We start from the raw sequence: 111,667 nt of genomic DNA on the forward strand, positions 1-111,667 counted from the left end.
CTGTGATTCGGGAATTTCCGGATTTTTAAGGATTTCCGGATTTTTTTGAGAGCCTAAGCTAATGTATTTTCAGTTGTCGTGGAAAATCTCTCTTCTCAGGTTCTCTTTATCAGATCCCGCCTGACGGTTTGGTGCCGGATTTAACAAAAAACATCTGGTATGATTATTATCAGGAGTTATCAGTTCTGTTTCCGGCAGAAGTTTTCCGCCCGGGTTTATCTTCCTTATTATGAGGTTAATAACAGGGTATATAATAACATTCGGGCGCAGGGTGAATTAAAATCCTAAAAAATTGTATTTGGTGGATTTGTCTATTTAGCCGTTGCTTTACATTGTGACTCTCTTTGCAGGGCTGATATTTTCAGTTCCGTCTGACTGTCCCGGTGGGCGCATGGTGGTTATAATTCCGGGCCGTTATTCTCTGTATTTATATTCGGAATATTGAGGTGCGGCAGTTTTTGTGGTGTTTTTAACATCTGTCTGATATTTTTTCTGCTAATTATTCAGGCAGATCAAAAAAAAGGGAGGATTTTTGTTTAATGTATCGCTCAGCGTCTCTCATATTTTCTGTACATGTAATATACACTTCCTCCTGCAATTATCATGAGGGTTATTCCAAAAACACCAATCATTGAGCTTTCATTTATAATATGAGCGTAAAACCCCTTGGTCTTTAGCCAAGGGGATTTACGCTAAAATTTTAAAATATCAGTCTTACACTGTCATCCTGTTGCACTTTTTTAATCAGGACCTTTGTGGCCCTGTCAGATGAGAAGTCCAAGCCCGTAAGAAACAGAATTGACAATTATGGCAATGGTCACGGCCTGATACAGCCTTATTTTAAGCATATACCAGATTATCACTGACTCCACAGCGGCAACAATAATCTCACCATTGACCGGGTACCATGACATATCAAGGTAAGGCGGCATTATAAACCAGAGATACGGCAGGGTCAGTGCCGTCATCATAATTCCGGTTGCAAAAATATCCAACCCGGAAATCCTCTCTTTCAGGTTTTCTTTAGCATTGGCATTAGCCTTAGTATTATGATTGTCCTTTCGGTCAGCTTTATTTTCATCTGTCTTCCGGTCTTTTTTTTGATTTGCATCTCCGGAGTCTGTGCAATTGTCCGCATAATCTCTGTATTCCCTGCATTCTCTCCCACTTCTCCTGTTAATTCTACTTTTTCTATTAATTATTCTCTTCAGGAGATCTGTTCTTTCTGCAATGCGGATTATAGCGTACATCAACGGGATTTCCACAATCCACGTAAAGATGAGTGATTCAAGAAACAAGGATTCGTAAGTCATATGCAGACAGGTAAGTCGTTGTTAATCTGATCGTATAGATAGCCGGTTTGATTAATTCCATCTTTTGCGAAACATTAGCCTGTCATGCCCAAAAATTTCAGAAAGACTGTAAAGAAACTGTCATTCGTATCATTCCGGAGATTTTGAGATGAAGCTATATTATCAGCTGTTATATTTTTGCTATTCTCAGGTATTTTATCATTTTCTGTATCATGTTCAATTATATTGCCTTCTTCGTCTGTAGGAATGGTGTAGTGCAGGCTGCCTTCTTTTCTTATTGGCTGACCTTCCGGATTACAATAGTCTTCACATGGGACAGTTTTAAGTAAATCTGAACAGTTGAGATCAATACTGCGTACCTCCTCATTACATGCATAGTATTCTTCAGTCCGGATCATGGTTGTGTCATTCATTTCAAATGTTCTTGCACCTTCAGGATAAATCTTATTTTCATCATATTCTTCAAAATATTCTCTGCACGATTCAAATCCTTCAGATATTAGCCTTGATTGCTCTTTATTGCAGGCATCAGATTCCTCAGTCGTCATCAGGCACGGCCCGTATTCTCCTGAATGGTAATCCCTGTAAACTTTGTATTCCAGGTAATTGCAGTCCGGATTTGGAATTTCACCTATATTTTCGATTGTAAATTCCACACCGCCGGCTTTTCCGCATAGTGTGCAGTGGTCAATTACCCTGTGATTATAGTAAAACGGCTCGTAGATGGAGTCCCCGTAATTATCTACTGTAGCTGAATATGAGAATACTTCTGTCATATTATATGTTCCCGGTTCTCTTTTCTCATAATTTCCACTCAGATAATCTTTCCATTCCTGGGTTCTCACTTTGAGAATGTAGCCATAGCATTTTACGGTATAAGTAACTGACTCATTGTATGGTTCTCCGTCTTTCTCGAAGAAAATCTTAGTTTCGGTAGGCTGTGTTATGTCCGCAGATGCCGGTAAAGTGAGAACCGGGAGAATAAATCCCACCATCACCAGCGTTACTATTGCTTTGCTGTTCATTTAATCAGCCCAAAAAATCTCATAATTGCTGCAAAGAAACTGTCATCTGCATCTTTGCGGGAGTTTTGAGATGACGTATCGTTTTCAGCCGTTTCGTTTATTACACCTTTTAATGCTGTATCCGGTTCTGTTATCGTTTCAGATTTGCCGGATTTTTGTTTTGTTTCAGTTTCAATTATGTTACCATTTTCGTCCGTTGGAATGGTGTAATGCAGGTTACAGTATCTTAGAAGAGGATTTCCGTCAGGGTCACAGTAATCACTGCATGAAACTTCATCGTAAAATACACTGCAGTTTAGATCAATGGCTTCTGCTTCTTCATGGCATTTTCTGCACTCTTCTGTGATCACCATTGTAACTCCGTCGCGGTTAAAGGTCCCGGTGTCTTTTGGGTATTTCTTTTTTTTATCAAAAACTTCAGGATATCTGTCGCATAATTCATGCTCTTTTTCCTTTAATTCGTTCTCCTCCTCCTGACATCTGTCTGACTGACTGGTGCTGATGTAGCATACGTCTGAGCTTTTCTCCTTTGGAAAACTGACAAATTTCTCTCTCATTTTGCAGTCCGGAACCGGGCTTACCCCGGCATTTTCTATTACAAATTTCTGCCCGTTTGTCTCTCCGCAAAGTGTGCAGTAGTCAATGATACGGTAATTTAAGTAAAACGGTTCAAATATCTCATCACCGTAATGGTCAACGGTTGCGGAGTATGAGAATACTTCAGTCTGGTTGTATGTCCCCGGTTCTCTTCTCTGGTAATTTCCACGCCAGTAATATTTGAAATTCGGGTCTGTGTCGTCCACAATGTAACCATAGCAGGTAACCGTGAAACTGACAGTGCCGTTGTAAGGCTCTCCGTTCTTTTCAAAGAAGACTTTGGTTGAGGTCGGCATTATTCTATCCGCATATGCCGGCACTGTCAGGGCCAGGAGAATAAATCCGGCCATCACCATTGTTACTATTGTTTTGCTGTTCATTTAATCAGCCCAAAAAATCTCATAATTGCTGTAAATAAACTGTCATCTGTATCTGTGCGGGAGTTTTGAGATAAAGTCCTGTTCTTAGCAGTTTCGTTTCTGACATTCTGGGTTGCAGCACCCTTTTCTGTAATTGTCTCTGCTATGCCGCAATCCTGTCCCTTGTCAGTCTCAATAATATTGCCGTTATCATCCGTTGGAATTGTATAGTAGAGGTTGCAGTCTCTGTCAATTGGCTGACCATCAGGATTACAGTAATCCTCACAGGCAACTGTTTCATATAATTCCCGGCATTTAAGATCGATTTTGGAGATATTCTCATCGCAGGCAAAGTATTCCTCAGTCAGAATCATAGTAGTGCCGTTATCATTCACGAATGTTTTCGTATATCCTGAATACGTCTTATCTTCATCAAAGACTTCGATATAACTGTTACGGAGTATTTCTCCTTCTCTCTTTAATTTCGCCTCTTCCTCAAAGCATGCATCCGAATGTTTGGTTTGTATCCGGCAGGTGTCAGTATCACGGTCCCTGTATGTCATAAATTCCTTCATTTTGCAGTCCGGAATCGGGCTTTCCCCGGCATTTTCTATTACAAATTTGTGCCCTTCTGTTTCTCCGCAAAGTGTACAGTGGTCAGTAACCCTGTAATTTAAATAAAACGGCTCGTAAATGGAGTCCCCGTAATGGTCAACGGTTGCAGAGTATGAGAATACCTCTGTCTGTTCGTATGTCCCCGGCTCTCTTCTCTGGTAATTATCACCCCAGTAGTTTTTGTAATTAGGATCTGTGTCATCCACAATGTAACCATAACAGGTAACCGTGAAACTGACGGTTCCATTGTATGGCTGACCATCTTTTTCAAAGAAAACCTTCGTATCAGTAGGTATTGCCCGGTCTGCAGATGCCGGTAAAGTCAGAGCTATAAGGATAATCCCTGCCATAATCAGAATTGTTATCGGTCTGCTGTTCATTTAATCAGCCCTAAAAATTTCATAATCGCTGTAAAGAGATTGTCATCTGTGTCTTTCTGAAAATCTTCAGATGTCATATTATTCACATCCGTTTCATTATTTGCGTCATTAGATTGACTTTCCGGTTCTGCAGGAGTGATTATTAAATCTTTTTTGCCGGACTTTTGTTTTGTATCTGTTTCTATTATATTGCCATTTTTATCTGTAGGAATTGTGTAGTGGAGGTTGCAGTCTCTATAAAGGGGATTTCCGTCAGGGTCACAGTAATCACTGCATGAAACTTCATCGTCAAATACAGTGCAGTTTAAGTCAATGGAGTCTGCTTTATCAGTGCATCTCTCATATGCTTCAGTAATTATTATTGTCTTCCCGTTGCGGTCAAAAGTCCTTGTATCTTCAGGGTATAACTTATTCTTATCAAATTCTTCGAGATATTTTTCGCACTGGTCATATGCCTCTGATTTTGATTCTCTCTCATCAGCCCGGCATTTATCCGACTGGTTATTGTTTATATAGCATACATCAGACTTAAGATTCATTGACTGATAGCCAACAATCCTCTCTCTCATTTTGCAGTCCGGAATCGGGCTTACCCCGGCATTTTCTATTACAAATTTCTGCCCGTTTGTCTCTCCGGAAAGTGTACAGTAGTCAATGACACGGTAATTTAAGTAAAACGGTTCAAATATCTCATCCCCGTAATGGTCAACGGTTGCAGAGTATGAGAATACTTCCGTCTGGTCATATGTCCCTGGTTCTTTTCTCTGGTATTTCCCCTTAAGCCAGTAATGTTTGGCATTCGGTTCCGTGTCATCGATAATGTATCCATGACAGGAGACTGTGAAGCTGACAGTGCCGTTGTAAGGCCCTCCGTTCTTTTCAAAGAAGACTTTTGTTGAGGTTGGAATTATTTTATCCGCAGATGCCGGCAAAGTCAGAGCTATAAGGATAATCCCTGCCATAATCAGAATTGTTATCTGTTTGCTGTTCATTTAATCAGCCCTAAAAATTTCATAATCGCTGTAAAGAGATTATTATCTGCACCTTTACCGGAGTTTAGGGATGATGTCTTGTTATCAGCCGTTTCATTTCTTACATCCGGCAATACAGCAGTGTTCTCTGTAATTGTGTCTGATATGCCGGATTCCTGCTTTGTACCTGTTTCAATTATATTGCCGTTTTCATCAGTTGGTATTGTGTAGTGCAGGCTGCATACTCTGTCAACCGGGTGACCTTCAGGATCACAGTAATCCTCACAGGGAACCGTCTTTAAGAGATCAGTGCAGTTGAGATCAAGGCTGTATGCCTCGTCCGTGCACCTGAGGTATTCTTTTGTAAGAACCATAGTGACGCCATCGGCCTCCATGGTCCTCGTATCATCCGGATAAATCCCGTTTTCATCATAAATCTCCAGGTATTTACCGCATAGATCGGCTTTTTCACATCTCAGCCTGTCCTCCTCTTCAAAGCAGGCATCTGCACTGTCTGTTTCCATGCGGCAGACATCAGAATCATAATCCCGGATTACACGATACTCTGCTCTTTTGCAGTCCGGAATCGGACTGTCTCCAATATCATCAATAACAAATTTTTTGCCGCTTGTCTCTCCGCAGAGTGTGCAGTGATCAATTACCCGATAGTTCAGGTAAAACGGTTCATATATCACATCGCCGTAATGTCCGGCAGTTGCGGAGTATGAAAAGACCTCAGTCATGTTGTATGTTCCCGGTTCTTTCTTTTCATAATTCCCGTTTATGTAATCCGTAAATTCCTCTGATCCCGGATAGAAGGTATAGCCGTAGCACCTTACCGTAAATTCGACAGAATCATTGTAGGGCAGGCCATCCTTTTCAAAGAAAACTTCTGTTTTGGTAGGAGTGATTATATCTCCGGATACCGGCATGGATATGACTGCGAAAAGCAGGCATGCTGAAACAAATACAGGTAATCTTCTTTTGATTATCATATTTTAAGCCTCATATTCCGGTTTTGAAATTCCACTCGCCGCCAACCGGACCAAAAGCGGTTATATTTACTGAGAGATTTTCATACGTTACTGCAAGCGGTTCAACTGTACAGATAAAAGTCCTCAGGTCCCCGTTCATCCCTGATAATTTGGTATTCCAGAGATATCTTTCCTTCCCACCGTCAATACTGTAAAATCCACTGATTTTATCATCCGGTGAATAAGTATAAGTCCAGACTTCTCCTCCTTCATTGGTCATGTTATACACCGGATTTTTTGGAAGAACTGAAAATATCAGGTCTGTACCGGTGGACTTGGCATCAAAACTCTTAAAAGTAATAATTATCTCTTCATCTTCCCTTTCGGTATCAACCGGAATGATTTCATTCAGGATTTTTCCGTCCGGTTTTACCATGACCTCAGATATTGCCTTTCCAAGTTCACCTGTAAATTTCTCTTCAGTTACTCCGTCCCAGACCATTACATCCGGCATTTCAAGGATGTATAATCCGGGAGAAATGTTTCTTCCGAATTCGTCAGTCAGATTCCATTCTATTTCATAAGTGAGATTCTCACCGGGTTTTATCTCAACGGTGTCATTCCCGCTTGAATATCTCTTTATTATTCCAAACGGCAGGGATATATCACCGGGGTCTTTAATCAGAAATTTCGGGGGATAATTTTCTATTTTAAGGGGCAAATCCCCTTTGTCTGAAAAGGTGATCCCTATTTCAGCACTGCTTCCTTCTGTTGCCGTAAGTGATTCTGGGGACGTATGTACAGTCAGACCTTCATAATGCCCTTCTGAAAAATCAGCTTCCATATGTGTGCCTTTGTTACCGCCTGTGCCGTTTTCTTCCGGAAGAATGATCCAGTTGCCGTTTTCGTCATAGACTTCAGTTTCTGTGCATCCGGGTATTAGTGATGCTGCAATTACAAGCGCAGACAATAATATCAGTTTTATAACTCTTTTTTTCCCCATCATATTACCTATTCCAGTTTTTAATCTATAACAATTGCTCTTGCTTCATGGAAATCATATCCCGGCAGTGTTAAGGTACCTGACTTCAGTCCTGTTAAAGATCATGACAACTTCATTGTTTTCTTTGTCAAACAGCCACCAGTTTTCCATTCTGTCGTCATGATTTGCCGTATAACGGTGGTTCTGGTCTGAATAACTGTAAGATACATTTTCCGGGTATTCATACCGTACAAAGTCTTCTCTGTCACTGGCAGCAAATGCAAATGAGAGATCCCTGTATTCCAGGGTCAGGACAACAAGAATTCTCTTTTTGTATGCCTCATCTTCTGTCTCCACTGCAGATTCCGGTTTAAAACCGGCATTTAGCAGGGTTTTAAACCTGCTGCTGTTTATGGCTGTAGCTATAACTGCCGTAATATCAGATGTAATATTTCCTTTTACTCTAAAATCTGCCTCTGTTATATTATTAAACTGTCCGGATAATTCAGGGCTGAGTATATCCCCTTTGCCTGTGTCGGGGAAGATGAAGTCTGTTTCATTTAAAGCCATAATGATTTTTGTTCCGTTGAAGAAGTATGTCTCATTCCCGAAGGTGGCTTTTGAATATCCATCCTCATCCTGTGGCATGATTATTCCGTCTCCAGTCACTTTTCCGGAGGACTCATTTACACTGACGAAATATGTAAGACCGCTGTAATCTATGAGTAGCCGTGGATAGGACGAGAGGCAGAATGCCGGATATTTGGGACATGGAGTAAAAATGAAATCAACTGAACGTATTTTTCCTCCGGCTTTAATGAGCTGTCCTGCTTTTTTCTCATTTAAAGCCACCTCTGCAACATATGAACCATTTGTTATCAGCAATTCCTCTGCTGACTGAGGGACAAATATTTCAGAATAGTTTATCATTAAATGTTCTTTGGTCGGCAGTTGTACCGGGGCGGCAGAAATACCTGTAATGTCTGCATCTGATTTGCAGGCTGTGCAGCCGGTTATTAGAGTCACTGCAATAACAATAATTAGCATCCCTGCTAATTTACAAATTTTAATTTCCCCAGGTCCCGCCATGAGTTATTATCCCTGGTTAATTGATTTATTCCGGAATTATATAAATGCCTCTCACCATATCATTGAACTATCTGTTTTTTCGTTTTGTTTGTTCGATGATTTGGCCAGAGGTATTTATGGTCTCTCAATCAGAGATTTACATTAATTATTGTGGATTTTATGACTGGCATGATGGGTAGTAATGGGGAGAATATCAAAATGGGCCGGGTGGTTATTGCACTGTTATTTGCACTGTTATTAATTATAATTCCGGTCTCAGCCGGAGAATCGGTCATGTTCTCCGAGGGGCATTCATATGACCCTTATGTCTTTGGGGATTACATTGTCTATACTGACTTTAAGGACGATCCTTATGGAAATTATCCTGAGTGGAAGAGGTATGGGATTATCCGGGGAAAACCACCCTTAAGACTTCTCTCAAGGGGGAATATATATCTGTACAACATATCCTCAGATAAGTCAGTTCCGGTTTACAAAAGCATATGCAGGAGCACTTTTCCGTGGATTGAGAATGACACCGTCTTTTGGTATGAGGACAGGGTATCCCCTGCGTACTATGATCCGGGAGATCCAAATCCCTATGAACTGTTACTCTATTCTGTACCTCTGAAGAGAATAAGCAGTGAGGCGGCAGACAACTACTCACTGCTAAATCCGGATGTCACTTCAGCATGGGAGTTATCATACAGTTATAAAAATAACCGCAGACCGGATTTCTCTTCAAATCTGACAGAAGTAGTTCACGGAGATGCCGGAACTTCTGATCTCTATATGTATTACACAGACCCTGATTCCGGTAATCAAACGCTGATTGCATCCGGCCCTTATGTTGATTATGCCAGTCCTCAGGTGTTCGGCGACCGGATTTTCTGGGAGGACTGCCGGTCCGGATATTCACAGATCTATATGTATGATCTGAAGAACGGAGAGGAATATCACATATGTCCGCAGAATTTCGCCCAGTATGACTGCTCTGTGGATGGTGATATTGTGGCATGGACCACCTATGGCGGGGACCTCTATTATACAGATATTTCAGGACTGACAGGGCCGGATTTGTCCGGAAATATGACTGATAACGGTTCTGCCGGATATGATTTCCCTGACGCTGGCAGAACGGCAGAATCAGGTATTGGTTTTATTGTGTTTCTCTCGCTGCCACCGGCAGTATTTCTGGTTCAGAGAATTCAGAGAGTTTAGAGGAAGTAAATGATGAAAGATAATCTGTTTAAAACTGTTCCGGCAGTGTTTATATTAACTGTAATCCTGATTGTGTTTCTGATTGTGGTCTTAACTGCCGGATGCACAGATGGAACTGATAATCTCCCTGGCCGGAATTCCGGAGATGAACTGTTATCAGGCGATAACCTGAGTGAGCTGTCTGATAAAGGAATATATCCTGCAACTCCTGAGGATGTTGAAGCCTTAAATAACTACGTTCCTCCGGTTGAAAAACTCATCAGTGATCTAAAAGCACAGGGGATGGATGATGAAAATATAACCGTCATCCTTGCAGAACAGGGTTATGGCTGGTACCCAAAGACCGGTGCATGGTGGAAAGGGACAGCGCCAACTGCGGAGCAGCAGAAGGATATTGCTCTAATCCGGGGTCCGGACTACTCTCCGTTTCCGGATGAAAACAATGAAAAAATCGGACCATGCTCATATGTGTGTGACGTTCTTACGATCGACAATGTCAGTGCAGGGGGATATTCAATGATCTCTGATTACAGCAATGACAATGAGATTACAATGAACCTTGAGCTTTATGATATTACACGCCTTTCTTTCAGTGATTCATTGTTTGAGGAAAATCCTCTTATCTACAGGGCTTTTTATAGCGAATACGGCGGTGGACATGGCAGGGCTTATCTGACACCTGAAGAGGTAGAATATGCCAATGTGCACTACAATAACAGATATTTTGAATATAATGGCAGTTATTACACCCTGAATGTAGGAAAGGGCTCATGTCCTGCTGATGTTTGTGTTCCGAAAGATTATCCTGATATGTACCTGACAGAGGATAAAGTAATATCACTTGCACTTGCAGACGATGGGGTTATTAATTCAATAGGTGGTCATGATTATGAAGTGTCCGGAGTCTGCATAACTGAAGATAAGGGTGAACCTTTATACAAGGTGCAGATTTGGAGATACAGGGATATACATATGGCTCTGTAATCCCTTACCTCAATGCTTCAGGTGCGGTTGTGAAAGTTGGTCATACTTATCCTGCACCCATTCCGCCGGGGATAAAATAGATTAGGATTTTACCGGAATAACGAGGAGAAATTATTGCAGAGGTGAGCATCTCATGAAGATGTCTCTCTCCTCAGTTATCTCCCACAGTCCGGAACTTACAATCTTCTCCTTTGCATCCTCTACTGGCTGATGGCCACTGTCAATTATCAGGACACCGTCTGGTTTTACAACTCTGTGCAGTTCTGTTAAGAATGCCTTTGGGTCATCAACTGCATGAAACATATCCAGAGCATAGATGAGAAGGGAAGGGTGGAAGACGGATTTTTTCATGATCGTTGACGGAGTTGAGGCGATTACCGTGGGTATGCAGTCACAGTCCCGGACAGCAACTGTGATAAGTATGCCTCCAGTATGCTTCATGATTAAAAGACTTATTGAGATGCTTGACCCGGATGTCTGTGGATGATTAGTTAAGTGTGGGAGGCTGATGCAGAACAGCGGTTATGTTCAGGAAAAAGGGTAATAATCGTTGAGAATTATTTCCGGGACTTCTTCTCATTCTGCTTCATGGTCTGCGGGTCCGGGTAAATCCTTGCCTTTCCGTTAGCCTGTTTCTTTCCCTTAACTGTCCTTAGTCTGTCAAGCGCCACAAGTTCATGCGGTGCTCCATAGCAGAGTGATATTTCATCAAGGATGTCCTTTCTTGCCGGAATTGCACCCTCAAAGTTTAAGGTGAATTCTATCTCCTTTCTGTTCATATCCTCGTTTTCTTCATATTTTGTGAAGTTTATATCTATTGTGGTCATGTTTTTCTCAGGTTATTGTAATATTTTAGTGCTTCATTCCGGGATAACGGTTCATCGTCATCAGATTCTTCCATTAACTTTGCAGGTCCGTAGTCCTCAATCATCTCTTTGGTTCTTTTATGATTCTGCAAATCCGGAATTACTCCTGCCGGCTCATTGTTATCTGACATCCCGGATTGCGGCTTAATTTTTTTCATGTTGCTGACCCATCAGGTTTAGTTATATCCCGTATGGTATATACAATAAATGTCTGGTGTTTATCGGCAATCTCCACGATGTTCTAATATAACCGGCAGAATTCCGGATGACAACACATATCATCCGTCTCCTGCAATATTCCTGTCATTAATGATTACAGTCTATTGTGCCGCCTGCGGGAAAAAACTATTCCGGTACCAAAAGATTGGCAAGGGCAGACTACTTCACTGCTGGCATACCCGGATATCATCTGATTATACTGTCCGGGAGGATGATGATGTTTATTGCTCCTGCGGCCAGCATATTGGAGTTATTGAGACGAAGTGGATAAATATGCACGGCGGTTCTTTTACTGTGAAGGGTTCTGCTCTTAAGAAATGAATGTTGTTTTTGCCTTAACATCTGAATTCTTAATAGTGTTGGAAAATCCGGCTGAATGCTTCTGTTATCAGTGATGATATCAGCAATTTCCGGTATTACTACGAAGAGGGCAAAGAGGGTTATTTTGATAGGAGCTTTTTACTTGCTGTGTTCATAATCTGCCCGTGGTAAAGTTCTGAGTTAGATTTATGTGCGCATAAAGTCATTGTACATTCATATACCATATTGGCAATATTTGGGTGATCTTATGAAAAAATTATGTTTCACAGCAACGACTTTTATTCTGGTAGTCTGCCTCCTCTTTGCATGTGGTTGCACTGGACCTTCAGCCACACCGGAAACTGCCGTAAAACCAGCAGAATCAACTTTTCAGCCGGTCTCTTATGAGGATACACCTGTACAGTACAGCGATGTAAACGGTGTCTCCCTTGCATACCGTGAATTTGGCACCGAAAATTCTAAGCCGCTCCTTATGATCATAGGATGGGGTGGGGATATGGACGGCTGGGATACTACGTTTATAGGCCTCCTCGCAGAGAAGTACCATGTCTATATCTATGACCACCGTGATATGGGACAAAGCACAGAAACCGATGCACCACTGACTATACCCATGCTGGCAGATGATGCAGAAGGTCTCATAAAAGCACTCGGTTATGACAGCATGTATATCTATGGTATGTCTATGGGAACAGCAGTATTACAGCAAATCCTCGTTGACCAACCGGAAATGGTACAAAAGGCTGTTCTCTCGTCAGCTTCAGTCAATGCTAACCTTCCTGAGACAGAAAAGCTCCACGGAGAACTGGAAGAGGCTCTAAAAGATCCCGACACGCCTGAAGGAGTACGAAAGGAAACTGCTGCCATCCTTGAATGGGATGGTGTCTATGACAGTCTTTCAGGTATTACCAATGACGTTATGTTCATCACCGGCACAGCAGATGATGTAACACCTCAGTCAGTCGCAGTTGATATGGCAGGCCAGATTGATGGTTCCTGGCTTGTCAGGTTTAAGGGCATCCCCCATGCAGGGTCGTCCTATGCACCGGAGGAATATGCAGGGATTGTAATAACATTCCTGGAGATGGATGAATCCCCTGCATAATTCTCTTTTGTGGCCTTAAATGGCATATTCCTGCAAAAAAAGGGAAATAATTTGGTTTATATTTAAAATCTCTTTTTCTCTTCCGGAGAATACTGTCTTCTCTTAATTAATCCGTATCCCGCACGCAGAGGACGTAGTTATAATAACGCTCTCCTCCTTCACCCAGTGGGCCGTCCTCAACTTTTGTATCAAACCTGACAGCACCGGCACCGTGAGAGTCAGTACCACTGTTGCCTACCGCAGTTCCGAATGCGACATACCAGGCGTAGTAATATCCGGGGTCCTGTTTGTTGAAGTATGCACTGGTGCTTGTCCAGTAGTAGCCGTAGTCAGGATCGTAGTTTGTAGTTCCTGCCGGAAGTTCGGTTACTGTAAAGAAGTCTGTGTCAATGGCAGGACCCAGGTCTGCTGCATCAGCGGCACTTGGTGAATGTGTGTAATCAACGATGCTCTGCAGTTCCTTGACGTTTGGCAGACGCCAGTCATCATATCCGGCAAGCGTCAGGTTATTGGCATAAGTCAGAGCGTTGTCCCAGTCCATGCCACTGCCGCTGTCTGCCTGCTGCCACATAAGTCCTGTTGCACTGTCTGTGATGGTGCCGTCTCCGTTGTCTGTGAAATCATTTACTCCGTATGAATCTCCGCGGACTGCTCTGACGTAGTTACCCATCCGTCCTGAAACTTTAGCCGGATAAGCTTTGATATGTCCTGTGCCGTGATTGACACCGAAAGCTGCATCTGATTTGCCCTGTTCTGTTGTGCCAACATAAGGCTCTGTCCAGTACTGCTCGTCCTTGCTGACACTTCCTGAGTCTGCCAGGTCAAAATATTCTGTGTCAAGATATGGCCATCCTTCTGAGAAATCGCTTATTGAGAAGAGTTCTTTTGTAGTGGGCATACGCCAGTCGTCATATCCGCCGAGTTCTAAGGATTCGCAGTAATCATATGCCTCTTCATAGTTCAGACCGGTATTTTCAGGTATCTTCTGCCAGGTCAGCCCTGTAAATTCGTCATATACTGTAAGTCCGTCATCACTGACTGTGTAATCCGGCTGGTTGCCTGAGAACTGTGCGTCCTGACCATAGAATGCCTCGCCTTCAGCGGGGCAGGTGATCTCTTCTTCATTGTTGTAGCAGTTCACCTGGCCTGTGTCAACAACCGGATATGATAATGCAGTCTCCGGCATTGTCATTTTTCCGACAAATACGTATGCAATTATTGCAGCATCACCAACGTCAACATAGCCATTTCCGTTGAAATCTGCACTCATATCTTCCGGTGTATTTCCGGCTACCATATACGCGACTTTTGATACGTCTCCAATGTCAACAGCATCATTGCCGTTGAAATCTCCCTGCACGTCTGCCCCTGAGACTGTCACTGAGAGTCCGGTAATTAAAAGCAGTGAAATCAGAAAGAATCTGATTGCTGTTATGCTGTTCCCTGCTCTCCTGTAACTTTTTTCATGTGTCATGTTTCACACCCCCACACGTATTATCTACCCGTTTAGGTGTCTCTTACGCAGAGGACGTAATTGTAATAACGTTCTCCGCCCTCGCCCAGTGGGCCGTCCTCAACTTTTGTATCAAACCTGACAGCTCCTGCACCGTGGAAGTCATCTCCTTCCCCGCCAACCGCAGTTCCGATTGCCACATACCAGGCGTAGTAATATCCAGGGTCCTGTTTGTTGAAGTATGCACTGGTGCCTGTCCAGTAGTAGCCGTAGTCAGGATCGTAGTTTGTAGTTCCTGCCGGAAGTTCGGTTACTGTAAAGAGGTCTGTATCAATGGCAGGACCCAGGTCTGCTGCATCAGCGGCACTTGGTGATTTGGTATAATCAACAATGCTCTGTAGCTCTTTAACATTGGGCAGGCGCCAGTCATCATATCCGGCAAGCGTCAGATCTTCTGCATAGACCAGTGCATTGTCCCAGTCCATGCCACTGCCGTTGTCGGCCTGCTGCCACATAAGTCCGGTTGCACTGTCTGTGACTGTGCCGTCTCCGTTGTCTGTGAAGTCATTTACACCATATAAATCTCCGCGGACTGCTCTGATGTGGTTGCCCATGTGACCGGAGACCTTAGCCGGATATGCCTTTATATGTCCTGTACCGTGATTGACACCGAAAGCTGCATCTGTGCCGCCCTCTACTGTCGTGCCAACGTATGGTTCTGTCCAGTACTGCTCATCCTTGCTGACACTTCCTGTATCTGCCAGGTCAAAATATTCTGTATCAAGATAGGGCCATCCTTCAGAGAAGTCGCTTATGGAGAAGAGTTCTTTTGTAGTGGGCATACGCCAGTCGTCATATCCTCCAAGCTCAAGTGATTCACAGTAATCATATGCCTCTTCATAGTTCAGACCGGTATTTTCAGGCGTTCTCTGCCATGTCAGTCCTGTTACTTCGTCATATACTGTAAGGCCATCGTCGCTTACTGTGTATGCCGGCTGATTGTCTGAGAACTGTGCGTCCTGACCATAGAATGCCTCGCCTTCAGCGGGGCAGTCTATCTCTTCTTCATTGTTGTAGCAGTTCACCTGGGCAGTGTCAACAACCGGATATGACAGTCCTGTTGCTGTGGCCGGTGTGGCTGTGCTCTCTGTAACCGGTGTGGGTGTCTCCTCTCCGGAAACTGCACCTGTATTATCTGTCTGAGATACGCATCCGGCAAAGAGGGCCATTATGGCCATTGCCGCAATGAGTGCAATTATTCCTTTATGATATTTCATAATTTTCAGCTCCTTATGGCTGTTATATAGCTAATTCTTTCATCAGAAGGGTGTAGAGAGTACCCGGAAGGGTTTCCGGGTATTTTCTCTTTTATTTCATCTGATAATTCTATCTCTGCTCCTCTTTTGCGGAGTTTTCCAGTGCGTCTGTCAGTTCTGCCTCAGTTATGCCAAGCGTAACAGCTACGGTGGCAAAATCCGGGGAACTCTGGCCGGGTTCTCCCATTGCGGCCTTCAGTTCTTCTTCTGTTATGCCTAATTCTGTGGCTGCGGCTGTGAGATCAGGCATTTCATGTTCTTCTCCGGAATCAGATGAACCCTGCTCTCCTCCGGGGCTACCGCCTCTGTTTCCCATACCTGTGTCGCCGTCTTCAAATACAACAACCCGGTCATTATCTATGGTGGCTGGATCTCCATTTGGTGTTTCTGTCACATCGCCACCGCGGACAAGGCGCACCATAAACTCAACCGAGTTTTCGACACCGGCATTCTCTTCCGATTTGGCACCAAAGCAGACTGAGCCTGCACCATGGAGGTCGTAGCCGCTTGGGAGTGTGTTATATCCGGAAGAGAAGAACCATGCAGTTGAGCTGCCGCCTTCGACATAAACTTCGCCACCCTCTTCTGTATATTCTTCAATATGGAGAGAGGATGTGCCCGACCAGTAGAACGGGTAATTGACCTGAGTATCTATCTGATTCCCGTCCGAATCATAAATTACATTCGTGACTTCTGTAAGACTGAACACGCCTGTATCCATGGCCGGGATCTCTTCTGCTGAGTAATCCGCAATACTCTGTAATTCCTTGATATTGGGCAGACGCCAGTCATCGTATCCGGATATGGTGGCGCTTTCAGCATAGGCCAGAGCCTCTTCCCAGTATAACATTTCGCCGTTGTCGTCCTGCGACCACATTAATCCGGTGGCCTTATCAGTAACCGTACCATCGCCGTTGTCAACAAAGTCGTTGATGCCGTATGTTGTATCACCACGTATAGCACGTACGAATCTTTTGCCGCTCATCGCTTTGATATGTCCGGTCCAGTCGTTGACAATCCATGCGGGGTCGCCTATCACCTGCTCGTTCTGATATTCGCTTTCTATCAGGTAGAGATTACTTGTCCATGAATGGTGCTGGGCAAGATCTGAACCGTCACCAACCAGGTAGAAGTAGTCGGTATCTACCCATGGATGACCCTGCGAAAAGTCCCTTATTGACCACAGTTCTTTCACAGTAGGCAGCCGCCAGTCGTCATAGCCCGCCAGTACCAGGTCTTCACAGTATGCCCCTGCATCTTTCCAGCTCATGGCTGAGTCTGTGAGATCCTGTGCCCAGATAAGACCGGTCACTTCGTCAGTGACAGTGCCGTCTCCGTTGTCGGTGTAGCTGGGAGTAATTCCTGTGTATTGTGCATCCTGCCCGTAAAACGCTTCACCTTTGGCAGGACAGCTTATGATTTCGCTGTTGTCAAAGCACAGGCCCTGATTTGTATCAACAATCGGGTATGTCAGTCCTGTTGCTGTGGCCGGTGTGGCTGTGCTCTCTGTAACCGTTGCGGGTGTTTCCTCTCCGGAAACTGCACCTGAATTGTCTGTCTGAGATACGCATCCGGCAAAGAGGGCCGCAATGGCCATTGCCGCAATCAGTGCAATAATTCCTTTGTGATATTTCATCTGTTTCTCCTCTGTTTTGAGTTGTAGACTGCAGTGTGAATTAGTAAATTTTGGGGATATTTATCATTTCGATGCCGGTTATCCGGGGCTGATTCTGATGAGAATTATCAGTGTCACTGATGAAAAAGAGATCAGGGATGATCTCTCTGTTCTCCTTATCACCGGACGAGGCGGACATAGTTATCAATCCTGACGGCATCTCCCTGCGGGCCGCTGCCTTCGGGATAATCTGATGCGTCACCCGATTTTGGATCGCTCTTCTGTGCTCCTGCACCGTGTACGTCCTGCCATCTTCCGTCCATATATCCCATCGACCTGCCAAAGGCGACATAGGATGCAGCGGTGCCAACTCCGTTTGATGATGCATGTGTTGTTGAGGACCAGAAGTATGGGTAGTCTGTCTCCCCTTCTTCGTTTGTTATCTCTGTGCATTCAAATACCGGGTCGATTGCAGCAGAGTCTGAGGTGTCGGGTGAGCGTGAGTAGTCAACGATGCTCTGGAGTTCCTTTACGTTTGGAAGACGCCAGTCGCTGTATCCAAGGTAATTTTCAGTATTTTTGGTCTGAACCCATGCGAGTGCGTCTTCCCAGTTCATGCCTGAGCCGCTGTCTGACTGTGACCACATAAGGCCGGTTGCACTGTCGGTTACAGTTCCGTCACCGTTGTCTGAGAAATCGTTTATACCATAATCCGTATTGCCCCTGACACAGGTGACAAAGAACGTCTTATCTTTATTGAACAATGTCAGGCCATAGCCTTTGATTCTGCCGTCGGCAAAATTCACACCGAAGAGTAAGCTGTTCTCATATACATACAGTGTATCTGATGCATACTGGGAGTCAATGATACGCTCGCCTGCATCTGTATCACCATATGCGAAACTGAAATAATCTGTGTTTATAAATGGATTCAGGTCTGATACTTCAACTCCTTCGCTGGGATCAGTCCCGTAAAACATTATCAGTGAATACTGTTCCTTGATTGTCGGGAGCCGCCAGTCACTGTATCCACCGTAATTTTCTGCATTGAGTTTGTCCGGAAGTTCCTGGGCTTCGGAGAATGTGAGTTTGTCCTCCGCAAGGATTTCACCGTCACCGTTGGTATCCAGAGATCTCTGCCAGGTCAGTCCTGTAACTTCGTCATATACGGTGAGATCATCATCGCTGGCTGTATATGATGGCTGGTTGCCTGAGAACTGTGCGTCCTGCCCATAAAATTCCTCACCCTCTGCGGGGCAGGTCATCTCTTCTTCGTTGTTGTAGCAGTTCACCTGGCCGGTGTCAACGACCGGATATGACAGTCCTGTTGTTGTAGCCGGTGTAACTGTGCTCTCTGTAACCGGTGTGGGTGTTTCCTCTCCGGAAACTGCACCAGTATTGTCTGTCTGCGATACGCATCCGGCAAAGAGGGCCGCAATGGCCATTGCCGCAATCAGTGCAATAATTCCTTTGTGATATTTCATCTTTTTTATCTCCCCGCAGAGTTGCTGTAAAGGTAATCTTCTGTAATTTTATGGGACTTTAAATGTTTTGCTGCGGTGCCTGAAAGATACGGCATTTCTGATCTCCATGGCATGCAGCACCACACCTGCCTTTGACTGCCGCAGAGGGCAGTTGTGCTTCTGAAATTTTTCAGTTCGTCAGGGGGTAATCCCTTCAGACCGTTCATGTTCCGGCAGGATACTGCAAAAAGGGTTGTGGGATGTCTTCTTGTGAAGACCTCCCTTACTGTGTGGATAGATATGTCATCACTGCATCATACCGGTCATATGTATGTTCGATAAGCTCACTTAGTGAGGCATCAAACTCCGCCGTGCTCTTCAGATTGGTATGCCCTTCTGTTTCTCCATCTGCACCGGTGACATAGGGAGTGATAAGCTCATGGTTAAACTGGTATTTCTCTTCCATTGCTTCCGGTTCAAAGGCGGTTGTGACGACTTCCTCAATGTCATTCAGGTACATCGCATGATACACCGGGTCGTCCATCAGGTAACGGATAAGCGGCCAGGAATCGCCAACCTCATCAAGGCCAAGCGAGAGCGGTGATCCCTTACCTCCGCCACCTGCGTTCTGCATCATCATGCCTTCATCTCCTGCGTCATCTAAAGGCATTTCCATCATCCTCTGGCCACCTGCGTTCTGCATCATCATCTCCTCATTCGCTGTTGCTTCCATTGGCGGGGCCATCTGCTGACCGCCCATGGTTCTGCCTCCTCCTGCGGGAGGCATAGTCTCTCCACCTTCAATCAATTCAGGCGGCTGCATATCTCCTCCGAAGCCCGGGATTCCGGTGTTTGTCTGCCCGTCATCCGGCTGTTCCATCGCTTGTCTGCCGCCGGTACCTGCATTCTTTCCCGCAGAGATTGCCTCGTTGTTGTCCCAGGGGATCCAGGTAATTGCCCCGTCTGATGGATCGGTGTAGAGATAGAAGTTCTTGCACGAGGTTCCATAGGAGTCCCAGTTCTGGATAACCGTATTCACTGCGAGCCATTTGACAAATCCTTCAGCATCGAATACTGCTTCAAGATTTTCTCTCCATTCTTCGGGGTCTGTTGTCCGTGTGTCATCGTTGAGAATGGTATACAATGCTTCAACATCACTCCAGTCCTCCTCATCTTCGTTTGTCTTCTTCTCGAAAGATTCAGCGTCAAAGGTACCTTCTGCAAATGTGGCTCCTGTTCCCTCAGGTTTGTACACATTTCCGGAATCATCGGTAAATGCAGTCTCAATGAGGGTATCTTCAACACTCTCGATCATCGTGTACAGGCCAAAGTATACAGGTCCTTCTCCGTAATCGACATATACGCGGTAAAACGCTGTATCCGGGGCAGCAACTCCTGCATCATTGAATATTTCGGGGGCAATCTTATCCCTCATCAGTGAGCTGTCACCAAATGCGCTCTTCAGGTTAAGTTCGTCAAATCCATAGAACCGCTGGTTTTTGATGTCAGGATTTTCATCTTCGAATTTATCAAAATTCAGTTTCAGTGAGATCTTGTATGAGCCGCTTGTCCATGTATTTCCAAGGGTCGACTGACCTTTAAACCGTATGCCGACATCAGTCCATTCTTTATCGTCAAAGGTGATGCCTGCCGGAACAGTGACCGGATCAAAATCAAAGCTTTCTTCCCGGTTTCCTCCTGCTCCTCCTCCCATTGCTCTGTCGTTAAGGGCGATATCTGCCGGAGCGGTTGCCTGATTAAAGTCCGGGTTTTCTATCTGGTTTCCTCCGCCACCCATTGCTCTGGTCTGGTCTGTTGTTGATCCTCCGAATTCCCCGAATTCTGCTGCCATGTCATCAAGCATGGTCTGCCAGTTTTCCGGCGACAGGGTAATGGTTATTTCATTTACCTTGTCATCGGGAAATACAACGGAATAGTTTGGTTCTGCGTCGTTTCCGTGCGTTTCTTCTGTCCAGTCTGCTGACCGGGTCGTTCCGGTGTCAACCGCGGATGTTTCATCGGTGTCCCCGACAGCTGTGCATCCGCATGCAAGCAGGCATAACACCATGCAGGTGCAAGCCGCCAAAACGGCTAATAACGGTTTTTTCCTGCCGTTTTTATCCTTTGATCTGTTGTTTTTCAGTATTGGTATCTTCATTGTGTATTCCTCTGTTATTCCGTCATCAATGTTCCGGCGGTAACCGGTTCAGGAGTTATCTCCTCTCTGAAAACAGCACCTGATTTATCTGTCTGCGATACAGATCCGGCAAAGAGGGCCATGATGACCATCGGCGCAATCAGTGCAATAATTCCTTTATGATATTTCATCTGTTTCATCTCCGTATAGATCTGTTATATTGTCAATGTTTCAGTAATTTTCGTGGACATTAATTGATTTAGTTGCCTTTATTCAAGACTTATTCTGATTAGGATAATCAGTGCTGCTGTGGCACAGAGGTCAGGGACAATCTGGAAAATTCCGATGTAACCCGGAAATCCTCCAAAGAGAGTTATTATTGCCGGGTTTGAGGTTATGGCATACATGCCAAGAGCAAAGATAACAGCCATAAGTCCCAGGGTAAAGGAACTTTTTACCTTCCTGTATATTCCGGCGTAGATCATGAAAAGCGGGAATGTCAGTCCGAGATTCAGGGCTGAAACAAAGGTCTTCAGGTAGATATACATCCCATCTCCCTTCTTATTCATCTCCTCACCTGGATGGTTTTCACCCGGAATTATGGGCATATTACTGTCCATGTTTTCAGGATTTGCAATCCCGGAAATAATGGGCATGCCAGCACTTCCGGCCAGGATTATGACCTCTGAAATGAGGATGATTAAAATAATTATGCTGTTATTTTTCATCCTTTCATCCTTCTGCAACTAACTGTACCACTATTTTCCGGGCTGATCTTTCATCTGACAAGGCGGACGTAGTTGTCAATTCTTATCGCATCGCCCTGTGGGCCGTGGCCCTCCGGATATTCTGATGCGTCGCCCGTCTTTGGATCACTCCTCTGAGCTCCTGCACCATGCACATCCTGCCACTTACCGTCCAGATATCCCATTGCTCTGCCGAATGAGACATATGACGCATATCCACCTTTTCCATTCGATGTTTCATGGGTTGTTGAGGACCAGAAGTACGGGTAGTCCGTCTCTCCTGCCTCGTTTGTAATCTCTGTGCATTCAAATACCGGGTCGATTGCAGCAGAGTCTGTTGTGTCGGGTGAGCGTGAGTAGTCCACTATGCTCTGGAGCTCTTTTATATCCGGAAGCCTCCAGTCGCTGTATCCGAGATAGTTCTCAGCGTTTTTGGTCTGGACCCATGCAAGTGCCTCTTCCCAGTTCATGCCTGTGCCACTGTCTGACTGTGACCATGTAAGGCCGGTTGCACTGTCGGTTATGGTGCCGTTGCTATTGTCCGAGAAGTTATTAATTCCGTAATCGGGGTTGCCCCTTACACAGGTTACAAAGAATGTCTTTGCATTTCTGCCTGATGACACACAGGATGGTCCCGGCATAGTAAGGCCATAACCCTTTATTCTGCCATCAGCGAAATTGACCCCGAAGAGAAGGCTGTCTTCATATACATACAGTGTATCTGATGCGTACTGGGAGTCAATGATACGCTCACCTGCATCTGTATCTCCGTATGTGAAACTGAAGTAATCTGTATCAATAAATGGTGTCAGTTCTGAGGTGTCCGTTCCTTCAACTCCGCTGGGGTCAGTTCCGCTGAAGTCTATCAGTGAGTACTGCTCTTTGATTGTCGGAAGTCGCCAGTCGCTGTATCCTCCATAGCTTACCTGATTCAGTTCATCAGGATAGGTTTTTGCTTCTTCAAGTGTGAGCTTGTCGTCCGCTGTTATGGAGCCGTCAACATTGTTGTCAGGAGATCTCTGCCATGTCAGTCCTGTATTTAAGTCATAGACTGTAAGGCCGTCACTGCTGGTCTCGTAAGCCGGCTGATTGCCTGGATACTGAGAATCCTGGCCGTAGAATGCCTCTCCTTCAGCCGGACAGGTGATCTCTTCAATGTTATTGAAGCATTTTGTCTGCCCTGTATCAGCTACAGTGTATGTGGTACTGCCTGTTGCAGCAGTGGTTTTTGTAACTGTGCTCTCAGAAGCAGAGTCTGATGTTTTTTCATCTCCGGAATCAGCCTCTTCTGCTGATGGTGATTCTGTCTGTCCTGAATCTGTCTGCGATATACATCCGGCAAAGAGAGCCATTATGGCCATTGCTACTATGATGAGTGCAATAATTCCCTTATGATATTTCATCTCTCTCTCCCCTCTGCATAGAGTTGTACTTTGGAGTAGTGATAAGGAAATGCCGGAATCACTTCCTGATTATACCCAAATTATACCCAAATCTCCGTATGGGGTGATAAAAAAGAACGGCAAAAAAAGGATTATTCAAGGCTGATTCTGATGAGGATTAAGAGGGCCGCAGTGGCACAGAGGTCCGGGATTATCTGGAATATTCCTACGTAGCCCGGAAATCCGCCAAGGAGGGTTACGATTATCGGGTTTGATGTGACAGCATACATGCCAAGTGCGAAGATTACCGCCATCAGTCCAAGCGTGAATGAACTCTTTATTTTTCTGTATATTCCGGCGTAGATGATAAAGAGCGGGATTATCAGGCCGAGGTTTATAAATGAGATCAGTGTTTTTATCTGGATATTTTCTTCCTTTATTGGTGGTTCCATGTTTCCGGTGTTTTGTGGTTGTTCCGGATTATCGTCTGCTTCATGATGGGGCATCTTAACAAATGAAGGAATGGTAAAACCTGCAAACAGAATTGCAATCACTGAGATGGTAATTATTAAGATAATACTGTTATTTTTCATTACTCTGTTTCTCCCTTATTATCATCCGGAATTTCAATCTGTCTCCAGATTTCTATGAATTCATCATATTTTTTGTTTAATCCTTCTGACAGAAAATACATGGTGCCATATCCCTCTCCTACCTGTGTGATGAGGTTATTTTTTTTCAGGACATCTAAATGGTGGCGGATGGTCTTATAGTCCAGACTAAGTGTCTGTGTCAGCTGGTTGGCATTGTATGGCCTTTTATGCAGGGCAATGATGATTCTGGCACGGTTTACGCCTCCTTTAGAACCGGCTATCAGCCACCACAATACCTGTTTCACTTCAGCACTCCTGAAAAATCCCCGGACAATTTTTTACTGGTTCCTTTTATCCGGTTTTGCTTTATTTGGTTTTTATTTATTAAATGTTGATTTTTCCGGTTATAACATCTTCTCTATTTTTTGGCAGGACTGATCTGTAAATTTTCCGGCTGAATTTTGTTTTGCTAAGATTCTGGTCGGTAATAAATAGGTTTTTTGTGCGGTTGTAATTTCTCAGGTGTTCTGTTTCCTGATGGTATAAATGAGTAGTAATTTATATTTTCAGGCTGACTTTCTGAATTTTCATCAGGTCAAATATTGTTATGTACTCGACATTAAATGTCTCACATATATTCGGTATTTTTACTTTTTTTGTTCCCGGCCCTGCTTTTGTTTCATGGGTTACAACAGCATAATCGCCGGTCATTGCAGTAGCAATCAGCCAGGGATCGGCCCTTGAGAGGAAGAAGTTTTTGTTCTCGCGGCTGAATCTCTTGTTGTTTGTTACGTAATTTGTAACTTCTCTCATTTTATCCTGAATCTCCCGGTCTGCTTCAATAAAGCAGTTTAAAGGAAATTCTGAGATCCATTCCTTCAATTCATCATCATTTTCAGTGATCTCATTTCTGACTTCGCGTATTGTCAGGAAAGACTGTTCTTCTGTAAATATTTCCAGCCAGTTCCAGAATCCCGGAGCAATTTTAAATGAATAGTATCTGTTCTTCGCTTCGATGAATACATTTGAATCCAGCAGATACTTCATATTCAATATCCCAGCCTTCCTGAAAATTCCTTAAGGCTCTCTGCATTTCTTATACCGAGCAGCCTGAAGGCATCACGGTAGAGCATCCGGTTGGAATTTACTTCCGATATTACAGCCAGAGCAAGGTTTCTTCCGGTTTTAAACCTCCTCAGCAGATGGGGATCAGGGCCGCCACGCTCTTTTCTTCTCTTTTCCTTCATTGCCTCAATGCGGGCTATTTCCTCTGAGTATAACTTCTGTTTCTCGTCACAGCTTATTAAGTTCAGTTGATAAGCACGGTAGACACATACAAGCCTGCTGACTTTAAGCCTGAGCCGTATATTGTCCAGATTTTTATCTATGCTCTCTTTTTTATTCCAGATGTTTATGAACTGTTCTTTTGGTGTAAGGAACTCAGCAGCAACCTGGTTACACCATCTCTCCTGTGGGACTGAATGGTTAATTTCGAGTGTATTGTCCAGAACTCCGCTGACTCCTATTAGCAGGTGCGCTATCTCATGGATCAGGGTGAATGTCCGGGCGGGTTTTGCATCCCTGCCGTTAATGAAGATAATTGGTGCATATCTGTCTGAGAGTACAAATCCCCGGAATTCTTCTTCGTCCAGAGGGCGGCGGGTATTGTTTTTGAGTGAACTGTTGACGATTACGGTAATTCCTGCATCCTCAGCATGGTTTAGGAGGTAACCAAATGCCCTTTCCCAGTCACGGCACTTCAGATATTCGTCCTCATCAATTCTGAGAATTTTCTTAATATTCTTTGCAGTTAGTTCTGGATCTGAATTTATGTCATATTTCCCGATATATTTTAGGGGTTCTGAATCTTCTGCGATTAGGTAATCACGATACCACTCCTGTTTAAGTCTGGCATCGCTTATGGTCTCAAGAAGTTCGGCGCTTGGTTTTATTATGTCTTCCAGACTGTGTGTCCTGAAATCTGCTATTGGAAGTTCATCTTCCGGGGGATTGTCTGCAAATAGGAGACCATAGGGGACGAGTGATATCTTTGAGAGGGATCTGGCTTTTGCTACTGTTATTGCAAGCTCTCCGGATTCCCATTTTTTGACTTTTTCTGTGTTCGTTTTAAGTTTCTCTGCCAGTTCTTCTATGGACAGTCCGGCCCTTTCTCTTGCCCACTTAATCATCTCACCCTTTATAATAGTCTCCATTTCTCTCTCCTCATCTGGTTTCATTGTATTTTCGCTGCAAAGTTCTCAGTTTTTGTTGTGAATTCAACATTGGATATTAATTTATATTAGTATTTCCTGGAGTTTGATCTTTGGTCCGGGCAGTTTTTAATTCAGCAGTCTGATGAGGCAAAACTTACCGGAAAGGAATCTCTGTTGTCAGAATGATCATTGTCCAAAGTTAATGGCGGGAAACGGATCATCATGTGGCATTTGTTTTCTGATCTGGTTGTGCCCTGTGATGAATAATTATATATTATAGCATGTTTTTGTAATAATTATGGCAACATATAAGCAAATTATGGGTTGGGTTAAAAAAAATTATGGAATTTCCGTTAAAACATGTTGGATTGCGAACATTAAAGAGGATGTAGGTTTGAAATTAAGGAAGGCACCAAATAGAATTGACTCAAATAAAAGGAAATATTCATGCCCCCCGGAAAAAAGAGACTTGATAATTGAAGCTTTTAGACATTTCAGGATGATTTAATGTCTGCAATTGCACTGATGAAAATCAATTAATATATTTTTTAGGTGTTGCTTTGTCAATTTATTTGGTATGCAATATTGTCTGCGTTTTATGCAGTTGTCGAGAATATTTCTTTTTCTCCCGACACCCAATATCTTTAAAAACAGAGTACAATATTAATACAGATGTCCTCTCTGAATTCTCCGGCTGAAAATTTAACAGATTCAGGTTTATCGGTTCCGGATGATAATCAGGATTCTTTCAGTCTGATTGATCTGGCTATAGATCTATCTTTAAAGCATTCAGCCGGAATTTCAATAGATGAGAGGAAGAAGATAGGGCAGATCTTCACTCCCAAAGAGACGGCAATGTTCATGGCAGGATTTGTCAATATTAATCCCGGTAAAAGCAATATTTCCGGTTGTGATAACAACTCTGGTATGGCTGAATTTTCTCTTATGGATCCGGGATCCGGAACCGGAAACCTGCTCTCAGCAGTATGCCAGAGAATACTAAATGAAGCTTATTCTCCGATGAATATCAGGGTTGATGCCTTTGAGTGTGACACTTTGGTTATTCCCTCTTTAAAACAGGTTCTTGATAGCTGCCGGAACTCTCTAGAGGCAGAAGGACACAGGTTTCAGTTTAATATCATTGATGAGGATTTTATACTTCATAATGAGCAATATCTTGAAAAAGGCTCTTTGTTCCGGGAAGAAAATCTCTTCTACTACGATGCAGTAATCTCTAATCCACCGTATTACAAGATTAATAAACAGTCCTCTCAGGCTGCAATAATGAAGGATTTCTTATCCGGTCAGCCGAATATTTATGGCCTTTTCATGGCTCTTTCAGCCCATATGGTGAAAGATTCCGGAGATATTATATTTGTCACGCCCAGAAGTTTCTGCTCAGGGTTGTATTACAGAAAGGTCAGGAACTGGTTCATTAAAAATACCTGCATTCACTGGATACATAATTTTGAGTCAAGAAAAAACCGGTTTTTAAATGATTCCATTCTTCAGGAGAATGTAATAGTTCATGCAGTTAAAACAAAGGCTGAAATGTGCCATTCCTCCCTTATCAGCAGTTCATATGACAATCTCTTCACTGATGTTCATCAGATAGCAGTGCCTTACAAAGATTTGATCTTTAACAGAGATGATGAAAACATTATCCGGATTCCAACTTCAGAAACAGAACTGAAGATAATTGAACTTGTGGATTCATGGAAATACACCCTGAGTGATTTTGGGCTTAGGATGTCAACCGGCCCTGTGGTTGATTTCAGAACAAAGGAGAATCTGAGGGAAAATTATTCCGAAGGGAAAGATGCCCCTCTTCTCTGGATGCAGAACCTTCAGGGCGAAGAGATAATCTGGCCTGTTGAAGGATTAAAAAAGCCTCAGGCCATTGAAGTAAATCCAACAACTGATAGTATTCTTCTGCCTGTGAAAAATTATGTCCTGATTAAGCGTTTTACTTCTAAAGAACAGAAGAGGCGTCTCTCTGCAACATCTTTACTCAAAGAAGATTTCAGTAATTATGGCATGATCGGTTTTGAAAACCATCTGAATTATATTCACCGGCCAAAAGGTTCTCTCTCTGAGGATGAGACATTTGGACTAACTGCCTTCCTGAATACAAAATTAATAGATCTCTATTTCAGGGCAATGAATGGGAATACACAGGTGAATGCGTCAGAAATTAATATTCTTCCCATACCGGAGATCTCTTTTATAACTGATATAGGATCAAAATTCCGGGAGTTAAAGGAGATTTCACTCGCAAATCCGGATGAGATAGTTGGAAATATCCTTGGAATAGATAATGATCTGATTAAAAGCCTGAAATACAGGAGTTAATACAATGGCAAAGACTGATGAAGCACTTGAGATACTGAATAAACTTGGTATTCCAAAGGCACAGTTAAATGATAGATCTGCACTTACCCTTCTTGCAATTGTTGGTTTGAAAGAGGGATCAGACTGGGGCAAAGCCGTTCAGAGATCAATAATAATTCATGATATTATGAATTTTATCCGGGAAAATTATCATGTGGATTATGCAGAAAATTCAAGAGAAACTATCAGAAGGCAGACAATCCATCAGTTTGAACAGGCTGGTCTGCTGATTAAAAATATTGATGATCCAAAAAGACCGACAAACAGCCCAAAGACAGATTATGCCGCAACCAGAGATCTGCTGAATGTTCTTCATAGTTATGGTACAGATGAATTTGAGACTTCTGTGGATGACTTCATCTTAAATAATGGCAGGCTTGTTGATGCCTATAATAAAAGAAGACGAAAACATCAGTTAACTGTAAACACTGAGGGTGTGGAACTGAAGTTTTCTCCCGGAAAACACAATCAGCTTCAGGCTGACATCATTCAGAAGTTAAAGCCGGAATTTTTCAGCGATGCAGAACTTCTCTATGTCGGTGACACTTCTGATAAAATGCTTTATCTGAATGAAGATCTGATCCAGAGACTGAAATTCCCTGTAACTAAACATGACAAACTCCCCGATGTCGTATATTATGAAGAGAAGAGGAATCTGTTATTCTTAATTGAGGCTGTCACCTCACACGGGCCGATGACACCCAAGCGGATGACTGAGATTGATGAAGCTTTAAAAGATCTTGACAGTCTGAAGATATACATGACTGCTTTTCCGGATAAGAAGACATTTAAACAGCATATCTCTGATATTGCCTGGGAGACCGAGGTCTGGATCTCTGACAACCCGGAGCATATGGTTCATTTCAACGGCCCTAAGTTCCTGACCGGAATTTAATATTATTCCTTTATCTGAATATTTATTCTTCATGAAGTACTTATATCCCTCTCCGGCAATGACTGGAAAAGTGAACAGGTACACAACAAATGCCCACGCAATATATATCCCTGTCGTCAATAATATACCATCTCTTATCATCAGGATTCATAACGGCGCACCATCATCCTGAATATACCACGTAAACCCAAAAGTTATGTTCCCTGCCGGAAAACTTCACTGTGGTTTAATTATGTTGATCTTGAACCGTATCATCTTTATTTACCTTTTGGCTCCATCAGATTTCCGTGGAATAACTGCATGCTGCATCCATCCTATTAAGTATTTTCCTGTCCCATTATAACCAGAATTATGTCTTCAATTGAGGAGCAGATACGGGAAATAGAGGATGAAATTAAAAATACAAAATACAATAAAGCGACATCACACCATATCGGCCGCCTGAAGGCAAAAGTTGCACGGCTCAGGGACGATGCCGTTACAAGGGCAATGGCCTCGGCCGGAGGCGGCGAAGGATACAATGTTAAGAAATCAGGTGACGGAACAGTCGTTCTCGTTGGTTTTCCGTCAGTCGGTAAATCAACACTCCTGAATCAGCTGACAGGTACAGAGAGTGAGACCGCCGGTTACGCCTTCACCACAGTATCCGTAATTCCGGGTGCGATGGACTATAAAGGGGCAAATATTCAGATTCTGGATATCCCCGGACTTATCGCCGGTGCAGCAATGGGCAAGGGCCGTGGCAAAGAGGTAATTGCGGTTGTCAGAGGTGCTGACCTTATCCTTCTTCTGGGCGATGTGTACAACGAAAAGCATGTCAATGTCCTGATTAAGGAACTGCATGATGCAGGTATCAGGCTCAACAAGGAAAAACCTGATATTACCATCAAAAGGACATCAAGCGGTGGAATAAGGTTCAACTCAGTTGGCAACTCCGATCTTGACCTTGGAGAGATCAGGGCAATCCTGGCAGAGAACAAGATAATGAATGCCGATGTTCTGGTCAGGGGCAGTGTCGATCAGGATGACTTCATAGATGCCATGTTTGGCAACCGTGTCTATATCCCCGCCTTCTTCTCCATCAACAAGATTGATCTCGTTGATGCTGAGACGAGAAAGGAGATCAATGATGATGTCACAGACAGGTTTGGCCGTCCGCCGGTTATGATCTCAGCCCACAGCGGCTACAATGTTGAGGAGTTAAAGGACTCAATCTATGACAACCTCGGCTTTATCAGGATCTACTTAAAACCTGTCGGGGGCAAGGCAGATATGGAAGAGCCTTTAATCATCAGAAAGCCCGCAACCGTAGAATCGGTATGCAACAAACTTCACAGGGATTTTGTAGAAAAGTTCAGGTATGCCAAGGTATGGGGTGACTCAGTAAAGCACGATGCCCAGCGTGTAAGCCTCTCCCATGATTTATGTGACGGCGACATTCTGACAGTTGTGGTAAGGGCATAAATTCAGACATTCTGAATTTGACCACATAATCATAAGTTAAAAATAATTTTTTTCGCCGGAAATCCAGCCATTTTCTTTTTTAGGTCAGTCCGGTATGTTTTTCATGACTAAAATCTCAGGCTTTTCTGCTGCTTTATTTATTTTCAGGAAATGTTCAGCGCCTCTTTGAACCTGTAACGTCAATCTCAGCTTTTGATTTGAAGTGAATTTTAAAAAGTGTTCCTACCTTATTCCCAAAGGGATCATTGACCACCATTGCTCTCACAGCTGCGTGCCTGTATCCGTTTTTGGTTGTCTTAATTGCAATATTTGCTTTTCCGCCAAAGAGTATGCTCTCCCTGACCACATTCATATAGGTGTCCATCACCGGCTCATGCGTCTTTGTGTCATAGAAGAGAATAAATTTATTTATTGAATTCATCAGCACCCGGCTCTCGTTCTGATTTATCATATGCTCGGCATAGGGGTTCATAAAGATGATTCTGCCTTTATCGTCCAGCAGAAAATAGGCATCAAGTTCAGCTATAGACTGGCATGCCAGAATTCCGGTTTTGTTATATACAAAATTATTGGATTTTTTCAGAATTGCATCATTTTTAAGCGCAATCTCAATATTGACGCAGAGTTCTCCGGCATTGAACGGTTTTGAGAGGAGGCATGCAGCACCTGCCGACGTAACATCGTCCGGCAGTGTCATGATGTTCTCTCCGGAGATGAAGATAACCGGGATATTGAATAGTGATGTGATATATTTCGTAGCGGTAATTCCGTCTATCTGCCCGTCAAGGTTTACATCCATTATAATTATCTTCGGGAGGTGCCTGATCGCTTTTTTAATGGCATCCTCACCCTTTGAAACCTTGTCAATTACCAGGTAATCCTTCTGGTTGAGATATCCTTCAATCAGTGAGGCAATTACCTCATCGTTCTCAACAATCAATACCTCTTTTAATCCTGTATTGTCTGAATATATTCTGTTTATTGAAATCCCCATCCTTAATTTACAGAATTTTGATCTGCTTAATATCCGCCCCTCAGGAAAGTGAAGTGTTCAGCCTTCCTGTTTATATGAAGTTAAGCAAAATATTTTGTGTTCCTGTAATGATATTGCTGTTTACATTATTATTGAACTGCCTATTTAATGTAAGGATATTTGGATGCCGGAAGTTTTAACCCTGGCACAGTATTTCTTTTATCTCCTTTAAAGGAGCATCTGTTTTAATTCCTGTGCCTGCATAGTGAACCCTTGAGGCTTTCCACCCGGAATTTTTCAGTTCTTCAATGACTAAATCAATGGCCTTTGGCGATACTCTCCAGGTCTTTGCAAGCCTGTGGTAGTCGTAAAATGTTGATGTCGGCAGTTCATTCAGGCATGTGTCAAGCAGCTTTTCTATCCGGTTTTTAGCGCCCAGCTCGGTCTCCGGCAGAATTTCCGCCATCTGCCTGATAGTTTCGGTATCAGACACTGCTCCGAGCCACAGAGGGCCTGCCGGTGTGAGTTTTGCACCGCAGTCCGGGCAGGTTCTTCTCTCCGGCAAAACTGCGTGCTCTTCCTCTCTGTACGGACATTTCGGGCACTGGTGGATATATCCCAGATTTTCAAGCGCCTTATCTGCCCTGCCTGCACCATTTGTCATCTTAAGGTGTATTCTTACAAAATGCTCCCTTGCAAATGAGAATAACGGTTCAATGCCCCTGTCATACTTTGCAGCCTCCCTTAGTGCATATCCGAGAAGAATTCTGAGGCCCACCTCGCTGTGGTAATCGGTATTCAGCGGCCTTGCGGCATACCTCCTGATTCCGGCTTTCAGATGTGCACCGCATAACGGTGCAGTATCGGTTGCAGTGGCGAATAAAAACCTTTTTGCACTGCCTGAGGCTGAGTCCAGAAACGGTGCCGGAGAACCAAATGGATCGACATCAACCGCATCAAACCGTCTCTCATTCATTATGACCTTCGCATCCGAATGAACGACCTCAATATTGCGGCAGTATGTCTCACTGTTATACTTAAGAAGTGCGACTGCATCTGAGTCCTTCTCATTGATGGTGGTCTCAATGCCACATTCGTGAGCTGCGCGAAAACCACGCACACCTGTTGCTCCCATCGCGTCAAGGTATGTAACGGGAGAGAGGCATTTCATCAGTAAAACGGTTATGTCTCTGTTAATCTCCATGCGTCTGTTGAAGAAAACAGGCGCAGTTCCGGGCGGAAATTTCTCAGTATCATCCTGTTTCGGCACCAGAAATCTGGTGGTGCCTTCTGTTACTTCAACAAGATCCATTGTATCCTAAAAAGTTATAATTAGGAAATCTTATACCTTATCCTGTACAATCTATGTAGGCACAGAGCGTGTGTCATTTATGTGGGTTTGTGGCCTAGCCTGGATATGGCGTTAGCCTCCTAAGCTAAAAGTCAGGGGTTCGAATCCCCTCAAGCCCGTAACTTTTGTATCTCTGTTTTCACTGTCAGTTATGGCGTTATTTTCCTTTTCATTCACTTGCCGGATGATACTCTGTTCTGGTTTTTATGTGAAAAAAGAAGTTACATTAATCTGATTTCTCTCTGATTATTATAAAGTAATATGAACAGCGGATATATAACGATCACAAGGCCGGTAAACTCGCTATTCGCCGGTTTTGCGGTTCTTCTCGGCATAATTATTGCAAAGGGCACAATTCCGGGTGTTAGTCCGGCTGAATACCTCATACTGATACCTGTTGTGGCAATGATAACTGCTGCGGGCAATGTCATCAATGACTATTATGACCGTGAGATTGATGCAGTAAACCGCCCTGAAAGGCCGATTCCCTCCGGAAGCGTGAGCACAAAGGGCGCTCTTGCATACAGTATAGTTCTCTTTGCAGCAGGTATTACCCTCTCAGTTTTTACAGGTTATCTCTGTCTGATTATAGCCTCCGTAAATTCTCTTCTTCTTGTGCTCTATGCAATGAAGCTTAAGGGAATTCCGCTTGCAGGCAATATCTCAGTCTCCTACCTCTCTGCAAGTATATTCCTCTTTGGTGGTGCACTGTACGGACTTTCCGGTCTTCAGAATAACCTTCCTGTAGCTATAATAACCTTCTTTGCAATTCTTTCAAGAGAGATATTTAAGGATGCTGAGGATGTCGAGGGTGACAGGGCTGGTGGTGTGAAGACACTTCCGATGTACACCGGAATTTACAGGTCGTCAGTTCTGGCTTTCATCTTCGCTCTTATTGCAGTTATAGTCAGTCTGATGCCGGTTTTCAGGTGGTGGGGTGTCTGTTATATTGCCATGATCATAGTTGCCGATGCTGTGATAATGGCCGGCGCAGTTAAGGGTGTTATGTCAGGGGATGACTCCGGCGCTTTAAAAAGATCTGGCGCAACCGGGATTTTAAAGAGCGGAATGTTTCTTGCAGTGGTGATTTTCATCATATCTGCCCTCCTGATAGGGTAATATTAATACAAATTGAAAAACCATTTTAATCAATGAAGATTTACCGGGACGGAAATACTTACATTGCACCAAAAGGGGCATATTTTGAGGGCAATGTTAAGATAGACGGCGATTTTATTGTCCCGCCCTGCACCCATTTCTGGGGGAAGCTTGTTGTGGACGGAAGGCTTGAGCTTGGCTCTAATTCAAGCGTAGGCTCACGTATAACCTGTCGTGATGCTGTAATCGGCCCTGGCACCGAGATAAAAGGCCCTGTCAATGTCTCCGGCAGTATTACAGTATGTGACAGGGCTAAACTATCCTCAATATATGCGGGCGGCGATGTGATTTTAAGGCCCGGAATTGAGGTGGGGGATGTAAAATGCGACGGCACCCTCTTTGTCTATGGGAAGGTTAAATCCGGAAAATTATTCGGCAGGCAGGTAAAGGTGCTGAGGGCTGATGCCATTGCCAATAATGATTTTCCGGAAGAGATTACTCCTGACTACTGAGAAGAGCAACTTCAAGCAGGTCATTCCAGTTCATGGTTGTCTCAACACACCCGTCTGTTGCAGTTAATACACCCATGCCGACAATTGTCATTTTATCGGTAAGTTCAAGCCCCTCTTTGACCTCCATGAGGCATCCTACACCGATTATTCCCTCTGGCCTGTATTTTTTGACCATTCTCTTTATAAGGGTTGATCCCGGAGCAATCCATACTCTATAGCCCAGGTTTTCCAGTTCGTCCATATGTGCCCCTATTTCGCACCTGCCACATCTCCGGCAGACAAGCCCTTCGGGTGTTAAGTGAGCAGGGCACTGTGCATTTCTCAGGCACTGGGGTAGAAATATTGCTCTCTTCTCAAACGGAATTTTGGAGAAGGGCACTGTATTCATCTTATTATGAAGTCTTATGAAGAAAGTGACAAGCTCCTGGTCGTCAAGCCCGAAAAATCTGCATATTCCTTTTGCAAATCCTTCTGTCATCACAAGTCCGGGTTTTAGGATAGTGGGAAAATAAAACTGCTCGTTCTTTATTGAATAAAATGAGATTCCCACAACAAGGAACGAGAGGAAGAACATTCCGACAATTATTATGATTGTGGCCTCACCTATCATTATCATCAGATTCTGCCATATTGAAATGTCGGATAACATATTTACAAAAAACTGGTATTTATTGGTTTAAATATCTCTTCGTCCGGGCAGGAGGTCAGTTCTCTCAAAAGGCGGTTTTAATACTCCCTTTTCAGTAATGACTGCTGTAATAAGATTCATCGGTGTAGGATCAAAAGCGTAGTTTAATGCTTCAACACCATCGGGCATGAGCATCTTATCGCCGCAGAATGCAAGTTCATCCCTTGCCCTCAGTTCTATCTCAACATCAGCTTCTGAGAGTTCTGAGTCAAATGTTGAGTACGGTGCGGCAACGTAGAACGGGATATTGTGGTGCTTTGCACAGACTGCATGCATGTATGTGCCTATCTTGTTGAAGACTGCGTCATCGGTTATCCGGTCAGCACCAACGATTACTGCATCAATCACGCCCTTTCTCATAAGCATTGCTGCTGATGAGTCTGTGATTGTCTTTACCGGAATGTTGTCCCTTGAGAGTTCAAAGGCTGTCAGGCGTGAACCCTGGTTTAAGGGCCTTGTCTCACATGATATGACTGATACTTCCTTTCCGGCTTTGCAGGCTGATCTTATCACTCCAAGAGCCGTTCCCCATTCTGAGCATGCCAGTGCTCCGGCATTGCAGTGTGTGAGCACAGTGCATTTATCCGGGAGAAGTTCTGCACCGTTTTTTCCTATCTCTCTGCACATGGCAGCGTCTTCATCACCGACTGCCTCTGCTTCGCTAAGTGCGGCTTTCTGTATCTCTTCAGGGGTACTGCATGCTTCTGCTGCCTTAAGCACTCTCTCAATGCCCCATGCAAGGTTTACTGCTGTCGGCCTTGTGGCTTTCAGTATCAGAGCGTCCCGTCTGAGATCTGCTATAATTCCGGAGGCATCGCTGCTCTCTGATATCGCTGCTGAGAGGGCTATGCCAAGCCCGCCGGCAACACCAAGAGCCGGTGCACCTCTCACCTCAAGTCTTCTTATCGCTTCTGCAAGCTCCTCAACCGTGCTGCATGATTTTATTCTGTATTCTGCCGGAAGTAGTGTCTGATCTATAAGGGAGATGCTTTTGCTCTCATAATCCCAGAATATTGTTCTCTCTGTCATAAATAATCAAAAAAATTATGCCTTTATGGCATCTATGAATGCCTTCATTGCGGCGGCTTCGCCCTGCATGACGCTGTCAGGTATATCTTTTGGTGAGAGGGCTGTGCCGGCTATGTATATGCCAGGTCTGTTTGATGTCACCGGATTTAACTTTAGATCGGGAGATGCAAAGAATCCGCTCTCGTCTTTCTTCAGGCCGAGAATGTCTGCAAGCCTCTCTGCACCCTTTGCAGGCTGCATTCCGACTGAAAGTATTGCAAGGTCAGGATTTAGGTTTAGGATCTCCCCGGTTTCGGTATTCTCAACCGGAATTGTGATCTCACCTTTTGGGTCGTCGATTATCTCACCCGGAATTCCGCGTATGAACTCTATGCCAAGTTCCTTTGCCCGTTCATAATACTCTTCATACCCTTTGCCGTAGGCTCTGATGTCCATGTAGAGCATTTTGATGTCAAGTGAACGGTCCTTCTCTTTCAGAAGAATTGCATTCTTTATGGCATACATGCAGCAGACACATGAACAGTATGGCCTTCTCAGTGGTATGTCCCTCGATCCCACACACTGAATGAATACTATGGATTTGGGTGTTTTTCCGTCTGAGAGTTTCTTAAGCTTTCCGCATGTCGGCCCGCTTGCGCAGATCATCCTCTCAAATTCAAGGCTTGTGATCACATCCGGAATTTTTAGGTACCTGAGTGATCCCTTTTCGATGGGATTGAAGGTCTCAAATCCGGTTGCGACAACGATGGCAGATACATTGATGGTGAACTCCTCACGTTTGTCCTCATCTGTGTGAAGGACAGCTTCCGGGCCGCATACATCATAGCACATGCCGCATTCTATGCAGTGTTCAGCGTCCCTGACTACGATATTCGGGACTGCCTGTGAATGTGGTTTATAGATGGCCTTTCTGACACCAAGTCCTGCATCATAGCGGTTGTAAACCTCAACAGGACATGCCTCTATACAGTCGCCGCATCCTGTGCATTTTACAGGGTCTATGTAACGCGGCTGTCTTATCAGGGTGAGGGTGAAATTACCTGCTTCACCATCGAGGTAATCGACCTCGGTCATGGTATGCAGGATGATATTCTCATTTCTCTCTGCATCCACCATCTTTGGTGAGAGTATGCACATGGAGCAGTCATTTGTCGGAAATGTCTTGTCAAGCTGTGCCATGTGGCCGCCGATTGTAGGCTCACGCTCTATGAGGTGGACCGTTATGCCGTGGTTTGCAAGGTCAAGGGCTGCCTGAATGCCGGCAACGCCTGCGCCTATTACAGCAACTTCATTCATTGGCGTACCTCTCTGCAAGGGCGATGTACACCTCTGCATTTCTGACAATGCCTGCCTTTTGCTCTTCAGTCAGCTCTTTTATCACTTTTCCGGGGACTCCCATCACAAGTGATCCGGGAGGGATTATTTTGTTCTCGGTTATAACCGCACCTGCGCCTATTATTGTATCTTCACCTATTTCTGCACCGTTTAGGATTACTGCCCCCATTCCGACAAGTACCCTGTCATTAATCGTGCAGCCGTGCACTATTGCGCCGTGGCCTATTGTGACGTTTCTTCCTATTATTACGGGGTGTTTATCTGATACATGGACCACGCAGTTGTCCTGTATGTTTGAACCGTCACCGACTGTTATTGAATCACTGTCTGCCCTGAGAACTGCGCCGAACCATATTCCGGTATTCTCCCCAAGGGTGACATCTCCTACAATTGTGGCATTGCCTGCCACAAATTCAGCAGAGTTTTTCGGAGTATCACTACTCATAATAGTGTATAAGTTGACCTTATGGTTCAATGAAGGTTATGGTAGGGGGAACTTTTGATCCCCTTCACGATGATAATTAAAAATTAATATTTTTGTGGGATGATGGCCTGATTTTTATCAAAACGCTGTTAGAAATGCAAATAAAAGAAAAAAACCTATAATTATTGTAAGTCCGGTTATCAGGGTAATTAGCAGTATTGCTGCGAATGCTGCTTTTTTTGTGGAAATTTCATGAAGTTCGCTGATGCCGATTATCTGGACGAAAATTCCGTAGAAAGCAAAAAATATTCCAATTACAGGTATCCATCCAAGTAAAAATCCCGGTGTTGAGGCATATGCAATAGATTTAAATGTCTGTTCAATACCTTTTCTTCCGCCTACAATTAAGATGAGGGGGTGTAGTATGATACCTATTAAGAAGAATAAAACAATCCAACCGACAATTCCATAGAAGATGCTTAATATGTCAAAATATGTTACAGTTTCGACAGGTAATGCTGGGTTGAGTGACTCCCTTACAGGATCCAGTCTGAAGTAGTTTATAATTCCGGATAAAACCGAGTATATCACAATTAATATGATATAGTAGAGAAAGGCATCTCTAAAATTTCCGTCTTTTACATTTTTGAATGCTTCTGCAGGTCTGAGGATGAATGACCTGAGTTTTGCCGGAAAATCTTCATGCATAAAAGGAAAGTGCCTGTATTTTATTTAAATAAGGTGGATTTTCTTTGTCCTCCGGGATTCATCTGATTGCGTGTCTAAAATGAATCCGGAGATTTGGGATATTCTGCGCCGGAGTTGACATCTCCTACAATTGTAGCATTTTTTGCCACAAATTCAGCAGAGTTTTTCGGAGTATCACTACTCATAATAGTGTATAAGTTGACCTTATGGTTCAATGAAGGTTATGGTAGGGGGAACTTTTGATCCCCTTCACGATGGTCATAAGAAACTGCTGAGTAGATCTTTTGAGATCGCCGGAGAGAACGGTTCTGTGACAGTCGGACTTACGGCTGATGGTTTTGCAAACAGAAAGACGCATCCAATAAGGCCGTTTGAGGTGAGGAAGTCTGAACTTACGGAGTTTCTGGACTCTGCCGGTTACAGGAGCCGGTATGAGGTTGAGGTCTTAAATGACAGGTTTGGTTCGGCCCTTGTCTCTGACTTTGATGCCCTTGTTGTCAGTGAGGAGACCTTTAAGACCGGAATGGAGATCAATCAGATCAGAAAGGAGAAGGGTCAGAAGAAGGTGGACATTCACCAGATCACCTGTGTGCTGGCTGACGACGGCAGGTGGATCTCAAGCACAAGGATATGGAACGGCGAGATTGACAATAAAGGGCACCTTGTAAATAAAAAATAGATCTGTTCTGTGGAGAACAATCCAGATATTTTGCTCTTTTACCTTTATGCTGCTATGCCTGTTGCAGCTACAACTGCGAAGACAAAGAAGAGAACTGCAAGTATGATCAGTCCGAAGAGTATTATCAGCGGAATCATTACCGCAACGGTTGCTCTTCCGGTTGAGACTTCCTGAAGCTCCCTGATACCGATAATCTGGACAATTATTCCGTAGAATGCGAACAGTATTCCGATTACAGGGATCCATCCGAGTAAAAATCCCGGTGTTGAGGCGTATGCTACGGATTTGAATGTCTGCTCAAGACCCATCTTTCCGCCAACGATGAGGACGAACAGGTGCAGTACAAGACCTATTATGAAAAATCCTACTATTCCTCCGACAATTCCGTAGATGATGTTCATTATGTCAAAGATGGCCACTGTTCCGGCAGGGACACTTGAGTAGAGCACTTTCATTATTGGATCGATTCTGAAGTAGTTTACAATTCCGGATAAAACCGAGTATATTACAAGCAGTACTACATAATAGACGAGAGCATCTCCGACATCCCCGTTTTTGATATTTCTGAATGCCTCAGTCGGGCTTAGAATAAATGATTTTAACTTTTCTGGAAAATCTTCTAACATAAATTAGAAAGTGTTTGTAATTTATTTAAATTGGGCGGGTGCCTGTTATCCCGTCCTGAGTCTCCATTTAAAGCAGATTATAACCCCATACTTTAAAGAGAAAAGGTTTAATTCCGGATGATATGTCCTATGGTGAAATAATGCAGGAGTTAATGGTTAATTATTTCAGAATGTGGGATTGCTCTTGCAAAGTCTTTCGTGTTATTGGTAACAATTTTTGCTCCGTGCTGGAGAACAATGGCAGCTACAATTTCATCATATTTCCCAATTGGTGTTCCTCTTTTTTCAAGTTCCGCAGAAAGTTCTCCAAATCTGACATAGTAATCATCAGAATGATCAAGTACAACAATAATCCTTAATATTTCATTTATTTTGTTTATAGAATCCCTAATATTTCTTGTTTTATAGGCGCCCTTATACAGCTCATAGACATTTATGAATGTAGTACTTACAGTTTTATCCCCATTTAGAATTTCATCAAGGAATGCCATAGCCCTTTTATGCTTAACACTGTTTTGGCTTCTGATCAAATCAATTAAAAAAGTACTGTCAAGGATGATCATTTAATCCTCTTCAACGCTCCTTGCCATTATATCAGCGTCTTCATCGGAGATTGAACCTATTTTGTCCAGAGCTTTACGGAATTCTTCTGATGTTCTGACTTTTGGAATCAATCGTAAAATAACACTTGAATAGCTCTCATCATCAGTTTTTTTCCATTTATTCAATCTCCCATATGCTTCTTCTGAGAGGCTTACAGTTTTAGATGACATATTATCATATGGATATGTCAGAATCGATAAAAGTTTTGGAATAGTTTATCTGATGAATTTCTATTGGTCTTAGTTTAAGCAAGTAGCAAACATTTTTGCGAGAAGCATGCTGACAGGGAATTAGCCCGGCAACGGAACTATATTGACTGGGAAAAAATAAGATTTACTGTTAATCGGCTACAGGTCCGGATTGCAAAGGCAACGAAAGATGTGCCCCCATCAACAGGTGTAGGCATGCGTGAGTGAACTTCTGTGAAATTTGCACGGTGCGTTTTTGGAAGACGGGGTGGGTGCAATCCCACCCTGTTATTTGACTATAATTTCAAGTGTTATATAATATAACTGACAATATCCCTTGTAATCACATTGTCACAGTAGTGGCATCTGAGAGTTCCGTTCTCAACCTTAAATTTGCTTGGTATTGGTTCGTCCGAATTTGATATACATCCGGGATTCGGGCATTTTATAACGCCGGTAAGCCTCTTTGGAATATGCACACTGAGTTTGTCAGCAACCCTGAAATTCCTTATAATATTTATCGTGGCTTTTGGCGCAATAAGGGCTATCCTGTCAACCTCTTCTTTCTTAAGTTCCCGGTTTGAGATCTTGACTATATCCTTGCAGCCCGAAACCTTGCTCTCCACATTGGTCGCAACAGAGAGGCACTCAGATGTTGTGCCGGTTATACCAAGAATCCGTAAGACATGGAAGGCCTCTCCGGGAGGGATATGATCGATGACAGTCCCGTCACGGATTGGGCGTATCATAAGGCCCTCTTCAGGTATTTTCCCGATCATAATATCGTCTCCTCAAGCATGGCCATCCTGACCGGAATTCCGTTCTCAGCCTGCCTGAAATATTTCGCATAGGGCAGGTTGTCAACCGCAGGATCAATCTCTCCTGCACGGGGAAGAGGGTGCATAAGTATGAGATTCTCCCTCACACCTTCAAGAATTTCCGGAGTGATCCGGTATGAATTTGCAATGCTTGAAAAACTTGCCGAATCGGGGAATCTCTCACGCTGTATTCGTGTGGCATAGAGTACATCAAGCTCCTTAACAGCAGATTCAAGGCTCTCGTGCTCAATGATCTCAAGTCCCTTCTCTCTCAGGTCGTTCATCAGGCTTTCAGGCATCTCAAGTCCCGGCGGTGCTATTGTATGCAGGACAGCCTCATAGTTTGTAAGAGCACATGCGAGGGAATGGGCCGTTCGCCCGTACCTTAAGTCGCCGAGCAGGCCGACATCAATGCCGTCAAGCGGCATATTCTCCCTTATGGTGTAGAGATCCAGAAGAGTCTGTGAGGGATGCTGCCCTGCTCCGTCACCTGCATTGATGACAGGAACGGATGAGAACTCAGATGCCATCCTTGCCGCCCCCTCCTTTGGATGCCGAAGAATTATCACGTCCACATAACTGCTGACGACCCTGATTGTATCTGAGAGCGTCTCCCCCTTTGAGATCGAACTGCCCTCAACGCTGTCAACCGTTATTGCAACCCCGCCAAGGCGGTTTAACGCTGACGTAAAGGACATTCTTGTTCTTGTACTCGGTTCAAAAAACAGCATTGCGGCAATTTTTCCGTCAAGGGTTCTTTTATAGCTCCCTTTTTTATGAATCTCTTCCGCTTTGTCCAGAAGAGAGTCTATATCCTCTCTTCCAAAATCCTTAATTGAGATAATATGATGCATGCGCCTTTCAGTTATTCGTACAACCCCATCGGGTAAATATTGTTCTCAATCACACCGGCATATCCGGAGACCTCCGGGATTGGCAATGCCAAAATAACCCGCAGATATTCCAGGGCATTTTATCAGGTAATGCCGGAACAGTTCTTTAAATCGCTTAAAAAAAGTAAATTTACTTCCGGCAGACTGTGATGTAGCCGGAATGGCAGACCCGCGTTGACGGCCTTGTGCCTCTCTTTGTCCGTGTAAGTTCGCGCCCTATTGTCTCATGGCATATGACTTCAGAGAAGAGACCTTCTGCTGTATCCATCACAGTGAATGTATGCTCAAGAAACGGCGTATATGCCGCAAGGTAACCGCCCGGTTTTAAACATTCATGGGCATGGACAATATGCTCCGGGGTGATGGTGAGGTCATGATGAACTATGTCAAAAACTCCCTTCTCCTCAAGCACATCTCCGGTTTTGACTTCAACATTGCAAAGTCCTGCATCGCTGATGTTCTTTTGGCATACAGAGGCAAACTCCTCCCTCTGTTCCCATGTAACAACGCTCTCTGCAATGCCGCCAAAGTAGATGGCTGCAATGGCACTGCCTGTGCCTGCATCAAGCACCCGATCCTTATGGTTCATTCCCGTATATGCGATGACAAGCCCGATATCCTTTGGAAGCATCGGAGCACCTGTCCGTTTTGCATATGAAAAAAAGTCAGTCGGGCGTGGAATCTTGATCCTGAAGGGATCGCCGAGATGTGTTGTTATTTCATCTCCGGCTTTCTTACCAACAAGTTCGGTAAGTTCCAGAATTCCCTTGTCTGTTGAAAACCTGCCCTCTCCTGCGGTGACAAAGTACTCTCTCTTCTTTCCGCAGAGAAGTATGCGGTCATTTTCTTCTATCATTTAATGTAATATCGGCGTTTATTCTGAGAGTTTGATTATTGCCTCGGCGATGTCGCCGCCTGATGCCTTTAGGGCCTCTTTAGCTTCGTCTTTGCCGACCTGTGCCTGTTCGCTCACAAGTGTGATGTCTTCCTGTGGAATCTCAACCTCGCCCTCTTCAAATCTTGGATTGCCATTGATCTGGTATGTTGTCATGCCCTGCATGGTGGTTGCAACGATCTCAGCATTGTCAAAGACGTAATTGCCTGATTTTGTATAAATGACAACCTTCTCGACATCCTCAATATCTTCGGATTTCATGCCGAGTTTCTTCATCATTGCCTTCATCTGTCTTGGATTTACACCTGGAATCATAATAATCAGCTTCCTTTTCTTATCTGTACGGCAACGCCGTAGTTGAATGCAGCCATCTCTTTTCCGCAGAGTATTGCGCTTCCTGTTCCGAGGAATTCACCTTCCTCATTGCAGACGAGCACTTCATCTCCGGACCGTATGCCGGGATCGGCAGATGTCACATGCTTTGCCATTGCATTTTTGCCTTTAATGATGAACTCCTCAATTTCAGTGAGGACAGTTACTCTGTAGGAAGGAGCATCGAGAAAGCTGTACATCCTCTTTGCCCCTTCCCTGCTTAGAGTCAGTCTTCCGTCTCCGGCCCTGACTGTGGCAAGTCTCTCTTTATTCAGCATTATGTAGCGTATTCTCTTCGTTGATGAAAGCTTAAATGTGCATTCATCAGGAAAAAGCGCTTCTCCTGCGCCCCGTCCAAACTGGAAGGAGGCGATTGCCCTTGCCCTTCTAAGATGACTGTTCTCTGAGGATTCTATTGACATTTTCTGCAAATTCCCCTTCTGCACTTCTTGGTATATATGCGCCGGCAGCTATTTTATGCCCTCCGCCTCCGCCGCCGACTTCTTCTGATGCGATCTGAAGTGCGGCCTGAAGATCGACTCCTTCCCTCACCATTCTGTCATTGGTGCGCATGGATACCTTTACGACATCGTCGTAATCCTTGCCGTCCTCATTTTCGTCCCTGAGGTAGCATAGAATCATTATCGGAAGCCGCCAGTTTAGTTTTGAGAGGGCCATTCCCGCACCTATGCCGACAATCGTATCCGGAAATTTGTCCCCTACATGGAGGTACTGGAGGTGTGAGAGTTCGGTGACTCCGTTGTCGATGATATACTCCATCATCTCGCGGATGATCTTTCTGTGGTGTCTGAGCATGTACTCGCTCTCCCTGTATGCCTCCCCCCGGTCACCGCAGCATACTGCACTGCCGGTCTTTGGCTTTACCCACCTTCCGCATGCGTTGAGCATGGTGGCAAACTCCGAGGCGTTTCTGAGCGGAGAATATCTGAACTCGTCAGGGAATATGTAATGCTCAGCCATCAGCCTGTCTGTCGGTTCACCGGCATCATACAGTCTCAGTGCAAGCCTTGAAATGATACTTCTCTTCTCTTCCGGATTTAAATCCTCCCAGACTACCCATTTTCCGTTTCTCTTTTTAATATCAATGCCGGCATCGTACCTGAGCAGGTTTTCAGCCTCACGTGCATTGTTGGTTATGCCCGGAATATAGGGGTCATCTGAGTATGAGAGGCAGAAGTGAAGCGGTCTTGTGGATATTCCATAGCAGTTAAGCTCATTTTCTTTGACAATTATATTGCCACGCATCACTCCGTCTTCGACAATGTCCCTTGCAGGGCCTATGAGTCCGCAGTGTTCCCTTGCCATCATATCGCCGACATTGCCGACTACTGCAATCTTTGCAAGGTCAGTATTGTTGTCGTCCATCTTCTTTGCAACGAAGTAACCCAGTCCTGCGGCTGAGAGCTTTTCATAGCCGTAATTTAAGCCGTTCACCTGGAAATATGACGTGTCCACATCCTGTGATATGTGGTGGTCAATGATTATCACTTCATCTTCAGACAGCCCCCTCTCTTCAAGGAGGTTCTGCTGGCCTGCGCCGAGATCGATGAATACCTTCAGGCTGTCGTCTTCAGGCACATGCTTCATGGTAAGTGGTTCAAGCTGCCTTACAAAGACTGATTTTACATCAATCGCCTCGCGTGATATCGCCTGGCGCATCACTGCCTCGCTTGCAATGCCGTCAGCGTCTATATGTGATATTATTGTGGCTGATTCCGCCTCTTTTATTTTTTCTGCCGCTTCCTGTGCATCCCTGTATAGACCCATTGTATAATAGTTGATCCGGATGCCGGAAAAATGGTTGTGATGCAGTAAAAAAAGGCCCTGAGAACGGGGGCTGATGATCTGATTTTATGGTGTTTATCATCATAATCTCCTTGAATTCTGTTAATGCAGCTTTGGGGTGGTTAATGTGGTGTATAGGAATAAATCCGGAGTAAATATGACTGATATAAGTAATTCTGAAGGACTGTGCGGCAGTTTAAGGGAGTTCAGACGGATCGGGGTAGTCTCCCCCGGAAGAATGAGGGCGGTTGATAAAAATGCCATGGCACTTGGTGTGCCTGGTCTCTCTCTTATGGAGAGTGCCGGAAAGAGCCTTGCCGGGGTTGTTATGGAATACGATCCCGAAAAAGTGCTGATCCTCTGCGGCAGCGGGAATAATGGGGGGGATGGTTTTGTGGCCGCACGATATCTCCAGCATCTCTGCGATGTAGATCTGCTGTATTACAGTTCCGGAAATATGACTCCGGATGCAGAGGCCAACTTAAAGGCGCTCGCATACTGTGGTGTGTCTGTTCACAGGATCAGATGCCCCGGAGATCTGATCCCGGCTGAGTCTCTCTTTGCAAAAGCCGATGTTATTGTCGATGCAATACTTGGTACAGGTGCGAGAAAGGGCCTTAGTGAGCCTTATCTATCAATGGTCAGGCTGGCGGATTCGGTGGGTGCAGTTAATATCTCTGCCGATGTTCCGACTGAAGGGTTTAATGCTGACCGGATAATCGGGTTTCACCTGCCCAAAAGCGCTGAATCAGAATGTGTAAATATAGGCATCCCGCTTGATGCCGAAATATTCACAGGTCCTGGTGATCTGACTCTGATTCCTGCGAAGAAGAGCAGTGCACATAAAGGTGCAGGCGGGAATGTGCTGGTGATCGGCGGCGGGCCGTACCAGGGTGCGCCGTACCTTGCGGCGCTATCTGCTCTGAGGGGCGGGGCTGACATTGTCCGTGTCGCAAGCCCCTGCATGATGCAGTATCCTGATCTCATTGTCAGGCCGTTGGGCGGCGGGGTAATTTCAGGGGAGCATACCGAAGAACTGATCTCCCTTGGTGAAAAATCGGACTGCGTTATCTGCGGCTGTGGGCTTGGTGATAAGAGCCACGATATAATCCGGGAGATTGCGCCGTACTTCAGAAAAGTTGTCTTTGATGCCGATGCCTTACATCTCCCGCTGCCTCTGGGCGCAGATACCATAATAACGCCCCATGCCGGTGAATTTCAGCGGATTTCCGGTCATATCCCTCCGCAGGACCTCTATTCCAGGGCAGTTTCAGTCCGGGATTTTGCCGGAGGTGCAAAGGGCAGACTTACAGTCCTTCTAAAGGGCGCGACTGATGTCATCTCTGACGGCGATTCTGTCCGTTTCAGCCGGACCGGCTCTCCGGCTATGACAAAGGGCGGCACGGGTGACGTGCTTGCCGGGCTTACAGGCGCTCTCTTCAGCCGTATGGATGCCTTTGACGCGGCATCTGTTTCGGCGTGGATTAACGGAATGGCGGGTGAGGTAGTGGCCGGACTATATCAAAACGGACTTTTAGCATCGGATATTATTGATAAAATACCGGAAATAATGAATATGGAGATTTAAACTATGCCTGAATTTACACACATAGAAAACGATCGTGCAAGCATGGTCGATATATCAGAGAAGAAGGACGTATCAAGGCAGGCTACAGCCGGCGGCAGGATCTACCTCCGTCCTGAAACGCTTGATGCGATAAAGAACGGCGCTGTTATCAAGGGCAATGTCCTTTCCACAGCAAGGGTTGCCGGTATTATGGCGGCCAAGCATACCTCAACACTTATTCCTATGTGCCACCCGATTCCTGTAAGTTCAGTCTCAATTGACTTTGAATTTGGTGAGGAGAACTGTATTGAGGCGAAGTGCACTGCAAAGACTTTTGGGAGTACGGGCATTGAGATGGAAGCGCTCACCGGAGTTTCGGTTGCGCTCCTCACGGTGTGGGATATGGTAAAGTCGGCCGAGAAAGACGAAAACGGCCAGTATCCTGAAACCGGAATTGAGGATGTTCACGTAATTGAGAAAATTAAGGGATAGGCTGCCCGGAGAATATCTTCAGATCTGATGATGTCTCATCTGATATTATTCTCTTTTTCAGGCAGAAACCTATTTCTGATACAGCAATCTGCCCATCACTTTAATACTGTCCCGGACAAACTTGTAAAGAACTGTTGGATTAGTCCCATCAGGAGAAAGGGATGTGGCCCATTATAATGGGCTGAACCTTCAAGGTGATGACAAATGTCAAAATCTATGTATTCATACGTTCGTGACGCATGGAAGCGTCCGGACAAATCGGAAGTTAAAGATCTTCTCTGGCACAGGATGCAGGACTGGCGCAGAGAAGGCAGCATCGTTCGTATTAACCGCCCAACCAGGATTGACCGTGCACGCACACTCGGATACCGTGCAAAGCAGGGTATCATTGTGGTCCGTGTAAAGGTACGCCGTGGTGGCCGCAGAGTTCCACGTTACATCCGCGGAAGACGCAGTAACCGTATGGGTATGCGCCGCCGCACTGCCGGAAAGAGCATTCAGAGAATTGCTGAAGAGCGTGCATCAGTCCGGTATGTCAACATGGAAGTTCTCAACTCCTACTGGGTAGGTCAGGACGGAAGAGCAAAGTGGTATGAAGTCATTCTTGTTGACGGACATCACCCGGCAATCAAAAACGACTCACATCTCTCATGGATGGCAGATTCTGTCCACAGGGGACGTGCTGAGCGTGGTCTGACCAGTGCCGGTGTTAAGGGACGTGGAATGGGTAAAAGAGGCAAGGGAACTGAAAAGACCCGACCAAGTATCCGTTCCAATGAGAACAAAGGGAAATAATTTTTTCTTTTTTTAAGGATCTCTTATTGTATGTTATATTCCGACGCCTGCGTATATCCGTACCCTTCCGGAGACACAACCATTCGCAGGCTGGCGCTTGAGGCCCGTTATCTTGGGTACGGGCGTGTGGTCTGTATTGGCTGTGAGACTTCCGGTGAGTATTATGGCGTATCTGTTCTGAAAGGCTGTCTTATCCATTCTTCCGGGTTTAACGACTTCCGGAAAATCCTGAAGAAGGAGTGCAGGGGTTCTGATGTCATTGCCGCATATGCCGGTGATGCCTCTTTTAACCGGTCAGTTATCTCATCCGGAAAGGTCAATATTTTAAAAGGAATTGAGAGATGCGACAGGAGAGCTTTTGATGATGTATCTGCAAGATATGCTGCTGATAAGGGAGTGGCGATGGATATTGATCTCTCTGCAATAATCAGCAAATCCGGGTACCTGAGGCAGAAGGCACTGACTGTGTATGGAGATATTCTGAAATTTTCACGGAAGTACGGCTTTATGCTGACGATCTCCTCCGGTGCACGGTCATATCCGGAGATGAAAGGTATCCGGGAAGTGGAGAATATCTGTTCACTCTTTGGGATGTCTCCGGATGAGGTGAGGCGGTCCCTTACGTCCATTGAACGGATTTTAAATCCGCCGGAGAATGTAGAGGTGATCTCAGTATGAAACCTGTTCCTCCGACTATGAGGGAGAAGAAGAGATATATTCTTGCAAGAGTTGTGCCCCATGGCATAATTCCGGATGGCAAAGCCGTCTATTATCTCCTCCAGGAGACTCTGGCGGGACTCTTCGGGGACGTTGGGGCTGCGGAGATCAATATGTCGGTTGTCTCTTCTGAAGGTAGCTATATTATTGTAAAATGCCGCAGAGGGATGGAAATAAAGCTTGAGACTGCACTGTCGTTCGTCACCGGAGATTCGGGCGGAGCCTTTGCATTAAGACCTGTTTTTGTCTCCGGAACGATTGCTGCCCTTAAGAGAAAGATACCTGTGTCTCTTCCTCCGGGAAAAGAGGGTGATGTTACAGTCGGCGGTGAGGAGTACGGATATTCTTTCCGTTCACAGGAAAAGGTTGATTTACATCAAAAAGGAATTAAACACCAGAAGATATTGTATTTTACAAGAGAAGATATTGAGGAGATATTATGCAGCCAATGAATGCTCAGATGGGTGGATATGACAGGGCAATTACTGTTTTCAGCCCTGACGGAAGGTTATATCAGGTAGAATATGCACGTGAGGCAGTTAAGAGAGGAACGACTGCTGTGGGTGTCAAATGCTCGGACGGAATCGTACTTATTGTTGACAAGAGAATAAGCTCAAAACTTCTTGAACAGTCTTCAATTGAGAAGATTTTCATGATAGATGAGCATATTGCGGTTGCTTCATCGGGACTTGTCGGCGATGCAAGGGCGCTTGTTGACAGGGCAAGAGTTGAATCACAGATCAACCGTGTGACATATAACGAATCCATTGACATTGAGACCCTGTCAAAGAAGCTCTGCGATCATATGCAGACACTTACACAGTACGGCGGCGCAAGGCCGTATGGTACTGCGCTTCTTATTGCAGGCATCAGTGAGGACACTCCAAGGCTTTTTGAGACTGATCCTTCAGGCACTCTCCTTGAGTACAAGGCAACGGCAATCGGAACCGGACGTCCGGCAGTGATGAAGGTCTTTGAAGATGACTATGATGAGTCAATGACTATTGAGAATGCAATTCCTATGGGCCTTAAGGCGCTTCATGCCGCAACCGAGGGCCGTTTTGATGTCAATAATGTTGAGATCGGTGTTGTAAGGCTTGAAAATCAGCTCTTTGAGAAGATGGCCAAGGAAGATGTAAAAATTTATGTTGATGAATTTGAGGCATCTATAGCATCTTCTGAAGAAGAAGCTGAGGAGTGATTTAAGGAGTAGTGATGATATGATCCCTCTTGATAAAGCAGTTGTGGCCAGGCTTGAGAGCTATGGTGAGAAGTTTGAAATCCTTGTTGATCCTGACCTTGTGGCAGATATCCGGCACGGAAATGATATTGATATTGAGGATGCAGTTGCTGCCCTTTTTATCTTTGAAAATTCGTCAAAGGCGGAGAAAGCCTCTGAAGATAATCTTAAGAAGGTCTTTGATTCTACAGATTTTGAAACTGTTGCAAGAAGGATCATTCAGAAAGGTGAGATCCACCTTACAGCAGAGCAGAGAAAGCAGATGGTCGAGGATAAGAGAAGGCAGATCATCACTTTCATCTCACGCAATGCAATAAATCCTCAGAATAAGCTTCCGCATCCACCCAAAAGAATTGAGATGGCTATGGAGGAGGTAAGAATTTCAGTTGACCCCTTTAAGCATCTCGATGAACAGGTGAAGAGTGTTGTCAAGGCCTTAAGGCCAATTCTTCCGATTAAATTTGCAGAGATTAAGTTTGCTGTAAAAGTCCCTGCCGATTATGCGCCCAAAGCGTATGGTGAGATCTCCTCATCCACAACGGTTGAGAGGGATGAGTGGCAGAATGACGGATCGTGGGTATGCGTATGCACGATTCCGGCAGGAATTCAGGAAGAGTTCTATAATATGATTAACCGGCTGACAAAGGGCGATGGTGAGGTTAAGATCCTTGACCAGGTCTGAAACCGATAATGTCAGTATTAATAAGGTTGAAAGAGTAATATATACAGACCAAAATTTCAGGGAATTGTAAATATGGCTAAAGCAGGAAAACAAAGAGCAAAAGGAAGAATCAGTGGTAGTGCAGGTAGATTTGGACCAAGGTACGGCCGTTTCATCAGAAAGCGTGTCAACCAGATTGAGAAGATCTCAAAGGCAAAGCATGTCTGCCCGAAATGCGAAACCATTGCAGTAAAGCGCAAAGGAACAGGTATCTGGGAATGCCGCAAGTGCGGAAACAAATTCGCAGGCGGTGCATATGCTCCGCAGACACCTAACCTTAAAGTGGCACTCCGTACAATTGAGCGCTCACTGATTAAGGAATAAAGGTGCTGATATTACATGGCCGGATATAAGTGCGCCAGATGCAAGCAGAAGGTTGAGATCGACGTTAATGTCAGATGTCCCTACTGTGGTCACCGCATTCTCTTTAAGGAGCGCGGTGCAGCAATAAAGAAAATAAAAGCCAGATAATGGAAGTTACTACCTCCCGGAAACCAAATCCGGGTATCAGGACTTTTTCAAAGGATCTTGCCTTCTCTCTCGGATGTCATTATACTCCGAGAGGGAAGTCAGGAATTGGCGATATAATTTCAATTGATGAAGACGTTTTGATTGTGTCAGGATCAGGACGAAATTTTTCAATAAATTTTTATTCGGATTCTGAACTGAAAGCAGAGATCTTTTTCTCATCTATCAGTAAAGAGGTGAGGGAAGGGGAGCTTGTTTATGGAATCCGGACAGGTAATCGTGCCCTGTATGAGATTCTGAGTCCGCACATGAATGTTGTGATCTCTGACTGCACAGAGTCCGGGCTGATTTTTGACGGTCCGCAGAGGAGGAAATATGTCCTTAAAATCAGAGATAGTTCATGAGGCGGTATTCTCTTTTCAGACTTCTGATGCAGGTCTGATCTATGAATCTCTCCTGCCTGAAGCGGATGGCGAGTCCGGGAGATCTTTTTCAGAGGTTATTCTTGGTAGTGATACGGAAATACTTCTGAGGGTCTCTGCAAGGGATATACACGCTATGAGAGCGGCTCTTAATACATGGCTGAGACTAATTAATATTGCGAACGAGATGAAAGAGGTAATTGATTCATGAATAATATTTCACCAAAGATGCAGAATCAGATTGCAATGCTCCAGCAGGTGCAGCAGCAGCTCCAGACAATCATGCAGCAGAAGATGAACTATGAGATGTCTGTAAAGGAAGCAAAGAAAGCTGAAGAGGAACTTAAGACTGTCTCCGATGATGCGGAAGTCTTTGTTATGGTAGGCTCTGTTATGATGCAGAAGGATAAGCCCAAAGTAACTGAGGATCTTGCTGACAAGGTTGAAACTCTGGAACTGAGGGTAAAATCACTTGAGAAGCAGGAGAAGGCCCTTCAGACAAAGTTTGAACAGCTTCAGGCACAGATTAAATCAGCATTTGAAGGCGGCCAGGAGATGGCCATCTGAATATCTTTTTTTAATAATTTCATTTCCGGAAAATCCGGTTTATCGTTGGTTTATCATTCACTCTCTCAGTTGCAACTCTGAATCTGCTTCAGATGCCGGGTAGTTTCTGCCATTATTTTCTGTCAGCCGGAGAATTATGTTTTCATCTTTTTTTCTCTTTCCCTTTCCTTTTCTCTTCCCCCCTCCCTCCTCCTCTTCCTTTTATCCTGTCAGGAAGGCCTTTTCAGTATTGTTTTTTATGAACTTTGGTGATTTTACAGCTTCTCCAGACGATGAAAGGGCGGCTCTCCTGTTGTTTCTGATCTATGTTTGTTATTTACTGTTTCTCCGGGTCAAACTGTCCTGAAGGTGCTTTCTGATCTCTCTGTGGTTCCATTTACTGTTTCTCCGGGTCAAACTGTCCTGAAGGTGCTTTCTGATCTCTCTGTGCTCATTTCATGGTGTGGGTGTCTGTTGCTGCACCTCAGTTTCTGCTCTTCCGGAAGTCTGTGCCGGACGGCCGGACTGTCTGTTGGTCATGATCCCGTCTCTGCGCTTTTGGGTTTTTTGCGTTTTTCTCTGAAGATCTGATCCTGGTCAGTTCTGATAATTGAGTGGTTTATTTTTCAGTGTTCTCTCCATAAATGGATTTATTTGTGATTTTTGTCGTGCTGTGCTCTTCTTTTGATAATTTTTGTTCTGAATTTCAGGCCGTTATTGTGTAGATCAAAAAAGAAACATTTATATCTGCGACAAGCCTATTTTGTAGAGCACAATGCCCGCCTTAACTCAGACTGGTAGAGTGCGCGGCTGTAGTTTGGTTTACTCTGACGAAAGGAGTAACTGCGCGGTTACCGCGATGTCCCCGGTTCGAATCCGGGAGGCGGGACTCACCTTTTTGGTGAGTCAAAGAGTCTGAATTTTGCCCAGTTAGTGTAGTGGCCTATCATGCAGCCCTGTCACGGCTGCGACACGGATTCGAATTCCGTACTGGGCGTAACATCCTTTTTGTTTTTTTATCTTACTTATTATTATCCGGAAAGTTATCTTCTGTCAAATCTCCCGTTTTAAAAGCAGAATTACTGTCAGGCAGTTGGTGGATTATCTCATGAATATCTCTGAAAAATGAATTGTAAGTTTTTAACCAGGTTTTATTTGATCTTATCTCAGTTCTTCTTCTCTTTTTCCATGTATTCCTTTATCTTTTTATCTTCCCAGTTTTTATCGAGGATTTTCCGGTGACCAAAGGTATTCCATGCGTGGATCAGGAGGCCTATTCCCCAGAAGAGGGTTATCCAGTAAAACCAGAGTGACTGAGGTGATGTAACCAGATTTATCAGGGCAAGTATGATATTTACGAGAATGTATGCAGAGAGGTGCGAGTAGAAACCTTTCAGCTCCTGTACCTTCTCCTTTGCGCGCCTGTATGATTCGTCATCTTCCATAATGCAGTATTCTTAGTTTTTATTATATTATACTGTCTGAAATTTCCGGTGATCTTTTTCAGTTCATTATTTGATTATTTATTCCTGAATGCTCCTTTATTTGTTATTTTGTCCGGGTTCATGCCCAAAATTTACCTGGATTGTTTCAAAGTCCGGATCAAAGCATTAAAATGTTTATTGAGATTATCTAATATGGTAAAATTACTTCAATGCCCAGTTAGTGTAGTGGCCTATCATGCAGCCCTGTCACGGCTGCGACACGGATTCGAATTCCGTACTGGGCGTAATCCTTTTAATTTTAAGATTTCATTATTATCTTCTGAACTTATGTTCTCTGTCTGTTCTCTTTTTCTGTCACAGTTTTACTGAATTATCCTTTTCTGATCTTCTTTTCCGTATTTTGCATTCTGTTTTAAGTCCTTTGTTCCTTTTTGGGTGCTTTAAATTAGGTGCACAGTAAATATTGATCCCTGTTGGCGAAAGCATGAATAATAATAAAAATTACAGGCATCTCTTCGGCCCTGTTCCTTCACGGAGGCTTGGAATCTCCCTTGGAATAGATCTTGTGCCGCTGAAGACATGCAGCTATAACTGCATATACTGCGAATGCGGGAGAACAACCCTCCTTACTACAGAGAGGCATGAGTATGTCCCCATCGCAGAGGTTAAAGAAGAGCTTTATTCGTACCTTTCAGGCTCTCCCACGCTCGATTTCATCACATTTTCAGGTTCCGGTGAGCCGACGCTTCACAGCGGAACGGGTGAGATCTGCCGTTATATTAAGAGTTCATTCCCTGGTTACAGGGTGGCTCTTCTCACCAACGGAAGTCTCTTCTATGATAAGGGTGTCAGGGATGAGGTCCTGGATATGGATGTGATCGTCCCGTCACTTGATTCTGCAACAGAAGCCGGGTTTATGAAGATTGACCGTCCATGCAGTTCACTGAATGTGGATGAGATCATCACCGGGCTTGTGGACCTGAGAAAGGAGTTTTCCGGAGAAATATGGCTTGAGATATTTGTTGTTCCGGGGATAAACGATACAGAGGAGGAGATCTCCGCCCTTTCAGAGGCAGTGCAGAAAATCGCGCCGGAGAGGGTTCAGCTCAATACACTCGACCGCCCCGGAGTGGTTGGCTGGATCAGGGCGGCAACGGACGTGGAGATGGAGAAGTTTGCGGCAGGTCTTGATTACGAAGGAACGGAGATCACAGGCAGGCCCTCGTCACGATCGGGTATAGGCAGTTTTTCGGGTGATGCAATGGAGAGCATAATGCAGACAGTAAGCCGCAGACCCTGCACTGTTGAGGATCTGGCTTCTGTCCTTGAACTCCATCCAAATGAGATAAATAAGTATATCCAGCTCCTTATCGAGGAGGGAAAAATCCGGGATAAAAGAGGAGATCGCGGGATTTTTTTCATGAGTTCTGAAGATAACTGAAATATTTTTTTAAATATCATCTCCCATGAAACATTATCATCAAACGTCCTGATGTTTCATCCATTATCTGTGTGCAGGCAGAAATGCCGGCACATGGGGTGGGTGACTTTTTTGGGATGGCTTATCTGTGTAATGTCTGAGCGCAGCGGACTGCAAATGCAATGCTTAAATAATCAGAACCTCCAATATGTGATGCTGATTTACAGCATACATCTGCCCAGTTAGTGTAGTGGCCTATCATGCAGCCCTGTCACGGCTGCGACACGGATTCGAATTCCGTACTGGGCGTATTTCTTTTTGATAATCTCTTTATCTGATATAGTCCATTATCTTCTGTATATGCCAGATACACATAATTCCGGTTTTAATCAGAATTTTAACTATGATCCAGCTTCCGGACATAAATGTCGTTTTACCGCAGAACCGTTTGATATATTCAATGTATTCTTTGAGAGAATATATGACCCGACAATGCACCTCATGGTGCATTACTCCGGCAGGGTGGATGAGGAAATTCTCAGGAGATCAGTTCTCCTCACACTTGAGTCCATACCTTTCCTCTCAACTGCATTTGTAGAGTCAGATAAGGAGTGCTTCTGGGAGAGGATAGATCCTGAAAGACTCCCTGAGGCATTTGTACTTCACAGGGGCTGTTCCTCTGAAGAAATTCCGCCCGGAAAACCCCCAAAACCTCTTGATGTACGATCCGGTCCACAAATCAGGGTTGATCTTTTCAGACCGGAAAAATCAGGAGGTGACCTGATAACCATAACCTGCCACCACGGCGCAATGGATGCACGTGGTCTGGCCGATATATCCGGATACATATTTACGGTTTACAGGGAGTTATGCAGGGACTCCGGGTTCAGACCGGAAATTATGACTCCTGATCGTTCTCTGGCCCGGATCTATGAAATATATCCGGATTCCGTTTTAAAAGATGCACTCTCAGAAGAAGAGACGATAACCGACACCTGGAATTTCCCCTTTCTGTACCATGGACGCGGTGAGAGGAGAATTGCAAGGAGGGACTTTAGCCCGGAGAGGCTCTCAGAGGCAAAGGAGGTATGCAGGAGGTGCGGCGGTACAGTAAACGACCTTCTGATTGCAGTCTTCTTTCTGGCATTCTTCAGGGCCAGGGATGACCCTTCAGACGAAAACCGGACGAATGCCCTGCTGACCTCTGCTGACCTCCGGAGATATATTCCGGATATTGAAGACTGCTCACCGGCAAACCTCTCGGTGGCATATGAGATTTCAGTGATAACCGGGAGTAATTCCGGCATTGAAGAAATTCTGCCCGGAATAATTGCAGTGACAAAGGAGAGGAAGGAAAATTATGTCGGGCTTGGTTCAGTCCTCTTCTACAGAAATCTCTATGACAAAGGTATTCCCCGGATAAAAGAGTTCTTTGACGGTATGATCTCGTCATACCATGAGTCAGAACTCAAAAATCCGGTTCTATCCAATATCGGTGTAATTTCCGGGGAAAAATTCAGCAGTATTCCGGGAATCAATGGTGAGCTTCTCAGCCCTTATGACGTATGCTTTCTTCCGGTTGTCTGCTATCCTCCCGGATTTCTTCTTACCGCTTCAACATTCAACGGCACTCTCTCTGTACTGACCGGCTATGAATCCGGCCCGTACGTGGAGGCTGACATAAACCGGTTCATGGAGGCATTTGATGATTTATTTCCGGGGTCACAAAAATAAGGTCTGAATGTCCGGAATTATCTGAAATCTGGATATAATATATTAAAATAATTGTAATTGGCAGAATAATTCACATATGTTTTTATTGTGATGTGCAGAAATGATTGCCATATGTGTGAGGAATCGTGATGATTTGCCCCAATCCGGCCTTAACAGGATAATTTTATATTCCACAGTTCAATACTAATACAATGTCAGTACAGGATCAGATAATTCTCAATGTTGAGCTTCTCAGGAATCCTTCAAAGGATACAAGAAAAAGGGCGGCTGAAAATCTTGCCGGATTTGGATCAAAGTCAGTTATAAGTCTGATCCCTCTTCTTGACGACAAAGACTGGATTGTCAGATATCGTGCAGCTGAGGCCCTTGGCATGATTGCCGATGACAGATCAATAAGCCCTCTGCTCGCCTGCCTCAGGGATGAAAAGGATCATGTGCGGTATATGTCTGCAAAAAGCCTGGGGGAATTTGGAATTCCTGAGATTGGGATAGCCTTAATTCCGCTTTTAAAAGACGAAAATGACTATGTCAGAAAGATTACCGCTGCTTCCATAAAGAAATCCGGCAGCCCTACAGCGACAGAAGAGATAAGAAAAGCGCTTTCTGTGGAGAGAGATCCTGCTGTCGCTGAAAAATTCCGCGAAATTCTTTCTGAGTAAAATAATAAATTTCCTTTTTTCCGGCAAAAAAAATTATAATATAAAATTATTTTTCATATCTTCCATACTTTTGTATGATGTGCAGTCAAGTGTGAGCGGAGTTACTGATATATTTCCTTTTGACACAGCATTAACATCCGTTCCTTCCTCTGCCACTTCATACAGCGGGCCGTTTATCCAGAAATAGGGTTTTCCCCTTGGATCAAGTCTCTTCTCAACTCCGGTCTCAAAGAGCTTCTCTGCAAGCCTTGTAATTTCATATCCACCTTTGATCACGCTTGGGATATTGACGTTGATTACATCCGCGCCTTTTGGGAACCCCTCAGAGATCAGTTTTTTGCAGACCGTTTTTATGACATCCTTTGCATTTTCAAAGTTCTTTGAATAAAATCCGGGGTCGTCAAATTTGTCTGCCTGATCCTCAACCTGAAGTGAGAAGGCAACCGCAGGATAGTTGTGGTTTGCCGCCTCAAGTGCAGCACCTACTGTTCCTGAGGTCATTACCGACTCAAAGGAGAGGTTTTCACCTATGTTAACTCCGGATACAACCAGGTCTGGTTTTATTTCCAGTGCATACAGTCCTATTATAACCGAATCGGTCGGTTTACCACCGACAGAATATGCCTCATTTCCGTTTATTGTAATACGGTTGACCCTGATTGGTTCAAATATTGATATTGATCTGCCGACAGCACTCTGCTGTGTTGACGGTGCGACAACGATCACCTCGGCGAATTCAGAGAGGGCATCATATGCTGCCCACAGTCCTGTTGATGTAACTCCGTCATCGTTTGTAAGTAAAATTTTCGGCTTCATAACCCGTTTTTAGTTGTGACCTCAGAAATATTAAATGGGTGGTTTTTACGGGTTTTTTCCTCCTCCGGATAACCGGACATTCAGAATCAGCTGGCAGCATAAAATCCTGACAGCATTCCGGAGTACAGCGGCGGTGCCACAACTTCATCGCGGCTCTTTGTTTGTAATAATGCCGGCAAAATTCCGGTAAGGATCGTCATCCTAATTTCATTTTAGCCGGAATAATTATTCAATGAAGGCCCTCGTTGCCGAATATACGGTATTCAATGAACCTGATCTTGCACCTGAGGGTGCGGCTATGCTTAAGGTACTCTCAGAAAGTTTTGAGAGATGCGGATATGAGGTTCTATCCCCTGAAAAGGGCGATTTTTCCGAAGAATTAAAGCGCCTTGCGCCGCTCTGCGATGTTGGTATTGTGGTTGCCCCAGATGATATCTTAGGCAGATTTACAAAAATTGTTGAGGATAATACCCGAAGTCTCGGCTGCGGCAGCCTCAATATTGCCATATGCTCCAATAAGCAAAGAACAGGGGATATACTTACAATGCACGGTATAGCTGTCCCGCGTGAGCTTGATTTCGGGATGCGCATCATAAAGAAGGTCAAAGGTGTGGACGGGCAGAATATGCGCCTTTCAGACGGTGTTTCCGGTGAGGATGAATTCGGGCAGGAGTACATCGAGGGTGAGCATATCAGCGTCAGCCTTGTCGGAAGCCGGGTTGTCGGAGATACCTGCAATTCATACAGCGGAAGGCCGCCGCTTCTCCTTGCGCTGAACAGGCAGTACATTGAGAGAACAGAGGACGGACATTACAGATACCTCGGCGGTGAGACACCTGTGGAGCATCCAAGGGCGGATGAGATCACGGAAACGGCGGTAAAAGCGCTCAATGTCCTCGGATGTCAGGGCTATACCGGAGTTGACGTTGTGGTTGCCGATAAGATCTATGTTGTCGATGTGAACCCCCGGCCCACCACAAGCCTTGTCGGCATAGCTGAGGTTATGGAGGAGGAGATAGCCGATATTCTTGTCGAGTCATCCAGAGGAAATATCCCTGCTGAGGTTCACCTCAGCGGCAGAGTCTCCTTCAACACAACAGGTGAGGTGAAGAGACTTTGAAAGGCGGTATGAGTCCGGAGTCTGTCATTGGTATAGATGTCGGCGGTGCAAACCTCAAGATTGTGGACGGCAGGGATGTTGTCATTCACTACTGCCCCATGTGGCAGGACTCTCCCTTAACTGAACTTCTGAGCATCTATTCGGATAAGACTGCGGCGGTTGTGATGAGCGGTGAGCTTGCAGACGGATTTCCGGATAAAAACGCAGGGATAGAATATATCGTAAAATCTGTCAGAGACGCAGTGCCTGACTCATATTTCTACGGCATGGACGGGGAATTTCATACCTCTCCTGACCGCTCTCTTGCGGCTGCGAACTGGCTTGCATCTGCTGATTATCTGAGGAATGAATACCCTTCATCCCTGCTTGTGGATATGGGCAGCACGACTGTCGATATAATTCCCTTAAATTCCTTTGAAAATCTTAAAGGGATGACTGATCTTGACCGGCTCAGAGAAGGTTACCTTGTATATTCAGGCACACTCCGGACAACAGTTCCGGCAGTGATCAGGTCAGCCTCCGTAAACGGCATCTGTACGCCTGTGAGCAGCGAATATTTCGCACAGAGTGCTGATGTACATCTTGTCCTTGGTAACATCTCTGAGAGCGACTATACATCTCCTGCGGCAGATGGTGCGGGCACAGACTGCAACTCCTCGCTCAGAAGGCTTGCAAGGGTTGTATGTTCAGATCTCTGTGAGATTGGAGAGGATGGTGCGCTTGATATTGCACGTGATTTCTATAAGAAGCAGATGGAGATCATAGGCGTGGCAGTCAGGGATGCTATGGACAGTACAGGATGTGACTCAATAATTTCAGGCGGGATCGGCTCACATATCATTGTAAATGAGTTTGGCGGGCTTGATCTCCGGAAAGAGTCCAGAAAACTATCTGATGCACTGCCTGCCTTTGCTGTCAGGGAGGTGGCGCTACGCAGAGGGGAGTTTTAAGCTTCATACTCCTGGTGGGATCACTGGGCATCAGTATTTTACTGCTGTACCTCGGATTTCCATTTTTTTTCATGTTCCTCTTTATTCCGCTGATTCCGCTATTCGGCAGGGAAAAAAGAGAAGAGAAAATCTGCCCCCTCTGTGGTTACCGGACATCCGGTGATGAAATATTCTGCCCGTATGATGCGGAGCCGCTGAAGGAGTCCTGAGGATGATGAAGGATAACTTTCGTTTTTTAAAAATGCCTCTCTGAAATCATCTGCATAATTGCCGGCATTCCCATCCCCGAATTGTCGGGAAATCCGACATTTGCAAGATTTAACAGTGATGCCGGGAAGAAAATGCCGTGCATCTCGACCGCGGGAGGCATATTCAGATCTGCGGATGCGTAATTTCCCACAGATGAAGGGCTGAGATATATGTGCAGATGCTTAAGAATTCTTGAAATGTGGGTGTATGAATACCTGTCCCGGTTTGCAAGGCAGAAATCCACAACCGGTGCACCCACCCTTATCTCCGGATAAAAAGGTTCATCGGCGTAAACCAGCCTGCCGCATTCCCTGCACCTGAACCGTTTAACTTTGACATAGACCGGGATTCTGTTATCTCTGTAAATTCTTGTTGCAAATTTCTTTCTTTTGAAGTCATGCGTGATCAGTTTTCCTGCACAATACGGACACATGTCAGCATTCTCAAAAATTTTCCCGTCAATGCCGGATATTCCTGAATCTATGAGCTGAATGAGCATTGGTGGAATCTTTACATCCTTCATATTATGATGTTGTTTATATGGTTTTGATATATAAACTCATTTTGCTGTTAATTTTTGAAGAATAGAGCGCCCCGGTTATCCGGGTGGGAATCAGATCTAAGTTTCATATCCGGCAAAATGATCTCTTTTACCATTATAATTGATGTAAATTCATTTTTTTAAAGATCCTGAATATGTTAATTTTTACCTGCCATCCTGTTTTTTGTTTATCACCACCCGTACTTTTTTATCTGAAATATTTGTATGAAAGTGCGTGTTTCATTTTTTAGTTAATCAAACATGGTTTATATATTTAAATGGTTAACCTATGTTTGTTTTGGGTCGGGTTCGTTCAATATGCTGATTTGGACATTATACCTCAAATACTCCGGATAAATTGGAAAGATATTAATATCATCCTAAATTGATTCTTATCTGCCTACGAAATGTGAGGTACGTTTGTTATTTCAATCAGGCATAACAATTTGGAGGAAATGTAATGGTTTTTCATCCCCCAGCAACTATAATTGCTAAAACAGGAGATGCAGGAAAGGCTAAAGTTGGTCTTTCCATGCAGAATATGCTTCTTCGTGGCTTTATGGCCGGAGCATATATCGCAATGGGTGGAGCACTCGCAACAGTATGTGTTACTGGAACTGCAGCTTTCTTAGGTGCAGGTATGGCCAAGTTAATTCTTGGTGCTGTGTTCCCCGTCGGACTTATTATCATCGTGCTTACCGGTGCAGAACTCTTTACCGGAGATGCAATGTTTGCACCAATGGCAGCTTTCATACACAGAGTCAGTTGGGCATCAGTGCTTAATTTGTGGGTATGGGTTTACATAGGAAACCTTATCGGATCTATTGTATTCGCTTATCTTATGACCTACGGTCCTCTCACTTCATGGAGTGCAGCAGGTGCAGGTACCGCAACAGCATTTGGTGTGACTGCAGTAAGTATTGCAGCAGGAAAGACAAGTTACATCGGAATTGCAGCTCTATGGTCATGTTTCTGTAAAGCTATCTGCTGTAACTGGCTCGTTAACCTCGCAATTCTTCTTGCAATCTGTGCAGACGATGCAGTCGGCAAGTTCTTTGGAATCTGGTTCCCGATCATGGCTTTCGTTGCAACAGGATTTGAGCACTGTGTAGCAAATATGTACTTCATTCCAGCAGGTATTATGACATCATCCTACCTCACAGCAGATCAGGTAGCAGCAATCGGTCCTAAACTTGCAAACCTTAGCTGGATAACAATGTGGACAAACAACATCATAGTCGTTACAATCGGAAACATTGTCGGCGGTATGCTCTTTGTTGGTGTTCTCTACTGGATTGCATTCAGAAAAGATATTGAAGCAGCTAAGTAAACGATTATAAATGAAAATTAAAAATACGAATGTAAATATCTCGGCCATCAATATCGGGGTGGTGGGATTTTTTGCATTCTTTTTTTTGGTCTATGTAATCTTATCCGGGGAGTATATGTCGCTTTTATGGGGAATCCCGATTCTTGCGGCTTTGTTTGTTATCCCTATCATTCTGAGTTATATGAGTGCCTCAGAGTACAATGACCTTGCGCCCATATATGAGGCAGAAGCAAAACCTGTCAGAATTAAGATGATCAATGAGTCCTCAATTGGAAACATCGTAAAAATTGAAGGTGTTGTCGAGAAGGCGATGTTTAAGTCACTCAACAGGCCCCAGTTTCATGTGGCTGACAGATCAGGTCTGATCTCGGTCAAGATGTTCACCGGAATTTCGGAGGATATAAACAAGGATGATATTGTTGAAGTTTACGGACAGGTCATCAAGAGATATGTCATGGTAGGAGAACCTGTAATCAATGCAGTAATAATTCGCAAAACCGAAAAGAGAGATGCGAATTAACCTAAGGACAAAATTTTAATTTTCTGTATGTTTTCATTTTTTCAGATCTGTTTCCGGTTAACTTTTAGCTTATCTCTCTAAATATAATGTAATTATGATAGAGAAACTGAAAAATGCTGTAAATACTTATTTTAATTATACTGTCCCGGTTGTTGCGGGGCTTTCTTTTATAGGAATTGTATTGTCCCTGGTTGTTGAAGCGGGCAGTATGCTCTCATATTCAGGAGTTGCCGGGTGTGTCATTGCCTCATTCATAATTGGGATTGTTGCTTTTCTGAGAGAAAAAAAAGATCTTGTCTCTATTCTGGCACCACTCTATGCAGTGCTGATCTTCAATCCTTATAGTGAGTTCACAACCGGGATTATTATGCAGATTATGTATGCGGCAACAATATCTGTTATAGCAATACGCTTAATTAAAAAATTTTGATTTTTCATACATATTTCATTTTTTTAGGATTCAGTCATTTTTAGGGCGCGGATTGTGTATTTGTCTTAGGTTCGGGTATAATTCAGTGGATCTGTGCTGTTGTGTTAAGATCAATTGGTTTCCATCTGATTGTGGTTAAATGCGCTTGTAATATTTTTAAAATTACAATCTCGTTTTTGACCCACCAATAATGCTCATTTGTCATTTATAAATGAAAATACATTAATACTTAGATTCCAACTCTTTCATTGTAAGAGGTTAAATTATGGATCTCAAGTTTGTTCAGACAACATGTCCCTACTGTGGAACAGGTTGTACTTTCAATCTTGTCGTTAAGGACGGCAAGGTAGTGGGTTCAACAGCGTATCAGCGTTCACCCGTAAATATGGGTAAAACCTGTCCAAAGGGCACATATGCATATGAGTTTGTAAACAGTCCAAAAAGGCTGACAACACCGCTCATTAAGAAAGACGGCGAATTCGTTGAAGCTACTTGGGATGAGGCATACAAGCTCATTGCAGAGAAGTTTAAGGGCTACAAAGCTGAAGAGATGGCATGCCTTTCATCAGCACGTACTTCAAACGAAGATAACTATGCTCTGATGAAGTTTGCACGTGGTGCACTCAAGACAAAGCACATTGATCACTGTGCACGTCTCTGCCACTCTTCAACAGTTGCAGGACTTGCAGCAGTATTCGGATCAGGTGCAATGACCAACTCTATTCCTGATATTGAGGAATCAAAGTGTATCTTCATTATTGGAAGTAACACATTTGAGCAGCACCCGCTTATCGGACGCAGAGTGATGATGGCAAAGAAGAAGGGTGCAAAGCTCATCTACGCAGATCCAAGGTACACCCCTACTGCAAAGCAGGCTGACATCTACATGCAGTTTAAGTCTGGTGGAGATGTTGCAATTCTCAACTGCTTCATGCACGAGATCATCAAGAACGGATGGGAAGACAAAGAGTTCATCGCAAACAGGACTAAAGGCTATGAAGAGCTTAAGGCCCTTGTAATGAAGGACGATTACTCACCTGAGAATGTTGAGAAGATTACCGGTATTCCGGCAGCTACACTCCGTGAAGCAGCAGAACTCTATGGTAAGGCAGAGAGCGGAGCACTTCTCTACTCAATGGGTATCACACAGCACACAGTTGGTGTTGACAACGTTAAGTCAACTGCACACCTTCAGATGGTTACAGGAAACCTTGGAAGACCTGGAACCGGTGTAAACGCACTCCGTGGACAGAACAATGTTCAGGGTGCATGTGATATGGGAGCACTTCCTGTAGTATTTACAGGATACCAGAAGGTAATTGACCCTGTGGCACACAAGAAATTCGAGGACGCATGGGGATTCCCAGACGGAATTGCGCCTGCTGAGAACGGATATGAAGTTACCACCATGGTCAATGTCATGTCTGACAACCCCGGAGAACTCAAGGCAATGTACATCATGGGTGAGAACCCGCTTCTCTCAGATCCAAACATTGACCATGCAAAACATGCATTCGAGTCCCTTGAATTCCTCGTTGTTCAGGATATCTTCCTTACAGAGACAGCACAGATCGCTGATGTTGTCCTGCCGGCAACCTGCTACGCAGAAAAAGACGGTACCCAGACCTCAACCGAACGCCGTGTCCAGAAATGGAGAAAGGCACAGGATCCACCTGGAGTTGCAAAACTTGACTGGAAGATTCTTGCAGAGGTTGCAGGAGCAATGGGCTATGCAGATCAGTTCGCATGGGAGACCTCAGAGGATGTCTTCAATGAGATTGCAGCAGTCACACCTTCATACCACGGTATGAACTACGAAAGACTTGATAAACCAGAGGCACTTCACTGGCCATGCCCTGAAGTTGACCATCCGGGAACACCAATCCTGCACACCCAGAAGTTTGCAACAGCTGACGGACTTGGAGTTCTCTCAGCAATTGAGTGGAAGGCACCGGCAGAAGTTCCTGATGAGGAATATCCGTATATCTTCACAACCGGAAGGACAATCTGGCACTGGCATACCGGTACAATGACCAGAAACTCACCAACACTTGACCATGAAGTTCCAACCGGATGGATTGAGATCAACCCTGATGATGCAAAGGAACTTGGAATTGCATACGGCGAGAAGGTACGTGCAATCACAAGACGTGGTGAAGTTGAGGTAACTGCAAAGGTAACGAGAGACATTATGAAAGGTGTAATGTTCATGCCGTTCCACTTCGCAGAATGCCCGGCAAACAGGCTTACAAACGATGCACTTGACCCAGTTTCCAAGATTCCGGAGTACAAGGCATGTGCTATAAAGATTGAAAAGATTCAGGAGGCCTGAAAATGGTAGCAAATGGAGATATGTTACTTGCATGGGCAAAGGACGCCGAATACCTTAAAAAGGGAGAATGCGGCGGTGCAGTAACAGCAATACTTAAGAATGCCCTTGAAACCGGTCTTGTTGATGCAGTATTTGCAGTCGAGAAAGGCTACGATATTTATGATGCAAAACCTGCGTTCATCACAAATCCGGAAGACATCGACAGACTCAGCGGTTCACTTCACTGTGGTACCCTTCTGCTGCCAAAAATGATCAAGAAGTTCCTTGACGGTGCAAAGGACATGAAGCTTGCAGTAACCCTGAAGGGTTGCGATGCAAAAGCACTCTATGAACTTGCAAAGAGGCAGCAGATCAATCTTGACAACATCTACTCAATCGGTCTGAACTGTGGTGGTTCAATCAGTCCCGTTGCAGGAAGAAAGATGATCGAGGAGAAGTTTGGAGTAAGTCCGGACGATGTTGTAAAGGAAGAGATCGACAAAGGCCAGTTCATCATCGAAACAAAAGACGGTGAACACAAGGGCATAAAGATCGATGAACTTGAGGAAGAAGGATACGGCCGCCGTGCAAACTGCCAGCGCTGTAAGACCAAAATCCCACGCCAGTGTGATATTGCATGCGGAAACTGGGGTGTACCTGCTGATAAAGCCGGCAAGGCAACCTTCATTGAAGTATGCTCAGACAAGGGTGCAGAACTTATCGAGAAGACTTCAGGTGCAATCGAGACCGCACCAACGGATCCAAAATTCGTTGCAATTCGCGGAAAGATTGAGCAGGCAATGTACAAACTTGCTGATAAAGCAAGGGCAGAACAGTTCGCAGCAATGGGTGAGGGCCAGGACCGCCTGAGCTTCATTATGAAGGAGACCTCACGCTGTATCAAATGCTACCAGTGCATTGAGAACTGCCCAATCTGCTACTGTGTTGAATGCTCAACAAAGAAACCATACCTTGTAACACCCGGCCAGGTTCCGCCTCCCTTCATGTTCCACATGATAAGATACGTCCATGTTTCAGATTCATGTATCAACTGTGGTCAGTGCGAAGAGCTTTGTGCAATGGATATTCCAAATGCACTCTACATGCACGCACTCCAGATTGAAATGCAGGAGATGTTCGGATATGAACCTGGTGTAAACCTTGATCTTCCGGTTCTTGCACTCGTTGAGGAACCGACAGAAAGGAAGCGCCTGAGCGATACAGGTGACGACCAGATTTTCAATATATTTACTTAAATAAATGGTGATGAGAATAGGGTCGGAAAATCCCCCCGGCTCTTATTATCATTTCTATAATCCAAATTATATTTTTGGGTCGGCTCAGTTATTCTGTCCGGAAATATTATTAAAAAAGCATTATGCTGGTGAAAAAAGGGTTAGGGAAACCCCTGATTTATTTTATTCTTTTTTTTAGATTGTATCTGTGATCACTTGTGTTTGTGGCATTTTACCTGGATATTTTCTTTCATTCTGGAAGTGTACGCCTGCATAATGTCGGTTGATGTAATAAATCCCTTAAGTTCTTTTTTATTCTTCTCATCCACCACAAGTATATGATGTATGCTGTTCTTCATCATCAGGTATAGGGCGCTGTCAAGTGTGGAATTCTCACTTATGGTTATAAGATTCTCTTTCATCCTCTCCCTGACTTTTATGCAGGGGATTTTACCGTTCTCAAGATAGGTATCCCTGTGGGTTATTATCCCTATGAGCATGCCATTGTCAATCACCGGAAATCCGGTATGCTTCGTTTCATTCATCATACTGTAAACTTCATTGCAGGGGTCATCCGGATGAACGGTTATAAGATCCTCAGGCTTTACCATTGCACTGGACGCTTTTATTTCCTGAAGGATCTCTATCTGATATTCCTCTCTGTGTGCTTCTGATTCTGCCTTTGTCCTGACCTGTTCCTTAAATATAGTGTCCTCACCTGTCAGAATGGTGGATATTGCAACAGCTCCCATTGCCGGCACAAGTATGGAGAAGTCACTGGTCATCTCGGTTACCATTATCATAACTGCGATTGGGGCATTTGCAATACTGCCAAAGAGTGCAATCATACCAACTATCACAAATGCCGGAACGGATGTCAGAGGGACAATCTCAGGGAATGCCAGATTCAGCAGAAGACCAAATGCCCCTCCTGCCGCGCCACCTATTGCAAGTCCGGGGGCGAATACTCCTCCGCTCCCGCCTGAGCCAATTGTAAGCGATGTCGTAATGATCTTTGTAAACGGAAGGATGAGAAGAACCGAGAGAGGCAGAATGTTGTACATTGCAATCTGGAGGAAGCCATATCCTGTTCCCAGACTTGCAAGTCCGGTTATCATCGCCTCCGGAGAGATATGCGCCATTGCAATGACAAGCAATGCAATAATGAGTGCCCCTGAAACCGGCTTTAAGTATGGCGGCAGATTATATTTTATGAAAAAATCGGCAAATATTCTCCTTGTTCCGTAAAAAGTTCTGATATATGCAATTCCAAATGCTGCGCAGATTACTCCCAGGATGATGAAGAGGGGTATCTGAGAAGGTTCCCAGAATAGTTCTGTCTCGCCGAAGACCGGGCCATAACCTTCAAAAAATCCGAATATGGTATATCCTGTTATTGATGCTATGAATGCCGGAAGTATGGCATCTGCCTCAAAGTCCCTTCTGTACAGGATTTCGGCGGCCAGAATTGCACCGCCTAACGGTGCTTTGAATATTGTCCCGATACCTGCGCCAATGCCCGTGGCAATGGCAATTCTTCTCTCCCTCTCTGAGAGGTTCAGGAAATCAGCGGCAATTGATCCAAAACCGGCGGATATCTGTGCTGTCGGCCCTTCTCTTCCTGCACTTCCGCCGCTTGATATGGTGATTATTGAGGCGATGGCCTTTACAACCGGAACGCGCCACCTGATTTTGCTTCCTTTGTGAAATGCCTTAATTGCTGCATCAGTGCCATGCCCTTCTGCCTCAGGCGCGAAACGATATACAATATATCCTGAAATCAGCGCACCTGTGCATATAATTGGCAGAATTAACCATATTGCCGCCGGAGGCGACCATTGTGATATTATCTGAATGGTCTCGCCTTCATGTGGCATATGATAACCGAGAAGATATTCCGAAACAAATAATGAACCGTATTTTAATCCCTGAAAGAAGATATATGCTCCTATTCCTGAAATGATTCCGATTATTATTCCTATCAGTATAGTTCTGTTAATTGAAGCATATTTTTCAAATCCGGGAATCATTTATTAAAAATATGTCTTTTACAGTATTTCATCTTTTTATTTTGGTACATAAATTTTCTTATTGTATCTATCATAAGGCCAGTTTTTTAATTGACAAAATACAATTATATGCAGTTAGTTTAACAAGGTGGATTTATGTCGCAGAGGGCCGTTGATGCATTATTTCAGGCTCTGTTTCTTCTGACAGATATCAGATCTCTTTTCAGGAGAACAGCTCCTGATCACGAATTCGATGAGGAAGAGAAACAGAAAGCCGAAAAAACGATAGAAAAGCTGAAAAAACAGGTTTCAATTCTTGAGCAGGAGATCTTAAAATGAAGTGCACAGGCAATATTGATACGCGGGAGGTTGAGGAGTTATATATCAATATAGACCCCATTCAGGCAGGTGGAAGGCTCACAAACGAAGCGCAGAAGGCCGTTATTGCCTACTCTGACGGCTATTCTGTATGTGACAACTGCTTAAAACCCTTCAGGCTTGATTATATCAGAAAGCCTCCTATTGCAGAGTTTCATGAGGACTGTGCGAAGTGGCTCAATATGGATCAGTTAAGGGTTGTTCCGGGGGCAAGGCGCGGGTTTCAGGCGGTTGCAAACTCGCTGGTGCAGAAAGGCGACCCTGTGATTCTTACAGCACTCTCCCATTATACTGAATTTGTGTCGGTTGAGCAGTCCGGCGGTATCCCGTGTGAGATTCCGGCAGATGAGAACAATCATATCACAGGCGAAAATGCGGCAGAGAAGATTGAGGAGGTAATTGCAAAATTTGGTAAGACTCCCCCTCTGCTATATCTTGAGCATGTGGACTATCAGTACGGCAATATTCACGACATAAAGGGTGTTGTAAAGGCCGCACACCAGTATGACATTCCTGTCCTGCTGAATGGCGCGTACTCTGTCGGAATTATGCCCGTTGACGGTAAGGAACTCGGTGTTGATTTCATAGTCGGGTCAGGGCACAAGAGTATGGCAGCACCTGCACCGTCAGGTGTCCTTGCGGCAAATGAGGAGTATGCTGATGTAGTATTCCGGACAATCACTGCCAAAGGTGATGTGACCGGCCGGACATTTGGCATAAAAGAAGTTGAGATGATGGGCTGCACCCTTATGGGCGTGACAGTCATGGGCCTTATAGCCTCTTTCCCGGAGGTGAAAAAGCGCGTCCTTGAGTGGGACCGTGAGATTGAGCAGAGCCGGATAATAACAGATGCACTGCTTTCGATAGAGGGCACAGTCTGCCAGAGCGACAGTCCAAGGGAGCATACCCTTACAAGAATCAACACCATAGAATCGTTTGACAAAGTAGCAAAGACCCATAAGAAGAGGGGCTACTTCTTATCCAGTGATCTGAAGAAGAGAGGCATTACAGGTGTAATTCCGGGTTCGACAAGGGTCTGGAAGTATAATACATATGGTCTTACCCGGAAACAGGCCGATCATGTGGCGTTATCGTTCAGAAAAATTGCAGAGGAGAATGATCTCTCAGTTGCCTGATTCGATAACCTCTCCATTTAATATTTTAATATAATCTAAGGTTTCCAGACATTTTCCGGTCAGCAATTCATAGTCAAGTTTCTCTTCTTCTGCTTTAAGGTCAGCAATCGTGGCTGATACTGCCGGATGCTTTGGAACGACTGTGCAGTCAAGATCGCCTGCAAATTCCCTGAATGTGCCGATCTTTCTTGCAAGGTCAACAATCTCTCCCTTGTCCCATGTTAAGAGCGGCTGAAGGAGCGGCAGTCCGGGTGGGATGACCTCCTCTGTAACCGCCATATTGGCAAGTGTCTGTGAGGCAACCTGCCCGAGGTTGTTGCCCATGACAATGCCGGACATTCCCTTTCCTATAGCAATCTCTGCTGAGAGGTGCATCATAAACCTCTTGCATACAAGGCAGAGGTATCGTGGTGTAATCTTATCCAGAATTTCGGTGTAGAAATCCTCAAGATCTATGGAGTAAAGTCTGATCTTTCTGCCCGGAGACCACAGTGAGAGGTTTTTCATATTTTCAAGCACTGCATCTTCGGTGTCTTTACCAAAGTAGCCTTTACCCCTGAAGAATATGAACGAGGATGTGCACCCTCTTCTCATGACAAGCCATGCGGCAACCGGGGAGTCGATTCCGGCAGAGATGAGCGAGAGAACTTCTCCCTGTGTCCCCACCGGAAGTCCGCCCGGCCCTTTTGTTCTTCTGTCGTATATGAGGCCGCCTTCTGTTCTTGCCTCGACAAATATCTCGTAATCCGGATCTTTAAGGTTCACTGTCAGGCCGGGGACCATCTCCCAGATTCTGTCACCTGTTGATGCCCCAAGCTCCTGGCTTGTGAAGCCTTTCATATTGGATCTCTTTGGCCGTACTGCAAAGCTCATTCCCGGTTTTAGTGATTTTGCAGCGATTTCGGCAGCTTTTTTCTCGATGATCTCCCTGTCAGATTCAGTGACTTCAGCAATGCAGGCATCAAGGATACCGAATATTTTTGTGACAATGCTGACTATTCCTTCCGGATTATCTCCATAGATTAGAATCCTGCCCCTGTGTCTCTCTATCCTGTGTTCGATTCCACCTGTATTCAGGGCGTTTTTTATATTATTGTCAAGTATTCTGAGGTAATGCCTCTGAACTGATTCACTTTTGAGGAATATCTCCCCATATCTGATCATTACAGCTTTATTCATTTTGCACGCTGTACTTATGTTTCAGGTAATTTAATGATTCCCGGCAGAGTGTCGCCCTGCTTAAACCGGCAGTTGTTCACAGTAGCTTTTGGACTGGTTTATCTGTCAGTCTGCCTCTTCAGAAACATGTGGAAATAGAAATAACTTTTATGATATGAATCAGAAATAGTGAAGTAATTATGGCAGGGAAAAAGAAGGGTAAAGACAAAAGTGAGCCGCAGTCAGTTCTCTATTATTTTTATACACAGGAGAGATGGGACAACTGGATTCTTACTTTAAAGGAGATGGATTTTGAAGGGGATCCTGAGAGCGAGGAGATGCCTGAAGGGCTTGCATCACTTGACAACTTCACAAAGGACCTCAATGTATCTGCGTTAAAAATAATCAAGCTGGTCGATAACGGGAGTTATAACCAGGAGATGGCCCTTGCAAAGTTAAATGAGGTTGAGGAGATCATTATGGCAGATCTGCCGGAGGATGAACTTACAGATATTCTCGGCGGTGTTCAGATGCGCTTCCTTGTTCTCTTCATGTCATGCAAGAATTATATCAGAGGTGAGATCGGAGAAGGCGAAATTAAGAACCTTGTAAAGGAGGGGCGTGCCATATCTGATGAAGATCCTGAGGCTGCACTTAAAATTGCCGCTGATATTGGTGCAAAAGTTCTTGACGGCGGCTCATGCTGCGGCAAGTATCTCCGTGGTGACTTTGAAAACCCAACCATGTTCGACGACTGGCTTATTGAGGTTGATGAGATGGGCGAGTCTTTAAAGACACTCAAAAACTTTGATGAGCAGTTCGGAGAAGCATAATATATATCAAATAATTTTTTATGATTGCACGAAAGGCCCGTTTCAGAAGGGCCAAAAAACTTCAGAATATTGTCGGTTACAGAGTGCCTGAATCTGTATTCAGCGGCCCTTTTCTTGAGGCTGTTACATCCTGTATGAATTTCCAGAGGATGGACAAAAGGCTGAGAGAACAGCTGTTAAATATCTTCAGGGATTTTATGGACTGCAACTGCAAAGGCAGCCCTTTATGCGGATGTCCGGAGAAGAAGTTTGCAAAGACAGTTCTTGAGCTGAGAATGACCGGACTTGACCATCGCCAGATCGGTGATGTTTTGCAGGATGAGTACGGCATTGATCTCTATCCGGCTGACATTCTCGGATTTTTAGAAGAGTCTGTGCATGTGCTTGAGGCAATTAAGTCAGTTGCTGACATCGGGAAGAAGACTGAACTTTCGGCTCTGTCAGCACAATGTATTGCCGGTATTGAGCATTAGGTCAGTTTTCCGGTCCGGGGCTTAGATTCATCTGCGGATATTTTTTTCATGTCCCGGATATCTTTCCGGTAATTTTTAGTTTTTAATCATCCCTGATTTTTTCAGGATCTCCTGAATATCCTCTCTTAACATCCGGTTTTTCTTATAGAGTATTGCAAAGTACAGCAATGCACCTGATATTACCACTGTGAAGAGAACCGGCCATGAATCCGTTGCAGAAACTCCCCTCAGCGCCAGAATAAATACTGCCATCAGGGCGGAGGCTGTGATTATGTCTTTCATCACCGGAATTTCAGGTTTTAATGAGATGGTGTCTTTCAGTAATCCTGCGCAGTATGTTGCTGAAAATGCCATTGTTGCCAGAAATGCCAGTGCAGAGCCGTTTATTCCGAAAACAGGTATGAGCAGGAGATTTAAGCAGACATTCAGAACTGCCGATGATACCGTAATCCGGAAACTTTCCTTTGGCCGGTTAAAGGCATTTAGGCACATGATTCCGGTCAGAAAAAATATACTGAATAGCTGTGCGGGGAGTATTATCTGAAGTGCTGCTGTGCCCTTTGCAAAGTCTGCACCATAGAGGAAGTAGAGAATGTTATCTCCGAGTATAATGCCGCCGATGACTGCCGGAACTGCCGGTATAAGGGCGTATGCCAGTGACTTTCCCACTGCATTCTGAATCATGCCGTATTCGCCTTCCTTGTGCCAATAGCTTACCTGCGGGAAGAGGGCATTTATCATTGCAGCGGCGGCAAGTGTTGCTATCGCTGAAAACTGCAGGGCAATGCCGTAAATTCCAACCTCGTAATTTGTCAGGAAATACCCGACAAGGATGGTATCTGCGTAAGCGATTACAGTAGTGCCTGCACCTGAGAGGAATGACCATTGGGCATAGGTGCAGATTGATCTGATCTCTTCCATGCCAAAGCGTGCCAGGCGGACAGTTCTGTAGCGGAATGCAAAAGATGCACCGATGATAAATCCTGCTATATGCCCTGCTGCAAGCCCGGCGGATTTAAATCCGGAAAAAACTGTTATGACCTGGGTTGTTATCCTGGTAGTCTCATTCAGAAGGGCAGAGATCTGGCTGATGCCCACCTTTCCTGATCCGTACACGGCTGAGATTATGATGTTGTACATGCCTCCTGCAATTACAGTCAGGATGAGCAGATGATACAGCCCTGAGGATGTTAAGTCTATGAATGCCGGTTTTGCGATTATAATTCCGGCTATAACAGCTGTTAACAGAACGGCCCTCAGGAAGACTGATGACGAGTAGTATGAGGCGGAATCACCGCCTTCACTTATTTTTTTAATCATCGCTGCTGATATGCCGCCTTCGGCCAGGAGGGAGAATACTGCAAGGTAGGCAAGGAATATTTTGTAGCCGCCAAGTGTCTCTGCGCCGAGCAGATGGGCGAAGTACATTGTGGATATAAATCCGGTTAATGTGAGGATTAAAAGGGATGTTAAGGATATTATGCTCTGTCTCTGAAGCTTTCCTATGCAGAGAATCCGGGATATTACCTCCTTTAGTGCCGGAATTCTCATCAGGTTATTCTGGTGCTCTGATTACTGAAAAAAGATTATGATGCCATGGGGCAGATGGCCTTATAGGTGCCCGGAGTTCTGTTTATCTTCATTTTGGTATTTCTGTGCGGTTTTCTCTTCAAAAATCGGGTTTATCCCTGTAATTATGACATCACTTCAGATTCCTGCATGCAGCTGTCACCACTGCATGAGGCTGAAGATTCTGACATTCTGCTGCTTACAGCCGGGACTGTTCCGTCTCCGGAAGTTTTAAACTTTGCATATACCGGATAATGGTCAGATACCTTCAGTGATTCATCCTGGCTCAGTCCGTAGATGCTGTCAAATCTGAATACTCCTGAATTGCCTGTATAGTACTCCTCTCCGCCGTTTAAGATGATTCTGTCATATGTGCAGACTGTATTTCCGGTGGTGGTGTCCTCACTGTTGCCAATCAGCCACTGGTATTCACCGGATTTCAGTGTGATATATGAGTCCTCGTCAAAGTATGTGCAGTCGGCATTGAGGTCGCCCATCAGGATTAATGTGTCATCTCCGGGCAGTACTCCTTCCATGTATTCCATGACATTAGTCAGCGCCGGAATCTCTTCTTTCGCTTCATCCGGATCAGTATGGATTACTGCATAGGTTGCTGTGAAATCCCCGCCTGTGGTCTCAAAGGGCATTATGTACGGCTCTCTGTGGAACATATCGTATTCACTGTCAGGATAGGTGACAGGGTCTCCTGCCGGCCTGATGGTATCTGTATTGTATATGAAGGCGTACTGCTCTTTGCTTGTTGTCCTGCCAAGCCGTTCGCCTACGTACATATCGTAGTCTGATCCGTCAGCGTTTACATACTGTAAGAGGAGGGGTGCTGCTGTCTCTGAACTGTCCCGTATCTCCTGAATGGCAATGATGTCAAAATTCCGGATGATATTGGCAAGTGTGGTCATCACTTCATCGTCTGATGCTTTACTCTGCCCGAATACCTGAATGTTAAAAGATCCCACGGTTATTGTATCTGTTACTTCAGCATTATTCCCGTTTACGGTATCTCCTATGAAGGAGATTATTATATTGATATATCTCTCAAATTCTGAGATTTCCGGAATATTTTCGTCTATATATCCGGAATCTGCTGTATTTGTTTCTGTTCTGGCTCCGATTCCGGTGAGGACCGCAAGCGCCAGAAGCAGCATTACAATTGCAATGATAAATTTTGGCAGGGGTGACTTTTTCGACTTTTTTCTGGCCATTGGGTAATTTAATTGTCCTTTGGGTTAATTATCCTGTCTCTGACATTCATAAGAACGTAGCAGGAAATTCCTGTGTCTTTAGCTCAGGGGTAGTTGACCTCTCATGGGATTTTTGTCTGCTTTCTTCGTAAATCCTGACCCTGTAAGCATCTCTGCATCAGGTTTTGGATATGTAATCTGACTTTTTAACGGTATTTCTCTCAAAATTTCCTTTGCTGAATACATAGACTGTGACCGGAAGATCGGCACTGAATTCCCTCATCTTCCTGTCATATATCCTTCGTACTGGTTTTAAGCCGTTCTCCTCAAATAGCTTAAGTACTGCGCTGTAAAAAGCGATCTCTTTTTCAAGAAACTCCTTCTCATAGGCTGTTGTTCTCTCTGCTATCTCCTCTGCATCTTTCTTCTCTACCGGATGGTTGTACTCACCGTGCAGGTTTAAGCCTGAGATCTGCCTGAAGTCCTTCACTCCGTCTTCGTCCTCTTCCCTGTGCAGCATGAAGGGATATACTCTGCATATGGAAAATCTGTCACTGTAGATTGTGCACCTGTTATCCTTTAAAAATATGCAGTCTCCGTTCTTTTGGCATCTGAGTGAATATCCGGATACGTAGAAGTTCCCGTCCTGATCGCAGAGTTCAAAATAGGGCGCAGGGACTATTGAGGATGGATCTATTCTCTTTGCCCGGTCAATGTCGGAGTCGAGGAGGAAGACATGGTCATTGAACTCCTTTGTGCAGCATTTTCCGCATAATGTGCATTTAAATCCCACATCCTCAATTATCTCTGCAAGTTTTCCGTCCGGAAATTCTGTCAGCAGAGAATATTCTGACTCAAGCTCTTCTCTCTTTGCTCTGATGTTTTTTATTGATAATATCTGCAATTATTTGCTCTCCGGAATTTATGTTATTGGTTATATGTGGTTATTTTTCTGTTCACTGTCCTTGTTACTGCCTGCCTTTCAGGGAGTATTATATTATTTTCAGTTCACTCTGAGGGCAGTTATTCTGTTTTACAGTTATGAAGGTCAACCAGAAAAATATTATCTGATATGATAGAAATACTGTATTAACTATGGAGATTGAAAATAAAATATCCGGCTCAGTAAATATCATTCTGGTACATGGCCGTATTGATGCCAGAAACTCCTCTCTTCTTGATGATAAGCTTAAAACTCTCATTGAGGCGGGTTCGGACAGATTTATTGTGAATATGGAAGGTGTGGATTATATCAGCAGTTCAGGGCTTCGGGTTCTTCTTGCGGCATTAAAAAAGGTAAAACCTTCGGGGGGGGATGTCAAACTTTCCGGGCTGAAGCCTTTTGTCTCTGATGTCTTCAGGATATCAGGTTTTGACAGTATCTTTGATATCTGTGGTTCTGAGAAAGAGGCCCTGCTGAATTTTGAATAATTCAGCCTGGTATTTTTTTTATGCCCGGAGAACTGAGCCTGTTTCTTGACCTTTTTGGTCTTATATGTGTAATTGTAGTATTCTCTATATTTGTCACCCGTTCGCACTGGTTTACTGAGGCGCTTGAGAGACGGTTTACCTGGAAGAACCGGACTGTTCTGATCCTCTCCTTTGGCCTGCTGTCTGTGTACGGCACCCTTGGCGGGGTTGAGGTGCTTGGTGCACCGCTTAATGTCCGTGATATCGGGCCTATGGCCGCCGGACTCTTCTGTGGTCCTTATGTCGGCATTGGTGCGGGGATTATCGGTGGTGTGCAGAGGTTTGCTATGGGAGGGCCGACCTGCCTGCCGTGCAGTCTTGCGACTCTCTTAAGCGGAATCTTTGCCGGAATTTTGTATATACTCCTTAAAGACCGTTTTGCCGGTGTCAGAATTGCGGTTGCCTTTGCGGTAGCGATGGAGTCTTTTCATATGCTGATTACCATCCTTCTCGTAAGCCCGCCTGAGGTTGCATATGAGATTGTAAGCCGTGCGGCACTCCCTATGATCCTTGCCAATGCAATAGGGATGTTCATCTTCTCATATCTGGTCAATAATATTCTTACTGAGAGAAAGACTGAAGGGGAGAGGGATCTCTACCGGAGTGAGATTGCCAGAAATAAGGCCGAACTTGATATCGCCTCTGAGATTCAGAATGATTTTCTCCCCAAAAAGATGCCCGATATTCCGGGTTTTGACCTCTATGCCATGAACACTCCTGCAAAGGAGGTGGGTGGGGATTTCTACGACTTTGTGGACTGCGCCGACGGCAAAACCGGCATTGTGATAGCCGATGTTTCCGGGAAAGGTGTGCCTGCGGCACTGTTCATGATGCTGTCAAAGACCCTTATGCATGCAGGCGCAGGGTGGCACAGGTCAGTAAAGCAGGCTGTGGAGAGTGCCAATAATATGATCTCAGGTGAGTCTGAGTCCGGTATGTTTGTGACGCTCTGTTACTCGGTTGTTGACCCGGATTCAGGCAGTATTGTCTATGCAAATGCCGGGCACTGCCCTCCGTTTTTCCTTAAAGCCTCCGGGGATGAATTTCTGCGCCTCAACCCGACCGGCATGGCCCTTGGTGTCATTGAGGACAATGAATATGGCACAGGTGAGGTGGCTGTATCATCCGGAGATCTGATAGTTTACTTTACTGATGGAATTACCGAGGCAATAAACGGTGATGATGAAGAGTTTGGAGAGGAAAGGTTAAAAGAGGTCATTCTAAATAACAGATATAATACTTCTGAGAGGATTGTGGGTTCAATTACTGAATCTGTCAGTACCCATTCGTCCGGAGAGTTGCAGTTTGATGATATCACGCTTGTTGTTCTGAAGGTGTTATAAGGCATCCGGATAATACAGTGTATCATTGCAGTAATACTGAATATACGACCTGAGAGGTGAATATGATATGAGCAGAATTTTTTATTACAGAACAGATTCCCTGACAGTGGATAAGCTGTCCACTCTGTCAGAGGCATTTTCAGATTATCTTCTGATGCTTCTGGTGCCTGAAAAGGTATCTATGAAGGCAGAGCTTATCTTTGAGGAGATTACCCAGAATATTGTGAACCACGGTTATATCCTGGGCGGTTTTTTCTCATTCAGGTGCACATTTAACGGAGAGGTGATTGAGATGGAGTTTCGTGACAGGGGAAAAGTGTTTAATCCGCTTAAGGATGCGCCTCTGCCGGATATGGACTCACCTGTTGAAGAGAGGGATATTGGCGGGCTTGGTGTTCATCTTGTAAAGGAGTTCTCAGACGATATGATATATACGAGGGATGGCACTGAGAATGTTCTGATGCTCAACAAAATAATCAGGAATTTCTGATGGTTGCCTAATCCGGATTTTTTCCGAAATATACGGGCGGATCTGTTTTAAAAAATTTTTGCGGGTCTTCAGATGAATCTCATCTTCCTGACTTTTCTTCAAGAAGTTTTCTGATCTCCTTAAGTTCAGTCAGCATCTGCATGTTTAGATCTCTGCCACTGTAACCGGTACTATCCCCGGAATATCTGCCGGTTGTGCTGCTGCCTGTATTGTAATCTGTATTTTTGTCTTCGTTTTCATCTCCTCCTGTAACTGAGGCCTGCGGTTTTCTGTTTCTGACATAGTCAAGGATAAGGTCGCGTATCTCTTCCGGGTTGTCTATGCCTTTGATGGCTATCTCTGAATTTTTCTGCCCGGAATAACCTGCGGTCTGGATCTTGAGATCAGAGATCTTATAATATCTCATCAGCGGCCCCTGTACAATATCAACATTGGTTATCCGGTTGTACGGCACTATGCCTGTCTGCCTGAACCATACGCCTCTCTTCCAGGACATCTCCTCACTGTCAAGTCTGTACACAATTGACCTGTAGTACAGCGGGTTCCAGTATATGATGAATGCAAGGGGCAGGATGATTATTGCCGCGATGTATATCATTGCCATTTCCGGCAGGAACTCCGATATTGGAAATATAAACCATACCGTACAGAGCAGGATTATAGATATCACAGTCAGTGACGTGAATATCAGGTTGTAGCTTTTAAACTGAATTTCCGGTTTGAACTCTTTTCCGGTCTTTACATTTGCCATGCTGTCATGTTTTCCGGTCTCAAATAAATATATACCTGATCTTTTCATTCCCGGAAAAACACTCATCTTTCAGGTTCAGTTTTGGGAATTTTGCTTTTTATGTGATGATCTTTTGGTTTTATTATAATTCTGAATTATCTTCGGGGCTCTTTTATGCCGGCCAAAGAAGAGAGAATTATTTACAGAAATAACAGGAGGTGGAGCATGATTAACAGAAAGCCTGCAAGGCAGTTGTCTGATGATGATTACAGAAGAGTATCTCAGATGCTGAAGTACCGCAGTAAAAAAATATGATCTGTGCATACAGTACACAGGTTAAAATATCTTCTCAGGTCAGTAATCGTCCTGATGTATGGGTGAAATTTATCTCTTTTCTTAACTGCCGGAATTATTGGTGCAATCTGTTTTCAGACTTTGATCTCAGTGTATTCCGGTGTGTCTTTCAGTACAGGCTGCCCTGAATGCCTTTTTGATTTTCAGGTTGCATGCTGCTTATCAGAGTTATTTCAGTGATGCAATCACCCGTATATCACATCTGCCGCCGTTTGATCGTACAGTTATTCTTCCGGTCTGGATGGCTTTACTGCTCATATATTCCGGAATTATGCTGACATCAATCTTCTGCTTTCCCTGTATGGAGAAGTTTTCTGGTTCTGCTTTAATCCATCTGTTATCAGATGTTATCTCACCGTTAAGCGTTCTCTCTCCTGAATTGGTTATTTCAATACTCTGTACAGTTTTCTGTGCATCATTGTCTGCCCTGTTTATATCCGGTTTTTTTATGCCCCTGAATAGCAGCCTTTTATCCGGAATTACGGTTAGTATGGGTTCTTTCTGTAATGATACATTTATCTCAGTCTTTTCAGAGCCTGCCGGGGTTTTGAACTGTATCCATGATTTGTATTTTATGCCCGCAGGTCTGCTTTCAAAGTATGATCTCTCAACCGTTATCTCAATTATTTTTTTATCTCTGACACTGAAATTCTTCTCCGGGAGAAGAATCCATCTGTGAAGGGGTTCTGCTGTGATTTCAAGGGGGTCCTGATTTCTGTTTATGATCTCTATCTCTGCCTTATTGTCACAGTCAGGGTCAAACTTCAGATCAATTATTTGTGGTCTGATCTCCGGTTTTAACAGGATAATTTCTCTATTTTCCGGCTTTTCCTCTATTATTTCAGGTTTTTCCGGAATAACTCTTTGTCTTTCCGGAATTATTCCAGGTTTTTTAGTCTCAGTATTCTGAGCCTTAATCCCGGCATCTGCTACAGGGTCTGTGGTTTTTACTGCACTATTTTTCAGTGCCGGTTCTCTTCTCTGAGCTGTATCGGTTTTTATATCCGTTTTTATTGCAGCTGAACTTTTTTCTGTATCCGGTAGGGTTTTAGTATCTTTTTGATGGTGTTTACTCTGGTATTTGCTTTGATATTTATTCAGTCCCTGAATGCCTGTACTGTTGTTGTCTGCCGGAATTTCCGGAGGGGTTCTGGCATCCGGAGATGTAATTTTTGCATTTGGTACTTTGGTTTTTGGTTTTACAGTCTTAGGGCCGTTGTATGGGAAATACTCCTTCTTTTTGATCTTCAGGATTTCACACCAGGGGCATATCTGAAGATGTCCTGAATGCCAGTGGTTTGGATTATTGTCGCACTGTTTTAACCCGGAAAGTTCATCCTGCAATACTGTTACCCATTCGTCTGCATCCGGGCGCATATATGGCTTATCTATGCCTTTAACAAAGCATCTCTCAAAGAGTGCTCTTATCTCAGGTGAGAGTATGGCATAAGGCGGAGCATAGAGGGGCGGATAGATCTGCCTGACATTTCTTAGGTAGGGGAATATTCCGTTCTTTATCTTATGCTCGGTTGTCGGGTAGTCCTCAACCCCCTTTCCTCTTGCCTGGAAGGGATGCACCCCGTTCATCAGGAATTTGAATATCAGAATGGAGAGTGAAAATAGGTCAGAGTAATACCTGTCAATATTTTCTGTCCGGAAATTTATGCCCATCAGTTCGGGAGCAAGATAATCTCCGGTTGCGACTTTGGTGAAGTATTTTTTGCCGGTCTTTTTATTCTCTATCTGGAAAGAGTCGCAGTCAATGATTGATATCGCAGCAGTCCTTGCAACAAGGATATTGCTGCCGCTCATATCCCCTATGCAGTGCCCGCTTCTGTGAATTGCAGAGACTGTGTAGGCGATATTATAGGCTGTTGTAAGGAGGTATTTCCATGTAAATGAACCACTCAGGTATTTATTCCGGTCCTGAGGGTCATAATACATATGTGCCTCTCTGAAGAGTTCTGTGTCAATGACCGGCATTAAAAAGCCGCAGAAATCTTTCCGCCCCGGATATTTGTACAGTTCGCTCACCGGCCATGCTATTGATGCCGAACGGGTATTCTTATTGTGTTCGGTAAGATCGCAGGCAGGAGGGTTGTCAGTCATTGAGGTTATCTTATCGCGAATCTCCTCTGTAATTATATTTCTGTAGTATATCTTTGCACAGAGAGCAGGATTTTCAGATAACTTAAATACCTCACCCTCCCCGCCTTTTTTTGGGGGGTGTATGAGGGTGTATTTTACCCCTGTGCGATCATATACGCAGGTATTATCCATTTAAGGTGCCTTTTGGCCGGTTTTCCGGTTGATAACCCCGACAACAAATGTCTTGTCGTCCTCGGAGTTTTCTGCCATCATTCCGGATGATAGAAGATTTTTCAGGTCTTCTGACGCTTCATCAGGGTCAGTTATACTGTTGATATATCTGTTAAAGGGGTTGAAAAAAGGGATGTGGGGCTGGTACTTCCCGCCCGGTTTTGTGAGGACGGCCCTCTGGCATCCATCGGTGAAGACAGATACTGAGTCAATGTCTGGGATATTTTCCTTTATTCTGAGATCACTTCTCCACTTATCTGAGGTTATCGGTGTTGTCTCGTTGATGTACTCCGAATATCCGGGGTCTGATATGATTATCGGCTCTCCTCCTGATATGCCTACAATGCCGCCGTCTCCGACATGTCCGCATGATACATAATTCCGGTCAATAAGAACGACCATCAGGGTGCAGGCGAGCTGCTCTGTCTGTATATCATTCTCATCTGCATATCTCTGTATGGACTCTCTCGCATGCAGGAAGGAATTTTCAATAATCTCCCTGTTTTTTGTAATATCTGCCAGGACTGTATCGCCAATCTTCTCCCTGAAGAGGTCTGTTATCATCCTGCTTGCAGATCTGACCGCAATTTCTGACCCGATCCCGGAGTACTCTGCACTGCCAAGGCCGTCTGAGACTGCTATTACGGCGGTTGACTTCCTTATGGCTTCAAATGCCATTGCGTCCTGGCACGGTATGCCCTTTTTTATATGCGACGGGCCGGTCACTCTTGCACCGAAAACAGAGGGTATATTATTCCGGAGCATATTGTCTTTGTTATTCATGACTGGTTATATTGTGGGAATCTCTCCCCATCCTCCAAGCATGTCAAAGGGGTCTTCAAGTACTACCTGTTCTCCTACTTTTGAGGCCGAAACTTTGGTCTGGCTTCTTGACAGCCATATGAACATCTCATTGAAGTGGTTCTCCTTAAGTTTGATCGGTGCCCTGTTTGGAGGGGAGATCAGTTTTAATGTCTCCATATCAGCTTCATCAACACCGACTGTAAAGAAGAGGAATTTCCCGTTTTTCTCTCCTCTGTGGACCGTACTTACAGTTTCATTCCAGAGTTCATCGCCCTCTTTCATGTCAGTAGGCTCACCGTCTGTTATCATAAATATCCAGGGGCGGTAGTAATCAATGCCTTCCTTTTTGTACTCTTCCTTTCTTGCTTCAAGCATATCAACGGCTTTTTTTATTGCGTTTCCCATCGGGGTTAAGCCGTCTGCTATGAGTTCTTCTGGTTCAAACTCCTCAATTGACTTAAAGTCAGAAACCACCTGAACTGACTGTCCGAATGCCACCACTGCAAGATCAATTCTCTTCCTTGCAAGGTCATCCTTCTCTATCTCTTCCTTGAAGGTTTTAATTCCGGAATTTAAGTCATCAATTTTGCCACTGATGTTCATTGAGCCTGATGTGTCCAGGAGAAGTATTGTTGGACAGTGCGGCTGCTGCGGGTATGCTATCTCGACCATTTCCTCAAGCGTCATCTCATTAACCTCATAAAAATTGTATAATTGTTTAATTTATTACTGTATATCTGCCTCTAATCTGATATTTGGACGATGGCATAAATATACATTCGGTTTTGGCCGGATTTATTCCTGAAATATTATACGCCTGAGAGAGGTATGCTGAATTTCCGGTTGTAAAAAAAGGCAGTATTATGCTGTTTCGCATAATCCATCTGTTCTGTTTTTCTCAATGATTTGGGCTGCAAAGAGTGCAATTGCTGATATAGGTAGGGCAATTACGATTGGATTTACAACTCCCCACGGCATCGGAAGAACAGACTGAACTCCAAAGAGTGCATCTGACATCCCAAGAACGGATGACTCCTTTACATGGACAAATGCGGTCCAGAGAAACCATGAGAGGGCACCTGCTGTAATGCTTATCTTTGCGGCATAGACTGAGGGTTTTTCCGAGTACAGTGCGTGGGCAAATGCCGGAATGAATGCTGCCGCACAGAGGCCCATGAATATGACAGTTGCCCTTGCTATGATGTTCTCCGGAAGTGCATATGCAACAATTGTGCTTACAATAATCATTGCCAGTGTTCCGATCTGAATTGCCTTCATTGAAGGTTTGTTCTCTTTTACAAGGGGGTTTAGGTCATATCCTATTGTTGTTCCCATTGTATGGAAGAGCGAGCTTAATGTTGACATTGCCGCTGCCAGCAGTGCGAGCATGAAGATTACAATGAAGAGATCGGGCATTGCGGAGTTGATGTACAGCGGAATTATGCTGTCAACATTTCCTCCGGCAGCATCAACCGCAAGCATGCCGGAATTTCTCATAAACCAGACGTTTGTCAGAGGGCCTACGGTGAATGCAACGCCTGTCATCATAAGTACAAACGGCCCCCCGATCATCACAGCCCTGTGAATTGAACGGTTGTCTTTTACAGTCATAAACCGGACTGCAAGCTGAGGCTGGGCAAGAACACCGATTCCAACACCAAGAACCATTGTTGTTATCATGGTGAGCCATATGGGAGACAGAAATTCCGGCATGGAGGCCCATCCTGTCATACCTGCCGCTGCGAGGCTTTCAGGAATAAGCGGTGAGAAGGAATCAAGTGCCGAGTTCGCCGCAGTCACTCCGCCGAGGTATATGTATGTCAGAATAAGAAGAATTGTCATGCCGACAAACATGATGGCCCCCTGAAGAGCGTCTGTGTACATGACTGCAATAAGCCCGCCGAGTATTACATAGAGTGCAACAATTGCTGCAAATCCGAGCAGTGCGGTGTCATAGGGTATTGACAGTGTTGTTTCAATGAATCTTGCTCCTCCTATAAGAATGGCCGCGGTGTATATCGGCATACTGACAATTATTATCAGGGCCGAAATTTTCCTTATAAATACTGAGTTATAGCATTTGCCAAGCAGATCAGGGTACGTAAGGGCACCTGTCTTCTGTCCGAGGCTTCTTGTTTTCTTTCCGAATACTATGAATGCGATAAGAACACCGACACCGATGCAGAGCACGGTCAGCCATACCAGGCCCATTCCAAGCTGGGCGGATATGCCTCCGAAGCCTACTATCGCAGAGGTGCTTATGAATGTTGCACCATAAGATAGTGCCAGAACAACCGGGTTTATCTTTCTTCCGGCAATAAGGAAATCATCGCTCCCTTTTGTCTGCCGGTAGCCCAGGTAGCCGAGAAATACCACTGCTGCGAGATAGACAAGGGTGATTGCGGCAAATGTCAGTGTATCAACTGCCATTCTCTCTCTCCTCTTCAGAACCTTTTTTCCAGTTGATTATGCCGTACGCTATACATCCTGCCGTCAGGATAAATGACAGCAGGTAACCTGCCCATATACCGGGATCAGATATACCAAACATAGTAGAAACCTCACGGTATTTTGAGAATGATGACCGGAAAAATACAGGGGCTGCCGGATTTTATTTTTAATCCGGAGCCCTATCTAAAGCTGAATAAGCTAAAAAAACCAAAGAAAAATGCAGTGCCACAGGTATGTGATAAGAGTCCTGTGTTATATTCTGCATCTCTGTCTTCAGTCATATTACAAAATACCTGTATTTTATTGGTTATGGGTTTTATTTAATAGTGATTGGTCTCATTCTGAGTCTTCAATGAGTAGTTCAGAGATGCTGGTTCCATCATTTCACAGAAGATAATGCCATACTCCAAGACCAAGCTCCATTGCAATCAGTATAATGACAATCCATTCCAGGAAGTTTGAATGCTGGATTCTGACCTCGTCAGAGAGCATTGAGTAGTTCTCCTGTATCATCTCAGTTTTTCTGCTGACGCTCTCTGTCCACTGGCTGCTTCTGATTACCCTCAGTGCCGTCTCATATACCCGTACATAATAGACATCCCCGGTGATCTTTATCAGGTTTCTGACCTTTTCAATAACCTCTGATATCTCTGCGTTTCTCTCCATTAGCTGTGTCATAATTAAGTGGTACTGCCTTGTTTTGAGAAAATTGGGCAGGCGGTCAGCATGGTTGATGTCATCATACATCTTTTCCATCTGCCGGTTAAGCTCCATATCATAATAACGAAGTTCAAGAACCTGGACATTTGCAAACTCAATAAGATCAATGAGATCCTGGGGATTTTCCGGGCTGCACAACAGGGCTGAGTCCCACGAGAGGATTGCAAGATCATCTTTCGTATAACTCTGTGTGTTCTTTGTCACCTCTTCGCGCATCTGTGCTGAAAACTCTGCTCTCTCGCCCATGAGGAGGATTACGGGGTCGCCGGTAATTTCTGCCGTATCTGTTACATATATCGTATAGTCCTCATAAAAATCAGGGTCATAAGTGAAGTCCTTTATAAGCGGCTTTAAAGAGCCGCCAATCAGATTAACATATTCTGAAAAAAGACCTGACAGGGGATCGCCATTTGCAAGGTGAAGTGCTGTCTCTTCAAGATCACAGTAATTTCCGTCACTGTTTTCATAGATAAAACAGATGCTGAACGCTCCGATATCGTAAATTCTTGCTGAAACTCCAAATTTGAATATTCTTCCTTCTATTTCAGTCTCTATCGAATCTGTTTTAATCAGTATTGGCTTATTTTCAAGAATTATTGATTTTGGTTTTACTCTGACAAAGTTTGTCCTTGTGGTTGAAAATGTCCGGGCCAGTTTTTCTTCAAGGAGATCCAGATCTATCTCCATTCCGGTGTCGTATATTCTGTAAAATCGGATTGAAATCAAGATATTTTTTCACCTTGTTTTGTCTCTTCATCCTGAGACAATATACTTCTCAGTCTTAATTGTAGATAAATTATATATGTGGATATTTTTACTGCCATAATATGGCTTTATGTTATGTTTTTTTAAATTTAGACTCAATATCGTCCTTAAATCTAAATTTTGTGGCATAATTAATATTTAATTTTGAATCTGTCTGATTTTTGTCTGTTATTCTGCGATTGTCCGGTTATTATGCCGCACCTCTTTTAAGACTCTATAAATAAGGTTTATTTCGGTCTTTTTCCGGAAAAAATTCTGCGCATTCTGATTCTGAAATATTATTCTGTGGGTCAGATATTGTACTGATTCGTATATTTTCATATAATTTTCTCTGATCTTAATTTTCAGGCCATATATTTCTATATCTCTATTTTGGGTGATAAATGTTTAAAAAGGGCAAAATTTAACTTATTCTGGCTTCTTCATTTAATATGTTTTTTGATGTATATATCCTAATATTTTGTAGTATTTTGTGTGATATTGTCTGATTTTGACTGTTTTAATCGATTATTTTGCAGATTTATTTTAGTTATTATTTGGCATATTATTTTTTTGATGTATTAAATAATATATTATTCTCAAATTCTAAAAGTTTTTATCCCTGTAATGAACTATTCTTTTGATAATTTATCTGAATAACAAATCCTCCGGATAAACCCGTTATAATTCGGTATGGTGGCTGGATTTTGGAAATAATTGAAAAATAACGAATAATCTCTCTGCGATTCACAATGATTATGATTATATGAACTGCCGGATTCCGGCTTTCGCTATTAATTTCATTGTTTTTGAGGCAGGAGGTTAAAGGAAGTGAATAAAATGGAAAATGAGGGGCAGAGAATTGCCGTACATCACATTGGCTCTAAAAATAAAGAGCTGCTTCAGAATCTGGCTAACGAACACGGCACACCAATATTTGTTATTGATCATGAGCAGATCCGGAAAAATTACAGAGGATTCAAAAAGCGTATGCCGGATGTTCAGGTATATTATGCAGTCAAGGCCAATTCGAATCCTGAGATTATAAAGACACTTTATGAACTGGGATGCAGTTTTGATGTCGCATCAATGCCGGAATTTATGCTGGTATATGACAATATAAGGCACCTCCCTGAAGATGAGCAGCTTGAGTGGATATATCAGAATATTATCTACGCAAATACAATAAAGCCGACTGAGACACTTGAGGCTCTCGACTGCTACCGTCCTCTTGTTACATTTGACAATATTGAGGAATTAAAGAAGATTAAAAAATATTCTCCTCAGGCCGGTCTTGTACTGCGTCTGAGAGTTCCCAATACAGGTTCGGTAGTGGAACTTTCATCAAAATTCGGAGTGGAACCGGGTGATGCTGTTGATCTGATAGTTGAAGCTTTTGAGATGGGTCTTACAGTTGAAGGGCTGAGTTTTCATGTAGGCAGCCAGTGCACCAATTTTGAAAATTATATTCTGGCACTTGAGATGTCTGCGGGTGTCCTTACTGAATATGAATTTCGTACAGGAGAGAAGATAAAGCTCCTTGATATCGGTGGAGGTTTTCCGGTAAAATACAATCCGTACGTAAAATCAATAAGAACACTTGCAACTCAGCTGAATGAGGAGATAGAACGGCTTTTTTCACCGGAAATTCAGATAATGGCTGAACCTGGAAGATTTCTTGTGGCAAATGCCTGCTCTGTTGTTGCAAAGGTGATAGGAAAGGCGTTTCGGGATGGAAAACCCTGTTATTATATCAATGACGGTGTGTATCACACCTACTCCGGGCAGGTTTTTGATCACTGCAATTATCCGGTTCTCTCCTTTAAGGAAGGCGAAACCCAGATCTCAGCAGTCTTCGGGCCAACCTGTGATGCATTTGATACAATTACATTATCTGCCGAACTGCCTGAACTTGATATCGGTGATCTTGTATTTTCTGAGAATATCGGGGCATATTCGCATGCGTCATCCACGTACTTCAACGGATTTCCGCCGGCAAAGGTTGTTCACATTAACAGATAATTTCAAATCACATTTTTCATATCATTTTTCTGCGCAGATTTCCCGGGTACAGAATTATATCGGGTTATTTTATCCGGATTGCGCCTGAAAAGGTATTTCCTTTAGTCCTTCAGGCGGATAAATGCCGATTAGGTTGAAATTACTCTCTTACCTGTAGATGATTAATGTTAAGTGGTATAAAAAAGCGGTGTCAGATTCGAACCTGACGGGAAAATGCTGCTATGGAGCGCGGGGAAAAGCCTGTTTTGATGCTCTTGATATACGGGCTGAGTATTCGTATTCTATCAGGGATTGGTTTAATGTTTGACGTGAAAAAAGTATTGTCATTTGCCGAATATGACAATGTTTTCAAATTATTACAAATGACAATATGAATTCAGATAATTATTAGGCTCTAAAAAGTGTTTTTTTAATCATATTGGTTGATATTACTCTATTTTGAAATTCTGTACTGTCATCTTAGGCAGAAGTTGTTATACACAAACCTATCCTCTGGTTGGACGTAATGCCACTCTACCGGCGGAATAATTTCTCCTGAATCTGAGTCGTAAAGGACACAGACACATCTTTTATTACATATTTTTGACATGCAGCCTTTACAGCCTTTAAAAAATCCTTCACAAAGCGGACACTCTAATTCCATAAGATCAAAGCATGAATCTTCATTTTCTCGACAATATGGGAACAGGTGTGGAATCATCCATAATTTCGCTTTCCACCATGTGTCAAAAAATTGTTCTTCTAGATCATGATCTTGGTGGGCTTCTATCCCCTGTTTATTTAGCTCTTCAATCATTTGGGAGATCATTAGTTGGTCTTCTGCACCTCCTCCCCGGAAAGTTATTTCAAATCCTTCAAATTCACTCATTTCATTCACCTCTTATGTTAAAAGGGTTATATTCTTGACTGAGATTATCAAAATTGGCATCATATTCGGGTTTATGATTTAAGCCGTCCGTATATCCTCTATCATAATTTTCCTGAAATTTAGGATTGATAATTTCTTTAGGCATTCCGGAAATGGCAGCAACATAACCGCCTTTATAGGCATCATTCCAGTCATGTTCATCATATTCAGGAGAACATAGGCCAACGAGAATTGTAACGAGAATTGTAAAAATAAGAACTGTTGCAAGTAGAACCACAAATAATACCGTGATTTTTGTATATTCTCTCATAACATCACCCCGGAGGCCAGCAGCATGACTGCACCCATCAGGGCAGTCAAAAAGAAGAATGAGAACTGAGCTATCAGGTGATAATCCTTCTCAGAAATCCCGGTGACTACCCACAGACCATTGCCGATGATCCAACAGCTGAACCCTGCTAAGTGTGCGGTCGCTGCCGGAAGGGCGATCAGTGTTGCCCCTGCCATGCCGAGGAGGACGGCAGGTGTTTTTGTGAGGTGGAGTTTGCCCTTCAGATGATGTTTGATATTGGGCAGTGAGAGATAAGGCAATACAGGTGCCTTCTCGTTGATGTTTTTAGGTGGCATTCAGATCACCTCTGAATAATACTTCTGCCTGATGTAATCCTGTCCGGAAGAGAGCATCTGTTCAGCTTCTTCCCGGATGATTTCATCCGGAGACTTCCATTCACCTGATAGCAGCTCTTCCCGGTTTATTGCAGTTAATGCCATTATGCTGAGTTTGCAGATTGAGTAAGGGCAGTTTACACATTCGGTGATTAGGTTCTGATAATAATCTACCTGGGTACTCTGCAGGTGCCCTGGGAGTTTAAGATCAATCACTATAACCACCCCATAAGGTTTTTTTGAGGATTATTGTATTTAGATGGAATGATAACTTCCCGGATTTCAGGACAGGGACAGGGAGTAAGGTAAATATTCCGCTTCATATGTGATCCCTGGCAAAGATGTCCATAAGGAGGTTCACGTAATGAAACATGATGTTTACACCAAAGACAATCAGAAGCAGGATAAAGACCGCTTGGTTTCAATATACCATCCTGAAAAAAACCTTCTATCACTGGCCGGCAAATTAAATTTATATTTTCCAGTGTCATGATCTCACCTTCTCCCGGAGAACATAATCAGCTAAATCCTTCCTGCCTTCCTTTAACCCTCTTGCCTTACCTTCATGGTATCCCATGAAGTATAGGGAAATGCTGAGACCAGCCAGGAACAGGAGAGTAAGGATAGAGTAAATCAGCATCAGGAGATCCCCCCGTCTTTCCGGTTGAATAGTTCCTGCTTAATCTCCATCAGCTCATCATAGATGACATGGAAAGGATTCCTTCCAAGGATGCGGTAAGCTTCAGATATAGCAATCACAGCAGAATCTAAAGCAGTGGCGGCGGCTTTATTTTCGGTTTCAAATTCTGAATATCCTTTTTCCCCGTTTTTTGTCGGGGAGTTGTCGTTCCAAAAACCCTCTATTGTTGTCTGTTCGTCTGCAATGCCCCCAGTCCGGAAATTAAACCCATAGTGGATCTTTGAGATGAGTTTTCCGGCAACTGAAGGATTATGAACCTCAATTTCCGTGCCAAACCTGTTTTGTTGTTCTATGAATTCTGATACAGCTTCCCGGATTGCTGAGATTATCAGGGCTTTAGATGCTTCGATTGATTCGGCATAGACTGTTTGGCCGGCATCTGGATATGCTACCAGGGAATTAGGATGCACATCAATTGTTATGTCAGGTCTTCCGGCTGTGCCCTCAATACAAAACTTATGCCTAGTGCCGCCGCGCATTTCCCATGAAAGGAGATAACCGGTTTTCTTTTTGTCCAGGGCAATATCACCGGATACTGTGACAGGGTATTTCAGCCTGACATTATGCACCCGGCAGGCCGAGAACTGCACCTCTTTTGTGTGTGCCTCAATCTGTCTTTTCAACTGAGGTATGAGATTATACATGCAGTTATAGGCAGTCGGGGTTTTTTCGGACTGCTCAATTAATCCTTTTTCCAGAAGTTTTCTTACAAACTTGCAGACATACTGCCGGCTAAGGTTAAGCCTCTTTGCTATCTGTGATTGTGTCAGTTCCAGATCAAGCAGTTTGATGATCTTTTTTTGAGAATATGAAAGGGTACCCACCCATCCCACAGCCTCAACCTGTCCTATAGTCTGTTGAATAACATCACCCCCCTTTAGATTTCCGCTGATACTCCGAACTTAACGCCCTGCCTGTAACCTATCATGCCGTATTTGTTCCGGTGATTTAACGCCCGCCAAAAGTCCACAATGATGATATTATAGGCCATCGAGACATCGAGCATATCAGGAATTATGTAGCTCATCGGAATATGATCTCCTCCACAGGTGCGGGGTTTTCGGGATGAATCTGAGAGGGAAACATAAGTGCCGGAATATTGACCGCCGGATTCCCATACGTGATGAACGTCTATGTTTTCAGCAGCTTCCCATAGCCTAACCTGCTCGATAAGGCGATGTAAAAGGGTGTTCTTCCAGTTGGAAGAACTGCCGGAGGTTGTTGTAGTGGCGGTCATTTTGCCAGCCTCCATCTAACCACTAACCAAAGATCATCGGTTGTTTTTTCCGGACCATAGCGGTTAACGAACCAGTTGAACATTTCCCGATAATTGCTAAAGCCGTCACGGCGTGCAAGTTCTGCGGCCTTATCCTGTGGAAACGGAAGCGTGCAGTTACCGTCCACGATATAGGGCCCTTCGTGCTTCAGCTTGATTATCAGCAGGTCAGTTTTCAGGGCATCAGATATCTTGAATCCATTTTTGGATCTCTGCTGATAGTAGAGTTGTAATCCGTTGTTGTGTTGCAGCTGCTTCAGGCGTGCGGTTGTGAGTGGTCTGGTGGTCTGGTTTTTCCGGCCCGAGAGGATAGGAATCACGAAGTTTTCTTCGGAGAAGGAGAAGGCAACCATCAGGCAGTCACCCCCATGCTGACTTTACCGGAAGCCTTCAGGGTCCGGATGGTGTAATTCCGGATCCTATTGTTCTGAAAATGAATCTGCAGTGTCCTTTCAATAGTTGCCTGAACATGCGGGTGAAGTATGGAAAAACTCTTTTTGCAGCAGCTGCACCGCCATGCGATTAGTGCCTCACCCTGCACAATTACCAGGATGTTTTCAAGTTCATCCAGACCGGCAGCGCAAAAGGGACAGGTGATTGGGATGATCTCAGTCATTCTGAGCCTCCCATGAATTCCGGATAATTAAGAGGTTGATCTAACCTCTGAATCATGCAGAAGTGATCCACTGCCTGTTTTCCTCTGAAGATTACTCTGCCTCGGTGAATGAACCGAGCGCATTTATACTGATCTTCTGGTTCACTGCTGTGGTCACGGTAGCGTCTGGAGGGCATTAAGCAACACCTCCGGAATTCCGGGCATTACTCCACATCCAGAAAGCTTCCTTTTTCATCCGGGATGACCCTCTGCAAGACCGGCTGAATGCCCGCCTCTTGTATCGGGCCGCCCTGCGGATCTGCTTCTGCTCTATGCTCTCCCTGACTTCTTGGATCTTCTGAAGGGTTTTAATCCGGATGTCCTGCCGGGCGCAGAATTCCGGATCATCATGATATATTTCCTTGAGCTTACCCAGCTTATGGATCCTGAGACAGATTTCTTCCGGAGGCATGGCAGGGTCTATATTGCAATCCCCCAAAACAGCCTTCAGGGTTTCAATCTGGGTGCCTCGCCACGCACAGTACTCAGGATCGTCGCGGTAAAGTTCCCTGAGTTCTTCCAGCTTTAAGATCCTGATACGAATTTCTACTGGAGACATCTGAATCCCACTCGCTAAAGTAGCCTTCAGAGTTTTAATCTCCGTATCTCGCCTCACATAAAACGAAGGATCGTTCCGATGCGTCTTCCTGAGCTTTTTGAGCTTAGAAATATTTAGCCTGATCATCTTGTTTTCTGCCAGGGACATCAAATTTCCATCCCCCAAAACAGCCTTCAGGGTCTCAATCCTGATATTCTGCCGGGCGCAAAACTCCGGATCATCCCGGTAAGTTTCTTTGAGTTCTTCCAGCTTTGAGATTCTTAACCGGATTTCTTCCGGAGGCATGGCAGGATTCATATTACAATCCCCCAAAGCAGCCTTCAGGGTTTCAATCCGGATGTCCTGCCGGGCGCAAAACTCCGGACTTTCATCCCGGTAAGTTTCTTTGAGTTCTTCCAGCTTTGAGATTCTTAACCGGATTTCTTCCGGAGGCATCATGGGAGGATTCATAATACAATCCCCCTGATGCTGTCTGCCTGTTCACCATTTTTCTTCAGTTCATTTTCATTCAGTATGTTCTGTACATCAAGTTTTCTGACCTGATACTTTGTGTTTTCAATTGCAGTCCTGGCATACCTTTCAAACAATTCAGAATCTTCTTTCAGTTCTTTTACATTATCCTCCAGATTGGTCAGTCGTATCTCGATCTCCTTCTCCTGCATTTCAATCAGGGCAGACAGTTCTGAGATCTTTCTTTCCTGTTCGTCACATTCTGCCTGTTTCTGTTCAACTGCATCGCTCAGCTTTTTAATGAATGTCTGAAGCTGTTTCTGGGTGGTTCGACTTGTTACGCTTATGACGGATGTGTCTTCATTTGCCGGGCGGTTTGCAATTGTCCTGGTCAGCAGACTAAGATTTATTGCAGATGCAGGTAAATTATTATATACTGATTCTGCATCTATAATACAGTCAGTCCCCTGTTCCTTTACTTTGGTCGGTGCTGAAACGAGAGGGCTGACATCTGTTCTTTTTACGTTCATTTACATCACATTCCTTGATTTTAATTTTTCGGGGTCGTTTGAGATCACAATAATGCCGGATTTAATCATTTTTTTGATACTTGCCCGGTACAGGTCATTAAATCGCGGTTCATTCAGGACTTTTTCTTTATACTCCCATTCGGTGATTACCAGGAGTTCTTTCTCTTCCGGAGTCCAATCAATTGAAGCAGCTTCCAAATCTGGATTAGTGGTATTTGATGGTAAGGAACTGCTCTTCTTCTTTTCTGCTCCTATCATGCGGGTATCTCCTTGTTAGTGCATTTCTCTATGCGTTCGATACAATAGCGGATAGCCTCGCTTAAGTCGTTGGCCTTTCCTGCATTCACAAGCTTTTCAAGAGTTTTACGGTTTTCAGGTGTGCACCGGAAACCCATCTGTTTTGGGTAGTTTGTTGGTCTCATGATTCATCACGTGTTACGCCACGTATAACGTGGTCAATCATCCCATATATATTTTGTTATACATTGTAACTCTCCGTAAGACTAACTCTGAAGTGTTTATCGGTGTACAACAATAAGCATGGTGAAATCAGATCTCAAATCCGTTGGATTTAGATTGCCTAAAAAATTAGTTGAGAAAATAGATGCAGAAGCAGAAAAAAATTATAGAGATAGAACAGGTGAGATAATTAATGCTATTATGGGGTATTATCAACTGGAGAAAGAAAAGAAGGAGATATTAGAAATTATGGGAGAGTTGTCAAAGAAGGTTGAGGCTTTGGAGAAGGAAGTTAACAAACTGAAAAGTTAAAGTATCTGTTCGTTAAAGGTTAATCTGTTAAACATTAGGTGATAAGATAATGGGATTGTTTGATAAGTTATCTAAGACTGTTAGTAAGACTTCAACACAGATAGGACAAAAAACAAAATCAACAGCTAACGACCTGAAGTTAAAGAAACAGGCAAAGGAAGATTCAAAATATATCGAGGGGTGTATTCTTGACCGTTTTGATATTAAATGGCTTAAGAATATGTGCAAATATTATAAAGTCGCTGAACCTGACCCCACTAAATATAACTGGCAGACTGGAAATACAAATAAAGTCCGGCTTACAAAATCTCACTGGGTTGAACATTGCCAGGCTAAACTTTCATTAGATCAGGTTAAGCAATATGCTAAAAGCCATTCTGTTAAAATTTCCGACCTTGAAAGAGAAGAGCAGGAATTAAAACAGAAGAGAGAAGCAGAGCATCAAAAAAAAAATATGCAATTCTAAATCCGGGTGCTCCTGAAATCCCTGAACCTGTTTGTAATATTCGGCCTGTTTCTTTTATGCAGGAAATAATAGCCTCTGTTGAAGATTTCTATCCGGCAAGAAATTACAAAGAAGAAAAGCATTACCAGTTTGAGTTAAACGGATGGCTTAAGAAAGATTTCCCTTCTTCTGATATTGAGGTTCATAAAGGACATTCAAGACCGGATATTGTTATTGAGAATGTGGCTATTGAGATTAAAGGCCCTACAGCGTTTAAGGATTTAGAAACGATATTTGGAAAGGCTCACAGGTATTTGCAGGACTATGATCATATGATTGTGGTTTTGTTCTCCGTTGATGTGCCTGAAGACAGATATGAGAACTGGAAGGAAGGAATAAATCAGTATTTTCCGGATGTTGTTATTTTGAGGAAGTAATTATAGGGGATAAAAGGATGAAATTATTTAACAGATGTATGGGATTTATTATAATTATTTGCTTATTAATGTCAGTGGTTTTAATTTCAGGATGTATTACTGACAGAATCATACTGCCTGGCAGTCATACACATACAAAAGTAACTAATTCACTTACGGTAAGCCCTCAGGGAACATTTGATACTTATATCACTGCTTTAAACAAAAAGGATGCAGAGACAATTTATAATCTTTTGATGGAAGGGACCAAAGAGAAAACGCTAAGGTCTGAATTTTATAATAATTTTGACTTTTCTAAAACTGATAAAGGCCAATATGTTGATTATGATAACTTTGATTATACAATGGACGATTTATCAGCAGTAGTTACAGCAGATATGACTTACCGGAAATATGGAGGCTTCAACCAGGATGAGAATTTGTACTCTACTGAGAAGATGTCCGTTTTGATGTATTGGGAAAACGGTGGATGGAAAATAATTATTTAGATAAATAAGATTTAATTTTTATTTGGTATCTGCCGTTCCTGGAGGAACTGATTTACTGAAAGGTTAATTACATCATTCAGATCTAAGCATTGCATCTGAATAGATTGGATTAGCTCTTCCTCAATGGCAACTCTTGTCCTGACTCTGTTCTTTTTTTCTGTGCCCAGTATCCGGCGAAATACAAAATTACCTGTATCTATGCTGCCCCTATTGGCCATGTTGGTTATTTTGTCCTATAAGTATTTATTTTTTCCTCATTGGACTATTTTTTTGTAATTTTTGTACCTTATTTTTGGAGTGTATCTTATCCTGTACTTTATCCTGGACCTTAATTTCTACAAATATCGTGGATGAATGTCTGAGATAGCCCTTACTGAGCAGCCGGAGTCCCATTATCCGCCTCCCATTTATCTTTGCATTTCTGCATATACTCAAGAATCACGGATTCCCGGTTTTCTTCTGTGTTGTTTTCGTCAATCCCTGCTGATTTAGCTTCCATGTAAAGGAGGTTCTTAGTGGTCTGGTCAAGCAGTGCTACAGTTTCGGGTGATATTGTTCCGCCTCCGGTTTCTCCGGCTTCTTTGGCTTCCTTGCCTTTCCTTTTCCTGCCTAAGAAGTCATCGAGAAGGAGAACATTGTTTTCCCTGTTGTCATTGTCATCATCATCGGCCTCATTATTCTTCTGTGCTTCTGAGACTTCTGAATCATCAAGGGCAATCTCACCGAGGTATTGAATGTATCCAATATCCCGGCCCTCTCCATAGTATTTGAAAGGGCTGATGATATCGGAGTATTTGCCGTCCGGATATACAATCACACCCTGAGAAGCTGCAAGGCCCTCCCAGATATAATTATAGCGGGCGAGGCGGCCCTCTGAGAACCGGCAGCCGTTCTTTACAATCTGCCAATGGAAATGTTGGCGGACTCCCAGCCTGACGGACTTAAAGCCCTGCTGCGTGCCGATGAACCGAATACCGAGTGACCGGAGATATTCGATATTGTGCTCAATGACTGCACCGAGCCGGTTGTGTTCCGGACTATGTGCGTATCCTTTGCCTGGTGCAATTCTGTTGATCTCTTCTATGGCAATTGTCAGAGGGGTAATGATATTGTTCCTGGTTGCGCGTTTGATTAGATTTCTAAATATCTGAATAATGATCTGGGTGTAAACCTCCGGGTCTAAAATGAAGACTTCAAGGCAGACGATATTTATTCTGGACTTGATGAGTTTGTCCCATATCTCTTCAGGCTTTTTGATGTAGGACTTCCTGATCAGCTGGCTGTTACCGTTTGGTAACTCTTCTGGGGAGTCATTGTCCTTCTCATGTAGTGAGACATCAACATCAAGGCCCTCCGGGATGATCAGGTTCAGGGGTTTGAACTGAGAGAATACAAGCAGCTCTGAAGACTTTCCGGAATCGAAGATCACAATCGTTTCATCTGAGAACCTTGAAAGGCCCTCTATGCAGAATTGCAGGGCGTTTGTTTTGCCCATGCCGGTTGTGCCTACAATTGTCATGTGCTGACCGGGTACTTTGATCCATTCCCTGGCTAATTTCTTCCTCCAAGCAGGTGCAGCAGACATTAATCCCAATCTCCATTTATTTCTCTGAGAGTTGCAGCGGTGATCAGGTTATGTTTCCTGATGAGACTGAAGAGCAGATAATAGGTTTTGCTCTGAAGAATTTTGTAATCTTTCCTTGTTGGAATTGAGGTTTCTGAGTCCAGAACCGGATCGTATGCCTCAATCAGGGATTCTATGTTGCTGTCCACTTCGGCCAGACTCTCCTTTTCCATGTCAAGCCCTGAAAGCATGGATTTCACCTGCTGGGCAATGATGCAAAGGATGTCTGTTTTCCGTTCGAGTGTCGAACCGGATGCCATATTATATCCTGTGAGGGATTCGGCCAGATGGTACGTGCCGGATTTTCCGTGCAGGTTCTTTGTTGCAAAACTCATTTTGTGCCTCTCAGCCAGCCGAACAGTCCACCTTTCTGCTCTCTCATTGCCTCACGTTGATAGTCTCTTTCTGATTCTACGTCGCGGTTGTATGGTTGCTGTGGTGCGGTAATTGGACGGTTTCCAAGACCTACCCCTTCAATCCTTCCGAGGCGGCGGCGTGACCTTGACAGGCTTTCATATGCCTCAGCGAATGCCCTTGCCTGGGGCAGCCCGCCGTAAGCTATGAAGGTTTCTTCATCGGCCATGCGGATTGCTGATATAGCATGTATCTGCTCCTCAGTGAGATCATAGAGTGAATCGTTAGATTCTGTCGCAAGGAATTTTTTAAACTGTAGGCTCTGGTGCTCCACGCTTTGGTTTGTGGCTGATTGTGCCTTCAGATTCTGCCGGATTGTTTCAGATGAATCCATATCCTCACCTCAAATAAGCAGGGCTAAAAATCCGAAGAGCAGCCCGCCGACAATGAAAGCTATCGCGACTTTCCGGCTGTCATTATCCGGCTGCCATGCCACCCGCGAGACCGAGTTATCAACAATCTTTGCGATCTCCCAGCCGTTGAATGATACATCAAGGGCGGTGTATCCGTTTGCATCCGTTTCTCTCCGGAGAATTGCAGATCCTCCTGCTGCTTCATCCACCAGATAGCAGCGTATTGTTTTTCTGCCCATGATGAGATCGAGCGGGCGTTCATGGATTGCGAACTTCTGATCTCCGAATTCTACAGAGGCCAGATCATCGGCCAGCTGCATCTTTGTGATCCTGATTTCGGACAGTGTTTTGTCCAGGAGTCCCACCTGTATTTTTTTACCTCGTTTGAAGAATGACATTTTTTAGACCTCTTAAATCGGTTTTAGTGACTGGATGATTTCTGTAATGACAGTAATTAGCCGGCTGAACAATTCGATAGCCCTGACTATCATCGAATACATGAATTCCACGAAAGCGATATGATTCTGCACGACCTTCCTGACCAGGGACGATAGGGTTCGGGTGGAGATGAGAGCATCTCCGAGGATGAAAAATTCCATTGTCAGGAATGTGAGTTCCGGATATTCGATAAAGATCAGAGAGAACCAGAAGAATACTTCACTTATGATGATCTCTGCTAAGGTCAGTCCTGTTTCCAGATATTTCCCGATATAGGGTATATCGGCAGCAAAATTCAGGATGTTATCCCATGTCCATTGAAAAAATAGATCTACCGTTGCTCCAATTTTAGCAAGCCAGTTATTTTCCTGCTGCTCTTTGAATTCTTCAGGAGTTGAGATGAATATTGTAACGTCAGCCGGATCTGTAGTTGTGCCTGTTATATTTGCGAATGCTATTGAGGCCATCGCCGAAGATCCTTCTATTGTCATAAAAGGGTTAGCTCCTACCTCAGCCGGGAAAACGGCCTGTAATGGCAGGACAGATACAGATACATCAACGTCCAGCATCCAGTCAGTCTGAGTTACCCAGGGCTGCACATTCAGATCATAGTCCAGGCTAAAAGGGGCAAGTTTTGAGAGGTGAATTGATTGTGTTGTGCCGTTTGGATATTGACAATCAATGTCAAAATTCCACCATCCCCATTCCTGATAACTTCCTACTGTCAGTAGATAATTATCACCATATGCGTTGAAATTGCCGGAGAAATTTCCGCCTGCCGGAAGGTTGGATACCCTTAGGCCGGAGAGCAGGAGACCCTCCGGAGCCTCAAAACTGAATGTCTGGATGTCCTCAAGGGTCTCTTCCTGAATGGCCATTGCTGCCGGACATGCCAGGGTAAGCAGCAGAAGCAGCACGGCAAAGATATTGAATCTCATATCCTGCCTCTGATTATTTCATGCCCCGTTTCATGACTGCAACTAAAAACATGATTGCAACTATACTGACAATGCCGGGGATAATCCCATTCAGCTCTTCCATGCTGTCGTGTGCTGCCTGCCGGTGAGCAGGAATGTCAGAAGATGTGGGAGGGGTATCTCCCGGACTTGTGGTTGGGGTTGGTTCTCCGGGGAGTATTACTCCTTCAGGTCTAAGGGATATAAATTCATTAATTGTATTTCCCGGCCAGCTCGGAGTGTAGGATCTGGTCACTGATTCATAGCCTGATTTTGTGATTTTGTAGGTTATTGGTACTGTTGTATTGATTTCAAAGCTGACATAACCGGAGGATGTTGTGAGTTTTGTCTCTCCATTAAGGACGACTGTTGCCGGACTGGTCAGCGGGGTTGAACTGCCAACGGCGTTAGTCTGTTCGGAGATGTAGAAATTATAAAGCCCTGAGCCTCCGCCTGGTTCTTCCACTGTCGGCACGAGATATATATCATTGTATGTGTCGCCGGTGAACATACTCTGAGATGGAGTTGAGGTTTGATTTTCGTAACCGGAAGCCTCAGCCCAGTATTCATACCAAATGTTTTTTGTGAGGAGAAAATCATCAGAGCCGGAGGGGAGGGTTTGATTGACAAGGTCGCTGCCGTCAAGTGCGCGATAATAGACTGTTGAGCCGGCTATGAGGGATGAATCAGCGAGGGACTTAACGCGGGTTATGACGGAGACGGTGTTTGATGGGATTATTCCTTCACCGATTATATCATATACTATTTGTCCGTCCGGCAAATAACTTGATACATTTAATGGTAATAAGTGATATGGATATTCTCGTTCTCCACTCTCATACGAATTAAACATTAATGTGCCTGTATCGTCGTGAATGCCTGTAACCCTTATATATGTATCAGAATCTATATTAATATAATTCACTCTATTAGCTTCATAATCAGACATAAGATTTAATTCATAATCGATAGTGAACGAAACTACATTAAAGTGTGCTGTGGTAATTGTTGATTTTGGTATAGCCGTTGTTGCAAAACCTGATATTGTCGCGCCTAAAAACAGTCTTTTACTCGTTTCTCCGCTTTCTTCCGTCCAATAGTTTCTCTTGCCCCATCGGTTAGATGTCACACTTATACCGTCAAAATTAAGTGTTGTGCTGTGTAAAGCTACTCCATCAGTAATTAATTTATCCGTATTAAAAGAAGACCACTGAATCCACATTTTTAAACCTGTATAAGCTGATGTTGTGGGGTTATACTGTTTTATTATGGTGGCTGTTCCTGTCCCATATGTTGTGCCTCCGGCCTGTAACTGTACTGCTGTTGTGGTAACATCAGAACCACTACATACTACATAAGAATTCGTTTCAAAGCCAGTATAACTTAAACCTTTATAATTTCCCCAGCTACCAGTAAACATAATAGCTATGCCATGTGTACTGTAATCTTCATAAGCATTATCTGTGTAACTATAACCCTGATAATAATCATACTGATAATCTTCATAAGTTTTACTAAATACTTCAGCATTAACCGGACTGCTGAACATCAGAACCGCAAGCCCTACAATCAACAGGAAGGGGGTGGCCTCCTTTAGCAGCTTCCGGATTTTCTTTTCTAATCTTTTTTCTGATTTCCTTATCTGAAGTTTGAGAGATCTTGATTCAGTTGTTACGTTCATGATTTTACCTCCTGTCTTGTTTTATTCCTTTATTTCCGGAAAGCCCGTGCGAGAAGAATGAATCCTCCGAGGATTGCGAATACGAAAAGAGCGACTGAAAGCCCGACCGGTACGGACGCTTTGAAAAGTTCGATTGCGTTGAGCGGATCATTTAGGGTATCCCAGGTATCCGGCTTGAAGACCATGACATAATGATTATCTTCATCGAGGATCACAGTGGCCGTGGTGTTGTACTCTCCTATGAAAGTCTCGTTATAGTCAGCATACGGGGCATATATCAGGATTTTTTGATTTTGTTCTATGCCCATGTCACTGAATGATATCACGACAGCTGACGCTGATGATACAAACAATGACAGAAAGATCAGGCATGTAAGGCATAAGAATGAAAAAGAGGGTTTCATGGGTATCTCCCTTCCTCACTTAAGAACAGACCTGATCATGTCCAGGAGACCATCAAGCAGGCCGGTTACGAATCCGATGATGATGAAGATGAACAGGATCGGCACGACCGCAATTGCCAGATCCCCGAATGAAGGCATCAGGTCGGCAACCTGATCAATCAGGGATGTCATGCTGCTGAGATCCATTGTCGCAGTTTCGTTATCTGCTGCTGAGACTGGGGACATCATAAAGAGCGAGAAAACACATAGCAGCAGCAGATACTTAGGGGCAAGCACCTTACGCTTTAGCTGATCAAATTTTCCCTCCTGTTCTTCTTCTTCTTCCTTCCCGGAAATTCTTTCTTTCATGCTTTTCTGATAGAACAGACATATAAATAGAACTATATTTTTCCGGACTTCTCTGCCTTTTTGGTCAATTTGGACAATCAGAAGAGTTGTATATGTTAGTACTAACTAACCTAAAGCGCCGCTTTTTTTGCGGCGTGTGCCTGCCGTGGTGGGTGTGTTTGTCCAGGGCTTCCGGGGTCGGCTGTCCTGGCTTCGGAGGTTTCCGGAAGTTCGAGATCCTTATGCTCACGGTTGGCAGGAGCTGTAAGAACAATTAATACAATGAGGAAAATTAGTTGGTTGAAAATACAAAATAGAATTCTATTAATTGTCTGATTCAATCAGAGCCTTTACTTGATCTATCCTTTGCTGTGCTTCATACTCTTGACAGCGCTTGTAAAATGTTGCAACCGGGATATCCATAATCCTTGCAATGTTAGCCTTTGATATTTTCTTTGCTCTGTACTTCTCTACCTGTTCCCAATCGATAATCCGTTCAGGTCTTCCAAGCTTCTTACCTTCAGAGCGGGCACGATCCAAACCAAGTTTAATTCGTTCCTTTGTGTTCTCCAGCTCTCTCTGTGCAACCCATGACAGCACTGGTAAGATGATGCCATTCCGGATGGATCTGTCTTCAACCTGAAACCATGATTCCATAGGGGATAAGGAATAGATCATTATGCCGTGCTGGGTTTCAATCTCCTCAATAAGTTTTAGGGTCTCTAAAAAAGTCCTGCCAAGTCTGGTAACCTCAAAGACATACAGCTTATCAATTTGTCCCTGATGGACATCTATGAACCTAAGCAGGTCTTTCATTCCTGCCCGCTTCTTTGGTTCAACTGTCCCGGATACTCCTTCATCCATGAAGATACATTCAGGAGGCACACCCTGAGCGGCTATGGCCTGGATCTGATTCTTTATGATGGAAGATTCTTTACTTGTCCTGGCATATCCTATGTTGATTTTTCCCGATTGATCTAAATCCATGATTTAGATTATATTGTGTGGTATTAAATAACTATCTTTTTACAGAGGATAAATAGTAATATCAATCGGATGATTTTGATTAATATTTTAGTAAGATTTGATGAAGGGTTATTTCCCTTCTTCACCTTCTTTGATCTTGTTGATCTTGGATTCTATATTTTCAATTCTTCTTTTTAGATTTTGTAATTTTTTTTAATTTCTTCCATGTTGCTAATTCCTGTGGATGCAAGGACCAGCATTGTACTTACTGACCTGGGCGCTGCTATCACGTGTCAGGGATGTCAACTAAAACCGGACACCTGATAAATGAATGTAAACCACCTGACATTAGTTAACATTGTAAATCTGAGTATTGTTGGTAATTTCCGGAATAAAGCCGGATGCTTGCCCCTAACACCCCCTATGTTTTTAGTTAACAAGTTGGAAAAAACCCTCAGATTGTGTCCCGAAAAGCACTGCAAAGCCTGAGTGTGTGAGATATTCAAAAACTGATAAATCATTCTGTAATCGGGATTCAGGAGGCAGATTAAATAATATTGGTCTTTTAGATCCTGATACTTTCCGGAGCAGGGTTACCTGTATTTTTTCCCTGGATCTGCTGTAAATACCGTGAATGTAAACTAAGCTATCACCCCCCACTTGACAACTTGTAAACTAATATGTTAAGTTTCGTTGGATTCCTGAAAAAACGGCAGAATGGAATTATTTTAGTTGACATCTTTTGAAGGTTCTATATATATGTTGTGGGGAGGTCTGGATATAGGTGTTAAATTTGCTTTAATTTCAAATTGGCTATGATATTATTGTTAAAATGGATTATAATTAATTATTTGAGCATTTTATCAAGTATCATATTGTATTCATCCAGCAGGTCCTGAAATCCCGGATTGTCATTTACCAGCCGGAGGATCTCCCCGTACAGATGATCAGTGTTTTCCTCAGATCCCGGATGGAGAGGATTCCCACAATTGGAACAGAAAGCGTTGCCTGGTGGGTTTACCTTCTGACAGTTGCCACACGTGACCGGCATAAGGTGATCCTCTTTTGGTTTTATGTTCTCGATGCCGGCTCTCTGCAGAAATTCATTATCAATATCAGATTCAGAGAGGGAGACATAAACAGAGAACATTTCCGTATTCAGGTTATTCCACATTGACTTTTTGATTATGGACTCCTGGTAATTCTGCTGAATCATGTGAGTTATCCGGGTGTGCCTGAAGATATGCGGGTTGGTATTTTTTGTTATCCCTGCCCTCTTCTGTGCCCTCTGTAGGAGCCTTACAACTGCATCATAGTGTAATGCCTCCTTTTGTGCGAAATCAATAAACACAGGTGCATCAGGAGCTATATTCAGAGGATAATCATTCTTCCATGTTGCTAAGTATTCTGTAGAGATTACCAGCCTGCTGTATCTGTGCTGTTTGTTCTTTTGATCATCTATGTAGAGCTTTACCCCGAATTCATCAAAGATTACATCACCCCAACAGAGCCGGCCGAGTTCCGCAACCCTGACACCGGATTCATAAAGCACTGCAATAAGCGCCCTGTCCCTTGAATTTTTGCAGGCCTGGATAAGTCTTAGGATTTCATCCGGGGTTAATATTTCATCAGGCCCTATTGTTGATCTTTCAGGCGGAAGCGGTTTTAAAGCTTTTATTTTTTTAACTGGCAGGTGTACATACTCTGAATCAACAAGCCATAACAGAAACGGCTTTAATATTGTGATATAATCCCGTTTTGTGTTTTGTTTAAAGGGTTTACCTCTCTGTGATAATCCGGTTTGCATCTTAGTTATGCCGGAATAAATATCCACGATAGAGCAGGATATGAAATCAGATGGCGTAAAACGGCGGAATCCAATAAGAGATGATGCAATTTTATTGCAGCGAATATCAGAGAGATTGTTTAAAGCCTGCCTTTCTAAGATATATTCAAGAATCAGATTTTTGTCAGATTCAGATATAATATCTTCTTTAAGTGCAGTATCAATTGCCTTATTATAGTCGTAATTTCGGCAATACTTGTAAAAATGAGCGTTTTTAGTGTTTGACATGATGACCATTTTTTTTAAGAGTTAAAGCCCTTATAAAAAGATCAAATCAAGCTTAAGAACAAACAATGTCCTATGCTGCTATGGGGATTCGAACCCCAGTCGCCGGCGTGAAAGGCCGGCATGATTGGCCCCTACACTATAGCAGCAATGGTGCTCCGTTGAGTCATCAGCGTTGCCTTACTATCTACGCACTGTGTGGTTATATAGCTTTTGAAATTGTTCTGGCTGATTTTGCTCAGGTTCTGATTTGGTTCTGCCGGCGGGAAATTGTGAACTTTAAAGCCCTGATCCGGATGGCAGATTCTATTATAATATGTTTGGGGAGATCAGGGTGAAAAACCCGTAAAAATGTTTTTAAGTGGTAAAAATTCCGGAATATGATTGGTTTGTCCGGAAATTTCTAAATCCGGTTATTTATAGATCTCAGTTCCTTCTCCGGAAGTCTTTGTCCTGAACGCGGCAACAAGCTGTGCAGCAACAGGGCCTGGCTTTCCTGAACCAATGCTTCTCCCGTCAATCTTCGTTACCGGAGCAATCTCTGCTGCTGAACCGGTGACAAGAACTTCATCGGCTGTATAGAGGTCAAAGTATCCAAGGTTCTGCTCTTTTACAGGAATTCCCATCTCGCCTGCAATCTCAAGGAGAACAAGGCGCGTGATGCCCCTCAGATTGTTCAGTGTGTGGGGAGTATATATCGTGCCTTTCTTGACGACAAATATGTTGTCCCCCGAACCTTCAGCTACGTATCCGTTTGTATCAAAGAATATAGCCTCATCGCCGCCCTTGTAATTTGCCTCAATCTTTGCAAGGATGTTGTTGAGGTAGTTGAGACTCTTGACATTCGGAGGAAGCGCGTCTGCCGGATTTCTCCTGACTGAAACTGTGATTGCAGTGAGGCCCTTCTCATAGAGATCGCCATACATTGCACCCCATCCGGTTGCGATGATAAATATAGTCGGCTTGTCACACTTGCGCGGATCAAGGCCGAGATCTCCTACACCTCTTGTGACCACAAGCCTGATGTATGCGTCCTTAAGGTCATTTCTGCGTAATGTCTCAAGAGTTGCCTCTGCCATATCCTCTTTTGACATTCCAATGTCAAGGTCGATTGTTTTGGCTGAATCGTAAAGCCTGTCAAGGTGCTCGCCAAGTCTGAATACTCTGCCGTTATATCCTCTGATCCCTTCAAAGACACCATCGCCGTACAGAAGACCGTGGTCAAAGACTGAAACCTTTGCCTCCTCTTCAGGTACAAATTCACCATTCAGGTATATAATCATAAAAATATTCTTTGATGGTAGAAGGTAATATTTTTTTGATATGCACCGGGATTTTTGGATCTGTATGACTGGAGATATAGAGGGAGGGCAGGATTATACAATGACATATGTTTGAGTAAAGAAGAGAATCAGACTGGAAAAAGTATATCTTCCGGGTTTACAATGTCTTCAATCCCGGAGATTTCTGCAAACCCGTACAAAATTGCTGATCATATCATATGATGCAGCCGGATGAAGGTGCGTATATGAAGCAAGGGTGTTGTTCACTAAAGCGCCATCCATGTTGCCCTTTATGCCCTTACCCCGGCTGAGCAGGTATGAGTATCTGGTGTCACTGTCAAGTGTGACGTCGGTGTGGTGAAATTCATGGCCTTTAAAGGAGCCTTTTCCAAGCGGCCCTCCGGAAGAGACACCTTCAACATAGCTGACCACCCGTCCGACCGGCATTTCGGTCTTACCCTTAAAAACCCCTGCCATTGAGTAGCTTTCATCCTCGTTAAGACTGCTCCAGCCGGCTTTTAGAACAACCTTCTCAGTCAGGTAAATAAGGCCGCCGCATTCGGCATATATGGGTGTGCCGTTTGCAGAGACCTCCCTTACCGCCTCTCTCATGGCAGAGTTTCCCTCAAGTTCGCCGGCAAAGAGTTCCGGATAACCGCCGCCGAATATGTAGCCCTCTGCCTCAGGCAGCCGGTCATGAACCGGGCTGAAGAATACCGGCTCTGCATTGAGACCTTTTAGTATGTCAAAGAGGTCATTGTAGTAGAAGTTGAATGCCTCGTCAAGAGCAATTCCTATCTTCATATCCGGAGATCTGACCTCCTGAAAGACGGTCTTCTCTGGTTTTTCAATCTCAACATCGTTTGTAAGTGAGAGGAGTGCGTCCATATCCACATGCTCTTCAACAATGTCAGTGACGGCCTTCAGCTTTTCAGTGAATTCATCCTTTGTTCTGCCTTCCATATACGGAATCAGGCCAAGGTGGCGCATGGTGAGCTTCATCTCCTCCTTTCGTGGAATTGCACCGATGACCGGAATTCCGGTCGCGCTCTCAATTGCCTCCTTTGCCTTTCTGGTGTGCTTCTCGCTTATCACCTGATTGAGGATTACACCTTTTATCCGGACTTTCGGGTCAAAGGCCATAAAGCCCATAACAATCGCCGCTGCACTTCTGGTAATGCTTCTTGCATCAATTACAAGAATCACATTGACATTGAGCATCTTGGCAATGCTTGCTGTTGAGCCTGTGTCTGCAAGGGACTCTGAGCCTTCATAAAGCCCCCTGACACCTTCAATGACTGCGATATCCGCACCTTCACAGGCATGTGTGAAACTGTCGCTAATCTCATCCGGATTCATGACAAAGCTGTCAAGGTTTCTGCACATCCTGCCTGTAACTCCGGTAAGGTACGACGGATCAATATAGTCCATCGCAACCTTAAACGGCTGGACATTGTATTCCCTTGCAAGTATCGCCGAGATGGCAAGGGTGATGCTCGTCTTTCCGCTCCCTGATCTGTCTCCGGTTATCAGAACTGATCGCATATTGTCAGCTCCGTTTAAAGCTTCTTAAGATGTCCCCAAACTCACCCGGCACAATTTCCCTGACCCCAAGTGTCTTCGGGTGAAGGTCAATCTCCACAACGACATGCTCATGTCCAAAGTCCTTTAATGGTTCAACCTGTCTGGGGCCGTTCGTAACCGAAAAAAGCTCTATGCCCTTGAGATATTCCGGCGGGATAGCATGGGGCACACCGGCAATGAGGGCAAAGTCCGGCCTTAAATCCCTGATAGCCTCTCCGAGGATATCTCCGTTTGCACCATACTCGTCAAGGGCACCTTTTATTGTTGGATCTATGCCTGCACCCTTAATTCCCCTTAGTACATTTTCAGCGTCCTGCCTCACCTTTGGCAGACCTCTCTTTTCAAGATTGAGAATATAGGTGATGTCAGCATCAGGGCAGACCTCATGCAGGGCTATAAGTTCATCGGCAAACATATACGCAGTCTCCTTCTTGGCGTTCATAACTGCAACTCCCTTTTTTCCGGAATATGCAACTGTTACAAGTCTCTCTGCAACGAGATGTTTGAGATCCCCTCTTGAGGGCTGCACATACTTCTTATATGCCGCACCTCTCTCCTTTTCGACCCGGTTTGCCTCCCTTAACACCCACTTCTGCCTCTCAAGTTCATCTGCACTGATCCATCCGGCCTCTGCCGCAGGTTCAAGCGCTGCAATAACTCCGTCAATATTCTCGCGAAAGCCCGCATGTATGTCGATTGCTATTGCCGGAGTAATTATCCCTGAATCCTCAATGGCGGCCTGCATATCCTCGCCTATTATCATGGATACGCATGTCCCGACCACTGCTATTCTCTTCGGTGAAAACTCAGACTCTGCATATCTAAGGACATCTTCGAGAATATTCTGTCCGCCGAATATGAACTCATTGTCTGCAAGCGAGGTGGTGAGCACCCGCAGTCCGTCCTCTTCGAGAAGCCTTGCATGCTTAAATGAGCATCCTGACGGGCCGTGCAGTATGGCAAGGTCAACTCCGAGATCCCTTACAGTGTAAAGCGCAGCAACTATTGAACTTGGTCTTGGCTGAATGTAATGCATATTATATCATCTCCATGTTTTTACAGAAAGGACAATTAAGCCGTTTTCTGTCATTTTTTCCGCAGTTGTAATCCCGTCTGAAAGTCCGGATGATAGAGCCACACATCCTGCCAGCCTCTCTGCCTCCTTCTTCAGCCGCGCTGCCCTCCCTGCAAGAACGATTTTATCTGCTCCTGACTGTCTTATGGCATCCAGTATCTCTCCCGGCGGGAAACCTTCGCATATATTATCTGCCTCAAGGCCTATAACAAGTGTCAGATCCCCTTTAGGAGAGATTTTTCCGGCATATCTGACAGCATCGAGGGTTGTCTCTATATTGACTCCGCTATTTGAATTGTCAATGATTATGTTGCTGCCCCTTTTTCCGGATGACATCCTACCTTCAAGTGCCAAAAAATCCTTCAGGCATGCAGGATCAATTCCGAGGATGCAGGCAGTTGCTGCGGCTGTCTGAAGGGCTTTTTTATATCCGGTAATCTCAAGCAGCGGGTTTTTAAATGTGCCCTTTATTCCGTTATGGCTGTATCGGCATATCCCGTCTTTAACTTCAGTGATGTCCTCTGAGTGAACTGCGCCGGTGTTCCCTACCGGATCTTCACCCGGTGCGGTGATTACCATGCCGGAATTCTTCAGTGATTTTGTTTTTGCCTCAATGGCACTCTTCTTTCCGGAGGCTATCGGATAATCATCCTTTGATGTCAGAATGCCTATGTCCCCCGCACCTGTAACTCCGAGTGACTCTTCGGCTATGAGCCACAGGCCGTTTTCATGAGCATAGAGTGCCGCATCAATTACCGATGCCGGGGTTATGCTCTTCTTCCAGAGAATTTTTCCGCCCGGAAACTCAGCCGTCCCTTTTGATGTATGCAACAGTCCCCTGCTGTTATGCTCTCTTAATACATGGGCGAGTGCATGTGCGGTTGTTGTCTTTCCCCTTGCACCTGTGATCTCTACCATAAGTTCAGGCTTATTATCCCTGATTATAATTGCAGCCGCCTGATGATGTGAGATAATTCTGCAATCCTTTTTCAGGAGGGGATGGTCCGGATCGAGATGCACGGGCGAGGCTGTAAGGTCATAGCTTTTTAA

At 44.1% G+C, this 111,667-nt stretch carries 129 protein-coding genes and 6 tRNA genes (1 of these 135 running past the window's edge); 53 read left to right on the forward strand and 82 right to left on the reverse strand.

Going from position 1 to position 111,667, the window contains the following annotated elements:
* Positions 1-764: 764 nt before the first annotated feature.
* The 8 genes from L6E24_RS11480 to L6E24_RS11515 form a co-directional block, all read right to left on the reverse strand.
* Positions 765-1,313: a hypothetical protein gene (locus L6E24_RS11480; protein ID WP_257742114.1), complete on the reverse strand. Its 549-nt coding sequence runs from the start codon at positions 1,311-1,313 to the stop codon at positions 765-767.
* A gap of 74 nt (positions 1,314-1,387) precedes the next feature.
* Positions 1,388-2,338 carry a hypothetical protein gene (locus L6E24_RS11485; RefSeq protein ID WP_257742115.1) on the reverse strand — a complete coding sequence of 317 codons (951 nt, stop codon included), beginning with the start codon at positions 2,336-2,338 and terminating at the stop codon, positions 1,388-1,390.
* Complete coding sequence (locus L6E24_RS11490; protein WP_257742116.1) at positions 2,335-3,315, reverse strand: hypothetical protein; 981 nt, start codon at positions 3,313-3,315, stop codon at positions 2,335-2,337. The genes L6E24_RS11485 and L6E24_RS11490 overlap by 4 nt, the downstream gene beginning before the upstream one ends.
* Entirely contained in the window at positions 3,312-4,289 is a 978-nt protein-coding gene (locus tag L6E24_RS11495) for a hypothetical protein (RefSeq protein ID WP_257742117.1), read from the reverse strand. The genes L6E24_RS11490 and L6E24_RS11495 overlap by 4 nt, the downstream gene beginning before the upstream one ends.
* Positions 4,286-5,281 (reverse strand): hypothetical protein, encoded by a 996-nt coding sequence (locus L6E24_RS11500; RefSeq protein WP_257742118.1) that lies wholly within the window; start codon positions 5,279-5,281, stop codon positions 4,286-4,288. Before L6E24_RS11500 ends, L6E24_RS11495 begins: the two co-directional genes overlap by 4 nt.
* The gene (locus L6E24_RS11505) at positions 5,278-6,255 is read right to left on the reverse strand and encodes a hypothetical protein (protein WP_257742119.1); all 978 of its coding nucleotides are present in this window, start codon (positions 6,253-6,255) and stop codon (positions 5,278-5,280) included. The genes L6E24_RS11500 and L6E24_RS11505 overlap by 4 nt, the downstream gene beginning before the upstream one ends.
* A 10-nt stretch (positions 6,256-6,265) precedes the next feature.
* Complete coding sequence (locus tag L6E24_RS11510; protein ID WP_257742120.1) at positions 6,266-7,240, reverse strand: hypothetical protein; 975 nt, start codon at positions 7,238-7,240, stop codon at positions 6,266-6,268.
* A gap of 51 nt (positions 7,241-7,291) precedes the next feature.
* Positions 7,292-8,305 (reverse strand): hypothetical protein, encoded by a 1,014-nt coding sequence (locus L6E24_RS11515; protein ID WP_257742121.1) that lies wholly within the window; start codon positions 8,303-8,305, stop codon positions 7,292-7,294.
* A gap of 168 nt (positions 8,306-8,473) precedes the next feature.
* On the opposite strand from L6E24_RS11515, the gene L6E24_RS11520 reads away from it, so the two are divergent.
* Both L6E24_RS11520 and L6E24_RS11525 read left to right on the forward strand, forming a co-directional pair.
* On the forward strand, positions 8,474-9,505 hold the full coding sequence (locus L6E24_RS11520) for a TolB family protein (RefSeq protein ID WP_257742122.1): 1,032 nt from the start codon (positions 8,474-8,476) through the stop codon (positions 9,503-9,505).
* A 9-nt stretch (positions 9,506-9,514) separates the two neighbouring features.
* Positions 9,515-10,489: a hypothetical protein gene (locus L6E24_RS11525; protein WP_257742123.1), complete on the forward strand. Its 975-nt coding sequence runs from the start codon at positions 9,515-9,517 to the stop codon at positions 10,487-10,489.
* Positions 10,490-10,600: 111 nt separating this feature from the next.
* Here the strand turns inward: L6E24_RS11525 and L6E24_RS11530 are convergent, their stop codons facing one another.
* The 3 genes from L6E24_RS11530 to L6E24_RS11540 all read right to left on the reverse strand — a co-directional run bounded on the left by L6E24_RS11530 (position 10,601) and on the right by L6E24_RS11540 (position 11,513).
* A complete protein-coding gene (locus tag L6E24_RS11530; protein ID WP_257742124.1) occupies positions 10,601-10,930 on the reverse strand; it encodes a class I SAM-dependent methyltransferase in 330 nt (109 codons plus the stop codon).
* A gap of 116 nt (positions 10,931-11,046) precedes the next feature.
* On the reverse strand, positions 11,047-11,316 hold the full coding sequence (locus tag L6E24_RS11535; protein ID WP_257742125.1) for an eS24 family ribosomal protein: 270 nt from the start codon (positions 11,314-11,316) through the stop codon (positions 11,047-11,049).
* A complete protein-coding gene (locus tag L6E24_RS11540) occupies positions 11,313-11,513 on the reverse strand; it encodes a RelB antitoxin-like protein (protein WP_257742126.1) in 201 nt (66 codons plus the stop codon). Before L6E24_RS11540 ends, L6E24_RS11535 begins: the two co-directional genes overlap by 4 nt.
* A gap of 49 nt (positions 11,514-11,562) precedes the next feature.
* Between L6E24_RS11540 and L6E24_RS11545 the strand changes: the two genes are divergently transcribed.
* Together L6E24_RS11545 and L6E24_RS11550 are read left to right on the forward strand one after the other, a co-directional pair.
* Entirely contained in the window at positions 11,563-11,895 is a 333-nt protein-coding gene (locus L6E24_RS11545; RefSeq protein ID WP_257742127.1) for a hypothetical protein, read from the forward strand.
* A 247-nt stretch (positions 11,896-12,142) separates the two neighbouring features.
* Positions 12,143-13,000: an alpha/beta fold hydrolase gene (locus tag L6E24_RS11550; protein WP_257742128.1), complete on the forward strand. Its 858-nt coding sequence runs from the start codon at positions 12,143-12,145 to the stop codon at positions 12,998-13,000.
* Positions 13,001-13,106: 106 nt separating this feature from the next.
* Here L6E24_RS11550 and L6E24_RS11555 read toward each other — a convergent pair whose 3' ends face one another.
* The 13 genes from L6E24_RS11555 to L6E24_RS11615 all read right to left on the reverse strand — a co-directional run bounded on the left by L6E24_RS11555 (position 13,107) and on the right by L6E24_RS11615 (position 25,942).
* Positions 13,107-14,474, reverse strand: coding sequence for an Lcl domain-containing protein (locus L6E24_RS11555; protein ID WP_257742129.1), 1,368 nt, complete (start codon positions 14,472-14,474; stop codon positions 13,107-13,109).
* Positions 14,475-14,506: 32 nt separating this feature from the next.
* Positions 14,507-15,730, reverse strand: a complete 1,224-nt coding sequence (locus tag L6E24_RS11560; protein ID WP_257742130.1) for an Lcl C-terminal domain-containing protein — start codon at positions 15,728-15,730, stop codon at positions 14,507-14,509.
* A 109-nt stretch (positions 15,731-15,839) separates the two neighbouring features.
* Positions 15,840-17,405 (reverse strand): Lcl C-terminal domain-containing protein, encoded by a 1,566-nt coding sequence (locus tag L6E24_RS11565; protein ID WP_257742131.1) that lies wholly within the window; start codon positions 17,403-17,405, stop codon positions 15,840-15,842.
* Between the two features lie 158 nt (positions 17,406-17,563).
* A complete protein-coding gene (locus L6E24_RS11570) occupies positions 17,564-18,868 on the reverse strand; it encodes an Lcl C-terminal domain-containing protein (protein ID WP_257742132.1) in 1,305 nt (434 codons plus the stop codon).
* 5 nt (positions 18,869-18,873) lie between these two features.
* Positions 18,874-19,074: a hypothetical protein gene (locus L6E24_RS11575; RefSeq protein ID WP_257742133.1), complete on the reverse strand. Its 201-nt coding sequence runs from the start codon at positions 19,072-19,074 to the stop codon at positions 18,874-18,876.
* A gap of 56 nt (positions 19,075-19,130) precedes the next feature.
* Positions 19,131-21,005, reverse strand: a complete 1,875-nt coding sequence (locus tag L6E24_RS11580) for a CotH kinase family protein (RefSeq protein ID WP_257742134.1) — start codon at positions 21,003-21,005, stop codon at positions 19,131-19,133.
* Positions 21,006-21,019: 14 nt separating this feature from the next.
* Entirely contained in the window at positions 21,020-21,175 is a 156-nt protein-coding gene (locus L6E24_RS11585) for a hypothetical protein (protein ID WP_257742135.1), read from the reverse strand.
* 78 nt (positions 21,176-21,253) lie between these two features.
* Complete coding sequence (locus L6E24_RS11590; RefSeq protein ID WP_257742136.1) at positions 21,254-21,712, reverse strand: DUF8036 family membrane protein; 459 nt, start codon at positions 21,710-21,712, stop codon at positions 21,254-21,256.
* Between the two features lie 50 nt (positions 21,713-21,762).
* Positions 21,763-23,133, reverse strand: coding sequence for an Lcl C-terminal domain-containing protein (locus tag L6E24_RS11595; protein ID WP_257742137.1), 1,371 nt, complete (start codon positions 23,131-23,133; stop codon positions 21,763-21,765).
* Positions 23,134-23,264: 131 nt separating this feature from the next.
* Positions 23,265-23,705: a DUF8036 family membrane protein gene (locus tag L6E24_RS11600; RefSeq protein WP_257742138.1), complete on the reverse strand. Its 441-nt coding sequence runs from the start codon at positions 23,703-23,705 to the stop codon at positions 23,265-23,267.
* Positions 23,705-24,010 (reverse strand): winged helix-turn-helix domain-containing protein, encoded by a 306-nt coding sequence (locus L6E24_RS11605; RefSeq protein ID WP_257742139.1) that lies wholly within the window; start codon positions 24,008-24,010, stop codon positions 23,705-23,707. The genes L6E24_RS11600 and L6E24_RS11605 overlap by 1 nt, the downstream gene beginning before the upstream one ends.
* A 253-nt stretch (positions 24,011-24,263) precedes the next feature.
* Positions 24,264-24,752 (reverse strand): DUF4411 family protein, encoded by a 489-nt coding sequence (locus tag L6E24_RS11610; RefSeq protein WP_257742140.1) that lies wholly within the window; start codon positions 24,750-24,752, stop codon positions 24,264-24,266.
* Positions 24,753-24,754: 2 nt separating this feature from the next.
* Positions 24,755-25,942 carry an ImmA/IrrE family metallo-endopeptidase gene (locus tag L6E24_RS11615; RefSeq protein WP_257742141.1) on the reverse strand — a complete coding sequence of 396 codons (1,188 nt, stop codon included), beginning with the start codon at positions 25,940-25,942 and terminating at the stop codon, positions 24,755-24,757.
* Positions 25,943-26,216: 274 nt separating this feature from the next.
* On the opposite strand from L6E24_RS11615, the gene L6E24_RS11620 reads away from it, so the two are divergent.
* The 5 genes from L6E24_RS11620 to L6E24_RS11640 all read left to right on the forward strand — a co-directional run bounded on the left by L6E24_RS11620 (position 26,217) and on the right by L6E24_RS11640 (position 30,668).
* Entirely contained in the window at positions 26,217-26,426 is a 210-nt protein-coding gene (locus L6E24_RS11620) for a hypothetical protein (protein ID WP_257742142.1), read from the forward strand.
* Positions 26,427-26,590: 164 nt separating this feature from the next.
* Positions 26,591-28,270, forward strand: coding sequence for an Eco57I restriction-modification methylase domain-containing protein (locus tag L6E24_RS11625; protein WP_257742143.1), 1,680 nt, complete (start codon positions 26,591-26,593; stop codon positions 28,268-28,270).
* Positions 28,271-28,274: 4 nt separating this feature from the next.
* Positions 28,275-29,204 carry a BsuBI/PstI family type II restriction endonuclease gene (locus L6E24_RS11630; RefSeq protein WP_257742144.1) on the forward strand — a complete coding sequence of 310 codons (930 nt, stop codon included), beginning with the start codon at positions 28,275-28,277 and terminating at the stop codon, positions 29,202-29,204.
* A gap of 31 nt (positions 29,205-29,235) precedes the next feature.
* On the forward strand, positions 29,236-29,376 hold the full coding sequence (locus L6E24_RS11635; protein WP_257742145.1) for a hypothetical protein: 141 nt from the start codon (positions 29,236-29,238) through the stop codon (positions 29,374-29,376).
* Positions 29,377-29,555: 179 nt separating this feature from the next.
* Entirely contained in the window at positions 29,556-30,668 is a 1,113-nt protein-coding gene (locus L6E24_RS11640; RefSeq protein ID WP_257742146.1) for an OBG GTPase family GTP-binding protein, read from the forward strand.
* A 154-nt stretch (positions 30,669-30,822) separates the two neighbouring features.
* Here L6E24_RS11640 and L6E24_RS11645 read toward each other — a convergent pair whose 3' ends face one another.
* Positions 30,823-31,662 carry a response regulator gene (locus tag L6E24_RS11645; protein WP_257742147.1) on the reverse strand — a complete coding sequence of 280 codons (840 nt, stop codon included), beginning with the start codon at positions 31,660-31,662 and terminating at the stop codon, positions 30,823-30,825.
* A gap of 175 nt (positions 31,663-31,837) precedes the next feature.
* A complete protein-coding gene (locus tag L6E24_RS11650; RefSeq protein WP_257742148.1) occupies positions 31,838-32,953 on the reverse strand; it encodes a tRNA (guanine(10)-N(2))-dimethyltransferase in 1,116 nt (371 codons plus the stop codon).
* Between the two features lie 83 nt (positions 32,954-33,036).
* Here L6E24_RS11650 and L6E24_RS11655 point away from each other — a divergent pair.
* The 3 genes from L6E24_RS11655 (at position 33,037) to L6E24_RS11665 (ending at position 34,602) form a co-directional block, all read left to right on the forward strand.
* Positions 33,037-33,111, forward strand: a tRNA-Arg gene (locus tag L6E24_RS11655).
* Positions 33,112-33,253: 142 nt separating this feature from the next.
* Entirely contained in the window at positions 33,254-34,111 is an 858-nt protein-coding gene (locus tag L6E24_RS11660) for a geranylgeranylglycerol-phosphate geranylgeranyltransferase (RefSeq protein ID WP_257742149.1), read from the forward strand.
* A gap of 32 nt (positions 34,112-34,143) precedes the next feature.
* Positions 34,144-34,602 (forward strand): bactofilin family protein, encoded by a 459-nt coding sequence (locus L6E24_RS11665; RefSeq protein ID WP_257742150.1) that lies wholly within the window; start codon positions 34,144-34,146, stop codon positions 34,600-34,602.
* On the opposite strand, the gene L6E24_RS11670 is transcribed toward L6E24_RS11665, so the two are convergent.
* The 5 genes from L6E24_RS11670 to L6E24_RS11690 form a co-directional block, all read right to left on the reverse strand.
* A complete protein-coding gene (locus L6E24_RS11670; protein ID WP_257742151.1) occupies positions 34,586-35,218 on the reverse strand; it encodes a DUF116 domain-containing protein in 633 nt (210 codons plus the stop codon). The two genes, L6E24_RS11665 and L6E24_RS11670, sit on opposite strands and share 17 nt — an antisense overlap.
* A gap of 60 nt (positions 35,219-35,278) precedes the next feature.
* Entirely contained in the window at positions 35,279-36,319 is a 1,041-nt protein-coding gene (gene mtnA / locus L6E24_RS11675) for an S-methyl-5-thioribose-1-phosphate isomerase (RefSeq protein ID WP_257742152.1), read from the reverse strand.
* A 15-nt stretch (positions 36,320-36,334) separates the two neighbouring features.
* Positions 36,335-37,615 carry a CoB--CoM heterodisulfide reductase iron-sulfur subunit A family protein gene (locus L6E24_RS11680; RefSeq protein WP_257742153.1) on the reverse strand — a complete coding sequence of 427 codons (1,281 nt, stop codon included), beginning with the start codon at positions 37,613-37,615 and terminating at the stop codon, positions 36,335-36,337.
* Entirely contained in the window at positions 37,608-38,099 is a 492-nt protein-coding gene (locus L6E24_RS11685) for a gamma carbonic anhydrase family protein (protein WP_257742154.1), read from the reverse strand. Before L6E24_RS11685 ends, L6E24_RS11680 begins: the two co-directional genes overlap by 8 nt.
* Positions 38,100-38,216: 117 nt before the next feature.
* Positions 38,217-38,786, reverse strand: coding sequence for a YIP1 family protein (locus L6E24_RS11690; protein ID WP_257742155.1), 570 nt, complete (start codon positions 38,784-38,786; stop codon positions 38,217-38,219).
* A 214-nt stretch (positions 38,787-39,000) separates the two neighbouring features.
* Between L6E24_RS11690 and L6E24_RS11695 the strand changes: the two genes are divergently transcribed.
* Positions 39,001-39,465 carry a phosphopantetheine adenylyltransferase gene (locus L6E24_RS11695; protein WP_257742156.1) on the forward strand — a complete coding sequence of 155 codons (465 nt, stop codon included), beginning with the start codon at positions 39,001-39,003 and terminating at the stop codon, positions 39,463-39,465.
* Between the two features lie 44 nt (positions 39,466-39,509).
* Here L6E24_RS11695 and L6E24_RS11700 read toward each other — a convergent pair whose 3' ends face one another.
* The 9 genes from L6E24_RS11700 to recJ form a co-directional block, all read right to left on the reverse strand.
* A complete protein-coding gene (locus L6E24_RS11700; protein ID WP_257742157.1) occupies positions 39,510-40,091 on the reverse strand; it encodes a YIP1 family protein in 582 nt (193 codons plus the stop codon).
* A 149-nt stretch (positions 40,092-40,240) separates the two neighbouring features.
* Complete coding sequence (locus tag L6E24_RS11705; protein WP_257742158.1) at positions 40,241-40,654, reverse strand: type II toxin-antitoxin system VapC family toxin; 414 nt, start codon at positions 40,652-40,654, stop codon at positions 40,241-40,243.
* Positions 40,655-40,864 (reverse strand): DUF7557 family protein, encoded by a 210-nt coding sequence (locus L6E24_RS11710; RefSeq protein ID WP_257742159.1) that lies wholly within the window; start codon positions 40,862-40,864, stop codon positions 40,655-40,657.
* A 329-nt stretch (positions 40,865-41,193) separates the two neighbouring features.
* The gene (gene pyrI, locus L6E24_RS11715; protein ID WP_257742160.1) at positions 41,194-41,661 is read right to left on the reverse strand and encodes an aspartate carbamoyltransferase regulatory subunit; all 468 of its coding nucleotides are present in this window, start codon (positions 41,659-41,661) and stop codon (positions 41,194-41,196) included.
* Positions 41,658-42,554 (reverse strand): aspartate carbamoyltransferase, encoded by an 897-nt coding sequence (pyrB, locus tag L6E24_RS11720; RefSeq protein ID WP_257742161.1) that lies wholly within the window; start codon positions 42,552-42,554, stop codon positions 41,658-41,660. Before pyrB ends, pyrI begins: the two co-directional genes overlap by 4 nt.
* Positions 42,555-42,723: 169 nt before the next feature.
* Positions 42,724-43,449 carry a protein-L-isoaspartate carboxylmethyltransferase gene (locus L6E24_RS11725; RefSeq protein ID WP_257742162.1) on the reverse strand — a complete coding sequence of 242 codons (726 nt, stop codon included), beginning with the start codon at positions 43,447-43,449 and terminating at the stop codon, positions 42,724-42,726.
* 18 nt (positions 43,450-43,467) lie between these two features.
* On the reverse strand, positions 43,468-43,803 hold the full coding sequence (locus L6E24_RS11730) for a nascent polypeptide-associated complex protein (protein ID WP_257742163.1): 336 nt from the start codon (positions 43,801-43,803) through the stop codon (positions 43,468-43,470).
* Positions 43,804-43,808: 5 nt separating this feature from the next.
* Positions 43,809-44,282 carry a PUA domain-containing protein gene (locus L6E24_RS11735; protein ID WP_257742164.1) on the reverse strand — a complete coding sequence of 158 codons (474 nt, stop codon included), beginning with the start codon at positions 44,280-44,282 and terminating at the stop codon, positions 43,809-43,811.
* Positions 44,248-45,648, reverse strand: a complete 1,401-nt coding sequence (gene recJ / locus L6E24_RS11740; protein ID WP_257742165.1) for a RecJ family nuclease — start codon at positions 45,646-45,648, stop codon at positions 44,248-44,250. The genes L6E24_RS11735 and recJ overlap by 35 nt, the downstream gene beginning before the upstream one ends.
* A gap of 175 nt (positions 45,649-45,823) precedes the next feature.
* On the opposite strand from recJ, the gene L6E24_RS11745 reads away from it, so the two are divergent.
* The 14 genes from L6E24_RS11745 to L6E24_RS11810 all read left to right on the forward strand — a co-directional run bounded on the left by L6E24_RS11745 (position 45,824) and on the right by L6E24_RS11810 (position 53,631).
* Positions 45,824-47,254 carry an NAD(P)H-hydrate dehydratase gene (locus tag L6E24_RS11745; RefSeq protein WP_257742166.1) on the forward strand — a complete coding sequence of 477 codons (1,431 nt, stop codon included), beginning with the start codon at positions 45,824-45,826 and terminating at the stop codon, positions 47,252-47,254.
* A 3-nt stretch (positions 47,255-47,257) separates the two neighbouring features.
* Positions 47,258-47,725 (forward strand): cyclic pyranopterin monophosphate synthase MoaC, encoded by a 468-nt coding sequence (moaC, locus tag L6E24_RS11750; protein ID WP_257742167.1) that lies wholly within the window; start codon positions 47,258-47,260, stop codon positions 47,723-47,725.
* Positions 47,726-47,929: 204 nt separating this feature from the next.
* Positions 47,930-48,520, forward strand: coding sequence for a 50S ribosomal protein L15e (locus L6E24_RS11755; RefSeq protein ID WP_257742168.1), 591 nt, complete (start codon positions 47,930-47,932; stop codon positions 48,518-48,520).
* Positions 48,521-48,550: 30 nt separating this feature from the next.
* The gene (locus L6E24_RS11760; RefSeq protein ID WP_257742169.1) at positions 48,551-49,198 is read left to right on the forward strand and encodes an RNase P subunit p30 family protein; all 648 of its coding nucleotides are present in this window, start codon (positions 48,551-48,553) and stop codon (positions 49,196-49,198) included.
* On the forward strand, positions 49,195-49,689 hold the full coding sequence (locus tag L6E24_RS11765; RefSeq protein WP_257742170.1) for an Rpp14/Pop5 family protein: 495 nt from the start codon (positions 49,195-49,197) through the stop codon (positions 49,687-49,689). The genes L6E24_RS11760 and L6E24_RS11765 overlap by 4 nt, the downstream gene beginning before the upstream one ends.
* Positions 49,677-50,438 carry an archaeal proteasome endopeptidase complex subunit alpha gene (psmA, locus tag L6E24_RS11770; protein ID WP_257742171.1) on the forward strand — a complete coding sequence of 254 codons (762 nt, stop codon included), beginning with the start codon at positions 49,677-49,679 and terminating at the stop codon, positions 50,436-50,438. The genes L6E24_RS11765 and psmA overlap by 13 nt, the downstream gene beginning before the upstream one ends.
* A 19-nt stretch (positions 50,439-50,457) precedes the next feature.
* Positions 50,458-51,159 (forward strand): ribosome assembly factor SBDS, encoded by a 702-nt coding sequence (locus L6E24_RS11775; protein ID WP_257742172.1) that lies wholly within the window; start codon positions 50,458-50,460, stop codon positions 51,157-51,159.
* 72 nt (positions 51,160-51,231) lie between these two features.
* Entirely contained in the window at positions 51,232-51,522 is a 291-nt protein-coding gene (locus tag L6E24_RS11780; RefSeq protein WP_257742173.1) for a 50S ribosomal protein L37ae, read from the forward strand.
* Positions 51,523-51,537: 15 nt separating this feature from the next.
* Positions 51,538-51,669 carry a DNA-directed RNA polymerase subunit P gene (locus L6E24_RS11785; protein WP_004076311.1) on the forward strand — a complete coding sequence of 44 codons (132 nt, stop codon included), beginning with the start codon at positions 51,538-51,540 and terminating at the stop codon, positions 51,667-51,669.
* Positions 51,669-52,070, forward strand: coding sequence for a Brix domain-containing protein (locus L6E24_RS11790; RefSeq protein WP_257742174.1), 402 nt, complete (start codon positions 51,669-51,671; stop codon positions 52,068-52,070). The genes L6E24_RS11785 and L6E24_RS11790 overlap by 1 nt, the downstream gene beginning before the upstream one ends.
* Positions 52,042-52,299, forward strand: a complete 258-nt coding sequence (locus L6E24_RS11795) for a KEOPS complex subunit Pcc1 (RefSeq protein ID WP_257742175.1) — start codon at positions 52,042-52,044, stop codon at positions 52,297-52,299. The genes L6E24_RS11790 and L6E24_RS11795 overlap by 29 nt, the downstream gene beginning before the upstream one ends.
* Positions 52,296-52,655 (forward strand): prefoldin subunit beta, encoded by a 360-nt coding sequence (locus L6E24_RS11800; protein WP_257742176.1) that lies wholly within the window; start codon positions 52,296-52,298, stop codon positions 52,653-52,655. The genes L6E24_RS11795 and L6E24_RS11800 overlap by 4 nt, the downstream gene beginning before the upstream one ends.
* A gap of 757 nt (positions 52,656-53,412) precedes the next feature.
* A tRNA-Tyr gene (locus L6E24_RS11805) sits at positions 53,413-53,523 on the forward strand.
* Positions 53,524-53,558: 35 nt separating this feature from the next.
* A tRNA-Asp gene (locus tag L6E24_RS11810) sits at positions 53,559-53,631 on the forward strand.
* 169 nt (positions 53,632-53,800) lie between these two features.
* Here the strand turns inward: L6E24_RS11810 and L6E24_RS11815 are convergent.
* Positions 53,801-54,079: a 2TM domain-containing protein gene (locus L6E24_RS11815; protein ID WP_257742177.1), complete on the reverse strand. Its 279-nt coding sequence runs from the start codon at positions 54,077-54,079 to the stop codon at positions 53,801-53,803.
* A 211-nt stretch (positions 54,080-54,290) separates the two neighbouring features.
* Here L6E24_RS11815 and L6E24_RS11820 point away from each other — a divergent pair.
* The 5 genes from L6E24_RS11820 to L6E24_RS11840 all read left to right on the forward strand — a co-directional run bounded on the left by L6E24_RS11820 (position 54,291) and on the right by L6E24_RS11840 (position 57,892).
* Positions 54,291-54,363 (forward strand) — tRNA-Asp (locus tag L6E24_RS11820).
* Positions 54,364-54,563: 200 nt separating this feature from the next.
* The gene (locus tag L6E24_RS11825) at positions 54,564-55,520 is read left to right on the forward strand and encodes a radical SAM protein (protein ID WP_257742178.1); all 957 of its coding nucleotides are present in this window, start codon (positions 54,564-54,566) and stop codon (positions 55,518-55,520) included.
* Between the two features lie 215 nt (positions 55,521-55,735).
* Positions 55,736-55,808: transfer RNA gene (locus L6E24_RS11830), tRNA-Asp, on the forward strand.
* Positions 55,809-55,859: 51 nt separating this feature from the next.
* Positions 55,860-57,233, forward strand: coding sequence for a condensation protein (locus L6E24_RS11835; protein WP_257742179.1), 1,374 nt, complete (start codon positions 55,860-55,862; stop codon positions 57,231-57,233).
* 191 nt (positions 57,234-57,424) lie between these two features.
* On the forward strand, positions 57,425-57,892 hold the full coding sequence (locus L6E24_RS11840) for a HEAT repeat domain-containing protein (protein ID WP_257742180.1): 468 nt from the start codon (positions 57,425-57,427) through the stop codon (positions 57,890-57,892).
* A 33-nt stretch (positions 57,893-57,925) separates the two neighbouring features.
* On the opposite strand, the gene surE is transcribed toward L6E24_RS11840, so the two are convergent.
* Positions 57,926-58,708 (reverse strand): 5'/3'-nucleotidase SurE, encoded by a 783-nt coding sequence (gene surE, locus L6E24_RS11845; RefSeq protein WP_257742181.1) that lies wholly within the window; start codon positions 58,706-58,708, stop codon positions 57,926-57,928.
* 232 nt (positions 58,709-58,940) lie between these two features.
* Here surE and L6E24_RS11850 point away from each other — a divergent pair, with 232 nt between their 5' ends.
* Genes L6E24_RS11850 through L6E24_RS11860 form a run of 3 tightly spaced genes read left to right on the forward strand, consistent with a single transcriptional unit; the run spans position 58,941 to position 60,987 of the window.
* Positions 58,941-59,828, forward strand: coding sequence for an ATP-grasp domain-containing protein (locus L6E24_RS11850; RefSeq protein WP_257742182.1), 888 nt, complete (start codon positions 58,941-58,943; stop codon positions 59,826-59,828).
* 8 nt (positions 59,829-59,836) lie between these two features.
* Complete coding sequence (locus L6E24_RS11855) at positions 59,837-60,778, forward strand: hydantoinase/oxoprolinase family protein (RefSeq protein WP_257744023.1); 942 nt, start codon at positions 59,837-59,839, stop codon at positions 60,776-60,778.
* Between the two features lie 14 nt (positions 60,779-60,792).
* Positions 60,793-60,987, forward strand: coding sequence for a hypothetical protein (locus L6E24_RS11860; RefSeq protein ID WP_257742183.1), 195 nt, complete (start codon positions 60,793-60,795; stop codon positions 60,985-60,987).
* Positions 60,988-61,013: 26 nt separating this feature from the next.
* Here the strand turns inward: L6E24_RS11860 and L6E24_RS11865 are convergent, their stop codons facing one another.
* The gene (locus L6E24_RS11865) at positions 61,014-61,550 is read right to left on the reverse strand and encodes a transposase family protein (protein WP_257742184.1); all 537 of its coding nucleotides are present in this window, start codon (positions 61,548-61,550) and stop codon (positions 61,014-61,016) included.
* Positions 61,551-62,028: 478 nt separating this feature from the next.
* Here L6E24_RS11865 and L6E24_RS11870 point away from each other — a divergent pair, with 478 nt between their 5' ends.
* The 5 genes from L6E24_RS11870 (at position 62,029) to L6E24_RS11890 (ending at position 67,415) form a co-directional block, all read left to right on the forward strand.
* Positions 62,029-62,898, forward strand: coding sequence for a formate/nitrite transporter family protein (locus L6E24_RS11870; protein ID WP_257742185.1), 870 nt, complete (start codon positions 62,029-62,031; stop codon positions 62,896-62,898).
* 10 nt (positions 62,899-62,908) lie between these two features.
* Positions 62,909-63,418 carry a nucleotide-binding protein gene (locus L6E24_RS11875; protein ID WP_257742186.1) on the forward strand — a complete coding sequence of 170 codons (510 nt, stop codon included), beginning with the start codon at positions 62,909-62,911 and terminating at the stop codon, positions 63,416-63,418.
* Between the two features lie 94 nt (positions 63,419-63,512).
* Positions 63,513-63,848 carry a hypothetical protein gene (locus tag L6E24_RS11880; protein ID WP_257742187.1) on the forward strand — a complete coding sequence of 112 codons (336 nt, stop codon included), beginning with the start codon at positions 63,513-63,515 and terminating at the stop codon, positions 63,846-63,848.
* A gap of 265 nt (positions 63,849-64,113) precedes the next feature.
* A complete protein-coding gene (gene fdhF, locus L6E24_RS11885; RefSeq protein ID WP_257742188.1) occupies positions 64,114-66,180 on the forward strand; it encodes a formate dehydrogenase subunit alpha in 2,067 nt (688 codons plus the stop codon).
* A 2-nt stretch (positions 66,181-66,182) separates the two neighbouring features.
* The gene (locus L6E24_RS11890) at positions 66,183-67,415 is read left to right on the forward strand and encodes a Coenzyme F420 hydrogenase/dehydrogenase, beta subunit C-terminal domain (RefSeq protein ID WP_257742189.1); all 1,233 of its coding nucleotides are present in this window, start codon (positions 66,183-66,185) and stop codon (positions 67,413-67,415) included.
* 191 nt (positions 67,416-67,606) lie between these two features.
* On the opposite strand, the gene L6E24_RS11895 is transcribed toward L6E24_RS11890, so the two are convergent.
* Positions 67,607-69,424 carry a chloride channel protein gene (locus L6E24_RS11895; RefSeq protein WP_257742190.1) on the reverse strand — a complete coding sequence of 606 codons (1,818 nt, stop codon included), beginning with the start codon at positions 69,422-69,424 and terminating at the stop codon, positions 67,607-67,609.
* Between the two features lie 135 nt (positions 69,425-69,559).
* Between L6E24_RS11895 and L6E24_RS11900 the strand changes: the two genes are divergently transcribed.
* The gene (locus L6E24_RS11900; protein WP_257742191.1) at positions 69,560-69,742 is read left to right on the forward strand and encodes a hypothetical protein; all 183 of its coding nucleotides are present in this window, start codon (positions 69,560-69,562) and stop codon (positions 69,740-69,742) included.
* Positions 69,739-70,917, forward strand: a complete 1,179-nt coding sequence (gene pscS / locus L6E24_RS11905) for an O-phospho-L-seryl-tRNA:Cys-tRNA synthase (RefSeq protein ID WP_257742192.1) — start codon at positions 69,739-69,741, stop codon at positions 70,915-70,917. The genes L6E24_RS11900 and pscS overlap by 4 nt, the downstream gene beginning before the upstream one ends.
* Here the strand turns inward: pscS and thiI are convergent.
* A complete protein-coding gene (thiI, locus tag L6E24_RS11910; protein ID WP_257742193.1) occupies positions 70,906-72,096 on the reverse strand; it encodes a tRNA uracil 4-sulfurtransferase ThiI in 1,191 nt (396 codons plus the stop codon). The two genes, pscS and thiI, sit on opposite strands and share 12 nt — an antisense overlap.
* Before the next feature lie 179 nt (positions 72,097-72,275).
* On the opposite strand from thiI, the gene L6E24_RS11915 reads away from it, so the two are divergent.
* Positions 72,276-72,908, forward strand: coding sequence for a DUF2150 family protein (locus L6E24_RS11915; protein WP_257742194.1), 633 nt, complete (start codon positions 72,276-72,278; stop codon positions 72,906-72,908).
* A 20-nt stretch (positions 72,909-72,928) separates the two neighbouring features.
* Complete coding sequence (locus tag L6E24_RS11920; RefSeq protein WP_257742195.1) at positions 72,929-73,381, forward strand: DUF5814 domain-containing protein; 453 nt, start codon at positions 72,929-72,931, stop codon at positions 73,379-73,381.
* A 75-nt stretch (positions 73,382-73,456) separates the two neighbouring features.
* Here L6E24_RS11920 and L6E24_RS11925 read toward each other — a convergent pair whose 3' ends face one another.
* The 3 genes from L6E24_RS11925 to L6E24_RS11935 form a co-directional block, all read right to left on the reverse strand.
* A complete protein-coding gene (locus L6E24_RS11925; protein WP_257742196.1) occupies positions 73,457-74,932 on the reverse strand; it encodes an oligosaccharide flippase family protein in 1,476 nt (491 codons plus the stop codon).
* Between the two features lie 143 nt (positions 74,933-75,075).
* Positions 75,076-76,170 (reverse strand): endonuclease/exonuclease/phosphatase family protein, encoded by a 1,095-nt coding sequence (locus L6E24_RS11930; protein ID WP_257742197.1) that lies wholly within the window; start codon positions 76,168-76,170, stop codon positions 75,076-75,078.
* Positions 76,171-76,327: 157 nt separating this feature from the next.
* Positions 76,328-77,053, reverse strand: coding sequence for a YkgJ family cysteine cluster protein (locus L6E24_RS11935; protein ID WP_257742199.1), 726 nt, complete (start codon positions 77,051-77,053; stop codon positions 76,328-76,330).
* Between the two features lie 191 nt (positions 77,054-77,244).
* Here L6E24_RS11935 and L6E24_RS11940 point away from each other — a divergent pair, with 191 nt between their 5' ends.
* The 3 genes from L6E24_RS11940 to L6E24_RS11950 all read left to right on the forward strand — a co-directional run bounded on the left by L6E24_RS11940 (position 77,245) and on the right by L6E24_RS11950 (position 79,452).
* Positions 77,245-77,580, forward strand: a complete 336-nt coding sequence (locus tag L6E24_RS11940; protein WP_257742200.1) for an STAS domain-containing protein — start codon at positions 77,245-77,247, stop codon at positions 77,578-77,580.
* Between the two features lie 20 nt (positions 77,581-77,600).
* Positions 77,601-78,962 (forward strand): PP2C family protein-serine/threonine phosphatase, encoded by a 1,362-nt coding sequence (locus L6E24_RS11945; protein WP_257742201.1) that lies wholly within the window; start codon positions 77,601-77,603, stop codon positions 78,960-78,962.
* A 67-nt stretch (positions 78,963-79,029) separates the two neighbouring features.
* Complete coding sequence (locus L6E24_RS11950) at positions 79,030-79,452, forward strand: ATP-binding protein (RefSeq protein WP_257742203.1); 423 nt, start codon at positions 79,030-79,032, stop codon at positions 79,450-79,452.
* Between the two features lie 79 nt (positions 79,453-79,531).
* Here the strand turns inward: L6E24_RS11950 and L6E24_RS11955 are convergent, their stop codons facing one another.
* Positions 79,532-80,203, reverse strand: a complete 672-nt coding sequence (locus L6E24_RS11955) for a PH domain-containing protein (RefSeq protein WP_257742204.1) — start codon at positions 80,201-80,203, stop codon at positions 79,532-79,534.
* Between the two features lie 153 nt (positions 80,204-80,356).
* On the opposite strand from L6E24_RS11955, the gene L6E24_RS11960 reads away from it, so the two are divergent.
* Entirely contained in the window at positions 80,357-80,497 is a 141-nt protein-coding gene (locus tag L6E24_RS11960; protein ID WP_257742205.1) for a hypothetical protein, read from the forward strand.
* A gap of 207 nt (positions 80,498-80,704) precedes the next feature.
* Here the strand turns inward: L6E24_RS11960 and L6E24_RS11965 are convergent, their stop codons facing one another.
* The 6 genes from L6E24_RS11965 to L6E24_RS11990 form a co-directional block, all read right to left on the reverse strand.
* Positions 80,705-82,816, reverse strand: coding sequence for a helix-hairpin-helix domain-containing protein (locus L6E24_RS11965; protein WP_257742206.1), 2,112 nt, complete (start codon positions 82,814-82,816; stop codon positions 80,705-80,707).
* Positions 82,817-83,533 carry a PP2C family serine/threonine-protein phosphatase gene (locus tag L6E24_RS11970; RefSeq protein ID WP_257742207.1) on the reverse strand — a complete coding sequence of 239 codons (717 nt, stop codon included), beginning with the start codon at positions 83,531-83,533 and terminating at the stop codon, positions 82,817-82,819.
* Positions 83,534-83,644: 111 nt separating this feature from the next.
* Positions 83,645-84,346 (reverse strand): vWA domain-containing protein, encoded by a 702-nt coding sequence (locus L6E24_RS11975; RefSeq protein ID WP_257742208.1) that lies wholly within the window; start codon positions 84,344-84,346, stop codon positions 83,645-83,647.
* 174 nt (positions 84,347-84,520) lie between these two features.
* The gene (locus L6E24_RS11980; RefSeq protein ID WP_257742209.1) at positions 84,521-86,089 is read right to left on the reverse strand and encodes a sodium:solute symporter family protein; all 1,569 of its coding nucleotides are present in this window, start codon (positions 86,087-86,089) and stop codon (positions 84,521-84,523) included.
* Entirely contained in the window at positions 86,079-86,210 is a 132-nt protein-coding gene (locus tag L6E24_RS11985; protein WP_004076259.1) for a symporter small accessory protein, read from the reverse strand. The genes L6E24_RS11980 and L6E24_RS11985 overlap by 11 nt, the downstream gene beginning before the upstream one ends.
* 284 nt (positions 86,211-86,494) lie before the next feature.
* Entirely contained in the window at positions 86,495-87,517 is a 1,023-nt protein-coding gene (locus L6E24_RS11990) for a hypothetical protein (protein ID WP_257742210.1), read from the reverse strand.
* A gap of 897 nt (positions 87,518-88,414) precedes the next feature.
* On the opposite strand from L6E24_RS11990, the gene L6E24_RS11995 reads away from it, so the two are divergent.
* Positions 88,415-89,596: a type III PLP-dependent enzyme gene (locus tag L6E24_RS11995; protein ID WP_257744024.1), complete on the forward strand. Its 1,182-nt coding sequence runs from the start codon at positions 88,415-88,417 to the stop codon at positions 89,594-89,596.
* 454 nt (positions 89,597-90,050) lie between these two features.
* Here the strand turns inward: L6E24_RS11995 and L6E24_RS12000 are convergent, their stop codons facing one another.
* The 12 genes from L6E24_RS12000 to L6E24_RS12055 all read right to left on the reverse strand — a co-directional run bounded on the left by L6E24_RS12000 (position 90,051) and on the right by L6E24_RS12055 (position 95,722).
* Positions 90,051-90,464 (reverse strand): hypothetical protein, encoded by a 414-nt coding sequence (locus L6E24_RS12000; protein WP_257742211.1) that lies wholly within the window; start codon positions 90,462-90,464, stop codon positions 90,051-90,053.
* Between the two features lies 1 nt (position 90,465).
* Positions 90,466-90,774, reverse strand: a complete 309-nt coding sequence (locus L6E24_RS12005) for a hypothetical protein (RefSeq protein WP_257742212.1) — start codon at positions 90,772-90,774, stop codon at positions 90,466-90,468.
* Complete coding sequence (locus L6E24_RS12010) at positions 90,771-91,091, reverse strand: hypothetical protein (protein WP_257742213.1); 321 nt, start codon at positions 91,089-91,091, stop codon at positions 90,771-90,773. Before L6E24_RS12010 ends, L6E24_RS12005 begins: the two co-directional genes overlap by 4 nt.
* On the reverse strand, positions 91,092-91,235 hold the full coding sequence (locus L6E24_RS12015; RefSeq protein ID WP_257742214.1) for a hypothetical protein: 144 nt from the start codon (positions 91,233-91,235) through the stop codon (positions 91,092-91,094).
* A gap of 534 nt (positions 91,236-91,769) precedes the next feature.
* Positions 91,770-92,663, reverse strand: a complete 894-nt coding sequence (locus L6E24_RS12020) for a winged helix-turn-helix domain-containing protein (protein WP_257742215.1) — start codon at positions 92,661-92,663, stop codon at positions 91,770-91,772.
* A 44-nt stretch (positions 92,664-92,707) separates the two neighbouring features.
* Positions 92,708-93,067 (reverse strand): hypothetical protein, encoded by a 360-nt coding sequence (locus tag L6E24_RS12025; protein ID WP_257742216.1) that lies wholly within the window; start codon positions 93,065-93,067, stop codon positions 92,708-92,710.
* Positions 93,064-93,459 (reverse strand): hypothetical protein, encoded by a 396-nt coding sequence (locus L6E24_RS12030; protein WP_257742217.1) that lies wholly within the window; start codon positions 93,457-93,459, stop codon positions 93,064-93,066. The genes L6E24_RS12025 and L6E24_RS12030 overlap by 4 nt, the downstream gene beginning before the upstream one ends.
* Positions 93,459-93,722 (reverse strand): hypothetical protein, encoded by a 264-nt coding sequence (locus tag L6E24_RS12035; RefSeq protein ID WP_257742218.1) that lies wholly within the window; start codon positions 93,720-93,722, stop codon positions 93,459-93,461. Before L6E24_RS12035 ends, L6E24_RS12030 begins: the two co-directional genes overlap by 1 nt.
* Before the next feature lie 175 nt (positions 93,723-93,897).
* A complete protein-coding gene (locus L6E24_RS12040; RefSeq protein ID WP_257742219.1) occupies positions 93,898-94,770 on the reverse strand; it encodes a hypothetical protein in 873 nt (290 codons plus the stop codon).
* Positions 94,767-95,300, reverse strand: coding sequence for a hypothetical protein (locus L6E24_RS12045; protein WP_257742220.1), 534 nt, complete (start codon positions 95,298-95,300; stop codon positions 94,767-94,769). The genes L6E24_RS12040 and L6E24_RS12045 overlap by 4 nt, the downstream gene beginning before the upstream one ends.
* Entirely contained in the window at positions 95,301-95,558 is a 258-nt protein-coding gene (locus tag L6E24_RS12050) for a hypothetical protein (protein WP_257742221.1), read from the reverse strand. It abuts the gene before it with no gap.
* Entirely contained in the window at positions 95,555-95,722 is a 168-nt protein-coding gene (locus L6E24_RS12055; RefSeq protein WP_257742222.1) for a hypothetical protein, read from the reverse strand. The genes L6E24_RS12050 and L6E24_RS12055 overlap by 4 nt, the downstream gene beginning before the upstream one ends.
* A 118-nt stretch (positions 95,723-95,840) precedes the next feature.
* On the opposite strand from L6E24_RS12055, the gene L6E24_RS12060 reads away from it, so the two are divergent.
* The 4 genes from L6E24_RS12060 to L6E24_RS12075 are packed head-to-tail and all read left to right on the forward strand — an operon-like array spanning position 95,841 to position 97,441.
* A complete protein-coding gene (locus L6E24_RS12060) occupies positions 95,841-96,071 on the forward strand; it encodes a hypothetical protein (RefSeq protein ID WP_257742223.1) in 231 nt (76 codons plus the stop codon).
* 49 nt (positions 96,072-96,120) lie between these two features.
* The gene (locus L6E24_RS12065; protein WP_257742224.1) at positions 96,121-96,537 is read left to right on the forward strand and encodes a hypothetical protein; all 417 of its coding nucleotides are present in this window, start codon (positions 96,121-96,123) and stop codon (positions 96,535-96,537) included.
* 56 nt (positions 96,538-96,593) lie between these two features.
* Positions 96,594-96,953 carry a hypothetical protein gene (locus tag L6E24_RS12070; protein WP_257742225.1) on the forward strand — a complete coding sequence of 120 codons (360 nt, stop codon included), beginning with the start codon at positions 96,594-96,596 and terminating at the stop codon, positions 96,951-96,953.
* Between the two features lie 17 nt (positions 96,954-96,970).
* On the forward strand, positions 96,971-97,441 hold the full coding sequence (locus L6E24_RS12075; protein WP_257742226.1) for a hypothetical protein: 471 nt from the start codon (positions 96,971-96,973) through the stop codon (positions 97,439-97,441).
* A 370-nt stretch (positions 97,442-97,811) separates the two neighbouring features.
* Here the strand turns inward: L6E24_RS12075 and L6E24_RS12080 are convergent, their stop codons facing one another.
* From L6E24_RS12080 to cfbE, 15 genes are all read right to left on the reverse strand, one after another.
* Positions 97,812-99,026 carry a helicase HerA domain-containing protein gene (locus L6E24_RS12080; protein WP_257742227.1) on the reverse strand — a complete coding sequence of 405 codons (1,215 nt, stop codon included), beginning with the start codon at positions 99,024-99,026 and terminating at the stop codon, positions 97,812-97,814.
* On the reverse strand, positions 99,026-99,400 hold the full coding sequence (locus tag L6E24_RS12085; RefSeq protein WP_257742228.1) for a hypothetical protein: 375 nt from the start codon (positions 99,398-99,400) through the stop codon (positions 99,026-99,028). Before L6E24_RS12085 ends, L6E24_RS12080 begins: the two co-directional genes overlap by 1 nt.
* Entirely contained in the window at positions 99,397-99,813 is a 417-nt protein-coding gene (locus L6E24_RS12090) for a hypothetical protein (RefSeq protein ID WP_257742229.1), read from the reverse strand. The genes L6E24_RS12085 and L6E24_RS12090 overlap by 4 nt, the downstream gene beginning before the upstream one ends.
* A gap of 9 nt (positions 99,814-99,822) precedes the next feature.
* Entirely contained in the window at positions 99,823-100,152 is a 330-nt protein-coding gene (locus tag L6E24_RS12095; protein ID WP_257742230.1) for a hypothetical protein, read from the reverse strand.
* A gap of 90 nt (positions 100,153-100,242) precedes the next feature.
* On the reverse strand, positions 100,243-101,208 hold the full coding sequence (locus L6E24_RS12100) for a hypothetical protein (RefSeq protein WP_257742231.1): 966 nt from the start codon (positions 101,206-101,208) through the stop codon (positions 100,243-100,245).
* A 13-nt stretch (positions 101,209-101,221) separates the two neighbouring features.
* On the reverse strand, positions 101,222-102,907 hold the full coding sequence (locus L6E24_RS12105) for a hypothetical protein (protein ID WP_257742232.1): 1,686 nt from the start codon (positions 102,905-102,907) through the stop codon (positions 101,222-101,224).
* Between the two features lie 29 nt (positions 102,908-102,936).
* The gene (locus L6E24_RS12110) at positions 102,937-103,311 is read right to left on the reverse strand and encodes a hypothetical protein (RefSeq protein WP_257742233.1); all 375 of its coding nucleotides are present in this window, start codon (positions 103,309-103,311) and stop codon (positions 102,937-102,939) included.
* A 15-nt stretch (positions 103,312-103,326) separates the two neighbouring features.
* Complete coding sequence (locus L6E24_RS12115) at positions 103,327-103,659, reverse strand: hypothetical protein (protein WP_257742234.1); 333 nt, start codon at positions 103,657-103,659, stop codon at positions 103,327-103,329.
* A 303-nt stretch (positions 103,660-103,962) separates the two neighbouring features.
* Positions 103,963-104,625 (reverse strand): recombinase family protein, encoded by a 663-nt coding sequence (locus L6E24_RS12120; protein WP_257742235.1) that lies wholly within the window; start codon positions 104,623-104,625, stop codon positions 103,963-103,965.
* A gap of 826 nt (positions 104,626-105,451) precedes the next feature.
* Positions 105,452-106,678, reverse strand: a complete 1,227-nt coding sequence (locus L6E24_RS12125; RefSeq protein WP_257742236.1) for a site-specific integrase — start codon at positions 106,676-106,678, stop codon at positions 105,452-105,454.
* A gap of 73 nt (positions 106,679-106,751) precedes the next feature.
* Positions 106,752-106,824, reverse strand: a tRNA-Glu gene (locus L6E24_RS12130).
* 264 nt (positions 106,825-107,088) lie between these two features.
* Positions 107,089-107,958 (reverse strand): branched-chain-amino-acid transaminase, encoded by an 870-nt coding sequence (gene ilvE, locus L6E24_RS12135; protein WP_257742237.1) that lies wholly within the window; start codon positions 107,956-107,958, stop codon positions 107,089-107,091.
* A gap of 168 nt (positions 107,959-108,126) precedes the next feature.
* Positions 108,127-109,503, reverse strand: a complete 1,377-nt coding sequence (gene cfbB, locus L6E24_RS12140) for a Ni-sirohydrochlorin a,c-diamide synthase (RefSeq protein ID WP_257742238.1) — start codon at positions 109,501-109,503, stop codon at positions 108,127-108,129.
* Between the two features lie 4 nt (positions 109,504-109,507).
* On the reverse strand, positions 109,508-110,578 hold the full coding sequence (gene cfbD / locus L6E24_RS12145; protein ID WP_257742239.1) for a Ni-sirohydrochlorin a,c-diamide reductive cyclase catalytic subunit: 1,071 nt from the start codon (positions 110,576-110,578) through the stop codon (positions 109,508-109,510).
* Positions 110,579-110,584: 6 nt separating this feature from the next.
* Positions 110,585-111,667 carry the 3' portion of a coenzyme F430 synthase gene (gene cfbE, locus L6E24_RS12150; protein ID WP_257742240.1) on the reverse strand. Its footprint extends 132 nt past the window's final position, so 1,083 of the gene's 1,215 nt are visible here — the last part of the coding sequence; the start codon falls outside the window, past its right edge; its stop codon occupies positions 110,585-110,587.

This window comes from Methanoplanus endosymbiosus, assembly GCF_024662215.1.
In the GTDB taxonomy this organism is placed as follows: Archaea; Halobacteriota; Methanomicrobia; order Methanomicrobiales; family Methanomicrobiaceae; genus Methanoplanus; species Methanoplanus endosymbiosus.

Coding starts and splice junctions, on each gene's coding strand:
- L6E24_RS11480 (WP_257742114.1), bottom strand. CDS start 1,313: ATGACTTACGAATCCTTGTTTCTTGAATCACTCATCTTTACGTGGATT.
- L6E24_RS11485 (WP_257742115.1), bottom strand. CDS start 2,338: ATGAACAGCAAAGCAATAGTAACGCTGGTGATGGTGGGATTTATTCTC.
- L6E24_RS11490 (WP_257742116.1), bottom strand. CDS start 3,315: ATGAACAGCAAAACAATAGTAACAATGGTGATGGCCGGATTTATTCTC.
- L6E24_RS11495 (WP_257742117.1), bottom strand. CDS start 4,289: ATGAACAGCAGACCGATAACAATTCTGATTATGGCAGGGATTATCCTT.
- L6E24_RS11500 (WP_257742118.1), bottom strand. CDS start 5,281: ATGAACAGCAAACAGATAACAATTCTGATTATGGCAGGGATTATCCTT.
- L6E24_RS11505 (WP_257742119.1), bottom strand. CDS start 6,255: ATGATAATCAAAAGAAGATTACCTGTATTTGTTTCAGCATGCCTGCTT.
- L6E24_RS11510 (WP_257742120.1), bottom strand. CDS start 7,240: ATGATGGGGAAAAAAAGAGTTATAAAACTGATATTATTGTCTGCGCTT.
- L6E24_RS11515 (WP_257742121.1), bottom strand. CDS start 8,305: ATGGCGGGACCTGGGGAAATTAAAATTTGTAAATTAGCAGGGATGCTA.
- L6E24_RS11520 (WP_257742122.1), top strand. CDS start 8,474: ATGATGGGTAGTAATGGGGAGAATATCAAAATGGGCCGGGTGGTTATT.
- L6E24_RS11525 (WP_257742123.1), top strand. CDS start 9,515: ATGATGAAAGATAATCTGTTTAAAACTGTTCCGGCAGTGTTTATATTA.
- L6E24_RS11530 (WP_257742124.1), bottom strand. CDS start 10,930: ATGAAGCATACTGGAGGCATACTTATCACAGTTGCTGTCCGGGACTGT.
- L6E24_RS11535 (WP_257742125.1), bottom strand. CDS start 11,316: ATGACCACAATAGATATAAACTTCACAAAATATGAAGAAAACGAGGAT.
- L6E24_RS11540 (WP_257742126.1), bottom strand. CDS start 11,513: ATGAAAAAAATTAAGCCGCAATCCGGGATGTCAGATAACAATGAGCCG.
- L6E24_RS11545 (WP_257742127.1), top strand. CDS start 11,563: ATGTCTGGTGTTTATCGGCAATCTCCACGATGTTCTAATATAACCGGC.
- L6E24_RS11550 (WP_257742128.1), top strand. CDS start 12,143: ATGAAAAAATTATGTTTCACAGCAACGACTTTTATTCTGGTAGTCTGC.
- L6E24_RS11555 (WP_257742129.1), bottom strand. CDS start 14,474: ATGACACATGAAAAAAGTTACAGGAGAGCAGGGAACAGCATAACAGCA.
- L6E24_RS11560 (WP_257742130.1), bottom strand. CDS start 15,730: ATGAAATATCATAAAGGAATAATTGCACTCATTGCGGCAATGGCCATA.
- L6E24_RS11565 (WP_257742131.1), bottom strand. CDS start 17,405: ATGAAATATCACAAAGGAATTATTGCACTGATTGCGGCAATGGCCATT.
- L6E24_RS11570 (WP_257742132.1), bottom strand. CDS start 18,868: ATGAAATATCACAAAGGAATTATTGCACTGATTGCGGCAATGGCCATT.
- L6E24_RS11575 (WP_257742133.1), bottom strand. CDS start 19,074: ATGAACGGTCTGAAGGGATTACCCCCTGACGAACTGAAAAATTTCAGA.
- L6E24_RS11580 (WP_257742134.1), bottom strand. CDS start 21,005: ATGAAGATACCAATACTGAAAAACAACAGATCAAAGGATAAAAACGGC.
- L6E24_RS11585 (WP_257742135.1), bottom strand. CDS start 21,175: ATGAAATATCATAAAGGAATTATTGCACTGATTGCGCCGATGGTCATC.
- L6E24_RS11590 (WP_257742136.1), bottom strand. CDS start 21,712: ATGAAAAATAACAGCATAATTATTTTAATCATCCTCATTTCAGAGGTC.
- L6E24_RS11595 (WP_257742137.1), bottom strand. CDS start 23,133: ATGAAATATCATAAGGGAATTATTGCACTCATCATAGTAGCAATGGCC.
- L6E24_RS11600 (WP_257742138.1), bottom strand. CDS start 23,705: ATGAAAAATAACAGTATTATCTTAATAATTACCATCTCAGTGATTGCA.
- L6E24_RS11610 (WP_257742140.1), bottom strand. CDS start 24,752: ATGAAGTATCTGCTGGATTCAAATGTATTCATCGAAGCGAAGAACAGA.
- L6E24_RS11615 (WP_257742141.1), bottom strand. CDS start 25,942: ATGAAACCAGATGAGGAGAGAGAAATGGAGACTATTATAAAGGGTGAG.
- L6E24_RS11620 (WP_257742142.1), top strand. CDS start 26,217: ATGGCAACATATAAGCAAATTATGGGTTGGGTTAAAAAAAATTATGGA.
- L6E24_RS11625 (WP_257742143.1), top strand. CDS start 26,591: ATGTCCTCTCTGAATTCTCCGGCTGAAAATTTAACAGATTCAGGTTTA.
- L6E24_RS11630 (WP_257742144.1), top strand. CDS start 28,275: ATGGCAAAGACTGATGAAGCACTTGAGATACTGAATAAACTTGGTATT.
- L6E24_RS11635 (WP_257742145.1), top strand. CDS start 29,236: ATGAAGTACTTATATCCCTCTCCGGCAATGACTGGAAAAGTGAACAGG.
- L6E24_RS11640 (WP_257742146.1), top strand. CDS start 29,556: ATGTCTTCAATTGAGGAGCAGATACGGGAAATAGAGGATGAAATTAAA.
- L6E24_RS11645 (WP_257742147.1), bottom strand. CDS start 31,662: ATGGGGATTTCAATAAACAGAATATATTCAGACAATACAGGATTAAAA.
- L6E24_RS11650 (WP_257742148.1), bottom strand. CDS start 32,953: ATGGATCTTGTTGAAGTAACAGAAGGCACCACCAGATTTCTGGTGCCG.
- L6E24_RS11660 (WP_257742149.1), top strand. CDS start 33,254: ATGAACAGCGGATATATAACGATCACAAGGCCGGTAAACTCGCTATTC.
- L6E24_RS11665 (WP_257742150.1), top strand. CDS start 34,144: ATGAAGATTTACCGGGACGGAAATACTTACATTGCACCAAAAGGGGCA.
- L6E24_RS11670 (WP_257742151.1), bottom strand. CDS start 35,218: ATGATAATGATAGGTGAGGCCACAATCATAATAATTGTCGGAATGTTC.
- mtnA (WP_257742152.1), bottom strand. CDS start 36,319: ATGACAGAGAGAACAATATTCTGGGATTATGAGAGCAAAAGCATCTCC.
- L6E24_RS11680 (WP_257742153.1), bottom strand. CDS start 37,615: ATGAATGAAGTTGCTGTAATAGGCGCAGGCGTTGCCGGCATTCAGGCA.
- L6E24_RS11685 (WP_257742154.1), bottom strand. CDS start 38,099: ATGAGTAGTGATACTCCGAAAAACTCTGCTGAATTTGTGGCAGGCAAT.
- L6E24_RS11690 (WP_257742155.1), bottom strand. CDS start 38,786: ATGCATGAAGATTTTCCGGCAAAACTCAGGTCATTCATCCTCAGACCT.
- L6E24_RS11695 (WP_257742156.1), top strand. CDS start 39,001: ATGAAGGTTATGGTAGGGGGAACTTTTGATCCCCTTCACGATGGTCAT.
- L6E24_RS11700 (WP_257742157.1), bottom strand. CDS start 40,091: ATGTTAGAAGATTTTCCAGAAAAGTTAAAATCATTTATTCTAAGCCCG.
- L6E24_RS11705 (WP_257742158.1), bottom strand. CDS start 40,654: ATGATCATCCTTGACAGTACTTTTTTAATTGATTTGATCAGAAGCCAA.
- L6E24_RS11710 (WP_257742159.1), bottom strand. CDS start 40,864: ATGTCATCTAAAACTGTAAGCCTCTCAGAAGAAGCATATGGGAGATTG.
- pyrI (WP_257742160.1), bottom strand. CDS start 41,661: ATGATCGGGAAAATACCTGAAGAGGGCCTTATGATACGCCCAATCCGT.
- pyrB (WP_257742161.1), bottom strand. CDS start 42,554: ATGCATCATATTATCTCAATTAAGGATTTTGGAAGAGAGGATATAGAC.
- L6E24_RS11725 (WP_257742162.1), bottom strand. CDS start 43,449: ATGATAGAAGAAAATGACCGCATACTTCTCTGCGGAAAGAAGAGAGAG.
- L6E24_RS11730 (WP_257742163.1), bottom strand. CDS start 43,803: ATGATTCCAGGTGTAAATCCAAGACAGATGAAGGCAATGATGAAGAAA.
- L6E24_RS11735 (WP_257742164.1), bottom strand. CDS start 44,282: ATGTCAATAGAATCCTCAGAGAACAGTCATCTTAGAAGGGCAAGGGCA.
- recJ (WP_257742165.1), bottom strand. CDS start 45,648: ATGGGTCTATACAGGGATGCACAGGAAGCGGCAGAAAAAATAAAAGAG.
- L6E24_RS11745 (WP_257742166.1), top strand. CDS start 45,824: ATGACTGATATAAGTAATTCTGAAGGACTGTGCGGCAGTTTAAGGGAG.
- moaC (WP_257742167.1), top strand. CDS start 47,258: ATGCCTGAATTTACACACATAGAAAACGATCGTGCAAGCATGGTCGAT.
- L6E24_RS11755 (WP_257742168.1), top strand. CDS start 47,930: ATGTCAAAATCTATGTATTCATACGTTCGTGACGCATGGAAGCGTCCG.
- L6E24_RS11760 (WP_257742169.1), top strand. CDS start 48,551: ATGTTATATTCCGACGCCTGCGTATATCCGTACCCTTCCGGAGACACA.
- L6E24_RS11765 (WP_257742170.1), top strand. CDS start 49,195: ATGAAACCTGTTCCTCCGACTATGAGGGAGAAGAAGAGATATATTCTT.
- psmA (WP_257742171.1), top strand. CDS start 49,677: ATGCAGCCAATGAATGCTCAGATGGGTGGATATGACAGGGCAATTACT.
- L6E24_RS11775 (WP_257742172.1), top strand. CDS start 50,458: ATGATCCCTCTTGATAAAGCAGTTGTGGCCAGGCTTGAGAGCTATGGT.
- L6E24_RS11780 (WP_257742173.1), top strand. CDS start 51,232: ATGGCTAAAGCAGGAAAACAAAGAGCAAAAGGAAGAATCAGTGGTAGT.
- L6E24_RS11785 (WP_004076311.1), top strand. CDS start 51,538: ATGGCCGGATATAAGTGCGCCAGATGCAAGCAGAAGGTTGAGATCGAC.
- L6E24_RS11790 (WP_257742174.1), top strand. CDS start 51,669: ATGGAAGTTACTACCTCCCGGAAACCAAATCCGGGTATCAGGACTTTT.
- L6E24_RS11795 (WP_257742175.1), top strand. CDS start 52,042: ATGTCCTTAAAATCAGAGATAGTTCATGAGGCGGTATTCTCTTTTCAG.
- L6E24_RS11800 (WP_257742176.1), top strand. CDS start 52,296: ATGAATAATATTTCACCAAAGATGCAGAATCAGATTGCAATGCTCCAG.
- L6E24_RS11815 (WP_257742177.1), bottom strand. CDS start 54,079: ATGGAAGATGACGAATCATACAGGCGCGCAAAGGAGAAGGTACAGGAG.
- L6E24_RS11825 (WP_257742178.1), top strand. CDS start 54,564: ATGAATAATAATAAAAATTACAGGCATCTCTTCGGCCCTGTTCCTTCA.
- L6E24_RS11835 (WP_257742179.1), top strand. CDS start 55,860: ATGCCAGATACACATAATTCCGGTTTTAATCAGAATTTTAACTATGAT.
- L6E24_RS11840 (WP_257742180.1), top strand. CDS start 57,425: ATGTCAGTACAGGATCAGATAATTCTCAATGTTGAGCTTCTCAGGAAT.
- surE (WP_257742181.1), bottom strand. CDS start 58,708: ATGAAGCCGAAAATTTTACTTACAAACGATGACGGAGTTACATCAACA.
- L6E24_RS11850 (WP_257742182.1), top strand. CDS start 58,941: ATGAAGGCCCTCGTTGCCGAATATACGGTATTCAATGAACCTGATCTT.
- L6E24_RS11855 (WP_257744023.1), top strand. CDS start 59,837: ATGAGTCCGGAGTCTGTCATTGGTATAGATGTCGGCGGTGCAAACCTC.
- L6E24_RS11865 (WP_257742184.1), bottom strand. CDS start 61,550: ATGAAGGATGTAAAGATTCCACCAATGCTCATTCAGCTCATAGATTCA.
- L6E24_RS11870 (WP_257742185.1), top strand. CDS start 62,029: ATGGTTTTTCATCCCCCAGCAACTATAATTGCTAAAACAGGAGATGCA.
- L6E24_RS11875 (WP_257742186.1), top strand. CDS start 62,909: ATGAAAATTAAAAATACGAATGTAAATATCTCGGCCATCAATATCGGG.
- L6E24_RS11880 (WP_257742187.1), top strand. CDS start 63,513: ATGATAGAGAAACTGAAAAATGCTGTAAATACTTATTTTAATTATACT.
- fdhF (WP_257742188.1), top strand. CDS start 64,114: ATGGATCTCAAGTTTGTTCAGACAACATGTCCCTACTGTGGAACAGGT.
- L6E24_RS11890 (WP_257742189.1), top strand. CDS start 66,183: ATGGTAGCAAATGGAGATATGTTACTTGCATGGGCAAAGGACGCCGAA.
- L6E24_RS11895 (WP_257742190.1), bottom strand. CDS start 69,424: ATGATTCCCGGATTTGAAAAATATGCTTCAATTAACAGAACTATACTG.
- L6E24_RS11900 (WP_257742191.1), top strand. CDS start 69,560: ATGTCGCAGAGGGCCGTTGATGCATTATTTCAGGCTCTGTTTCTTCTG.
- pscS (WP_257742192.1), top strand. CDS start 69,739: ATGAAGTGCACAGGCAATATTGATACGCGGGAGGTTGAGGAGTTATAT.
- thiI (WP_257742193.1), bottom strand. CDS start 72,096: ATGAATAAAGCTGTAATGATCAGATATGGGGAGATATTCCTCAAAAGT.
- L6E24_RS11915 (WP_257742194.1), top strand. CDS start 72,276: ATGGCAGGGAAAAAGAAGGGTAAAGACAAAAGTGAGCCGCAGTCAGTT.
- L6E24_RS11920 (WP_257742195.1), top strand. CDS start 72,929: ATGATTGCACGAAAGGCCCGTTTCAGAAGGGCCAAAAAACTTCAGAAT.
- L6E24_RS11925 (WP_257742196.1), bottom strand. CDS start 74,932: ATGAGAATTCCGGCACTAAAGGAGGTAATATCCCGGATTCTCTGCATA.
- L6E24_RS11930 (WP_257742197.1), bottom strand. CDS start 76,170: ATGGCCAGAAAAAAGTCGAAAAAGTCACCCCTGCCAAAATTTATCATT.
- L6E24_RS11940 (WP_257742200.1), top strand. CDS start 77,245: ATGGAGATTGAAAATAAAATATCCGGCTCAGTAAATATCATTCTGGTA.
- L6E24_RS11945 (WP_257742201.1), top strand. CDS start 77,601: ATGCCCGGAGAACTGAGCCTGTTTCTTGACCTTTTTGGTCTTATATGT.
- L6E24_RS11950 (WP_257742203.1), top strand. CDS start 79,030: ATGAGCAGAATTTTTTATTACAGAACAGATTCCCTGACAGTGGATAAG.
- L6E24_RS11955 (WP_257742204.1), bottom strand. CDS start 80,203: ATGGCAAATGTAAAGACCGGAAAAGAGTTCAAACCGGAAATTCAGTTT.
- L6E24_RS11960 (WP_257742205.1), top strand. CDS start 80,357: ATGCCGGCCAAAGAAGAGAGAATTATTTACAGAAATAACAGGAGGTGG.
- L6E24_RS11965 (WP_257742206.1), bottom strand. CDS start 82,816: ATGGATAATACCTGCGTATATGATCGCACAGGGGTAAAATACACCCTC.
- L6E24_RS11970 (WP_257742207.1), bottom strand. CDS start 83,533: ATGGCATTTGAAGCCATAAGGAAGTCAACCGCCGTAATAGCAGTCTCA.
- L6E24_RS11975 (WP_257742208.1), bottom strand. CDS start 84,346: ATGACGCTTGAGGAAATGGTCGAGATAGCATACCCGCAGCAGCCGCAC.
- L6E24_RS11980 (WP_257742209.1), bottom strand. CDS start 86,089: ATGGCAGTTGATACACTGACATTTGCCGCAATCACCCTTGTCTATCTC.
- L6E24_RS11985 (WP_004076259.1), bottom strand. CDS start 86,210: ATGTTTGGTATATCTGATCCCGGTATATGGGCAGGTTACCTGCTGTCA.
- L6E24_RS11990 (WP_257742210.1), bottom strand. CDS start 87,517: ATGGAGATAGATCTGGATCTCCTTGAAGAAAAACTGGCCCGGACATTT.
- L6E24_RS11995 (WP_257744024.1), top strand. CDS start 88,415: ATGGAAAATGAGGGGCAGAGAATTGCCGTACATCACATTGGCTCTAAA.
- L6E24_RS12000 (WP_257742211.1), bottom strand. CDS start 90,464: ATGAGTGAATTTGAAGGATTTGAAATAACTTTCCGGGGAGGAGGTGCA.
- L6E24_RS12005 (WP_257742212.1), bottom strand. CDS start 90,774: ATGAGAGAATATACAAAAATCACGGTATTATTTGTGGTTCTACTTGCA.
- L6E24_RS12010 (WP_257742213.1), bottom strand. CDS start 91,091: ATGCCACCTAAAAACATCAACGAGAAGGCACCTGTATTGCCTTATCTC.
- L6E24_RS12015 (WP_257742214.1), bottom strand. CDS start 91,235: ATGGCATTAACTGCAATAAACCGGGAAGAGCTGCTATCAGGTGAATGG.
- L6E24_RS12025 (WP_257742216.1), bottom strand. CDS start 93,067: ATGACCGCCACTACAACAACCTCCGGCAGTTCTTCCAACTGGAAGAAC.
- L6E24_RS12030 (WP_257742217.1), bottom strand. CDS start 93,459: ATGGTTGCCTTCTCCTTCTCCGAAGAAAACTTCGTGATTCCTATCCTC.
- L6E24_RS12035 (WP_257742218.1), bottom strand. CDS start 93,722: ATGACTGAGATCATCCCAATCACCTGTCCCTTTTGCGCTGCCGGTCTG.
- L6E24_RS12040 (WP_257742219.1), bottom strand. CDS start 94,770: ATGAATCCTCCCATGATGCCTCCGGAAGAAATCCGGTTAAGAATCTCA.
- L6E24_RS12045 (WP_257742220.1), bottom strand. CDS start 95,300: ATGAACGTAAAAAGAACAGATGTCAGCCCTCTCGTTTCAGCACCGACC.
- L6E24_RS12050 (WP_257742221.1), bottom strand. CDS start 95,558: ATGATAGGAGCAGAAAAGAAGAAGAGCAGTTCCTTACCATCAAATACC.
- L6E24_RS12055 (WP_257742222.1), bottom strand. CDS start 95,722: ATGAGACCAACAAACTACCCAAAACAGATGGGTTTCCGGTGCACACCT.
- L6E24_RS12060 (WP_257742223.1), top strand. CDS start 95,841: ATGGTGAAATCAGATCTCAAATCCGTTGGATTTAGATTGCCTAAAAAA.
- L6E24_RS12065 (WP_257742224.1), top strand. CDS start 96,121: ATGGGATTGTTTGATAAGTTATCTAAGACTGTTAGTAAGACTTCAACA.
- L6E24_RS12070 (WP_257742225.1), top strand. CDS start 96,594: ATGCAGGAAATAATAGCCTCTGTTGAAGATTTCTATCCGGCAAGAAAT.
- L6E24_RS12075 (WP_257742226.1), top strand. CDS start 96,971: ATGAAATTATTTAACAGATGTATGGGATTTATTATAATTATTTGCTTA.
- L6E24_RS12080 (WP_257742227.1), bottom strand. CDS start 99,026: ATGTCTGCTGCACCTGCTTGGAGGAAGAAATTAGCCAGGGAATGGATC.
- L6E24_RS12085 (WP_257742228.1), bottom strand. CDS start 99,400: ATGAGTTTTGCAACAAAGAACCTGCACGGAAAATCCGGCACGTACCAT.
- L6E24_RS12090 (WP_257742229.1), bottom strand. CDS start 99,813: ATGGATTCATCTGAAACAATCCGGCAGAATCTGAAGGCACAATCAGCC.
- L6E24_RS12095 (WP_257742230.1), bottom strand. CDS start 100,152: ATGCAGCTGGCCGATGATCTGGCCTCTGTAGAATTCGGAGATCAGAAG.
- L6E24_RS12100 (WP_257742231.1), bottom strand. CDS start 101,208: ATGAGATTCAATATCTTTGCCGTGCTGCTTCTGCTGCTTACCCTGGCA.
- L6E24_RS12105 (WP_257742232.1), bottom strand. CDS start 102,907: ATGAACGTAACAACTGAATCAAGATCTCTCAAACTTCAGATAAGGAAA.
- L6E24_RS12110 (WP_257742233.1), bottom strand. CDS start 103,311: ATGAAACCCTCTTTTTCATTCTTATGCCTTACATGCCTGATCTTTCTG.
- L6E24_RS12115 (WP_257742234.1), bottom strand. CDS start 103,659: ATGAAAGAAAGAATTTCCGGGAAGGAAGAAGAAGAAGAACAGGAGGGA.
- L6E24_RS12120 (WP_257742235.1), bottom strand. CDS start 104,625: ATGGATTTAGATCAATCGGGAAAAATCAACATAGGATATGCCAGGACA.
- L6E24_RS12125 (WP_257742236.1), bottom strand. CDS start 106,678: ATGTCAAACACTAAAAACGCTCATTTTTACAAGTATTGCCGAAATTAC.
- ilvE (WP_257742237.1), bottom strand. CDS start 107,958: ATGATTATATACCTGAATGGTGAATTTGTACCTGAAGAGGAGGCAAAG.
- cfbB (WP_257742238.1), bottom strand. CDS start 109,503: ATGCGATCAGTTCTGATAACCGGAGACAGATCAGGGAGCGGAAAGACG.
- cfbD (WP_257742239.1), bottom strand. CDS start 110,578: ATGCATTACATTCAGCCAAGACCAAGTTCAATAGTTGCTGCGCTTTAC.